Here is a 112,909-nt window from a genome sequence, read left to right as displayed (position 1 = left end):
GCCGCGCTCAGGAAAGGAGCACCCACGGTCGGCGCCGCCGACATCGTGTCGCACTGGCGTGATCAGCGCGGGGCGGATGTGACCGTCTCCTGCGACGATGTCCACTTCATCCTGGGTGATGCGGTCGAAGGCGATGTGCTTCGACCACTGGTGCAGGACACTGCGGACCATGTTGTCGGGATACGCCGCTCCCCAGATCATCCAGGACGGCACGGCGGTGTCGATCAGGGTGCGCTGCGAGGGGTGGGCGACGATGTCGCCACGCACGTGGTCGAACCACAGTTTGGTGAGGTCATGATCGTGCCAGTCCCGCGCGTAGGTCGTCGACGAGAAGGTGCCTAAGGCTGCGACCACTGCGATGGCAGCGGTGATCCGCGCCGGCCGCTCGAGGAACCCGTCCCCGGGGATGACCTCGACGGTCTCGACGGCTCCCCGGAGTGGCAGGCACGCCAGTGCCAGGGCGATGGCGGAGACGGCCGCCATCTCGGTGACGTAACGGGAGAAGAGGGCGAGGGCTGGGCCCATCAGCGAGCGAGCGCTGCTGATCAGGAGGACGTCGCTCGCGAGGAAGAGCGCCACGAGCAGCCATGCCCGCTTCGAGCGGAGGCGGCGCCGGCTGATCTCGAGACCGACAATGGCCAGAACCGCGAGGGCGGCCAGCATGAAGAGCTGGCCGGGGCTCGCAGTTCCAGCCGACTGTCCGGGCTGGAAGACCCAGCGGAAAGGGCCGCCCACGACTCCTGTTGCCCAGCTGATGCCCACGAGGTTGCCGATCAGCGGCAGCAACGGCTGGCGGGTCGAGGAGCCCGGATCGTAGTTGAGTGCGGCCTCGACGTACCACACGAGGTAGGCGACGGCGACGATCCCGTACAGGACGACGCCCGACCGATAGCTCCGAAAGACGTGGCGGAGGCGTGCGATGCTGTCACCGCTGGCGAAGTAGGCGAGCGCGAGGAAGGCGTAGAGCCAGAAGACGAGCAGCGTCTTCTCACCGAAGAGCAGGCCGGCGGCCGTGATCGTCATCGTGACGACCGCCCATCGGAGCCGTCTCGTGCGCAGGTAGTGGAGGTGGCACCACCCGCCCCAGAAGATGACCGCGATCAGCGGGGCCTGTGTGATCCCGGGGCCCCACGAGATCATCGCCGGCAGGGCCAGCGCGGTGGAGAGGAACAGCGCCAAGGGAGCCAGGATGCCGGGTCTGAGGCCGAAGGCGGAAGCCAGGAAGACGAGTGCACCGAGGTCGCCGATGGCCTGGAGGACGAGAAGTTCGCTTGCCGGCAGGGACCACGAGAGTCCAGCAATCTTCACGTTGAGCCAGCTGACACCGAAAGCGCCCGGAGTGAGGTGGCCTGCGTACCCGTGGGCGAGGGTGGACAGATCGACACGGTCATCAAGCACGACGGACATGAAGTTGGCATCGTCGAAACGGAACCACGAGCCGTAGAGAGCCCACGCGCGGAAGAGCAATTGCGCTGCGATCATGACCAAGGCGATAGCAACCACGGACTCGCGAGGGCCGAGCGACAGGCGATGGGACGAACGAGGCACGCACGGAACTATGGCACGGTGCATCAGCGCGCCGGGAAATGCCAATGTGACGCGATGCACAGTGCGCCCCGGGCCGACTGCTAGGGTTCCCACGATTTCTCAAGACCTTGGGAGGGGTCCTCGTGCGTTCTGTTTTCGGCCGCGTCGCTTTGCTTCTCGGTGCCTTCGCCCTGGCGGCATCCGCCATCGCCTTCGTGTGGGGGCACGACGCTGCGCACCGCATCCCGCTCGACGTCGACTCCGTCACCCAGCTGACGGGCACGGCCTCGGGAGCGCTGGCGAAGTCCGACACCCCGGTCCCGGTGGTCTACACCAACCACACGCTGGCCGACTCCCACGCATCCACCGGCGACGTCTTCGCCGCTCAGCAGGTCAGCTGCATGGCGACGTCCGCCGAGCCCTGCATCGACGACAACGGCGACTTCGTCCTCGACGCGAGTGACCCCTCGATCGTCACGATCGGCACCAACAAGTTCGCTCTCGACCGCCGTACGTCGATGCCGGTCGAGGACCAGGCGAAGTACGTCAAGGACTCCGCAGAGGTGGCTCCTTACGACGGCGTCGTCATCAAGTTCCCCTTCGACACGGAGAAGAAGGACTACCCCTACTGGGACGGCACGCTCGGCAAGGCCGTCACCGCCACCTACGAGGGCACCAAGAAGATCGACGGCCTGGAGACCTACGAGTTCCACGTCGTCGTTCCCAAGACCGACGCTGAGATCGCCGAGGGAACGCAGGGCACCTACCAGGCCGAGCAGACCATCTGGGTCGACCCGACCACCGGCTCGTTCATCGATCAGACCGGCTCGCAGACGGTCGCGCTGCCTGACGGCACGCTCCTCCTCGACGCCGACGTCCGCTACACGGCGGAGACCGTGAAGAAGAACGTCGACACGGCCAAGAGCAACACCTCCTCGCTGCGGCTCGTCGACGTGGTCGCCCGGTTCGGCGGCCTCGTGCTCGGCGTCATCCTGATCGCCCTGGGCGTCTTCCTGCTCCGGAGGCGGGCGACGCCGGAGCCGGCCCCGAAGCCGGCCGCCCGCATGTCGAAGGTGTGATCTGACGCCGTCCCGGCCCGTCAGGTCAGGTCGGCACCGAAGATCGCAGTGCCCGGGGTGATCTCGCCCCGGGCGCGGCTCCATCCGCCCCAGATCCGCTCGTGGCCCGCGGGCCACTCCGGCTCCACGAGGTCGGTGATCCGGAAGCCCGCCCCGGCCAGCAGGGAGACCCAGTCGCCCAGGGTGCGGTGGTGCTCGACGTACGACGGCTTGCCGGTCTCCACGTCGACCTCGACGTACGGCGTGCGGTCCCAGTAGGGCTGACTCGCGACGAGTCCGTCGGGACCGGGGTCGTCGGGGAACATCCAGCGGGTCGGATGCGTGATCGAGAACGCGAACCGCCCGCCCGGCCGCAGCACCCGCACCACCTCATCGATGGTCGTGCCGATCTCCGCGACGAACTGCAGCGCGCCGAAGGAGCAGAAGACGACGTCGAACGCGCCGTCGGCGAAGGGGAGTGCCGTCGCCGTCGCGCGTACCGAGGGCACCGCCACTCCCGTCGCCTCGTCGAGACGACGGGAATGCTGCAACTGGCGGTGGGAGAGGTCCAGGCCGTACGCCGTCGCCCCGACCGACCGCGCCCAGCGGGCGCACTGGCCGGCGCCCGATCCGAGCTCCAGGACCTGCTTGCCGTCGAGGTCACCGAGGATGTTCAGCTCGGCCTCGGTGACGCCCTCCGGGCCCCAGACGAAGCCGATGTCCCCGAGGAAGGGCCCGTGCGTCGCTTGGTACTCGTCGGCGTACTTGTCCCAGTCCGGTCCGTTCGCCCGTCGTGACTCGGCCTCCGTGATGGACCTGCGCTCGGCGTAGACGATCGGGCCCTGCGACTCACTCACCCGTCAAGGCTAGGCCCTACCTCTGGGACTTCTTGAGCTTCTTGTAGCCCGGAGGGAGCTTGCCCTTCTTCAGCGGGCTCCAGCCGCGCTTCACCTCCCAGCCGTCGGCCTTGCCGCCGTGGTCGGTGTCCCAGTCGAGCGGGTTGGACCGGTAGCGGGCGATCTCCTGGCTGTCGGTGAGTCCGTCGTGGTCGGAGTCGGCGCGCAGCGGGTTGGTCGGGAGGTGCCGGCCGTAGAGCTTGAACCTCTTGGTGTTCTTCGTCCCCCTGGCCTCGGCACCGTCGCCGATGCCGTCGTGGTCGGTGTCCGCGAGGCGCGGGTTGGTCCTGACCACCCAGACGACGGCCTTCGGCTTCGCCTTCAGCTTGCCCTTGAGGCGGAGCTTGGACCGGATCCGGATGCCCTTGACCTCCTGGCCGTCGGTGAGCCCGTCACCGTCGGTGTCGGCCTTGACGGGGTTGGTCTTGTAGACCTTGACCTCCTGGCCGTCGGTCAGGCCGTCGCCGTCGGTGTCGGCCTTCTTCGGGTTCGTCCCGAGCGCCGCCTCCTGGGGGTCGGTGAGACCGTCGCCGTCGGTGTCGGTCGGCGGGATCGAGGAGATGGTCGCGGTGGCGGGTGACGACATCAGGCTGGTGTTGCCGGCGGCGTCGGTGGCCGTGGCGGTGACCGTGTGATCACCGACGCTGAGTGGCGTGGTCGGCGTGAACGCCCACACCCCGTTGCTGCCCGACGTCGTGGTGCCGACCTTGGTGCCGTCGATGTAGACGCCGACCGTCGCACCGGGCTCGGCGGTGCCGTAGATCGTCGGTGTGGTGTCGGTGCCGGCGGGGATCGGCGCGATGAGTGGTGCTCCGGGCGCGACGACGTCAGGGGTGCCCGTGCCCTGCAGGGTCACCGTGTAGGTCACCGTCGAGCTCATCGGGCTGACGTTGCCGGCGGCGTCGGTCGACTGTGCCGTGATGGGGTGCAGGCCCAGACCCAGGGCTCCCGAGTCGGGAACCTGATAGCTCCATGTCCCCTGGGGCGTGGCCGTGACCGTGCCGACCTTGGCACCGTCGACGTACACGTCGACCGTCGAGTTCTTCTCGGCCGTGCCGGCGATCACCGGCGTGGTGTCGCTGCTCGGCGCCATCGGACCGACGACCGGGGCAGACGGGGCGACGGTGTCGACGGTGTAGTGCACCGTGACCGGGCTGCTCGAGGCACCTGAGGCGTTCTTGTCGGTGGCGACAAGCGTGTGCGGCCCCTCTGCCAGCGTCCCGGTCGTGTAGGTCCAGTGACCGGTGCCGTCGACGTTCACGGGCACGGCGGTGCCACCGTCGATGGCGAGGTAGACGGTCGAGCCGATCGGGGCGGTGCCGACGACGTCGGGGGTCGCATCCTTGGAGAGGGTCCCGTCGGTCGGCGCCGTGACGACCGGGGGAGCCGGAACCGTCGTGGACGACCCCTCGGCGCCATCCGCGATCCCGTCACCGTCGGTGTCGGGGTTGTAGGGGTCCGTGCCGGTCCCCTGCTCCTGGTCGGTGGTGAGGCCGTCGCCGTCGGGGTCGGTGGTGCACTGGATGCCGCCGTCGGGGACGGTGACGCTCGCGCTGAACGGCACGACGTCGGTGTCGAGCACGGTGAGACCACCGGCGACGCCGGAGAGCAGCGAGACCTTCACGTGCAGCAGGGACGCCTTCGCCGAGGCGCCGGTACGACTGGTCACCTCGTCGGTCTTCTGGCCGAGGGAGAGCTGGACGTCGAGCAGCGGCGAGAGTCCGGGAAGGCCGGTGATGTTGAGCGGGGAGCCGTCGGCGGGGATCGTGAGGTCCTGGGTGCCCACCTTGACCGACAGGAGCGGCGAGGTCCAGGCGACCGCGCCGGTGCTGCCGGCCAGGCCCGTGGCCGATGCCGTCAGCGACGGGTTCCGGTTGACCTCGACCTTGATCGCTCCGCCGAGGAGCTCGACGGCGGCGACGTTGCTGGTCGAGGTGGCCGTGAGGATGCGGTCGTCCGCAGCGGTGGCCGTGTTGGCGGTCTGGGTGATGGTCTCCTCGACCGACGCCGTGCCGGGCAGCGTCACCAGGGCGGGGAGGGTGAGGCCGGCGACGTCGCCACCCACGACCGTCAGGTCCGCTGTCGACGCCATGGAGGTCGTCGGCACCAGGGAGGTCGGGGCGCAGGAGGCGGCGCTGTTCCAACGCGCCTGGGCGGAGGTGTTCACCAGGCCGACGCTCGCGAGCGGGGAAAGCTGGGCGATGGTGGCCCCGGAGCCGGTCGTCGCGGTGGTGTTGTCCGGCGGAGCGCCCTGGAGCGAGTAGAGCGGGTCACCGCCCTGCTCGGCGACCTTCAGGGACAGTGCGCCGCCGAAGGCCTTCGCGAGCACCGGCTGGCCGCCTGCGCTGAGGCCGCCGTCACTGTCGACCTGGCCCTGTGCCTCGCCCACGACGACACCGGCGAGGCTGCCGAGTGCCGGAACTCCCACGGCGTTGAGGCTGAGGATGTCGGCCGTCGCGTTCGCGGCGTACGCCGGGGTCGCGGGCGGGGTGGGGGTCGGGGTGATCGTGGTGGCGGCGTCGGCGATGCTGGGCATCGCGACGGAGTAGAGGCTGAGGGTGCTGAGGCCCACGGCTGCTGCGATGGAGGGGCGGATGCGCATACTGGCTCCTGGCGGGATCGGTCCGTGTCAGGAGGGCCGAGCAGTCGGGTGGACCGCCGGTGGATGCCTCCCGGTGCCTCTAGAACGATCCAGAGCCCGAGGGGGTTACGTCGCGGGGTTCTGGGTATGGGGTCGCCAGTTGGACTCGTGCGTCGGCGCCGACGTACTCTGGACCGTCCAGATCTCGGCAGCTTGCCGGGGCACTCACTCGAACAAACAAGGTTCCTACTACTCCATGACGACTCTCTCTGCTCTTCCGGACTACGACGCGCCGCAGGTTGCGGTCAACGACATCGGCTCCGAAGAGGCCTTCCTCGCGGCGATCGACGCCACGATCAAGTACTTCAACGACGGCGACCTGGTCTCCGGCACCATCGTCAAGGTCGACCGCGACGAGGTCCTCCTCGACATCGGCTACAAGACCGAGGGCGTCATCCCCTCCCGTGAGCTCTCCATCAAGCACGACGTCGACCCCAACGAGGTCGTTTCCGTGGGCGATGAGGTCGAGGCGCTCGTCCTCCAGAAGGAGGACAAGGAGGGTCGCCTGATCCTGTCCAAGAAGCGCGCTCAGTACGAGCGCGCCTGGGGCACGATCGAGAAGGTCAAGGAGGAGGACGGCGTCGTCGAGGGCACCGTCATCGAGGTCGTCAAGGGCGGTCTCATCATCGACATCGGCCTCCGCGGCTTCCTGCCCGCCTCGCTCGTCGAGATGCGTCGCGTCCGCGACCTGCAGCCCTACGTCGGCCAGACGCTCGAGGCGAAGATCATCGAGCTCGACAAGAACCGCAACAACGTGGTCCTCTCGCGTCGCGCCTGGCTCGAGCAGACCCAGTCCGAGGTTCGCCACGGCTTCCTGACCCAGCTCCAGAAGGGTCAGATCCGCAAGGGTGTCGTCTCCTCGATCGTCAACTTCGGTGCGTTCGTGGACCTCGGCGGCGTCGACGGTCTCGTCCACGTGTCCGAGCTCTCCTGGAAGCACATCGACCACCCGTCCGAGGTCGTCACCGTCGGCGACGAGGTCACCGTCGAGGTCCTCGACGTCGACATGGACCGCGAGCGTGTCTCCCTGTCGCTGAAGGCGACGCAGGAGGACCCGTGGCAGCACTTCGCCCGGACCCACCAGATCGGCCAGATCGTCCCGGGTAAGGTCACCAAGCTCGTCCCGTTCGGTGCGTTCGTCCGCGTCGAGGAGGGCATCGAGGGCCTCGTCCACATCTCCGAGCTCGCCGAGCGTCACGTGGAGATCCCGGAGCAGGTCGTCCAGGTCAACGACGACGCGATGGTCAAGATCATCGACATCGACCTCGAGCGTCGCCGGATCTCCCTCTCGCTCAAGCAGGCCAACGAGACCAGCGCCGCTGCGGACGTCGAGGAGTTCGACCCGACGCTCTACGGCATGCCGGCGACGTACGACGAGCAGGGCAACTACATCTACCCCGAGGGCTTCGACCCGGAGACGGGCGAGTGGCTCGAGGGCTTCGAGGCCCAGAAGGCCGCCTGGGAGGAGCAGTACGCCCAGGCCCACGCCCGCTGGGAGGCTCACGTCAAGCAGCAGGCCGAGGCCAAGGCCGCCGAGGCCGAGGCTGGCGAGGCCACCTCGTACAGCTCCGAGGGTGCTGAGGAGACCGGCGGCTCGCTGGCCTCCGACGAGGCGCTCCAGGCGCTGCGTGAGAAGCTCACCGGCAACTGATCCACGAGCAGCAACGCACAACAGCCCCGGCTCCGGCCGGGGCTGTTGTGCGTTCGGGATCAGAAGTTGCCGTTGCGGAAGAGGCCCCACTCGTAGCTGTCGGGGCGATGCTGGACGGGTCGCGGCCGGGGGCGCGGCTTGTTCACGTGGTGGATCAGGCGGTCGAAGAGGTGCTTGTCAGGCGTCATGGCAGAAAGTCTCGCTTCGATGACATTCGGCCACCATTGGCAGAGATGCCGTTGTGCAGCGAATTCCTGCCATCTAGGGTGGGTGGGTGCTCACCAACGTTGCCACCGTCATCTGGGACGGCCTCAGCCCCTTCGAGTTCGGCGTCGCCTGCGAGGCGTTCGCGCTCGATCGCAGCAACGACGGCATCCCGGTTCCGGAGTTCGCGGTCTGCGCGCCGACGGTCGGCCCGGTGCGCACCTCGGTGGGGTTCCCGATCGAGGTCGCCCACGACCTGGGTCGCCTGGCCGAGGCCGACCTCGTCGTGGTCCCGGCGATGGGTCACACCGATCGGGACACGCTGCCCGCCGGCGTGGCCGAGGCGCTGTGGGCCGCCCACGACCGCGGTGCGCGCCTGCTGACCTTCTGCTCGGGGGCCTTCGCCCTCGGTGCGACGGGCCTGCTGGACGGCCGGGAGTGCACCACCCACTGGATGTACACCGACAAGCTGCAGCGCCTGTACCCCGAGGCGAAGGTGGTCCCCGAGGTCCTCTACGTGGACGCCGGCCAGATCGTCACCAGCGCCGGCACGGCCGCCGGGCTGGACGCGAGTCTGCACATCTGGCGTCAGGAGTACGGAGCGGCCGTGGCGGCCCAGATCGCGCGTCGGATGGTGGTGCCGCCGCAGCGCGACGGCGGCCAGGCGCAGTTCATCACCCGAGCGGTCGTGGAGCCGGACAGTGAGTCCTTCGGGCCGTTGCTCGAGTGGATCGTCGACCACCTCGACGAGGAGCTCGACGTGGCCGGGCTGGCGGCGCGGTCGATGATGTCGGCGCGGACCTTCGCGCGGCGCTTCCGCGCCGAGACCGGCGCGACGCCCCATGCCTGGATCACCGCGCAACGGGTCCTGCGGGCCGAGCAGCTGCTTGAGCAGACCGACCGTCCGGTCGAGTGGGTGGCTTCGGAGGCGGGGTTCGGCAACGCCGCGACGCTGCGCCACCACTTCACGCGTGTGCGTGGACTGAGCCCGCAGGCCTACCGCCGTCGCTTCAGCTGTACGACGGCGTCGTGATGCTCCGCTCGAGGCCGCCACGCACGAGCTGCGCGTAGGGTCCGCCGGCCAGCAGCAGTTCCTCGTGCGTTCCGGTCTCGACGACGCGGCCGTGGTCGAGCACGGCGATCCGGTCGGCGTTCCGCACGGTCGAGAGCCGGTGGGCGATCGTGATGGTCGTCCGGCCGCGGGCGAGCTCGTCCAGGGCGGCCTGCACCTCACGCTCGGTGGTGTTGTCGAGCGCGCTGGTGGCCTCATCGAGGACGAGGACCTGCGGGTCGCGCAGGAGGGTGCGAGCGATGGCCAGACGCTGCTGCTCGCCACCGGAGAAGCGGTGGCCCCGGGAGCCGACCATCGTGTCGTAGCCCTCGGGCAGCGACTCGATGAGGCTGTGGATCTGGGCGGCCCTCGCGGCGGCCTCGATCTCGGCGTCGGTCGCGTCCGGACGGGCGTGCCGGAGGTTCTCGCGAACGCTGGCGTGGAGCAGGTAGGTCTCCTGGGTGACGACACCGACGACTGTTGCGAGGTCCGTGAGGCGGAGGTCGCGCAGGTCGACGCCGTCGAGCGTCAGCCGCCCGGAGTCGGGGTCGTGGAGGCGGGCGACCATGCCGGCGAGCGTGGTCTTGCCCGAGCCGGTCGCGCCGACCAGGGCGAGGGACGTGCCGGCCGGGACGTCGAGCGTGATGTCGTGCAGGACGGGCTTGGCGGCGTCGTACCCGAAGGTGACGTGGTCGAAGCGGATCTCTCCGCGCGCCTGGCCCAGCTCGACGGGAGTGACGGGGTCGTCGATCTCGACGGGGAGGTCGAGGAACTCGAAGATGCGGCTGAAGAGGGCGAGTGACGAGGTGACGTCGACACCGACGTTGAGCAGCCCCATGAGCGGGCGGAAGAGCGAGCCCTGCAGGGAGACGAAGGCGACCAGGGTGCCGATGGTGACGCCGTCACGGGTGATGGGCAGCCCGGCGGCGAGGTAGAGGACGGCGGGCACGGCGGCGAAGATCACCTGCATGGTCGCCATCCGCCAGCGGCCGGCGAGCTGGCTGCGGATCTCGAGGTCGACGAGCTCGTGCGAGGTCTCCTCGAAGCGGTTGCTGAGGATCGGGGCGGCGCCGAGGGTCTTGGCCAGCAGGATGCCGCTGACCGAGAGGCCCTCCTCGACCTGGACGTGCAGATCGGCGAACTTCCGCTGCCGCTCGTTGGTGATCTTGTAGCGGGTGCGCGCCACCTGGCGGGTCGTGATGACCGCCGGCGGCAGGACGACGAGGGAGATGAGGGCGAGGCGCCAGTCGAGGGCGAGCATGGCGACGACGGTGCCGATGACGACGGTGACGTTGGCGGCGACGGCGGTGGCCGTGGAGGTGACGACGGACTGCATCGAGCCGATGTCATTGACGATCCGGGACTGCACCTCGCCGCCGCGGGTGCGGGTGAAGAAGTCGACGCTCTGCCGCTGAAGGTGCGCGAAGAGGTCGCTGCGGAGGCGGTGCATGACCTGCTGGCCGATGCGGGTCGAGATGAGGGTCTGGAGTACGCCGAGCCCGGCGGAGGCGACCGCGACGGCGACCATGCCGATCACGGACCAGACCAGCAGGCTGACGTCCTGCTGGGGGAGGGCGACGTCGATGACGTGCTTGACCAGGAACGGCTGGGCGAGGCTGATGACGGAGCTGGCGGTGATCAGTGCGATCACGGTGACGAGGGCCGCGCGGTGAGCGCGGAAGAGCCGGCCGATCCGGCGCAGCTGGACCGGGTGCTCCTCGAGCTGGGCCTGGTCGAGCTTGCGATTGCTCGGGTCCCGGCCGTCGCGGCCGCCATGTCCGCCCTGACCGGCGGGGGCCGAGCGGGGCGGAGTGGTACGCGGGTGTCCGTTGGCGTGGAAGTCGCTCATGGGCCTCACCGTCCCTTCTGTGACGAGCCGTTACTGAGGTTGGCTCACTATGAGGCTAACACGGGATCGGATAGGATCATTCCCATGTCAGGCCACGCTCATGCGCAGGAGTCTGCAGGCGACCTGCTCATGCTCGCAGCACGCGCGCTGCGGCGGGGCGCGTCCGCGGCTCTTGAGGAGTACGACGTCACCCCGGCCCAAGCGCGTGCGCTGCGCACGATCGCCCACGCCGCGCACGACGAGGACGGCGGCCTCCGTCTCTCAGCGCTCGCGGACCGACTCCACGTGGTGCCCCGGTCCGTCACCGAGGTCGTCGATGCCCTCGAGACGCGGGGTCTCGTCCAGCGGGAGTCGGACCCGACCGACAGGCGGGCCACGATCGTCGCGCTGACCGATGAGGGCCGGCGGATCCACGACGACATCGCGCGGGCACGGACCCGGGAGTTCGACCGGTTGGTCGGTCGCCTCCCTGCCCGTGACAGGGCGGACCTCGCCCGGATCCTCGGCAGCCTGGTCGAGCTCGCGGACAGCGACTGACCTGACGTCACCCGTCTGCAAACGGTCACCGTGACCGTTCGCGGTGTCGGTGACCGTTCGAAAGGTCACCGACGCCGCAAAGGGTCACGGTGACGCTTTGGTGACGACCCCCGAGCGATAGCGTGCGGCGCATGCGTGTAGGACTCACCGGCGGGATCGCCTCGGGCAAGTCGACCGTCTCGGCGATGCTCGCCGAACTGGGCGCGGTGATCATCGACTCCGACCTGATCGCGCGCGAGGTCGTGGCGCCGGGCAGCCCGGGGCTCGCTGCGATCGCGGACGCCTTCGGCCCCCGCGTCATCGCCGCGGACGGCTCGCTGGACCGCCCGGCCCTCGGCGCGATCGTCTTCGCCGATCCGGTGCAGCGCCAGGTCCTCGAGGGGATCACCTGGCCGCTCATCGGCGCTCGAGCGCAGGAGCTCGTGGACACCGCCGCCCCCGATGCCCTGGTGGTGCACGACATCCCGCTGCTCGTGGAGACCGGCCAGCAGTCGACCTTCGACGCGGTCATCGTCGTGGACGTCCCTCGCGAGACCCAGGTCGAGCGGATGATCCGCGACCGCAGCATGAGCCGCGACGACGCCGAGGCCCGCATCGCGGCCCAACTGGCCCGCGAGGAGCGACTTGCGGCGGCGACGTACGTCATCGAGAACACCGGAAATGTCGAAGACCTCCGCGAACGTGTCACGGAGGTCTTCGAGCAGCTCAGGGAGCGCTGAGCAGATCAGGCGGCGATCTCGGGATCGCCCAGGCGGCGCAGCTTCTGCAGGGCCTCGCGCTCGAGCTGGCGCACGCGCTCGGCGCTGATGCCGTGCTTCTGCCCGATGTCGGCGAGCTTGTGCTGGCGTCCGTCGGTGAGTCCGTAGCGCGAGCGGATGATGTCGGCGGCACGCTCGTCGAGCTGGCCGACGAGCTCGTTGAGCAGCTCCTTCGACTCGCCGTCGAGCATCTCGAGGTCGGGACCGGGAGCAGACTCCAGGGCCATCAGGTCGCCGAGCGAGGTGTCACCGTCGTCGTCCACAGGGGCGTCGAGGCTGATGTGCTCGCGACCCCAGCTCATCAGGTCGAGGACGCGGTCGACGTCCAGGCCGAGCTCGTCGGCGATCTCCTGCGGCTCCGGGTCGCGGCCGAGCTTGCGCTCGAGCGCACGGCGCGCGCCGCCGATCTGGTTGAGCTCCTCGACCACGTGGACGGGGAGACGCACGACCCGGGCCTGTTGCGCGATGCCGCGGGTGATCGCCTGGCGCACCCACCAGGTCGCGTACGTCGAGAACTTGTAGCCCTTGGTGTAGTCGAACTTCTCGACCGCCCGGATGAGGCCGGTGTTGCCCTCCTGGATCAGGTCGAGCATCGGCATCTGCGCGCGGCCGTACTTGCGCGCGATCGACACCACGAGCCGGAGGTTGGCGTTGATGAACTGGCGTGTCGCCCGCTCACCCTCCTCGACCAGCCACTCGAGCTCAGCGCGCGTGGCCCGGCCGGGCGCCTTGCCTCCGACCTTGCCGGCGTCGAGGAGGCTCTTCGCCATCAGCCCCGCCTCGATGGCCTTGGACAGCTCGACCTCCTTGGCGGCGTCGAGAAGATCGGTACGCGAGATCTCATCCAGGTAGAGGCCGACGCTGTCGCGGCCCTCGATCTCGCGGGTGGCGGTACGGGTTGCCATAAGACCCTCCTTCGCTGCAGGTTTTCGCCTGCGTGGACTCAACACGCCTAGTAACCGGTGGATTCCCGTTCTATGCGTGTCACTCGAAGGGTTAGACGCGCGGAATGCCGATGAGGTTTCCCGGACCCGCGAATCTCAGAGAACTCTCAGGCCAAGCCGAGGCGGTCGAGGATCCACGCGAGCGAGAAGGCCCGGTCGTGCCAGCCCTTGTAGCGCCCCGACACACCGCCGTGCCCGGCCGCCATCTCGGTCCGCAGGAGTACGTCGGCGCCGGCGACGGCACGCAGCCGCGCGACCCACTTCGCGGGCTCGACGTAGAGGACCCGGGTGTCGTTGAGCGAGGTCTCGGCGAGGATCGGGGGATAGGTCCTCGCGGTGACGTTGTCGTAGGGGGCGTAGGAGGCGATGTACTCGTAGGTCGCGGCGTCGGCCTCGGGGTTGCCCCACTCGTCGTACTCGATCACGGTGAGGGGGAGGGTCGCGTCGAGCATCGTGGTGAGGTTGTCGACGAACGGCACGCTCGCCACGATCCCGCCGACGAGTCCCTCCGGAGCGAGGTTGGCAACCGCGCCCATCAGGAGTCCGCCGGCGCTGCCGCCCTCGGCGACGATGCGGCCTGCCTCCGTCCAGCCGGTGTCGACCAGGTGCTGGGCGACGGCGATGAAGTCGGTGAAGGTGTTGCGCTTGCGGAGCAGCTTGCCGTCGTCGTACCAACGACGGCCGAGCTCGCCGCCGCCACGGATGTGCGCGATCGCGAAGGCGGCACCGCGGTCCAGGACCGAGAGCCGCGCGATCGAGAAGGCCGGGTCGAGGGAGTGCTCATAGGAGCCGTAGGCGTAGAGGTGGACGGGCACGGGGGCGCCCTGGCTGCGGGCGTCCTTCCGAACCACGATCGAGATCGGCACCCGCTCACCGTCCGGGGCGGTGGCCCAGAGGCGGTGCTCCTCGTAGTCATTCGCGTCGTAGGCAGTGCCGTTCAAAGGGAGTACGGGCTGCTGCTTGCGCAGGGTGAGGGTGCGTGAGGCCACGTCGTAGTCGTAGACCGAGCTCGGCGTGCGCATCGTCGTGTAACCGAGGCGCACCGTCGGCTGGCGGAAGTCCGGGTTGCCGCCGGCGCCGATCGTATAGAGCTCGTCGTCGAACTTCACGAGGTAGTCGTCGATGACGCCCGTCGGGCCGAGGTCGAGGATGCGCAGCTGGGTCAGGCCGCCGCTGCGCTGGTGGACCACGAGATGCGTCGCGAACGCATCCACCCCCTCGAGGCGTACGTCGGCGTCGTACGCGATCAACGGACGCCACTCCTCCTTCGGGGTGGGCGCGATGGGAGCCACACCGATCTCGAAGTCCGGGCCGGTGGCGTTGTGGTGCACGAGGAAGACGTCCTCGCCGGCCAGGACCGCGTGCTCGAGGCTGTACTCGACCCCCTCCTCGCGCGGTGCGAAGACCTGCCAGCCGCTCTCGGGATCGTCGAGGTCCAGGAAGCGGACCTCCGTCGTGATCTTGGCGCCCGACTCGATCATCAGGAAGCGGTCGGTGCGCGTGCGGCCGAGGCCGGTCCAGAAGCGCTCGTCGGGCTCATGGAAGACCAGCTCGTCGTCTGACTGCTCGGTGCCCAGGCGGTGGCGCCAGATCTTGTCCGGGCGCCACGACTCGTCGACGGTGGAGTAGAAGAACGACTCACCGTCACGGTCCCACGTGGCACCGCCGAGGGCGCCGGTGATGACGTCGGGCAGCTCCTCACCGGAGGCGAGGTCCTTGACCCGGATCGTGTAGCGCTCGTCACCGACGACGTCGACGGCCCAGGCCAGCAGGCCGGTCGAGGGGGAGACGGCCGAGCCGCCGAGGCTGAAGAAGTCGTGGCCGTCGGCGAGCTGGTCGAGGTCGAGCAGGACCTCCTCGCCGGGCAGGGCTGGCTGGTCCGCAGCGACGGTGGTGTCGGGCGTCGGCGGCGTCCAGTCGTCCGGGTCGCTGACCGGGACGCGGCAGGAGGCGCCGTACTCCCTTCCCTCGAAGCTGCGGCCGTAGTACCAGTAGCCGCGTCGTCGCGTGGGGAGGGAGAGGTCGGTCTCGAGCGTGCGGGACCTGATCTCGTCGAAGAGTGCCTGGCGCAGGGCGGCGAGGTGGGCCGTGCGCTCGTCGGTGAAGGCGTTGTTCTGCTCAAGGTAGGAGATGACCTCCGGGTTCTCCTTGTCGCGCAGCCACTCGTAGTCGTCGATGCGGATGTGGCCGTGGTGGATCTTCGACTCGGGACGGGCGGGCACGACGGGGGGCTGCATGCCGGTGACCCTATCTTTGGGTCGTGAGCGCCGAGCCGGGACTGGTGGACCTCAACGCCGACCTCGGCGAGGAGGTCACCGACGACGCCGCACTGCTCTCCCTCGTCACGTCGGCCAATGTCGCCTGTGGTGGGCATGCGGGGTCCCTGGCGATCATGCGCGAGGTCTGTGCTGTCGCTTCCGAGCGCGGGGTCTCCGTGGGTGCGCAGGTCTCCTATGTCGACCGCGCCAACTTCGGGCGGGTCGAGCTGGACGTGGCGCCCTCGGTGTTGGAGGAGCAGGTCGCCGAGCAGGTCGGGCTGCTCTCCGCCTGCGCTGCTGAGGCTGGGACGACCGTGCGCTACGTCAAGCCGCACGGCGCGCTCTATCACCGGACGCGCCGTGATCCTGCTCAGGCGGCTGCGGTGCTCGCAGGCTCCGGCGCGCTGCCGGTGCTGGGCATGCCGGGGGCGCTCCTTTCGCAGGCTGCTACTGCCGGGAGGCAGGTGCTGCTCGAGGGCTTCCCCGACCGGGCGTACGACGGCGACCAGCTTCGACCCCGTGACCGACCCGGGGCGCTGGTGACCGAGGAGGCGTCGATCGTCGCCAGCGCCCTGTCCCTTGCTGCCGGTGTGCGGTCGCTCTGCCTCCACGGGGACTCGCCCGGCGCCGTCGCCCACGCCCGTGCCGTGCGCGCGGCTCTCGAGGGTGCCGGGTGGGAGCTGGTCGGGCTGTGAAGGCCTCGGTCGTCGGGCTGCGAGCCGTGCGGGTCGAAGTCGGGTCACCGGCTGAGGCGTTGGACCTCGCCGCGGTGATCCGCCGGTCCGCGCTCGAGGTCGACGAGGTCGTGCCGGGGGCTCGCACGGTGCTGCTGGACGGCGTCGAGGATCCGGCGGCGCTGATCGGGATGCTTCCGCGACTGGTGACCTCTCTGCTTTCTGAAGCGGCGGCCGGTCGCATGGTCGAGCTGCCGACGACGTACGACGGCGAGGACCTGACCCGGGTCGCCGACCTGTGGCGGTGCTCGGTCGAGGAGGTCGTCGCGCGGCACACGGCGCTGACCTTCACGTCAGCGTTCTGCGGCTTCGCGCCGGGTTTCGCCTATCTGACCGGCCTGCCGCCGGAGCTCCAGGTGCCGCGCCTGACCGAGCCGAGGGTGCGGGTGCCCGCGGGATCCGTCGCGATGGCGGGGGAGTGGTGCGGGGTCTACCCCGTCGCCTCGCCCGGTGGCTGGCTGCTGCTCGGCCACACCGACGCGACGCTGTGGGATCCGGACTCCGAGACACCCGCCGTGCTTGCGCCGGGCACGCGGGTGAGGTTCAGCGTCCATGGGTGAGCTCGAGATCCTCGACGCGGGGGCCCTGACCCTCGTGCAGGACCGCGGTCGGGTCGGGTTCGCTCACCTGGGCGTCCCCCGTGCCGGGGCACTCGACGCGCCAGCCGCCGCACTGGCCAACCGGCTGGTCGGAAACGACCCGGACGCGGCGATCCTCGAGATCACGATGGGCGGGTTGGCGGCCCTCAACGCCGGACCGGCTCGGTGGGCGGCGCTGACCGGCGCCCAGACCGACGAGACCGCCCTGTCGCGGACCGTCGGAGGGCCGTCTCGTCCGGCTCGCGCTCACCGAGCTGCCGTGGCGCACGCGGCGGCGTTCTGGTGGCCGCAGGGCACGGTGCTCTCGGTGGGGCGGCCGGTCGTCGGCGTACGGACGTATCTGGCGATCTCAGGTGGGATTCACGTGGCGCCCGTGCTGGGATCCCGTTCGACCGACACGCTGGCCTGGGTCGGGCCGGCACGCGTTCAGGCCGGTGCCCGCCTGCCGCTGGGGGAGTGGCAGGGCCTGCAGCCGAATCCGCTCGACACGCCGCCGGCCCGGCGTGTCGAGCGGATTCGGCTCATGAACGGACCGCAGGCCGCGTGGTTCGCCGAGTCGCCGGCCGACAGGACCTGGACGGTCCGCGCCGCATCCGATCGGGTGGGAATGCGTCTCGACGGGCCGCCGCTGGCGAGGCTCCGGGAGGGTGAGCTGCCGAGCGAGGGCATGGTGCTCGGGGCGGTCCAGGTGCCGCCGGACGGTCGGCCGATCGTCTTCCTCGCCGACCACCCGCCCACGGGTGGCTATCCGGTCATCGGAGTCGTCCACCCCGACGACCTGTGGCAGTGCGCGCAGCTCAGGCCGGGGGAGCAGGTTCGGTTTCGCGACGTGGCCACTCGTAACGGCTGAGGTGCGGGTCGTCGATCGCATAGGAGCGCACCGGCCCCGGCGCCGTCCCGGCGGTCTCGAAGCGCACGGTCACCACGCCCCGACCCGAGCCCCACACCCAGCCGCGCCCCCTCTCGGCATGCACCACGTCCATGCCGGGCCAGAAGCCCTCCCGCCGCCGCAGGGGTACGTCGACCACCGGCTCCTCCGCGACCGGCTCGTCGTCCGTGCCCGGCTCGGACGACTCCCCGAAGAGGTCCTCCTGGATCCAGTCCGCCAGGCCGCTCACGCCCACTCCGAGGAGCCGCACGCCGCCAGAGGTCTGGCCCGACTCCATCAGCTCGGTGAGCAGTGTGCGGGCGAGACGACCGATCGTGGCGGCCGCGTCCGTCGGAGCGGGGAGGGTCGCGGAGCGGTTGATCGTGGTGAAGTCGTGGAGCCGCACCTTGAGCGTGACCGTGCGGCCGGAGAGGCCGTGCTTGCGTAGCCGCTCACCCACCTCGCGGGACTGCCGCAGCACGAGGCTCTCCATCAGCGTGCGGTCGGTGAGGTCACTGTCGTAGGTCGCCTCGACGCTGACCGACTTGGCCTCCCGCTCCGCGACGACCGGGCGATCGTCCTCGGCGCGCGCGAGGTGGAAGAGCCCGCTGCCGTGCGCCTTGCCGAGGATGCGGACGAGCTCCTCCTGGCCGACGCTCTCCAGCTCGGCGACCGTGTGGATGCCGGCCCTCCGGAGCCGCTCGGCGCTCTGGGGCCCGACTCCGGGGATGACCCGCACGTCCATCGGGCGCAGCAGGTCCAGTTCGGTGCCCGGCGAGATGACGACCAGCCCGTCGGGCTTGTCGAGGTCGCTGGCCACCTTGGCGATGAACTTGCTCGTCCCGATCCCCACGCTGGCGGTGAGCCCCTCGGTCACCTCGGTCACGCGTGCCCGCAGGTCGGCGGCGAACGCCGTGACGCCGTCCACCGACAGGTCGAGGGGCGACGTCGCGGCCGCGAGGTCCACGAACGCCTCGTCCAGTGACAACGGCTCCACCAAGGGGCTGATCGAGCGCAGCAGCCCCATCACGTGGTCACTCGCCTCGCGGTACGCCTCGAAACGCGGGCTCAGGAAGGCGGCATGAGGACACCGCGATCGGGCCTCGCGGGTCGACATGGCCGACCGCACGCCGTACCGCCGCGCCTCGTAGCTCGCCGTCGCCACCACACCGCGTCCGCCCGTCCCGCCGACCACGACGGGCTTGCCGCGCAGGGAGGGCTTGTCCCGCTGCTCGACGGAGGCATAGAACGCGTCGAGATCGAGGTGGAGGACGGAGGCGTGCGGGCGCACAGCGAGAACCTAACCGCTCGACGCCTCACTCCCGTCATCACTCCTGACACAGACCGGCCCGGCGCTCCTCCCGCCCGAGTCCTCCGGCAGCGCCCCTCCACAGCCCGTACGCCGACGGCCCGGTCCTGCGGGCGCCGACGCGGAGGGTCCTCGCATGACCAGCATGACCGCCAAGAGCCCCGAGGACGTCCTCGCGGCCATTCCTGTCATTCTCGGCTTCCATCCCGAGAACTCCATCGCGATGCTCACCTTCGGAGGATCGCGGAGCTTCCACGCGCGGATCGACCTGCCCGGGGCCGATGAGCCCGAGGAGGTGACCTCCATGATCGTCCAGCGGCTGCTGCAGCCGGTGGTCGCACAGCGCGCCACGTCGGTCCTCTTCGCCTTCTACGGCGACGAGGTGGAGGTGATCGAGACCGTCTTCGCCGAGCTTCTCTCCGCCTGCAGGCGTGCTGGCGTCGGTGTCATCGACGCGCTCCGGGTCACCGGCGGGCGATGGTTCCACGTCGGACGGCCCGGTTCGACGGAGTCCGCAGGCACGCCCTTCGACGTCGGGGACCACCCCTTCGCCGCGCAGGCCGTGATGGACGGCATGGTGACGGCCGGCTCGCGCGGTGAGCTCGCCGATCGCCTCGCCCACGACGAGCGCGCGAGCGAGGCGGTGGCCGGCCTGATCCGTCGAGCCCGCCGACTCCGCCCGGCGTCTCTGCGGGCGCTGGTGCAGCACCACGCGATGACCGGCACGCGACTCTCCGACGAGGACGCGGCGGCGGTGATGAAGGCCGTCAGCAGCGACCCGCTCGCCCGCAACATGACCTGGTGGCGGGTGCCACGACCGGAGTCCGAGCAGCACATGTGGCTGTGGGTCGATGTGGTGCGACGGGCGCCGGCGGCCCAGCTCGCGGACGCGGCCGGCGTCCTGGCGATGCTCGCGTGGCTGGCGGGTCACGGCTCGATCGCATGGTGCGCGATCGACCGGGGTCACGAGGTGGCCGACTCCCATGTGCTCCTCGACCTCGTCGCCGAGCTCCTGGAGACCGGCACTCCACCCATCGAGGACTGGGACGCCTACGAGGTGCCTGACGCCGGATGACGCGCGGGATGACGGCGCGGAATGAAGCGCGCGGCGTCAGGCTCGGGAGCGGTCGCGCAGTCGGGCCCAGCGCCGCCCGACCCCGCTGCGCGGGTCGTGCCAGCCGTGCCGATTGACGGTGACGAAGACGAGCGGTCGGCCGAGTTCGGTGAAGGCCTGCCAGGTCGCTGCGAGCCACTCCTGGTCCAGGTCCTCCACCGGGTCGAGCTCGCCCGGCCGGGTCAGCCAGACCATCGGGACCTGCACGCCTGCCAGCCGGCTGACCATCGCGGCGACGATGTCGGTGCGCAGGGCGTGGTCCGTCCCTGTCGGCCGCACCGCCTGCACCACGCTCATGCCGCCCGGGATGCCCACGTGCAGACGGGCCGGAAAGACGGGACGGCTCTCCGTGACTGCCAGGTCATAGACGGCACGGCGCAGCGCCTTCTGCAGGAACGACCCCGTCGTGTCGCCGAGTCCGGGCGGCATGGGCAGCAGCCTGCCGCAGTTCGCCCCACGGAGACGCCGGCTCTCCACAGGCGGCGCGACCGTCGGTGCGGGATGATGGACGCCATGCCGTCGAGCCCGACCTTCCAGATCGCCCAGGAGCCCGTTGCTGACAAGGTGCTCTCCGAGGACCCGTTCGCACTGCTGGTCGGGATGATGCTCGATCAGCAGTACCCGATGGAGCACGCCTTCCGAGGACCGGCGAAGGTGCTGGAGCGGTTCGGCACGCTCGAGCCCGCGAAGATCGCGGCGGCCGATCCCGAGACGTTCTCCGAGCTGTGCCGTACGCCGCCGGCCATCCACCGTTACGGCGGCTCGATGGCGACCCGACTCCAGGAGCTGGCCCGAGCGGTGGAGACGACGTACGACGGCGACGTCACCCGACTGTGGACCGAGGCCACCAGCGGAGCCGACCTGGTCAAGCGTGTCCAGGCGCTGCCGGGGTTCGGCGCGCAGAAGGCGAAGATCTTCGCGGCGCTGCTGGCCAAGCAGCTGGGCGTGCGACCCGAGGGCTGGGAGACGGCCGTCGGGGACTATGCGTTGGAGGGCCACCGGTCCGTCGCCGACGTCACCGGACCGGAGTCGCTGCAGAAGGTGCGCGAGTTCAAAAAGGCGCAGAAGGCGGCGGCGAAAGCCTGAGGGCGACGCCGATGGTCAGGAGTCCCTTGGGGCCGTGGCATGATTGTCCGAGCGGCTCTTGACGTCACCGGCCTTTGCCGCGCCCGGAATCATGTTTTCACGAGAGGTGTTCGTGTCCTCGAACCCGCGCAAGCTCCCTGCTGAGGTGCTCTCCCACCCGGCCGTCGTGTCGCTCATCGACCAGGGTCGTCCCACCGGTCGCGTCACGCCCGAGGAGGTGCGTCAGGCCTCGGAGGCTGCAGCCGTCGAGCCGCGCCACCTGAAGGCCCTGATGGGCCACCTCAGCGAGCATGGCATCTCCGTCGACCTGAACGCTGTGAGCACGCGTGCCGCTGCCGCGGCGCCCGCGAAGAAGGCCGTCAAGGCGCCGGTCAACAAGCCTGCTGCGAAGAAGGCCGAGCCGGCGAAGAAGGCGGCCGACGCGCCGACCGGCGACGAGATCGTGCTCGATGACGTCAGTGCGGGCGACGACCTGGTCGAGATCGAGATCACCGAGCCGGAGCCCAAGATCGGCCCTGACGGTAAGAAGGTCCTGCCGGACCTCCCCGACGAGCAGTTCGAGAAGGACGTCGCCGCCGACCCGACGATCGTCGAGGACGAGAAGCAGGCGTCCTTCGTCGTCTCGGCCTCCGACGACACCGACGAGCCCGAGCAGCAGGTCATGGTCGCCGGTGCGACCGCCGACCCCGTCAAGGACTACCTCAAGCAGATCGGCAAGGTCGCGCTGCTCAACGCCGAGCTCGAGGTCGAGCTCGCGACCCGCATCGAGGCCGGCCTCTTCGCCGAGGAGAAGCTCGCCAAGGGCGGCAAGATGTCGGCGAAGATCGAGGAGGAGCTCGAGTGGATCGCGGAGGACGGACGCCGCGCCAAGAACCACCTCCTCGAGGCCAACCTGCGACTCGTCGTCTCCCTCGCGAAGCGCTACACCGGTCGCGGCATGCTCTTCCTGGACCTCATCCAGGAGGGCAACCTCGGCCTGATCCGCGCGGTCGAGAAGTTCGACTACACCAAGGGCTACAAGTTCTCGACGTACGCGACGTGGTGGATCCGTCAGGCCATCACCCGCGCGATGGCCGACCAGGCCCGCACCATCCGTATCCCGGTGCACATGGTCGAGGTCATCAACAAGCTTGCGCGCGTCCAGCGCCAGATGCTCCAGGACCTCGGGCGCGAGCCCACCCCGGAGGAGCTGGCCAAGGAGCTCGACATGACCCCGGAGAAGGTCGTCGAGGTCCAGAAGTACGGCCGCGAGCCGATCTCGTTGCACACGCCCCTCGGTGAGGACGGCGACAGTGAGTTCGGTGACCTGATCGAGGACTCCGAGGCGATCGTCCCGGCGGACGCCGTCTCCTTCACCCTCCTGCAGGAGCAGCTCCACGCCGTCCTCGACACGCTCTCCGAGCGTGAGGCGGGCGTCGTGAGCATGCGCTTCGGCCTCACCGACGGCCAGCCCAAGACCCTCGACGAGATCGGCAAGGTCTACGGCGTGACGCGCGAGCGCATCCGTCAGATCGAGTCGAAGACGATGAGCAAGCTCCGTCACCCGAGCCGCTCGCAGGTCCTGCGCGACTACCTCGACTGAGGGATTCACGGTCCAGAGGGTTCCTCCGCAGGTCAGAGGCACATTCGGACCGAATCCGAGCGACACGCTACCCCCTACAGCGCTTCTAGGCCAGATATTCGACTAGCCTGAGAGCGTGTCGAAGAGACCCGGTAGCGCCGCAGACGCTGGACTGAGCGTGGCCGACGCCCGCGTCCTAGCCGAGTCCTGGGCGCTGAGCCTGCGTGCGGAGCGGAAGTCGCCGCAGACCCTGAAGACCTACGGCGACGGCGTCCGGTTCTACCTCGACTGGTGCGAGACCACCGACCACGCGCCGCTGGTCCGGGTCAGCCTGACGACGTGGACCGCCCACCTGCTCGACACGGGCGCCGCGGCTTCCACGGCCACCAGTCGCCAGCTCGCCGTGCGGCGCTTCGCCTCGTGGCTCACCGACGAGGGCGAGATCGACGCAGACCCGTTCATCGGTCTCAAGTCGCCCAAGATCGACCAGAAGGTGATCGAGCCGCTGACCGCCGACCAGCTCCGCGCGATCGTCCGGGCCTGTCAGGTCGCCAAGGGCACCGACCCCAAGGAGATCTTCCGCCGCAGACGTGACGAGGCGATCCTCCGCTTCATGATCGAGACCGGCACCCGCGCCGGGGAGGTCGTCGCGATCACGCTCGAGGACGTCAACCTCCCGGGCGGCGAAGTCATCGTGCGCCGAGGCAAGGGCGGTAAGGGGCGCCGGGTGCCGTTCGGTCCGGAGGCTGCGCTGGCGCTCGATCGGTACATCCGCCTCCGCCGCACCCATCGACTCGCCGAATCCCCGATGTTGTGGCTCGGGGACCGCGGCAAGGGCTTCACCTACGACGCCCTTCACAAGACCCTCGGACTGCGCGCCGCCGCAGCCGGGATCGAGGGCTTCCACCCGCACCGCCTGCGCCACACCGCCGCGCACCGCTGGCTCGCCGCAGGAGGCTCGGAGGGTGGCCTCATGGCCGTCGCCGGGTGGACCCGGCCCGACATGCTCCAGCGCTACACGAAGGCCCGCGCCGAGGACCGCGCCGCCGAAGAGGCCAAGGCGCTCAACCTGGGGGAGCTGTGAGCGAGCAGGCTGAGATGGCTGAGGTGCCGATGTTCGAGCGCATGGGGCTCTGGTTGAGCCAGAATCCGCACGACGTCCTCGCCGCCGTCCGATGCCAGAAGGGCGACGGTCGCATCTTGGCCAAGGTGTGCGAGGTCGAGGGAATGCGGTGGGTCTGGTTCGCAGCGTCTCGGCCGACCGCCGAGGCGCTCATCTCCGACGAGATCGAAGAGTTGCGGGATCTTCCGACGGCAGATGGTTCCACGCATCCTGAGGAAATCGACGCCATTATCTCGGAGCTTCGAGCGGGACCGAGCCGATTGCCGATGTCGCCCCGGGCGTATCCGGAGACTGATCCGAAGAGCGGACGGTACGAGGGCTGGGCGGAGATCGTGAACTGTGCTGGCTGCCGCACCCGCTACGAGGCTCGTTACCTGGGTTCGCACACTTTCAGCGTGTTGGAGGCGCCCTACATCTGCCGGCGCAGGTAGCGTTATGCCTGCACAGCGCTCGGCGGTTCTTCGCCGAAGTAGTCAGTCCGAGATGAGCGAACGGACAGGTTCCCGTAAAGGGGTCTGTCGTTGTCCTCCCCACTCACTGACTCAGAGCTCTCGCTGCTCGGACGCCTCGGAGCGCATGTCTCCTGGGCCAACACCGTTAACAGGTCGTCGCGTACCGCGCCCGCTCGTGCCGCGCTTGAGCAGAGGTTCCTCGACGAGGCCGGCGGCGACCCAGTCCGAGCCGCGCACCTGAAGAAGGCTCACTTCACCCGCCTCGCACTCAAGTCGGCACAGGCCCGCGCCGCGCGGCGGGGTGCGGCGTGACTTCGCCGCCGGTGTTCACCGGCCACCACGCGGTCCCGTCCGCCAGCACCAATGAAGCCCAGGCAGCCCGCGCGATCTACCGCCTCCGCGCTCTGGGTGCGTCCGAGGAGGCCGCCGAGCTGGTCCTGAGCACTTGGGCCGAGACCGGAGTGCGCAACCTCGACGCCTACGCCCGTGCGGCCCCTGACGGCTCGCTCCTCGTGGAGATCCGGCAGGCCGAGGAGGCGCTGTTCGAGGCCGCTTTGGATGAGAAGTACGGCCACCTGTCGACGACGCAACTGCAGAAGATGGGCGACCTGACTGCGCGTGACCTCGACGAGCTCAACGCCCCGCGGGGTGATGCATGAGGACCGCCACTAATGACGAACGCCGCCCCGCAGGCAACGGAACGGCGCTCCATGTCAACGATCACCACGACGACATCTCCAGTATCTCACTGACCGCCGACACATCCGAGGACCTCACCTGCCGTTGTGTCCGGTGTCGGCGGCCGCTGCGAGCTGAGACCTCGATCCGGCTCGGTCTGGGCCGCGTCTGCTGGCTGGCCGTCTTCGGCGAGAGGGCTACGGCATGAGCGGCCTTCAGCAGTACGCCGAGCTGATCGTGCGCCGTGCGATCCAGGACGCCGCCATCAGCGCCAACCATGAGTGCCTGATCCGACGTGCCGAAGAGTGGGAGGCCTACGCCCCCGGCCGTCGTCGCCTCCCTGACGGGATGGGCGGATGGCACGAAGTCGACCCGGCTGAGATCGCCGACGCGTACCGGCACAAGGCCGCCAACGTCGACCACCCGACCTACCGGGCCGCTCTGGCTGCGCTACTTGCCGAGGTCGTCAAGGCCGAGGAGGTGGCCGCGTGAAGGGCCAGGTGCTGCGGGTCCACTTCGAGGGCCGTGCGTTCGCCTTGGTCTCCGGATACGGCTCGCGCGAGATGTTGACCGAGCTTCGCGGCCGAGCGCCGATGTGGTCGACGATCAGGAAGGCATGGACGACGACGCCCAAGACGGCGCGGGATCTCATCGCTATGGCTGAGGCTCGGGGCCGGCGCGTGGTGATCAGTGATGCCGACCAGCTCGAACTGCTGGGCGGTGATGCGACATGAGCGGGTTCCCTGCGCGGCCGTTCGATGGCGATGACTTCGGATTCTTCAACCGGGCGGCCTTCAAGGACTGGTCGACGAAGGACACCTTTCCCCGATGGCTCCGGGTGACCTTCTCCGCCTATGCCACCCATCAGGCCAACGGGCACGCCACCTACGGGCAGGGCGAGCTCGCAGCGGTCCTGGGGGATGAGGTTGACGGGGTATGGCTCCCTGCCGCCCGCCAGCGTGTCCGCGAGGCGATCGACCTCGCGATCGGCAAGGGCACGTTGATGCCCGACTCCAAGGCGCTGTGCCTGATCGTCCCGCCCGCCGCGGTGGCCTACCGGATGGGCAATCCGCATGCCCCATGCCGGCGTCACGCCGCGCGAAAGGAACGACAGAACCGTGTCGTCCGGGGTCAAAAGGAACGGTTTGACCCTGTCGTTTCACCCACAAAGGAACGGTCAGACCGTGTCGTTTCACGCTCAGGCCCTTCTCTTCTTCTCCTCACTCAACCCACCGAGGAACAGGAGGTCTCCTGATGAGCGCGACCAACCACAGGTGTCCCACCTGCGGAACGCAGACCTACTACATCGACGGCCGGACCCGCGTCCCTCACCTGTCCTGGTGTCGCTGGTCACCACGACCGAAGCCCGAAGTGGTCGTGCTGATGAGCGGCTCACCTGACCCGAACGACAAGGAGACCTAATGACCGACCTGCCTGAGTGCGTCTGCCCGACGCCCGAGAACGCACTGCGAGCCGCGATGGAGGGCAAAGCCGTTCCCCGCTGCCAGATGCACGGGACCTTCGGCTACGAGCCACCAGAACCCACGCCTGCGGACTCGATGGCCCTGAACAGCGACGCCCTCGAGTCCGCACTGCTCAACCGAATCGGTGGCACCGCTGCCACCTCCGACGACTTCACCAATCTCTGACAAGGAGCACCACGATGATCCCCGCAACGACCACCTTCGCCCCGACCGTCTCCAGCCTCGCTGCTCTCGGAATCAAGCCCAGCAAGACCGTGCAGCACTGGCTCGACCTGGTCGCCAAGCTCCGCGACATCGCCGAGCAGGACCGCCAGACGCCCGCCACGATTGAAGACGAGATCGACAGCGTGAGCGTTGAGAGTGCTGATGAGGCGATCGCAGCCCGAGTGCGGCGCGACATGGAGCGCCAGAACCGGATCAACATCGCTGGACAGATGGTCGAGGCCGCCTGCTCCCGAGGGATGGCAGAGGTTCGCGCAGAGGGTGACGACATCGTCGGCCGCCTTCGCCCGACCTTCGACAAGGCCGCCGACATCGTCCGCACCAACGCCGAGGCTTTCGATCCCGACGAGGACCCCGCCGCCGTGCTCTCCCGTGGTGCACAGGCCGCTGCAGCGTGGACTGCGATCCGGGACGCCTCCGACACCCTCAACGCCATCTGTCGGGCGCTGGCGCCGCTCTACGGCCTGCAGCCCGACGCCGACGCCGTGGTCTCCAACTACGACGGCGACCACTGGAAGCGGGTCGACGCACAGGCCGCGTTCGACTGGCCCAACAACGACTGGCACGCGCTGGTCCGGTTCGGCCTCACGCTCCGACTGAACACCCCCCTCGAGCGCCTGCAACTGATCGCAGCGACGCCCGAGAAGACGACGCGGCACGAGACGGTCATGCACGCCGGGTTCCGCGCTATCGCGACGGTGCGCGGATGAGCGCGGCAGGAGTCCGACATGGGCATGAAGGTGCGGCGCGGAACACCAGCGACTCCGCGCCGCGTGGTCACCGAAGGTCTGGTCAACTGTTGGCGATGCGGGCGACGGATCAGGCCTGCCGAGCCTTGGGACTTGGGTCATGACGACCGCGACCGGAGCACGTCAGAGCGCTGAGGGGGATGGGAGGGGGATCGCCGAGCGCCCAGCCATGGACCGCGGGGAAGGTGACTCGCAGCGCGGACCCCTGAAAGTTCCCACGGGCCTGCAGGACGGCGGCACCGCCCTTTGGCGGGAGGTCACGAGCAAGAACGACCTCAGCGCGGCCGAGCTGGCCATCCTGACCGAGGCCTGTCGGGCCAAGGATCGGTGCGACTGGCTCGCCTCCGAGACGCCCCGCCAGATCGCCGGGCTCGAGCTGCGGATCGATGACATCAGCAAGGTGCACAACGCCACGGCAGACGGGCTGAAGAAGCTGATCGGCGCCCTTCGCCTGCCCGACAGGTTCGGCCGGCGACCCCAACGCCGAGGCACCCCACGCGGCACCTATGCCACCTACGACAGGAAGAAGACGTCATGACGACCACCAACCCGACCACGACTACCGCGACTGCCCAGCGGCGCCTGCTCGAGGCTTTCGTCGACCTCGAGAACAACACCCCCGGCGGCATCTACGGACTCTGCTTCGTCGGGATGCCCCACGCGATCAAGACCGCCCAGGACGCGGGCCAGCCAGAGATGGCCGCCGTCTGGCTGAGCCTGGCCGAGCTCGGTGCCGCTGTGTACAACGACATGAAGGGATCGACCGATGACCAGTAGAACCGTGGAGTACGTCTTCAAGGGATCGTTCACCAACCTCACCGCCGGCCTGACCGCCGCAAGCCGCTCGGTCAACGAGTACTCGAACCGCCTCAACGCGCTCGACGCTCAGGGTCGCCAGATGCGTGCGAGTCTCAGCGGGGTAGCAGACACGGCCGGGAAGATGGGCATCGTCGCCGCCGCTGGCTTCGGCGTGGTCATTGGTGCCGCAGCGAATTTCGAGCAGGCGATGAGCCACGTCAAGGCCGCTACCCATGAGACCGCGGGCAACATGGACGCACTCAAGCAGGCCGCCCTCGACGCCGGAGCGGCTACCTCGTACTCCGCTACCGAGGCCGCCGGTGCGATCGAGGACCTAGCGAAGGCGGGCATCTCGACTAAGGACATCCTCGGAGGTGGCCTGTCTGGTGCGCTGTCGCTCGCTGCGGCAGGCTCACTCGACGTCGGAGAGGCCGCTGAGGACGCCGCGTCTGCCATGACGCAGTTCAAGCTGGCAGGCAAGGACGTCCCGCACATCGCGGACCTGCTCGCAGCCGGTGCGGGCAAGGCGAACGGTTCAGTCTCGGATCTCGCGATGGCGCTCAACCAGTCGGGCCTGGTCGCGGCCCAGACGGGCCTCTCGATCGAAGAGACGACAGGGGCGCTCGCTGCCTTCGCCAGCGCCGGGCTCGAGGGCAGTGATGCCGGTACGAGCATGAAGACGGCCCTCCAGTCTCTGACCCCGACGTCCAGCCAGGCTGCGAAACTCATGGACCAGCTCGGGATCAAGGCCTACGACCAGCAAGGCAACTTCATCGGACTCGCCAAGTACGCAGGCGTCCTGCAGGAGAAGCTCTCCGGGATGTCGGCCGAGCAGCGCAACGCGACGCTGAAGACCATCTTCGGCTCTGACGCCGTGCGCGCTGCTTCGGTCCTCTACGAGCAGGGCGCGACGGGAATCCAGTCGTGGATCGACAAGGTCAACGACCAGGGCTATGCGGCCGAGACTGCCGCCCTGAACACCGACAACCTGATCGGCGACCTCGAGCGGTTCAAGGGCTCGCTGGAGACCGCATTCATCGGTGCCGGCGAAGGTGCCCAGTCGCCTCTCCGTGCGCTCGTGCAGGGCGCTACGGAGGCCGTCAACGCGCTGCAGAAGATCCCCAACCCGATGCAGGAGACCGCACTGGCGGCTCTTGGGCTGACGGCCGTGTTCGGCGGCGGGTTGTGGTTCACGTCGAAGACGATCAGCGGGATTGCGACGATGCGGACCGCGATGATCGGCCTGGGTGTCTCCGAGGAGGCCACGCTCCTCACGACCCAGCGGCTCGGGACCGCGCTCAAGGGCCTCGCGATCGGTGGCGCCGCGATCGGTGCTGGCATCGCTCTCTCAACCGGGTTCGACAAGCTCGCAGGCGACACGGGCACGATCGTCGACAGCCTCAAGAACGGCGACCGCAGCAGGTGGACCAATCCACTCAGCGTCATCGGCTACAACCCCGACCACCTGGGCGACACGGACCCGGTCACCAATGCGGATGCCAGCCTTGCCGCGCTCGTGCAGAGCGGCAACGCTAAGAAGGCCGCCGATCAGTTCAAGGAGATCGCCGACGCGGCCGAGCGTCAGGGCGTGTCACTGAAGGACGTCACATCCAAGTTCCCCGAGTACCAGAAGGCACTCGACGGCACGAGCACATCCGCCACCACCACGAGCGCAGCCGTGACGGGGACAACCGGGGACCTGTCGGCACAGGCCGACGCCCTCGCCGCGGCGAAGGATGCGGCGACCGCGACCGCAACCGGGTTCGTCGGGCTGGGCGACTCGCTCAACGACTCCAAGGTGTCGCTCTCGAGCTGGATCGACCAGATGCGCGAGCAGGCCTCGGCGCTGCGCGACTTCACGAAGAACTGTGAGACCGCCGCTAGGAAGGGCCTCGATGAAGGCCTGATCGCCTCACTCGAGGCCGCTGGTCCTGAGGGCGCGATGCGGCTGCAGCAGCTTGCGGGCGCCTCGGAGAAGGAGATCAAGCGGGCCAACCGGGCATGGCGTTCCGGACAGTCAGCGATCAGCGACTACGTCAGCATGGCCGTGCCGCCGAAGACGATCACGGTCAACGTCGACCCGGCACTACAGGCACTTCGGTCGATCAAGGCCGAGATGCGGTCCCTGCCCGAGACGCTGCAGACGACGTACTACGTCAACCAGGTCAACGCCCTGAACAAGCGCGGGCAGCACGCCGCGGGCGGCTACATCGTCGGCCCGGGCACCGCCACGTCCGACAGCATCCCGGCGTACCTCTCGAACGGTGAGTACGTCATGAGAGCCGCAGCGGTCGCCCGCTATGGCACGCCCTTCATGGACGCGCTCAACAGTGGGTCCATAGATGCGATCGACAGTGGGGCTATGGCCAAGGACGCCTACCGGCTTGCCGCCGGCGGAGCAGTCCGAACCCGAACGTCGTCTCCTGTCCCGTCCCTGAAGGAGTTGGTCCGATGACGATGGTTGTCATCGCCTGTGCCGAAGACCGGGCATTCGTGATGACAGATACGGCGTCCTACAGCAAGTGGGTGGAGTTGATCAGGCAGACCTCGAAGGTCGACGTGCTGCCCCACTTGAGCGCCGCGATCGTCACGCAGGGCGATTCGGGGTTCGGGGCACTCGTCAAGGCGGCGATAAGGGAGGCCGCTGCCGCGTCGGAGACCTACGACGACCTGGTAGCAGCGGCTCCCGATTACTTCGGGCAGGTCTGGGACACAATCAGCAGCGACCTGCCCACCGACGGTCCTGGCGCGTGGCTTGAGCCCAGCACCGTGCTTCTCGTCGGATACTCCACCACGGCTGGACGGTTCGTAGGCTACGGGTTCGCCTCGAGCGACTACTTCGAGCCGTTCGAGCTCGGTGACCTCTGGATGGTCCCCACGCCTTGGCAGATGAGGCCGGGTCCCAGAGAGCTGGCCGACCTCCGTGAGTTCACCAAGATGATTGAGGGCGCGGACGAGCTGTTCGACCTGTGGGCGATCCAGCCGGAACCGACCGCCCCGACTTCGCTTCACGAGTTCACCAGACTTGCTCAGCAAATCCGGGTCACTCGGGCGCAGCAGGACTTCTGCAAGGTCATCGTGGGCGGTCGCGCCTTCCTCACCATCCTTGAACCAGAGGGTCAACTCCAGAACGTCAAGCTCCTCGACTATGGGGACGACGGCCCGGACTTCCTCGAACTCGTGAACGGCACAGCGCACCCGCTCGCACAGGTCGCACCCTGTGACTGTGGGAGCGAACGGCCTTGGATCCAGTGCTGCGACGCAGGTAGCGACCCCTGCCGCTTCTGCCAGTCCGGCAAGCCGCTAGCGGAGTGCTGTGCGATTGATGCGGAGCAGATCCCTGACCTTCTGGAGGATCGCCAGCGCCGCTTGGCCATGAAGGTCTGACCGCACCCCCAATGACAGCGACCCCCGGCCCATTCCTCGGGTCGGGGGTCCGCTTGTCGTGCGGGGGTCGAGGGGTCTCACATGAGACACCTGTGTTCAGGTGTCTGCTACTGGACAACTCGACCAGATCTTGTCGCCGTAGGGGACAAGATCCGCCTCCGTTGATGTCAACCACCCCGACATCAAGAAGGTGAGCGACTAGATCCCCTCTTTAGACCTTCGTCTGATCGCGAGGTTGGTCTGCGTGAGCGACGTCGTTTCACCACGTAGACCATCGGGCCGATCTCGGTCTCATGTAGCCGAGCTGGCTGACCTAGTCGTCCGTGGTCAACGAGGTCTTCTCCGCGATCTCGACAGCAGTCGACAGGGCCGCGATCAGCTCGCGCACCAAGGTCGGCTTCATCCGGTCCTGATTCACGCACATTGAGACCTCGCCGTCGTCGTACAAGTCGACCCAGATCGAGAATTCACCGTGGCCGTCAGGGTTGGGGAACTTCGCCTCATAGAGGGTCGTGAAGCCGTCGTCCTCCGCTGCGGCGCTCACTGCCTCGGGCCTTCCGGGAAGCGGTGGGCGCCCTCTGGGTGGTCGTCTCTGCCTTCGCAGCGGCCCCAGTTTCCCCATGTCATGCAGTGGCCAGTCGGCGGGTTGTCGCCGTAGAGAGTCACCAACTCGGCCCGCAGGGTTTCGAGAACGCGGATAGCCCGACTGATCGCGGTGAGGTCCGACGTGTGCGGCATGTCGAGCGCGACGAGGTCGATGTCTTCGCCGTCGACGTCGAATCGCATTGCCAGTATGCCGTTGCAGACGCCGCGGTACGTGAAGTCGTCCAAGACCTCGCTCTTGACCTGCAGGTCCCCGTCACCCGAGAAGGCGATGGCGCGGCCATCGTCGAGACTCAGGTGCAGGTGTCGGAAAGTGGGAAGCGTGGTCACTGCCGCGCCTCCAGCCACTCCGCGGCGGCATTCAGTTCGCTCGCCAGCCGACGGAGCTCGGTGGCGGTCTCGGTCGAGCTGGACGTGTCGACGATGAAATCGTGAACCTCTGCGTACCAGTTCCGCACCCCGTCGTCGTGGCTGATCGCAAGGTGCGCTGACCCAGCCGGCGAGTAGTGGATGCGACCGCCGTCCGCCGCTTCCTTGAGGTCGTGTAGCGGATCTGGATCCATGCACCAATCGGGGCATGCGTAGAAACCGGGGATCGGAGTGCGGTCAATCGTGGTCATGTGCGGATTCCTCTCGGTCGGGCTGCTGATGCAAGCCACTGTGAGTCCGCCCGCCGACACTTTCGGGGGCAGGGGTCATTCCTCAATCGGTGGTATTGCGGCCCACAGCGCTTCCAACCGCTACGCCCGTTGACCGTGACCCCTACAGCGCTCGGTCGTCCCTAATGCGCGACTACCTCGACTGAGCCGAGCCGAACGCGGGCACGGACCGTGCCCGCGCTCCGCTCGGCAGCACGGGTTCAGCCGACGGCGACGAGGGTGACCGCCAGGGCGGTGGCCGCGAGGCCGACCGCCTGCCCCCGGTGGATGCGCTCCTTGAGCAGTACGACGGCCCACGCGACCGTCGCTGCCGGGTAGAGCGAGGAGAGGACCGCGGCGACGGTGAGCATGCCGTGGTTGTTGGCCGCGAGGAAGAGCGCCAGTGCGGCGGCACCGAGCGTTCCGCCCGCTCCTGCCCACCACGGGGTCAGCGTGCGGGGGAGCCACGGCTCGCGGGCGATCATGGCGACCAGGGCGGTGAAGGCGGCACCGGTCACCATCTCCAGGGTGATCGGCCAGTGCCCGGCTGACGCCGGGATCTGCGCGATGGCGGCGAAGCCGCCACCGAAGCCGAGGCCGGCGAGAAGCCCGAACATCGCTCCGGAGCCGTGACCGGACTCGCTCTCGGTGGCCGGCGCCCGCGCGACCAGGAAGACGGCGGGCAGGGCGAGTGCAAGGCCGAGCCAGGCGATGGTCGACGGGCGGTCGCCTCCGGCGACGCCGATGGCGGCGGGGAGGATCGCGCCCGTGACACCTGAGATCGGAGCCACGACACCCATCCGGCCGACCGCGAGGCCGCGGTAGAGCGCGAGGATGCCGACGCCCGTGGCGACGCCGGAGACGGCTCCCCAGGCGAGCGAGGCGGCGTCAGGGTGGCCCGCGGTGAGGAGCGCGAAGACGGCCATCGCCACCGCGCCCCCGACCTGGGCGCAGAAGGCCGACATCCACGTCGGGATGCGGGTCGCCATGAACCCGCCGACGAAGTCCGAGGTGCCGTAGCAGAGCGCGGAGAGCAGCGCGAAGAGGACGGTCATGCTCAGCCCACCGCAACCAGGCCGACGACCCACGTGGCCACCGCGAGCAGCCCGAATCCGAGCTCGATGAGGATCGAGAGCCCAGCGGCGCGCAGGGCCTGTTTCGTCGACGGCCATGCCTGCGCACGGCCCAGGCGGCGGAGTTCGGCGAGCCACACGCCGAGGACGAATCCGAGGAAGAGACCGACCACGGGGATCACGAAGAATCCGACGACGCCCAGGACCAGGCCGGCCAGCTGTGTGGTGAAGGGCACACCGGCGTCCTTGAGCCGGCGGCCGGGGACGACGTACTTCACGACCGCGCCGGCGGCGAGGAGGACGAGTCCCACGGCGGCCACGACCCAGGCGGAACGCCCGCCGTCCTCGCTCGCCCAGACCAAGAGTCCGGCGCCGATGAGAAGGGTCCCCGGGAGGACGGGCACCACGACGGTGGCCAGTCCGAGCGCCATCAGGAGCGCGACGACGATATCGGTGCCCATCACTGGGCTGACCCTAGCGACGACGAAGCGGGAGACGACAAAGCCCCCGACCGGAGTCGGGGGCTCTGTCCTGTGTTTGCCTGTGGCAGCGTCAGTCTGTGACGGGCCGCTTCTCGGTCAGCTTGTGGGTCTCGTCGACCACGTTGGCCGCGAGCTCCTTGATCTTGTCGCCGTGCTCCCGCGCGTGGTGAGCGCAGAAGAGCAGCTCGCCACCCGACTGGAGCTCGACACGGAGGTAGGCCTGGGCACCGCAGCGGTCGCAGCGGTCGGTAGCCGTCAGCGCGGAGCTGGGGGCAATGGTGGTGGTCACATCGGCCTCATTTCTGTCTCGGTGACAGGTGCAACGTAGCGGGAGAGTGCAAGATTCCCACCCCTGTGTGGCAACTTTCACCCATCCAATCACGGACTTGGGAATCCCATCGGCATTACCGGGCCAGAGGTGTGGAGTCCGATAGATTTTGGAGATCATGAGCGACACCTACAACGCAGCGCACCTCCTCGTCCTCGAGGGCCTGGAGGCCGTCCGGAAGCGTCCGGGCATGTACATCGGGTCCACCGACACCCGCGGCCTGATGCACTGCGTCTGGGAGATCATCGACAACGGCGTCGACGAGGCCCTCGCCGGCTTCGCCCGCCGGGTCGAGGTGACGCTCCATGCCGACGGCTCCGTCGAGGTGTACGACGACGGGCGGGGCATCCCCACCGACAAGGAGCCCAAGACGGGGCTCACCGGTGTCGAGGTCGTGGCGACCAAGCTCCACGCGGGTGGCAAGTTCGGCGGATCCTCGTATGCGGCCACGGGTGGCCTGCACGGCGTCGGCCTGTCGGTCGTCAACGCGCTGTCGGCGCGGATGGACATCGACGTCGACCGGGCGCCGGCCCGACAGGGCATCTCGTTCCAGCGCGGCGTGCCCGGTGTCTTCACCGGTGAGGGTCCTGGTGCGTCCTTCGAGCCGACCAACGGGCTGACGCGCAAGGGTTCGCGCGTCGCCAAGGGCAAGAGCGGCACCCTGATCCGGTTCTGGCCCGACCGGCAGATCTTCACGGGTGACGCGGGCTTCATCTGGGACGACCTGGTCGGTCGCGCCCGCCAGACGTCCTTCATCGTGCCCGGCCTCGAGCTCGTGCTGCGCGACCTGCGCGGCGACCTGCCCGTGGAGGAGAAGTTCCTCCACGCCGGTGGCATCGGGGAGTTCGTGGACTTCCTCTCGGTCGGGGAGCCGGTGACCGAGGTGCTGCGCCTGCAGGGCTCGGACACCTTCACCGAGACGGTGCCGATGCTCGACGAGCAGGGGCACATGACGCCGCAGGACGTCGAGCGCGAGCTCGGTGTCGACGTGGCCCTGCGCTGGGTCAACGGCTATGACACGGTCTTGCGCTCCTTCGTGAACGTGATCGCCACGCCGAAGGGCGGCACCCACGTCAGCGGCTTCGAGGCGGCGCTCAAGCGCACGTTCAACGAGGCGATGAAGGCCGCGAAGGTGCTCAAGGTCAACGACGCCGACGTGACGACCGAGGACATCCTCGAGGGCCTCACCGCCGTGGTCACGGTCCGGCTCGCAGAGCCCCAGTTCGAGGGCCAGACCAAGGAGATCCTCGGGACGCCTGCCGCGCGGGCCGTCGTACGGAAGGTCGTGTCGGCGGAGCTCAAGGCGTTCCTGACCTCGACCAAGGCGCGGGAGAAGGCGCAGGCCAAGCTGGTCATGGAGAAGGTGCTCGGCGCCGCCAAGACCCGCATCGCCGCGCGCCAGCACAAGGAGACCCAGCGCCGGAAGAACGCCCTCGAGTCCAGCGCGCTGCCCGCCAAGCTGGCCGACTGCCGCGCCGCCGACAACGAGCGCACCGAGCTCTTCATCGTCGAGGGTGACTCCGCGCTCGGTACGGCGAAGATGGCGCGCAACAGCGAGTTCCAGGCACTGCTGCCGATCCGCGGCAAGATCCTCAACGTCCAGCGCGCCTCGGTCGCGGACATGCTGAAGAACACCGAGTGCTCCTCGATCATCCAGGTGGTCGGCGCCGGTTCAGGGCGGACCTTCGACCTGGACGCGGCTCGCTACGGCAAGGTCATCTTCATGGCCGACGCCGACGCCGACGGCGCCCACATCCGCACCCTGCTCGCGACGCTCTTCATGAAGTACATGCCCGACCTGGTCAAGGCCGGCCGGGTCTACTCCGCCGTCCCGCCGCTGCACCGGATCGAGCTCTCCAACCCGAAGAAGGGGATGGAGAAGTACATCTACACCTACAGTGACGACGAGCTGCAGCGTCGGCTCGCGGAGCTGAAGAAGAAGAACATCAACGTCAAGGGCTCGCCCCAGCGGTACAAGGGCCTGGGCGAGATGGACGCCGACCAGCTGGCCGAGACCACGATGGACCCGCGCCACCGCACGCTGCGTCGGCTGACGGTCGACGACGCCGAGTCGGCCGCGGGTGTCTTCGAGCTCCTGATGGGCACCGACGTCGCTCCGCGCAAGGAGTTCATCACCGCCGGCGCGCACCAGCTCTCCGACGCCGACCTCGACTTCTGAGCCCGCAGGAGATGGATCAGAAGGCGCGGCGGGTCGCGGTGGCGAAGGCCTTCCGCGGCGCCAAGGTGGCTCTGCGCAAGGGGCACTGGCGCATCGTCGGCGACGAGGTCGTGTGGTGGGTCGACCTGCGCGCCGCGGGTCCTCGCCCGGACGCGGCGCTCACCTTCGAGGCCGGCGCGTGGGTCGAGGGCACCGGGCCCGAACCCGAGGGCGGAGCGATCGACTGCCCGCTCCTGGTCGACATCCCACTCGGGGACGACCCGGCCGGTGAGGCCGCAGCGCTGATCGCGCGGCTCACCGCGATCGGGACAGTCGCGGAGCTGCGGGCGGCCGACCTCCCGGGCGCCTACCTCGACGCCTCGATGAAGGAGCTGCTCGGCCGCTGACCGCCGGGACTCAGGCGTGCTGCGTGAGCAGGCCGGAGTCGACGTCGTAGAGGAAGCCGCCGACCTTGGCGCGGTCGCCGATCAGCGGGTGCGAGGTGACCTTGTGCACGTCCTCGGTGAGAGCGCGGATCTGGTCGTCGACGACGTGGAACGGCTGCCACGACGCGTCCACGCCGGCCGACTCGGTGACGCGGGCGCGGATCTCGTCCTCGGAGTTGGAGGCGACGGCGCAGCGGGTGTGGGGGACGACCAGGATCCGCTGCACGTTGAGCAGGTGGACGCCCATGACGAGGGCCTCCATCGCCGCGACGGTCACGCGGCCACCGGGGTTGCGGAAGATCTTCGCGTCACCCGGCTTGAGGCCGAGCATGCGGAGGGGATCGATGCGGCTGTCCATGCACGTCACGAGCGCGACGCCGGCGCGCGCGACACCGTCGAATCCACCGAACTGGAAGTCGGCGGCAAAGTCCTTGTTGGCAGCAAGCAGATCGTCGAAGTCACCCATGCCGCTGACCATATCGAGTGGGCGAGGCGAGCAGCAGCGCGGTCCCAGCAGCCAGTACGGCGACCACGGCCGCGCCGAGGAAGACGGTGTGCTCCTGGGCGATGCCCGCGTCCCGCAACAGGTCGGTGAAGGCGTCGCAGCGCGAGGAGCCGTGACAGACCGACTGGACGGTCGGCAGGTCGGCCTGCTCCGCGTAGTAGCGCCGGAGGCCGATCGCCGTGAGGACCGAGATCCCGACGAGCATGCCGATCATGCGGGCCACGACGGTCGCTGCGGACGCCACGCCGTGCACCTCCTGCGGAGTCGCTGCGAGGACCGAGTGGTTGATCGGGGCGAGGGCCAGACCGAAGCCGAAGCCGCCCAGGACGAGGGGGATGGTGGCGGTTGCCGAGCGGAGGGAGTCGACGTCCCAGGTCGACATCCACGCGAATCCCGCCGCGGCCAGCAGCATGCCGGCTGCGGCGACGAGGGCGGGCGGCTGTCGGCGTACCAGCCAACCGCCGGCGACGGCACCGACGGGGAGCGCGACGAGGAACCGGACGAGCACGAGGGCGGCGAGGAGCTGGGAGTCGTCGTAGACCGTCGTGCGGGCGAAGAGCGGGATGTCGACGAGCGCAGCGACGAGCGAGGCGCCGACGAGGAGGCTGGTCAGGACACCGCCCCAGGCAGGGCGTGCCAGGAGCGCGCCGGGCGGGATCAGCGGGTTGCGGGCGCGGCGCAGGTGGACGGAGAAGGCGACGGCCGAGAGCGCTGCGATGGCGAGGTACCACGCGCCGAGCGGCGAGACGACCTCGACCTTGGGGTCGGTCGTGGAGAAGGCCAGGACGACGCCGCCGAGTGCGATCGCGAGCAGGACGGCGCCGGGGAGGTCGGCTGCCCAGGCGTCACGACCCCACCGGCGCAGGTCGACGAGCGGGCGGCGGGCGGTGAGGCAGCGCAGGAGGAAGAGGAGGAGGCCGGCGAGGACCATGAGGCCGAGAGGAGTCGTCCAGTCACTCAGGCCGACCCGCGGGACGTAGAGCTCGCCCCAGGTGAGGTCACGGACGAGGCCGGCCGGCTTGAGGGTCAGCAGGACCGCCGCGCCGGCCGTCAGCGCCAGCAGGGCGAGGCCGATCAGGTCAGGAAAGCCCCGACGACCCTCGCTTCGACCGGAGAGGCGGCGCAGTGAGAGGGCGAGGGCTGCGGCGACCACGAGGTTGAGCGCGAAGATCATCCGCCAGTCGGTGACGGCGAGGATCGCGGCACCGAGCAGCGGGCCGAGGACGGCGCCGAGCTCCTGGGCCGCGGAGACCAGTCCGAGCGGTACGGCGCGGCGCGAGACCGGATAGAGGTCGGCGACGAGCGCCATCGTGGCGGGGACGAGTGCCCCGGCGCCGACACCCTGGATCAGGCGGCCGGTGACGATGGTGGGCATGCCGTAGGAGAGCGCGGTGACGAAGGAGCCCACGGCGAAGAGCACGAGCCCTGCAACGAGCACCGGGGGCCGGCCGCGCAGATCGGCGATCCGGCCGATGAGCGGCAGCATGGCGACGTACCCGAGGAGGAAGCCGGAGACGATCGGGGCGCCCTGCTGGAGCTCGTCGACCGAGAGGCCGACGCCGTGCATGATGTCCGGCAGCGCCAGGACGATGACGTAGGTGTCGGCCGCGGTGAAGCAGACCGCGAAGGCCGCGAGCGCCAGCAGCCGGCGCGTCACGGGGCGGTGATCTTCTTCGTCGTCCCGTAGTGGTCGAGGGTGACGATGTAGGTCTCCGTGTCACCGGTGCCGTAGAAGTCACCGACCAGCGTGGCGGTGCGGAGCTCGCCCGCGTCGGTGAGCTGCCAGGTGACGTCGAGGTCATCGGCGATCGACGGCAGGAACGTCGTCGCGGCGGAGGCGGGCAGGGTGCCCGTGACGTCGGTCAGGATCTCCTTGTTGCCCTCGCCGCCGCGGGCCTTGTCACCGAACGTCGGGTCGACGGTGGCGGTGAGGAGGTCCGAGAGTCCGCCGCTCGTGGCCATGAACTGCGCCGGGTCGGGGACGCCGTAGTCGGCCGGGTCGATCGTCTGCCAGCCGTTGGTCAACGGCAGCTGGGCGTGGACCTTGCCGTCGACCGAGATGATCGGCACCTGCGGCTTGAGTCCGGCGACCTGCACGGTGATCGTGCCGTCGAACGCCGGTGGTCGGACGAGCGTGCCGTTGCCCGAGAGCAGCGCCGAGGCGTCGGAGGGGACGTCCTTGGAGGTGATGTCGACCGTGACGCCGGAGGTCTTGTCCAGCACTCCCTTGGCGGCGGCGAGCGCCTGAGCGGGGGTTGCGGCCGCCGCGGTGGTGCCGTCCGAGGACGGCTTCCCCTTGTCGCCACAGGAGGCGAGCGATCCGAGCAGGAGTACGGCGGCCACGGCCGCGCCGAGGCGCCTCATGATCCAGAGCCTCCCACGGGCCCGGCGACGGCGTCGATCGGCTGGGCCGCTGGCACGCCGGAGCCGTCGCGCCGCAGGTCGGGCTCGGGCAGCTCGATCGGGGCGCCGGAGTTGGCGGCTGCCCGGGCTGGGCCGCGACCGGCCCAGGCGAAGACGAGGGTGTCCTCGCCGCGCAGGTAGCGGTGGCAGCGGACGCCGCCGGTCGCGCGGCCCTTCGCGGGGTACTCCGCGAACGGCGTCACCTTGACCGAGCCGGTCTCCGTCCCGGGCAGTGCCGAGGAGGAGCCGGACGCGGTGACCACGACGGAGGTGGCCGGGTCGAGGGCGCCGAAGAACATCACCCGCGAGCCGTGGGCGACCCGCACGCCGGCCATGCCGCCCGCGTTGCGGCCCTGCGGGCGGACCTGGTCGGCGCCGAAGTGCAGCAGTTGTGCGTCCGAGGTGATGAAGCAGAGCTCCTCGGTGCCGGTCTGGAGCTCGACCGCTCCCACCACCTCGTCGCCGTCGGCGAGGTTGATGACCTCCCAGTCGTCGCGACCGAGCACCTCCGGATTGACCCGCTTCACCACGCCCAGCTTGGTGCCGAGCGCAAGGCCGGGGCCCTCGGTGGCGAGGGTGACGAGGGCCAGCGCGCGCTCGTCGGCCTCCAGGGAGAGGAGGGCGGAGAGCGGTACCCCGCCCTGCAGGTTGGGCTCGCCGGCGGTCGGCGGCATCGCCGGAAGGTCGAGGACGCCCAGCCGGACCAGACGACCGCGCGAGGTGAGGACACCGATCTCGCCGCGGACGGTGGTCCTCACCAACGACACGATGACGTCGTGGTTCGCCCGGCCGTCACTGGTCTCGAAGGCGGAGTCGTCGGAGGTCCGCGCGAGCAGGCCCGTCGAGGAGAGCAGGGCGAAGCACGGGTCGTCGGACACCTCGGCGCTCATCTTCAGCGCCTCGACCGCGGCCGTGCCGGCACTGGCCAGCAGGACCGTACGTCGTGGGGTGCCGAACGTCTTCGCGACCTCGGCCAGCTCGTCGGAGACGACCTTCTTCAGCAGCTCCTCCGAGGCGAGGATCGCGTCGAGCTCCTCGATGGTGCGCTGGAGGTCCTCCTGCTCCTTCTCGAGTTCGATCTTGGAGAACTTCGTCAGACGGCGCAGGGCCATGTCGAGGATGTAATCGGCCTGCAGCTCGCTCAGGTCGAAGACGGACATGAGGCGCTCGCGCGCCTGGCCGGCGTTGTCGGAGCCACGGATCAGCTGGATGACCTCGTCGATGTCGAGGATCGCCAGGAGCAGGCCCTCGACAAGGTGCAGGCGAGCAGCGGCCTTGTCGCGGCGGAACTGGCTGCGTCGGCGTACGACCTCGTAGCGGTGACCCAGGAAGACCTCGAGGAGCTGCTTCAGCCCCAGGGTGCGGGGCTGACCGTCGACGAGCGCGACGTTGTTGATGCCGAAGGAGTCCTCCATTGGCGTGGCCTTGTAGAGCTGCTCGAGGATGACCTCGGGCACGAAGCCGTTCTTGACCTCGATGACGAGGCGGAGGCCGTTGTCCTTGTCGGTGAGGTCCTTGAGGTCGGCGATGCCCTCGATCTTCTTGGACTGCACGAGCGTCTTGATCCGCTCGACGACCTTCTCCACACCGATGTTGTAGGGGAGCTCGGTGACGACGATGCCCTTGCGGCGACCGACCGGCTCGATCCGGGCGGTGGCGCGGATCTTGAACGAGCCGCGCCCGGTCTCGTAGGCGTCGCGGATGCCGTCGAGGCCGACGATCGTGCCGCCCGTGGGCAGGTCCGGCCCGGGGATGAACCGCATGAGACCCTCGGTGTCGAGGGTGGGTCGCTTGATCAGCTCGCGCAGGGCGGCGACGACCTCGATCAGGTTGTGCGGCGCCATGTTGGTCGCCATGCCGACCGCGATGCCGGTGGTGCCGTTGACGACCAGGTTGGGGATCGCGCTCGGGAGGACGGCGGGCTCCAACTCCCGGGCGTCGTAGTTGGGGCGGAAGTCGACGGTGTCCTCGTCGATGTCGGCGGTCATCGCGACGGCCGAGGGCGCCATCCGGCACTCCGTGTATCGCATGGCCGCGGGGCCGTCGTCGAGGGAGCCGAAGTTGCCGTGGCCGTCGATGTAGGGCAGGCGCATGGTCCACGGCTGCGCCAGGCGGACGAGCGCGTCGTAGATCGCGCCGTCACCGTGCGGGTGCAGTCGACCCATGACCTCGCCGACGACGCGGGCACTCTTCACGTGGCCGCGGTCGGGCCGCAGACCCATGTCGGCCATCGTGTAGAGGATGCGTCGCTGCACAGGCTTCAGGCCGTCGCGGGCGTCGGGGAGCGCCCGGGAGTAGATGACGGAGTAGGCGTACTCGAGGAACGAGGTCTCCATCTCGTCCTTGATGTCGGTGTCGAGGATGTGCTCCTCGAAGTCATCGGGGGGAGGAGGGGTGGTGGTACGCCGTGCCATGGGGGACATCCTCCCCCGACGCGCCGACGCTTACGCGGCGGGCACGCCGTTCAGCCGGCCCTGATCAGATCCGCGGCCTTCTCGCCGGCCGTCGTCGCCGGGCCATCATGGCTCCTTCGTCCGCGTTGTGCCATGTGACCGCTGCCACGTCGGACCCTAGTGGATAGATTTCGGTCGTGACTTCGGCCGACCGACCCGACGACGTACAGGCGCCGCCTGCCCACTGGGAGGCTGACGTCCTGCTGCGCGACGGCCGCACGGCCCACATCCGGCCGATCACGCCGGCCGACCGGGAGCTGCTGGTCGACTTCTACGACAACCGGGTCTCCGATGAGTCGAAGTACTACCGCTTCTTCTCCCCGATGCCGCACCTGTCGCAGCGCGACGTCGAGCGGTTCACGACCGTCGACAACGTGAGCCGGGTGGCGTTCGTGCTGCTGCTCGGCGGCGACATGATCGCGATCGGTCGCTACGACGAGGTGACGGCCGGTGAGGCCGAGGTGGCCTTCCTCGTCAGCGATCAGCACCAGGGACGTGGCATCGCCCAGATCCTCCTCGAGCACCTCGCGCAGGCCGGGCGTGAGCGCGGCATCGGCACCTTCGTCGCCGAGGTGCTGCCGGACAACAGCCGGATGATCCAGACCTTCCGTGACGCCGGCTACCGCGTGGCGAGCGGCTACGAGGACGGCGTCATCCGGCTCGAGTTCTCCATCGAGACGACCGACACCGCCATCGGCGTGATGCTCAACCGCGAGCACGAGGCCGAGGCGGCCTCCATCTCGCGCTTCCTCAATCCCCGAAGCGTCGCGATCATCGGTGCCTCCCGTCGGCAGGAGACGGTCGGCCAGGTGCTCGTGCGCAACATGGTCAACGCCGACTTCTCCGGTCGTGTGTACGTCGTCAACCCGAACTCGCACGCCGTGTCGGGCATGCCGGCCTACAAGCGGGTCCAGGACATCACCGAGCCGGTCGACGTGGCGATCGTCGCCGTCCCGGCCGAAGCCGTCCAGGACGTCGTCCTCGACTGTGCGGCCAAGGGCGTGCACGGTCTGGTCATCATCTCCAGCGGCTTCGCCGAGACGGGTGAGGAGGGTCGCGCGCGACAGCGCCGCCTGATCGGGCTCTCCCGCTCCTACGGCCTGCGGATCATCGGCCCCAACGCGCTCGGCATCATCAACACCGACCCGTCGGTCCGGATCAACGCCTCGCTGTCGCAGGTGATGCCGCCCCGCGGTCGTGCCGGGTTCTTCTGCCAGTCCGGTGCACTCGGCTCGGCGATCCTCGAGAAGGTGCAGAGCCGTGGCCTCGGCCTCTCCACCTTCGTCAGCGCCGGCAACCGCGCCGATGTCTCGGGCAACGACCTCCTGCAGTACTGGGAGGAGGACGACTCCACTGAGGTCGTGATGATGTACCTCGAGAGCCTCGGAAACCCGCGCAAGTTCTCCCGCATCGCCCGCCGGGTCTCACTGCGGAAGCCGATCGTCGCCGTCCGCTCGGGCCGCACCACGCAGGGTGTCCCGATGGGCCACGCGGTCCGCAAGATCGCCGCGCCGCCGCAGGCCGTCGACGCGATGTTCCGCCAGGCCGGTGTGATCCAGGTCGACACGCTCGAGGACATGTTCGACGTCGCGCAGCTGCTCGCCCACCAGCCACTGCCGAAGGGTCGACGGGTCGCGATCGTCGGCAACTCCGACGCCCTCGGGCTGCTCGCCGCCGACGCAGCTGCGGGTGCCGGGCTCGTGGTCAACCGCCAGATCCCGCTGTCGTCGATCCCGTCGCCCGAGGAGTTCGAGGACGCGCTCGACCAGGCCATCGACGACCCGGAGGTCGACGCCGTGGTCGCCGTCTACATCCCGCCGTTGTCGGTCAGGGGCGACGAGATCGCCAACGTCCTCGCGGCCGTCGGCGAGCAGTCCAGCAAGCCACTGCTCGCCTCCTTCCTCGGCGCCGAGGGCGTCCCGGAGCTCCTCCGCGTCCCCGACGTGGCCGGCTCCACCGCAGGACGCGGCTCGGTGCCGTCGTACTCCTCCGTGGAGAGCGCCGTGCGCGCCCTCGCCCGCGTCGTCGAGTACGCCGTCTGGCTGCGCACTCCGGACGGTCCCGCGCCCGACCTGGATGCCGTCGACGTCGCTCGGGCCCGGACCGTCGTCTCCCGTGCGCTGCAGCAGCGGCCGCTCGGTGGTGAGCTCACCCGCGAGGAGCTCGCGACGGTGCTGTCCTGCTACGGCATCCAGCTCTGGCCGACCCTCAACGTCGGAACGCTCGAGGAGGCGCAGGCCGCAGGCGCGGAGCTCGGTTGGGACGTTGTCCTCAAGGCGACCGCCGACCATCTGCGCGAGCGACCCGACCAGGCCCACGTGTGGCGCAACATCGACACCGCGGGCACGATGGCGGAGGCCTGGCACGACCTGACCGGCTTCACCGGTGAGCCCGGCAGCCGTGGGGCGAACACGAGCTTCGTGGTGCAGCGACTCGCACCCCCCGGTGTGCCGCTCATGATCCGCTCGATCGAGGACCCGCTCTTCGGCCCCGTCGTCTCCTTCGGTATCGCCGGCCCGCTCAGCGAGCTCCTGGGCGACCGGACCTACCGCATCCCGCCGCTGTCGCAACGCGACGCCGCCGCGATGGTGCGTGAAGTGAAGGCCGCACCGATGCTCTTCGGCTACCGAGGTGCGGAGGTCGTCGACGTCGACGAGGTCGAGCGGCTCATCCAACGCGTCGCGCAGCTGCAGAACGACCTGCCCCAGATCAGCGCCCTCACCCTGGACCTCGTCCTCGCCGGGCCGCACGGCGCCAGCGTGCTCACCGCCGGCGCCCGGGTGGAGCCGGTCGCCGACCCGCGCTCGGACTGGTTCGTGCGCCGGATGCCGTCACTGCCCTCGGACACGATCCCCAACTGAGCCGGCCCCGCTCGCGGGGGAGCGCCGTGACAGACTGACGCCCATGAGCGCCACCCGTACCGGTCTCTCCGGGACCGACCGGTCCAGCGAGCTGCGGCACGCGATCGACCTCACCGGTTACTACCCCGAGGTGGTCGCCGACGGCGTCGGCACCGCCGTCGCGGGGGAGCCGGTCGTCGACTTCTTCCTGCACCATGAGCCGACCTTCGAGCGCGACGAGGTACGCCGACACCTGAGCGTCCTCGTCCTGACGCCCACGCGCCTGATCCTCGCCCACACCGACGAGCACCCGGGCGACGACCTGCTGCCCGAGCCCTACACGTCCACCTCCACCGAGGCGGTGCGGCTCTCCAGCATCAGGTCCGTGGTCGTGACGCGGATGAGCGCCAACCCGACATCGGGACGTCCGGCGGTGGCCGAGGCCAACATGACATTGGGCTGGGGGGCGATCTCGCGGATCGACCTCGAGCCGGCCGGCTGTGCGGACCCCGAGTGCGAGGCCGACCACGGCTACACCGGTGTGCTCAACTCCGACGACTTCTCCCTGCGCGTCTCCGCAGCCGCGGACGGCCCCGACGCCGTCGCCAACATGCTGGCCTTCGCCGAGGCGCTCTCCGCGCTCACCCACGCCGCGTGAGCGCGGGCTTCGTCGAGCCGGCCTACGGCGTCCGCTCGCTCGGCGACGTCGTCCCCGCGATCGCCGGGGCCCTCGGCCTGCGGCTCGGCGACGGCAGTGTGCCCAGCGGCCTCGAGCTGCCCGAGGCGTTCTCCTACGTCGTCTTCCTGGTCGACGGCATGGGCGCCAACCTGCTGCGCCGGTACGCCCATGCCGCGCCGTACCTCTCCTCGCTCCTCACCACTCCGGGCACGGCGGGAGTGCCGTCCACGACGGCGACCAGCCTGACCTCCTTCGGCACCGGCCTGCCGCCCGGCGCGCACGGCCTCGTCGGCTACACGAGCCGGATCCCCGGCACCGACCACCTGCTCAACGCCCTGCAGTGGAGCAAGGAGATCGACCCCCGCGAGTGGCAGCCCAACGCCACCGCCTTCCAGCGGCTCCGCTCAACGGGCTCCGCCGTGACGGTCATCAACAAGCGTGAGTTCGAGGGGTCAGGACTGACCGAGGCCGCCCACCGTGGTGCGGACTTCGTCGGGGCCGACAAGGTGGGGGAGCGGATCGCCGCGGCGCTGTCGGCCTCAGCCGAGCGCGGCTCGATCACCTACCTGTACGACGGCGACCTCGACTGGACCGGACATCGGCACGGTGTCGCGTCCAGCCCGTGGCTCCAGCAGCTCTCGATGATCGACGCCGAGGCCGAGCAACTCCGCGAGTCGCTGCCCTCCTCGGTGCGGATGCTCGTCATCGCCGACCACGGCATGATCGACTCCGGGCCGTCCGATCGCACCGACGTCGACTCCGTGCCGGGCCTGCGCGACGGGGTCGCCCTGTTGGGTGGTGAGGCCCGCTTCCGTCACCTCTACTGCCACGGAGGAGCTGTGGCCGACGTACTGGCGACGTGGCGGGAGGTCCTCGGCGATCGTGCCCAGGTGCTGAGCCGGGAGGAGGCGATCGTCCGCGGCTGGTTCGGGCCAGTCTCGCCGTCGGTCCTGCCGCGACTGGGCGACGTCGTCGTTGCCAGCCAGGGCACACACGCGGTGATGTCGAGCGTCTCGTTCCCCTACGAGAACACCCTCGTCGGCCTGCACGGCTCACTCACCCCCGACGAGATGCTGATCCCCATCATCGTCGACTGACCGCAAAGCCGGCCGCGATGGAGCGCACGGGCGTTGCGCGCACCCGGCGGCGGACCGAACTGTGCATTTGTGGGGTTACGCGCCGACGGGCTCGTCCTGCCTCGGCGCGTAACCCCACAAATGCACGGTTGGGCCGGTCAGGGGCGGTTGCGCCCGAGGTCGTCGTGGGCCTGCACCCACTCCTCGGCCACGACGGCTGAGCCGAGCGAGAGTTCACCGGCGAGCACGGTGGCGGCGATGATCTCGGCGAGCTTGTGGACGCCGCCGGTGCCGTAGCAGCCCAGGAGTTCGAGGCACTCTCGCTGGGTCGCGAGCCCCGTCCCGCCGCCGTACGTCGCCACGATCAGGCTCGGCAGAGTGACCGAGGCATAGAAGTCACCGTTGGGTAGCAACTCCGAGAAGCCATACAGCGCTGACGATTCGGCCACATTGGCCACGTCCTGGCCGGTCGCGATGAAGATCGCGGTGATGCCGTTGGCGGAGTGGTTGCCGTTGTTGTTCGTGACCGACATGAAGGCGCCGAGCTGGCCTTTGAGGCGCGCGCTGAAGAGCTTGTCGGTGGAGACGTGCATCTGCTCCTCGACCAGTGCGGCCGGCAGCGTGATCTCCGCGACGACCCGCTTGCCGCGGGTGTGGAGCATGTTGACCACCGACGTCTTCTTGTCGGTCGCGAACTGGCCCTCGAGGAGGAAGTGCAGCTCGCCCGGGTAGTTCTGCTTGATCCACGCACACGCGGCGAAGGTGGCCTTGCCGGTCATGTTCTGCCCGGCCGCGTCGCCCGTCGTGTAGTTGAACCGGGTGTAGAGCATCTTCGAGGCGAAGAAGCGCTGGATCTCGATGAGGCGGCCGGATGACGTCGTCTCCTGGGCTGCCGCCGCGATCTCGTCGAAGTGCTCGTCGAGCCAGCCCGCGAAGTCGCGCGCCTCACGGGCACTGGGGAACGTGAAGACGGGCGCGCGCTGCATCTTGTCGTCGACGACCGTCGTCGTGATGCCGCCGGCCGCGCGGCAGAGTTTCATGCCGCGGCTGTAGGAGGCGACGAGCGTGCCCTCGGTCGTGGCCATCGGGACGAGGAAGTCACCGTGGGCGTGCTCGCCGTTGACGAGGAGCGGTCCCGCGAGGCCGATCGGGACCTGCGCGACGCCGATGAAGTTCTCGACGTTGCCCGGCAGTGCCTGCGGGTCCAGGGAGTAGGTCCCGACATGGTCCAGCGAGCTGCCGGCGTACTCGCGGGCGAAGGACTGGCGCGCCGCGATGGCGCCCGGCGCGTAGTCGTCGGTGCGGTCGCGGGGGATCTTCAGCTCGTTCTCGTCGCGCATGGCGCGAGTGTGACAGATGAGGCAGGGATGAAACGACGAGGCAGGGGAACATCTGTTCGCGTGAAGGAGACCTCGGCCGATCTCTGGCAGCCCCAACCGGGTCACATCATGCGGTGGACCGTCACTCCGGGTGACGAGGGTGAGCCGGCCAGGCTCGGTCTCCACCAGCGCCGCCTCCTCGCCCGCGGACTCGGCGCACCGACCGAGTGGCACGCCGCGGTCTTCGACGTCGACGGTGCCGTGGATGTCGAGGCACTGGAGCAGAGCCTCAAGGTCCTCGTGGCCCGACACAGCTCACTGCAACTCGAGGTGCTCGAGGCCGGCGCCGTCGTGCGGCACCGCGCCGAGGCCATGACGTGGACCCACCTCGACTGCAGTCGGACGACCTCCAACGAGGAGACCCGGCAGGCCGTGGTCGACCTGGTCAACGCCGGGTGTGCGCTCTCGGGCTACCCGAGCTTCGTGCCGTTGGGGATCTCGCGTCCAGACCGCTCCACGATCGTGCTCGCCATGCACCAACTGCATTGCGACGACTGGTCGGTCCCCGTCATCGCCGACGAGCTGGCCGGCCTCTATGCGCAGTGCCAGGCCGAGCCCGACAGTGCTCCGCCCATGCCGACGAGCTTCCTCGCCGCCGTCGGCGAGCCGGCCGCCCACTCGGTCGAGCCCGACGACCCGCGACTCGACACCTGGCGGCGCCTGCTGCAGGCGACCGACGGTGAACTTCCGACCTTCCCGCTTTCCGTCGGCCGCTCCGAAGCCGTACGCCGACCCGCGACCGTCGTGCGCCGCCTGGCCGACGCGGAGGAGATCGACGCCCTCACCGAGCTCGCCGACCGCCACGGCGTCAGCACGTACGCCGTCACCCTCCTCGCCCTCGCCAATGCGGTCTCCCAGCTGGGCGGCCCCGAGCGCCTCGACGCGCTGACCCCGGTCGACACCCGCCGTGGTGGTGCCGCCCGTCCGGCCGTCGGCTGGTTCACCACCACGGCGCCGCTCTCGATCCACGCGGGGCGGTCGGGCGCCGACCTCAAGGCGGCCGACCGGGCCGTCCGTGACGGGATGCAGCTTGCCGACGTACCCCTCGACGAGGTGATCGGGGCGCTGGGTGGCTCCGAGGCGCCGGAGAGCCGGGATGCCTTCCTGGTCTCCTGGTTGGACTACCGCCATCTCCCCGGCGCGGCGGACGCTGCCGCCCGTGCGGCCTGCCATGTCTCGTCCGCGGGCCGGGCCGACGACGTCCAGCTGCGGCTCTCCCGCACTGCCGACGGACTCTTCGTCCGCGCCCGCCACCCCGAGGGCGATCTGGCACGCAGCACGCTCTTCGCGCTCGTCGATGCCTGGGTCTCCGAGCTCCGCGCCCTGTCCGCCGACGGCCTGAGGCCGAACCTCACCCTGTCGGGCAGCGCCTGAGGCCCAGAGCCGCAAGCTCAGGCGAAGGGGAGTGGCTCGGCCGTGAGCGAGACCGCCTTGGCCCGGCCCGCCGTGAGTTGACGGCGGTGGTGCTGGCGGCACAGCACCTCGTAGGTCACCTCGCCCGGCAGGGCGCCGGGGTCCGCGTCGGTGTCGCCGACCACGATGACGTCGCCCTCGGTCACCATGATCCCGTCCTCGAGCCGGGCTTGGTGGGTGGCGCGCTTCCCGCACCAGCACAGCGCCTCGACCTGGAGGAGCTGGGTGGAGTCGGCGAGCTCGACGAGACGCTGGCTGCCCTCGAAGAGCTTGGTGCGGAAGTCGGTGAGGATGCCGAAGCAGTAGACGTCGATCTGCAGCTCGTCGACGATCTTGGCCAGGTCGTCGATCTGGCGCGTCGTGTAGAACTGCGCCTCGTCGCAGATGAAGTAGTCGATCCGCGCTCCGTGGGTCAGGGCGTCGACCGTGTAGTGCCAGAAGTCGAAGTCTGCGGGCACCTCGATCGCCTCACGGGTCAGACCCAGGCGCGAGGAGACCTGCGCGACGCCGGCGCGGTCGTGCACGGTGAAGAGACGTCCCGCGAGGCCGCGGGCGGCCCGGTTGTGGTCGGTCTGGAGAGCCAGCGTGGACTTACCGGAGTCCATCGGACCCGTGTAGAAGCGGAGCTCAGCCATCCGAGGAGTCGTCGGACGGCCGGTCGTCCGTCGTGGACCGCTCGGCACCACCGTCGGTCTTGGATGGTTCGGCTCCGCCGAACATGATCTCGTCCCACGACGGGATGGAGGCCCGACGGCGCTTCGACTTCTTCGCCGGAGGCGGCGCCGGGGACTGCGACGACCCCGGCACGATCGGCTGCGGCGCGGGCGGCGTCCAGGACGGCGGCGGCGTGGTCGGGGGGATCACCGCGGTGGGCTCGATCGGGGACTCGTCGAGCTGGGGGTCCGCGTCGACAGCGGGCGCCTCGACGACCGGCTCGTCGGCCTGAACGGGCGTCACGACCGGCGCGATGGGCTCGGCGGAGGCGGCGGCAGTGGGAGGAGGCGTCGTCGGCGGAGCGGGTGCCTCGACCAGGCGCAGGCCCTCGGGTGCGGGCGGGGCCACCTCCTCGGGCGGCAGGTCGCCGACCAGCCAGCGGGCGTCATCGTTGTCGAGCGAGACGAAGTTGCCCGGGGCGTCGAAGGTGAACTCGCCGGCACCGGAGCGCGCGGAGGTCGTGTAGAGCGCGACGAGGGCCCAGCGGCCGTCAGGGCGACGCCAGGCGTCCCACTCGACGACGTCCTCGGCCGAGACGGTGCCGATCGAGTCGGTCTCGGCGACCTGCTTCGCGACCGCGTCGCCGAGCGTGCGGGCGGTCGACTCACTGGCCTGTCGGCGTACGGTCGCCTTCTGGGCACGGCCCGCCATGTGCTCGCGCTCGGCCATGACGGGGGCCGCGAAGGGCATGATCCGCTCGAGCGTGGTGCCGGCGGCCTCGGCGACCGACTCCGGACTCTCGCCGGCACGGATGCGTGCCTGGATGTCACGGGGCCGCAGCGTGGGTGATCCCTGATTGCCTGTGTTCACCGTCGTCTTCTCCGATCGCCGGGGCAGCGCGTCCGGCGCGACCGCCACGGACATCTCGTTTCCGTCGGCATCGACCAGCAGCATGCGGGTGCCGTCGCGGCTGACAGAGGCGACCGTCCACTCCTGGTGCGCGGGAGAGCGGTGCAGCTCACCTCGCGCCTCGAGTGACAGTTCCTCGGCCGACATGGGGAGAGCCTATCTGTGACGCGAGCCCTGAGGGACGTTGCCACGCCCGTAACGGCGCGCCAGTAGCGTTCGGCCATGACCACCGATCCGTCGCTGCTCATCGAGATCTTCGACCTGGTCGGCATCTTCGTCTACGGACTGGCCGGCGGCCTGGTGGCGGTCAACCGGTCGATGGACATCTTCGGTGTGCTGGTCCTGGCGAGTGTGACCGGTCTCGGCGGCGGCATCATGCGTGACGTCCTGATCGACGCCACCCCGCCGGTCGCCCTGACGGACTGGAAACTCCTGGCGGCGGTCGGCTTCGCGGGCCTGCTGGTCTTCTTCTTCCACCCGACGGTGAGCCGTGCCGAGTCGACCATCGACGTGATCGATGCGGTCGGCCTCTCGCTCTTCTCGATCTCCGGCTCGTTCAAGGCCTACGACTACGGACTGTCGCCGGTCGCGTCGATCCTGATGGGCCTGATGACCGCCGTCGGCGGAGGCGTCATCCGAGACCTGCTCAGCGACCGGGTGCCCGACATCTTCCGCGGGACCCTCTATGCGACTCCGGCGGCGGCCGGCGCGGCGGTGGCGATCGTCGGGCTCGAGACGGGTGCCTCGGAGGGCGCGGCTGCGCTCGTCGGCGGCGTCGTCTGTGTGGTCTGGCGGCTGCTCGCCCTCTACCGGGACTGGCACGCCCCCATGCCGCGCCCAGTCTCCGAGGCCTGGCAGAAGGCCCCTAGGAGCCTAGGACCCGCTCCAGGTAGGCGTTGGAGAACACGCGTCGCGGGTCGAGGCGATCGCGCAGCGCGACGAACTCGTTGAACCGCGGATACAGGTCGGCGAACTCGGCGGCGGTGCGGGTGTGCACCTTGCCCCAGTGCGGTCGGCCGTCAGCGGCCGCGAGGATCGGCTCGATCAGGGCGAAGTAGGGCCGGTGGTCCACCTCGGCATGCGTGTGGAAGGCGAGGTAGAGGCTGTCGCGTCCGTGTGCGGTCGACAGGGCCGGTGACTCGGCGCGGCCGACGCGCAGCTCCACGGGGAAGTTGATCCGTAGGTCCGAGGCCTCCACGGCACGCCGGCACTCCTCGAGTACGTCGAGTCCCGACTCGAGCGGGACGGCGTACTCCATCTCGCGGAAGACCACCCGACGCTCCGCCACGAAGACCTTGTGCGCCACGTCGGCGTAGGTCCGGTGCGCCAGCTGGGAGGCGGCGAAGCGATTGGCCCGCGGGATGGCACGGGGGAAGCGGTTGGTGGTCCGGCAGAGCGCGCCGAAGAGCGTGTTCTGCATGAAGTCGTCGTCGAGCCAGGCCTTCCACCCCGGCAGCGGGTCGAGCTCGTCGAGCTCGACCCGGACGTTTCGCTTGGTTGCGACGCGATCGCTGTGCGGGAACCAGTAGGCGTCGACGTGGGTCGACCGGCCCGCCCCGTCGTCGGCGATGAGGTCGGTGAAGGAGCCGACGAACTCGTCCCACGCCATCGGCGTCTCCGTGGCGCGGAGCCCGAAGAGCGGCTCCACCCGGAAGGTGACCGAGACGATGATCCCGACGGCACCGAGGCCCACACGGACCAGGTCGAGCAGCTCGCCGTCCTCCTCCGTCACCGCCACGAGCTCCCCGTCGGCGGTGACCATCTCGAGACCGGCGACCTGGGCACCGAGGCCGGCACGGAGGCCGCCGGTGCCGTGGGTGCCGGTCGAGATCGCCCCGGCGAGCGTCTGCTCGGCGATGTCACCCATGTTGTGCAGCGAGAGGCCGAGGGACTCCAACGCCGCGTTGAGGTGCTTGAGCTGCGTGCCCGCTGCAGCGGTGACGGTCATCGCGTCGCGGTCGACCGCGAGGATGCCGGTCATCGCGGTGGGGGAGAGCATCACGCCGGCGTTGCCCGAGACCGGTGCCGAGATCCCGGTGAAGCTGTGCCCGGTGCCGACCATCTTGACCCGGCGACCCGCCTCCGCTGCCGACGTCACGGCGGTGATCACCTCACCCGGTGAGCGGGGCGTGACGACATGTCCGGGGGTCGCGGACTCGAGCCCCGACCAGTTCCTCCACTCAGGCATGGCGCACAGGCTAGACCTGGCATTCCTCCTGGGCGCGGGCATCCTCAGTCGGCCACGACGCGGTCCGCGGGACGAGGTCCACGATGTCCCGCAGGGTGTCGGGATAGGTGAGGGGCGGCGTGGCGGTCGTCAGGCCGGCCCGTCGGCGTACCTCCTGCCAGAGGGCGCGGGCCGCGGCCTGCACGTGGATCGCCTCGGGATTGGAGGCCTCACTGGGCAGCGGTCCGGCGGACGCGGGCGACGTCAGGTCGTCGAGACGACCGTGGACGGTGAGCCGCGAGGACGCCACCGCGTCTCCGACGGCCTCCCGCACCGCCTGGTTACGGCGCTGCGCGAAGGACCAGGCCGCGCGGTCGAGCTGCGGCGGCCCCTCCATGGCGCGCCGCGGGGCGAGGGTCTCGGCGATGAGGTGACGCATGGCCGGCTTGACCACCTGGATCCGGTGGCCGGCACGCCGCCAGTGGCGACCGAGGTCAAGGAGCATCTGCGCCGACGCATGGCCGACGGACGGATTGACCCGGCCGCCGGGCTCGGTGACGGGGACATCGGCGCGGGCGATCGCGGCGAAGGTGCGCCACAGCGGCAGGCTCTCCCGACGCGTGTGCGGCAGCGTGATCAGGTCCATCTGGGAGACGCCGTCATGACCGCTCCAGTCCCCCACGATCCGGTCGAGCTCCTGCGCCCGGTAGTAGCTGCGCCAGGCCCGGCTCTCCGGGTCGCCCGCACGGGCCGGGTCGATCCGGGCGAGGTACGTCGGCCACGAGTCGTCCCCGTAGTTGCGGCAGTAGGTCTGCCACTGCGAGGGGATGGCACCTGTCTGGTCCCGGGCCACGAGCACGACGTCGACCACGAGGCCGTCGGTGGGGGCCAGCAGCGCCGCGATCTGGTGCGGCCGGGCCAGGCTCAGGAACTCCGTCGAGAGCACGACGGTCGGCTCCGGCGCGGCACGGACGGCGGTGATGAGGGCGTGCCACGGTCGGACCGCCTCCGCGGTGCGGGGCCGGGCCAGCAGCTTCGAGACGGCACCCGCCGGGCGACCCAGCGTCCGTGCGTCACGGAGCCCCGCGGCGTGCAGCACCTCGCGGTTCTGCCGGATCATCGACTGCAGGTAGGTCGTGCCGGTCTTCATCGCACCGAGGTGCAGGACGAGTCGTTCAGCCACCCGTCGAGCGTGCGGCCGCCACTTGCGAGGAGCGTCAGGCTGCGCTGTGGTCAGGTTGTGGCTCGCTGTGAATCCCCGTGTCATTACAGTGCCCGCATGGATCCGCGCCCGTACGACGCCCTGCTGCTGGTCTCCTTCGGCGGACCGGAGAAGCCCGACGACGTGGTGCCGTTCCTGGAGAACGTCACGCGCGGTCGCGGCATCCCGCGCGAACGCCTCGTCGAGGTCGGCCAGCACTACTTCGGCTTCGGTGGGCGCTCGCCGATCAACGACCAGAACCGGGCGTTCCTCGAGGCGCTGCGGGCCGACCTCGCGGAGCACGGGCTGGACCTGCCGGTCTACTGGGGCAACCGGAACTGGGACCCCTACCTCACCGACACGGTCGCGCAGATGCGCGCCGACGGCATCACCCGGGCGGCCGCCTTCACGACCAGCGCCTACTCGTCGTACTCCTCCTGTCGGCAGTACCGCGAGAACCTGTACGACGCCTGGGCCGCCGCGGATGGCGCGATCACCCTCGACAAGCTGCGCAACTACTTCAACCACCCCGGCTTCGTCGAGCCGGTCGTCGACGGCGTGCTCGAGGCGCTCGCCGACCTGCCCGAGGACGTGCGGGGCGAGGCCCGACTCGTTTTCGTCACGCACTCGATCCCGACCGCCATGAACGATGCGGCCGGGCCGCCGGACGCCGGTGGCGCCTACCTGCGCCAGCACCTCGACGTCGCTGCCGTGATCGCGGACCGCATCCGCACCGAGAGCGGCCTCGACCGACCGCACGAGCTCGTCTTCTGCTCCAGGTCCGGTGACGGCCGGGTTCCGTGGCTGGAGCCGGACGTCAACGACCGGCTCGAGGAGCTGGCCGCCGAGGGCACCCGGGCCATCGTGCTGATCCCGGTCGGCTTCGTCTCCGACCACATGGAGGTCGTCTACGACCTCGACACCGAGGCGCTCGCCACCTGCAGCCGTCTGGGGATCGAGGCCCGACGCTCGCCGACGCCCGGCACCGATCCGCGGTTCGTCGCCGCGGTCCGTGACCTGCTGCTCGAGCGGGCCGCGGTCGAGCGGGGCGAGGAGGTCGCCCGGGCCGCGGTGGGGGAGATCGGCCCGCTCTGGGACCGCTGCCCGGTCGGGTGCTGCGCCGCCCGCCAGGAACGCCCGGCGCTCTGTGGGGTGGACGCGCCATGAGCCGCGAGCTGATGGAGCTGGGCCTGAGCACCGCGCGGGCTGCCGCCGAGCTGGTCCGCGGCCGTGCCGAGTCCGGTGTCAGCGTCGCCGCCACCAAGAGCTCCGACGTCGATGTCGTCACGCAGACCGACCGGGACAGCGAGACCCTGATCCGCTCGGTGATCCTGGCCGCGCGCCCCGACGACGCCTTCCTCGGGGAGGAGGGCGGCGAGGAGGGTGGTTCGGGGCCCGGCACCTCGGGTGTCCGGTGGGTCGTCGACCCGATCGACGGCACCGTGAACTTCCTCTACGGGATTCCGCGTTACGCCGTCTCCATCGCCGCCCAGGTCGACGAGCAGACGGTCGCGGGCGTGGTCATCGACGTGTCCCATGGCACCGCCTTCACGGCGTACGTCGACGACGACGGCCACGTCGTGGCCGAGCGTGACGGCGAGCCGATCGCGGTGCGGGCGCCTGCGCCGCTCTCCCAACGGCTGGTGGCCACCGGCTTCAGCTACGACGCCGAACAGCGGCGTCGCCAGGCCGAGGCGCTGGTCCGGCTGCTGCCGGAGGTGCGGGACATCCGACGGGCCGGTGCCGCCGCGCTCGACCTGTGTGACGTGGCCTGCGGCCGGCTCGACGCCTATGTCGAGGAGGGCGTCCACCTCTGGGACTTCGCCGCCGCAGCACTCGTCGCGCAGGGCGCGGGCGCGACCGTCGAGGTCGGGACGGGAACGGCCGGCCGGACGCTGGTGGTGTGTGCTCCTCGTCACGGATTCACCGAGTTCCGCGAAGCAGTGCAGGCTGCGGGTTTCGGACCCGTCTGAACGGGTATCAACGCGGTGTTCCCCACGGGGAATAGTCCGTCGTCACTGGATGTTCATGCGACGAACACGGGGCCAGTGTGCGAAGAACCGCGTGAATGGTGCACAATCGCCGCCCGGCAGGTGCCGAGCAGAAGAGGGAGTGATGACGGATGGCCACTGACTACGACGCCCCGCGCAAGACCGAGGAAGAGCAGTCCGAGGAGAGCATTGAAGAGCTCAAGGCGCGCCGTCACGACAAGAACTCCGGCAAGGTCGACGAGGACGAGGCGGAGGCCGCCGAAGCCTTCGAGCTCCCCGGTGCCGATCTGTCGCATGAGGAGCTTGCCGTCGAGGTGAAGCCGAAGCAGGATGACGAGTTCACCTGCATGAGCTGCTTCCTGGTGCACCACCGCAGCCAGCTGGCAGACAGCAAGAAGATGATCTGCCGCGACTGCGCGTAGGGCCCAGAGCAACAGAAGCCGCTCCCTGGATGTCAGGGAGCGGCTTCTCTCATTCGTCCGAGGCTATTTGCCGTCGTGCGCGAGCTGCGGCGGCAGCTGGCCGGTCGACTTCACGTAGTAGTGGGCGGCCTTGCGCTGCGCGAACATCCGGGCGAGGGCGACAGCGGCACCGGTGACGGCGGCCCAGGTGACGGCCTCCCAGATGTCGACGTCCGGGTCGGCCGGGTTGGCCGGGGGCTTGCGGCCGGTGGTGGCCTGCCAGCCCTTGTCGAGGCCCTTGCGCGCCACGGCGGCGGCGCCCAGCGCCGTGACCGTTGCCATCAGTGCCCACACCTTCGAACTCGGTGCTTTCGCCTTCTTCTTCGCCATGCCACTCACCTTAGTGTGCGGCGGAAGAGCCCTTCAGCGCCGTGAGCGCGGCGGCGAGCTCGTCCGGGCGGCGGGTGGACAGCAGCCAGTACGGAGCAGGGTCGGACGGGTCCTCGATGGCGACCTTGACCGCGCGCTTGAGATAGGGGCGCAGCAGCAGGAAGGCGCGGGCATCGGCGTCGACCCCGGCGGCACGACGTGCGGCCTCGGCGTCGAGTGCCTCGGCACGGCCGAGCCACCGGGCGTCGATCCGGGCCGATCCGGCCTCGAGACGTCCCTCGGTGACGACGATCTCGGCGGCACCGTAGGCGAGGAACGCCAGTGCCAGCAGGGCGAGGATCGCCGCCGTGATCGACCATGCCCACAGGCCCGGCACCGCCACGACGAGGGCCAGCCAGAGGGTGGCGATGAACATGACGCCCTGCACCCACCACCGCAGCGGCACATGGAGGCGCTCGCGGTAGCTCGTCGCAGTGGTCACGAGAGAGGAGTTTCCCATAGGGTCCGCGCGTGGTTGACATCGCACTCGTCCGGCTCGACCCGGAGCTCCCCGTGCCGTCGTACGCCCATCCCGGTGACGCCGGTGCGGACTTGATGACGACGGTCGACGTGAGCCTCGCCCCGGGCGAGCGTGCCGTGGTGCCGACCGGTGTCGGCATCGCCCTGCCGGAGGGGTACGTCGCCCTCGTGCACCCCCGCTCCGGGCTGGCCGCCCGCCACGGCCTCTCGATCGTCAACACCCCCGGCACCGTCGACGCCGGCTACCGCGGCGAGATCAAGGTGCTCCTGATCAACCACGATCCGCGGGAGACGGTGACGCTCACGCGCGGCGAGCGCATCGCGCAACTGGTGATCCAGCAGGTCGAGCGCGCGACCTTCACAGTGGTCGACGTCCTGCCGGACTCGGTGCGGGGTGAGGGCGGCTACGGGTCGACGGGCACGGGTAGCCTTCGAGGGTGAAGTTCCGCCGTAGGTCACCGTCCGACGCCACGCCGAACCCCGACGAGCTCGACGGGACCGCCCCCGACACGATCGAGGGGCCCGACGGCACCGTGATGGTGCGGCTCGGCCCCTACGACGTCGACGACATCCCTGCCGAGATGGCAGCGATCGACCGTGTCGACCTCGGTTCGATCCTCGTCGCACCGGTGCCCAACTGCGAGCTCCGGCTCCAGGTGGACGAGCGCACCCAGGAGGTCCAGGCCGTCCTGTTGACCTCCGACGAGGGCGCCCTCGAACTGCGGGCCTTCGCCGCGCCGCGCAACGGTGACCTCTGGGCCACCGTCCGCCCGCAGCTGGCCCAGGACATCGTCAACCGTGGCGGTGAGGTCAGCGAGATCGAGGGCACCTGGGGCATCCACCTCGTCGGGCAGATGCCCGTTCAGCTGCCCGACGGCACGCAGGGCGTGCAGGCCTCACGGATCATCGGCATCAACGGCTCGCGCTGGATGCTGCGGGCGACCCTGATCGGCCGCCCGGCGGTCGACGGCGACTACGCGAACATCTGGCTCCAGGGCCTCGCCGCCAGCGCGATCCGTCGCGGCGACGCCGCACTTCCCGTCGGTGAAGCGCTGCCGCTGGTGATGCCGCCCCAGCCCGCGCCGACGACGGAGGCCTGACCCATGGGCAAGCTCCGTGAGCGGCTGAGCGCCTGGGCCAACTCCGAGGACCAGGACCGTCGGGACATGCGCGAGGAGTACGGCGCCAAGGACTGCGCCGCGATCGCGGCGGCGCCCGACCGGCAGCCCGTCCAGCTGCGTGGCACCCTGCGCACCGTGACGCTGCGTCCGCGCGGTGGCGTACCGGCGCTGGAGGCGGAGCTCTTCGACGGCAGCGGCATGGTCACGGTCATCTGGCTGGGGCGCCGCCGCATCGCCGGCATCAGCCCGGGCCGGTCCATCCAGGTCGCGGGTCGGATCGGACTCCAGGACGGCGTACGCGTCCTCTACAACCCGCGCTACGAGCTGATCCCGTGACCAGTGGGCACGGGGAGCCCCATGAGACCTTCCGGGAGGCCGTCCACGACGCGGTCGAGCCGGCCGAGGTCGTCGAGACCGAGCAGGCAGAGCACGGTGAGGAGGGTGTCGACACCGTCGAGGCGCTGGTACGCCGACGCATCGCCGCCTCCCTGGGCGGCCGCCGGGGTATGGTCGAGGCCGGTGTTCCGTCCGTCATCTTCACCGTGCTGTGGCTGGTGACGAAGGACCTCACCGTGTCGCTCGTCGCCGCCGGGGCCGTCGCCGTGGTAGCGCTGGTGGTCCGGCTCGTGCAGCGGTCCACGACGTCGTACGTCATGAACGCGATCTTCGGGATCGCGATCGGCTGGGTCTTCGTCCGGGTGGCTGCGCACGGCGGGGGAGACGCCACCGAGCAGGCGCTCGCCTACTTCCTGCCGGGGATCCTCTGGACGGGCGTCTACACGCTCGTCGTCGGCCTCGCCTGCCTGGCGGGCTGGCCGATCGTCGGCTTCATGGTGGGGCTCGCGACCGGCGACCCCAACGGATGGCACGAGGACAGGCAGATCGTGCGGCTGTGCCAGCGGATCACGTGGGTCTTCCTCGCCCCGGGCGCGATCGGCGTGCTCGGTCAGGGGCCCGTCTGGGTCCTCGGGCACACGGGCGCGATCGACGGGGACACTGCGGTCTCGATCATCGCCACCCTGCGACTCGGGCTCGGGACGGCGCTCCGCATCGCGGCGGCCGCCACCATCATCTGGCTGCTCGCCCGCAACGCCACGCCGATCCGGCCGCCCGGCTCAGCCGCCGTGCTTCGAGGGAGCGAGTAGCCGCTCGAGCTCGTCCTCCTTGTCGGCCGGAACGACGAAGAGGAGCTCGTCGCCGGACTCGACGGGGTGCTGCGGGTCGGGGGTGTAGACCATGCCGTCGCGCAGGATCGTGACCAGAGCGCAGTTCTCGGGCAAGGGGATCAGACCTGACTGGCGGCCGACGTACGGGCTGTCGGCGGGGAGCGTGAGCTCGACCAGGTTGGCGCTGCCCTGACGGAACGTGAAGAGCCGGACGAGGTCGCCGATCGTGACCGCCTCCTCGACCAGGGCGCTCATGATCCGCGGCGTCGAGACGTTCACGTCGACACCCCAGGCCTCGGTGAAGAGCCACTCGTTGTTGGGGTGGTTGACCCGGCCGACGGTCCGCGGGACACCGAACTCCGTCTTGGCCAACAGCGACGTGACGAGGTTGACCTTGTCGTCACCGGTCGCCGCGATCACCACATCACACCGGTCCAGGCGCGCCTCCTCGAGCGAGGAGAGCTCACACGAGTCGGCGAGGAGCCACTCCGCGTCGGGGACGCGCTCGGGCCTGATCGCGTCGGCCTCCTTGTCGATCAGGAGGATCTCGTGGCCGTTGGCGATGAGCTCGCGGGCGATCGAGCGCCCCACGGCGCCGGCTCCGGCGATGGCAACCCTCATGTCGTCACTGCTCCTGGGGACCGGCGGTCAGGGTGTCGTAGACGTGCTGCGCGTTCTCCTCGCGCATCACGATGTGGAGCAGGTCGCCCTCCTGGATGACGCTCTCCCGCGTGGGCAGGACGCCCTCGCCGAGGCGGTCGATCCACGCGATCCGACAGCGGGTCTGCTCCTGGAAGTGGATCGTCCGCTGGCCGATCCACGCCTCGGTCACGGGGACCTGGTCGAGGCGGATCGTGCCGGACGGGTCGCGGTAGTCGGGCTCGGCGCCCGCCGGCAGGAGCCGGCGCAGGACCTGGTCGGCGGTCCACTTCACGGTGGCGACGGTGGTGATGCCGAGTCGCTGGTAGACCTCGGCCCGGCCGGGGTCGTAGATGCGGGCGACGACCTGCTGGATGCCGAACGTCTCGCGGGCCACGCGGGCCGCGATGATGTTGGAGTTGTCACCGCTGGAGACCGCCGCGAAGGCGTCGGCGCGACGGATGCCGGCCTTCTCCAGGACCTCTTGGTCGAAGCCGATGCCCATGATCTTGTCGCCGTTGAATCCGGGGCCCAGACGCCGGAAGGCGTCGGGCTCGGAGTCGATCACGGAGACCGTGTGGTTGCGGTCCTCGAGACTGCGGGCGAGGGTCGAGCCGACGCGGCCGCATCCCATGATCACAACGTGCACCCGACGAGCGTATAGCGTTGCGCCCCGTGGGTGTCGGCGACGTCTCCAAGCGCATTCTGATCGGTCGGAAGCTGCGCAGTTCCCAGCTGGGGGAGACCCTTCTACCGAAGCGCATCGCGCTACCGATCTTCGCGAGCGATGCGCTCTCGTCGGTGGCCTATGCCCCCGACGAGGTCTTCATCATGCTGTCGCTGGCGGGGGTGTCGGCGTACGCGTTCTCGTGGAAGATCGCCATCGCGGTCGCGCTCGTCATGGCCGCGGTGATCGCGTCGTACCGCCAGACGGTGCACGCCTATCCCAGTGGTGGTGGTGACTACGAGGTCGCCACGGTCAACCTCGGGGCGCGGGCCGGAACGACCGTCGCCTGCGCACTGATCGTCGACTACATGCTGACGGTCGCGGTCTCGATCTCCTCAGGAGCGAACTACGCGAGCGCCGCGATCCCAGCGCTGCAGGGCCATGAGGCCACGCTCGCCGTCGCACTCGTCATCATCCTGACGGCGATGAACCTGCGCGGCATCCGCGAGGCGGGCTCGACGTTCGCGATCCCGACCTACGCCTTCATGGTCGCCATCCTCGGCACCGCGATCGTCGGCTTCTTCCTGTGGGCGACGGGCAACCTCCCCCACGTCGAGAGCGCGAAGTTCGACATCGTGCCGCGGGAGGGCATGGAGTCCCCGCTCAACACCGCCGCGCTCCTCTTCCTCCTGGCGCGTGCGTTCTCCAGCGGCTGTGCCGCGCTGACCGGTGTCGAGGCGATCTCCAACGGAGTGCCCGCCTTCCGCCGACCGAAGTCGAAGAACGCCGCGACGACGCTGCTGATGCTGGGCCTGATCGCGGTCACGATGATGGTGAGCATCATCGTGCTGGCGCGGGAGATGGGACTGCGCTTCGTCGACCCGGACGACCAGCACCGCCTCCTCCTCAACGGCGTGCCGCTCGGCGACTCGCACACGCAGAACGCCGTCATCGCGCAGGTCGCCAAGGCCGTGTGGGCCGACTTCCCGCCGGCCTTCTACTTCGTCGTCACCGTCACGGGCCTGATCCTCGTGCTGGCCGCCAACACGGCGTTCAACGGCTTCCCGGTGCTCGGCTCGATCCTTGCCAAGGACGGCTACGCACCCCGTGCGTTGAGTGCTCGCGGTGACCGGCTCGCCTACAGCAACGGCATCGTCTTCCTCGCCGTCATGGCGACGGTGCTCATCGTCGCCTTCGACGCCCAGACGACCCGTCTGATCCAGCTCTACATCGTCGGCGTCTTCGTCAGCTTCAACCTCAGCCAGCTCGGCATGATCCGGCACTGGACGCGCGAGCTCGCCGCCGAGACCGATGCGGGCAGGCGTCGCAAGATGATGCAGTCGCGCACGATCAACGCCATCGGCCTCACCTTCACCGCGGTCGTGCTCGTGGTCGTCCTGATCACGAAGTTCCTCGCCGGCGCGTGGATCACGATCCTGGCGATGATCTTCTTCTACATCGTCATGCGCCGGATCCGGAAGCACTACGACGCGGTGGCCGAGGAGCTCAAGGCCGGGGACGAGGACAAGGTCATGCCGACCCGCGTCCACGCCATGGTGCTGGTGTCCAAGCTGCACAAGCCGACCCTGCGGGCATTGGCCTTCGCCCGCGCCACCCGGCCGAACACCCTCGAGGCGGTCACGGTCTCCGTCGACGACGAGACCACCGCGCGACTCCTCGAGGAGTGGGACGAGCGGCACTTCGACATCCCGCTCAAGGTGCTGCACTCGCCGTACCGCGAGCTGATCCGCCCGATCGTCGACTACGCCACCGCCATCCGGAAGTCGAACCCGCGCGGCGTCGTCGCCGTCTTCATCCCGGAGTACGTCGTCGGCCGCTGGTGGGAGTCGGCGCTGCACAACCAGTCGGCCCTACGGCTCAAGGCACGGCTGCTCTTCACCCCCGGCGTCATGGTCATCTCGGTGCCGTACCAGCTCTCCTCCGGCCTCGCGAAGGCCAAGGAACTGCGCGACACCACGTGGGTGGCGCCGGGCGCCATCCGCTCTGAGGGCTACCGGGACGGTCAGGTCCGACGGTGAGCGCGGACCGCCCTCGTCGTGGTGGTCGCGGTCGTCCTGAGCGGCGGGGTCGGGTGCCCCGGGCCAAGGTGCCGCGCGGTCGCTCGAGGGTCGGGGAGCGTTTCGAGGTCGAGGTCGGACCGGTCGCGCACGGCGGGCACTGCGTCGCTCGTGTCGCCGACGGTGATGCCCTCCGCGTGATCTTCGTCCGCCACACCCTGCCGGGCGAACGCGTGGTCCTCGAGATCACCGAGGGCACGGACGGCGACCGCTTCTGGCGCGGCGACGCCGTCGAGATCCTGACGCCCTCGTCCGATCGGGTGGCCGCGCCCTGCCCGTACGCCGGCCCCGCCCGCTGCGGTGGCTGCGACTTCCAGCACGTCTCGCTCGCCGGACAGCGGGAGCTCAAGACCGCCGTTGTGCGGGAGCAGCTGAAGCGCCTCGCCGGGATCGACTCCGACGTCGTCGTCGAGGAGGTGGCCGGCGCTCCCGACGGCCTGCGCTGGCGCACCCGTCAGCGGTACGTCGACAGCCCCGCCGGCCGCGCCATGCGGAAGTTCCGCTCCCACGACCTCATCCCCATCGACGACTGCCTGATCGCCCGGACGGACGCCCGCGAGCCGGTGCCGGGGACGGTCATCGAGACGGTGACCGTGGCTGACAGCGCCCACGACTTCACCGTCGCCGCGGACGGCTTCTGGCAGGTGCACCCCTCCGCGCCCGCCACGCTGGTGGCCGAGGTGCTCCGCGGGCTCGACCCGCAGCCGGGGGAGTCGGTGCTGGACCTCTACGCCGGTGTCGGCCTCTTCAGCGCCTTCCTCGCCGACCGCGTCGGTACCGGTGGCCGGGTCGTCGCGATCGAGGGCGACCGCACCGCCTCCACCCTGTCCGCGCGCAACCTGCCGGACGCCGAGGTGACGGCGGGTGATGTCGCGACGGTGCTGGCGTCGGCGTACACCGAGGACTTCGACCTCGTCGTGCTCGACCCGCCTCGGGAGGGTGCGCGGCGGCCTGTGGTCGACGCCGTCGTCGCGCGGGGGCCGAGGGCGATCGCCTACGTCGCCTGCGATCCAGCCGCCCTGGCGCGGGACCTCGCGCTCTTCGCTGAGCGGGGCTACGAACTGCGGAGCATCCGCGCCTTCGATCTCTTCCCCATGACGTCCCACGTGGAGTGTGTTGCGCAACTCGTGACGAGGTAGCGCGTGGGGCCCCGCCGGGCGGATCCGGCCGAGAAGGCGTTCGACCACCTCGACCTCACCGCTGCCAGGGTGCTCAGCGCTGTCACGAGTCGCAGGTTGAAGCGGCCGCCGGGCTGTAGATGGCGATCGTGGCGGGGTTCGCGAGCCTCACCTCCAGCAAGGCTCGGGAGGAGTCCTGGGTGATAAGCAGGGGCGTGCTGGATTCCTTTTTCCAGATCGCCGCGTGGAAGCCGTTGCGCACCAGCGCGCGGTTGACGATGTTCCGAAGGTCGCGCAGCCGCCCCATGTCGCCTGCCCACGTGCCGGACTGGAGCAGCTGCCACGAGCAGATGCCCAGCTTGTCGATGAGCCCGTGCGTCGGTGGCGTGCTGTCCCACGCGAAGCCGGCATCGCTCGTGGCCGAGGTGATGCTGGTGATCACCGCGGTGTACTTGTCGTCGAAGCCGCTGGCGTCGATGGATTGGGTGGGCCGGCTCGGTGACCACCCCAGCCCGCCCCCGCACCCCGCGGTCAGGGCCAACGTTGCCGCCGCGACGGCCCACCGGGCCCTCGTCGCCCTGACGGACGAACGCATCACGGGGATCAGGCCTTGTCCAGAGCGGACTGCAGTGACGTCTTGTACTTCGTCGAGGTGTACGTCGCGCCGGAGACGGTGTCGATGTCGGCGGAATTGGCCTCGACGGCCTCGGACTTCAGAGTCGGGATGGCACGACTCTCGATCTCGAGCGAATGTCCGTCATGTGCCGTCGAGGTGTAGGTGATGTCGGAGATCTTGCCTGAGGACATCGTCACGGTGACGGTGAGTTCGCCATAGCGGTCTGACTCGGTGCTGCCGGTGTACGTCCCGCTCGACGCCGTGGACGAGGCAGTTGCCGAGGGCGTGCCGGTGCCGGACGAGGAGCTGCCGGCGGCTGTCGGAGAGACGCTGGTCGAGCCGCTGCTCGTCGACGTGTCAGTGACGACGGTCGCTGTCGAGTCGTTCTGGCTCCCGACCCACCAACCGACGCCGATCACGCCGGCGGCGGTCAGCACGGATGCGACTTTGCCGCCCACACTCATGCGCTGCCTCCTTCCTGGAACATCGTGACGCTGCTGGGACGTCCGACGACGTCGGACGCGTAATGGCTTCGAGCGCCGCTCACCAGGCGAAGCTCTCGCGGTGCATCTGGCTCTTCGGCACGCCGCAGACGCGGGCATCCTCGAAGACGGCCTCCATCCACGCCTCGGGGCCGCAGGCGAAGACATCGGCGTCGGCAACCCACGGGACCAGGTCGTCCAGGTGCTGGCCGACGTGCGTCGCAGGGAGCCAGCTCGCCCCGGCTCGGTTCCCGACGAGCTCGACGAGGTCGATGTCCTGTTCCGCGCAGATTGCGCGAACCTCGTCGGCGAGATAGAGCTCACCGGGGGTGGAGGCGCGCAGGATGACGACGGCCTTTCCGGCCTCGAGGTGGGTGGCACCCAAGACGGCGCGCACCGGGGCGATGCCGATGCCCGCACCGATGAGCACCAGTCGGTCCCGAGTACGCGCCGAGTCGGTGAACCTCCCGTAGGGGCCTTCGATGAACACACGGGTGCCCGGTCTGACATGGCGCAGTCGCCCTGTACCTTCTCCCAGATTGCGCACCGTGATCCGCATGGTGTTGTCGTGGGGATGGGACGAGAGCGAGAACGGATGCGGCTGCAGGAACAGCGCAGGGGTGAGGAACCGCCACTCGAACCAGTGCCCTCCACGAGCCTGGAGTCGGTAGGCGTGGAGCCTCCTGACCGACGTCTCGAGGGCGGCCTGCTCGTTGTAGACCGGGATGACGACGTCGAGGATCGGCGTGCCGGGAATCGCCGGGGCGAGTGAGGGGAGTTCGCTCGGTGTCGCCACCGGCGAGGCTGTGATGGTCATGACCTCACAGCGGGCCGGCTGATTAGCGCGGCCGTGTCGCGTCCTTATCGAAAGCGTATGACTGCGGGGCGCCGCCTACTCGATCGCAGGAAGGCGCACCACGAACGACGTCTGTCCGGGCCTGGTGGTCACCTCAACGGTGCCGTGATGTGCCTCGACGATGGCGCGCACGATGGCGAGACCGAGTCCCGTGCTTCCGGAGGCTCGACTGCGCGAGGACTCGCCGCGAGCGAACCTCTCGAACACGGTCGCGACGAGGTCCTCCGGGATGCCGGGTCCGTCGTCGACGACGGTGATGACGGCTGTGGTCGAGTTGGTGGCGCTCAGGCTCGCCGTGATGGTGGTTCCGGGCGGCGTGTGGACGCGCGCGTTCGCGAGCAGGTTCGCGAGCACCTGATGAAGGCTCGCGGCGTCCCCCCTCACGTGGACCGGGGCTTCGGGGAATCTGGTCCGCCAGTTGTGGTCGGGCCCACTGGCGGTCGCATCGCTGACCACGTCGAGGAGCAGGTGCGTCAGGTCGACCGGTTCGCTGGCGAGCACGGGGTCGGTGTCGAGACGGGCCAGGAGCAGAAGGTCCTCCACCATGGTGGTCATGCGTGCGGCCTCCGACTCGACCCGCTCCATCGCGTAGGTGATCTGCGGGGGTGCGTCGTGGCGGATGCGGCGGGTGAGCTCGGCGTACCCGCGGATGGCCGCCAACGGGGTGCGCAGCTCGTGGCTGGCGTCGGCGACGAACCTGCGGACCTTCGTCTCGCTCTCGTGGCGGGCCGTCAGGGCACCCGTCACGTGGTCGAGCAGACGGTTGACCGAGCCGGCGACCTGACCGACCTCGGTGCGGTCGTCCACGTCGCGACGCTCGATCCGCTCGGTCAGCGCGACCTCGCCCTGGGAGAGCGGCAGTGTGCTGACCCGCTCTGCCGTGCCGGCCACACGCTGCAGCGGACGCAGCGTGCGCCGGACGATGATCGCGCCCACGATGCTGGCCGCCAGGATCGCTCCGGCCGCCACCGCGACCTCCAGCGCGATCAGCCGGAGAACGACGCGGTCGACGTCGTCCAGCGGCAGTCCGGTGATGAGCACGTCGCCGTCGGGTGAGCGCGCGGCGAGGACCCGGAAGTCTCCCAAGCTCCCGACGTTGATGGTGTGCGGCCGCTCATCGACGGCCACGTGCAGCAGCACGCTCACGGACTCGATCGAGATGTTCTGGATGGACCCATCGTCCTTCAGGACCCCGACCTGGGTCAGCTTGCCGCTCACGACGCGCGCACCGAGCGTGCCCGAGGCCTGACCGGGCGCCAGGAGGAAGTGGTTGCCACCGGCATTCGTCGGGTCGTCGTCATCCGACGTCAGGGTGCCGGCCTGCGAAGAGCGCTGCCCGGCCGCGGTGAGAGAGGCGTCGAGGCGTCCGACGAGGAACCCCCGCAACGCGACGACGGTGATCAACCCGACCAGTGCCGACACAACGGCGAGCAGGGTGACCAGCACGATCACCAGTCGGAGCCGCAGCGAGTGCCGACGGCCACGGGGCGCATCGTCGGCACGGCGTCGTCCGAACATCACTCCGCCGGCTTGAGCACGTATCCGACGGCGCGAACGGTGTGGATCATCGGGGGGCGACCCGCGTCGATCTTGCGCCGCAGGTAGGAGATGTAGAGCTCGACCACGTTGGTCTGACCACCGAAGTCGTAGTGCCACACACTGTCCAGCAGCTGTCCCTTGGACAGCACACGGCGTGGGTTCAGCATCAGGTGACGCAGGACTTCGAACTCGGTCGCAGTGAGCTCGATCTGCTGACCGCCACGGGTCACCTCGCGGCTGGCCTCGTCCAGGGTGAGGTCGCCGACGACGATCAGACTGTCATCTCCTGAGGCGGCCGCTCCGACCCGGCGCAGCATGCCGCCCACGCGGGCCACGACCTCCTCGAGGCTGAACGGCTTCGTGACGTAGTCGTCGCCGCCGGCGGTGATGCCGGGCGATGCGGTCACTCACGGCATCCCTCGCGGACAGGAAGAGGACCGGTGCGGCGATCGTCTCGGCGCGCAGCCTCTTGAGTACTTCGAGTCCGTCGAAGCCCGGCAGCATCACGTCGAGGACCGCCACGTCGGGCCGGAAGTCCCGGGCGGCCCGGACGCCGCTCGGGCCGTCGCCGGCGGTCAGGACCTCCCAACCCTCGTACTTGAACGCCATCGACAGCAGCTGCGCGAGTGTGTCCTCGTCCTCGACGACCAGCACACGCATGGGCGACCCGTCAGGGCGCGTCAACTGCGGGCGCTCGCTCATCACACCTCCGTCAAGTGGTTCGTACGGACCGTCGGGAATCGACCTTAGCCGTGTCGACGGGCCGCGAGCCCGCACGTGGCCATCCGAGGACGCTCGTCTTGGCGTGCGCCAGCCGCTTCCTATGCGTTCCTGATGAGTGACCGTTCATCAAGGCTCCACATGAGTCTCATAGACCGAGCCCCCACGGTGAAGACATGTCCACGAAACCAAGTCCCCTCATCCGCGCCCGTCGCTGGCTGTTCGGCGCTGTCGGTGCCAGCCTGCTGGGCACCGCGGCCCTCACGGTCGCAGCCCATGACTCGACCGCGTCGACCGCGGCGACGACGTCGACGACCACCACATCCACCACGACCTCATCCGGCAGCGGTTCCTACAGCGGCTATGACAGCGGTACGACGAGCTCGAGCAATGACAGCGCGAGTGGCACCACCTCCGGAGACACCGGCTCGACGGTCAACTCCGGCAGCAACGGCTCAGCGAGCGGATCGAGCCACTCCTCATGAGGGCATCCCCGAACCTCGCGGCGTGGCGCGACTGGTCGTGCGCCGTCACGGTCGCCGTGATCGAGCCCCGTCACCTCGACGGCGCCACGCGGATCGTCAGCGAGCTGATGGGGAAGGTCGAGGCCGCCGCCAGCCGGTTCCGCGCCGACTCCGAGCTCGAGCGCGTCAACGACCATGCCGGCGAGCTCGTGCCGGTCAGTCCGCTCGCGCTCCACCTGGTCAACGTCGCACTCGACGCCGCCCGTGACACCGACGGCGCAGTCGACCCGACCATTGGCACAGCGCTCATCGGGCTCGGGTACGACGCCGATATCGCTACCGTTCGAGCCCGCACGGGGACGCCCGCCGTGACTCCGCAACCCGCGCCCGGCTGGAACCGGGTCCGCGTCGACCGAACGCTGTGCCGGCTCGGCGTACCGCGGGGGATGCGGCTCGACCTCGGCGCGACCGCCAAGGCCTGGACTGCGGACGAGGCGGCCCGCCGCATCCTTCGGAAGTACGGCGCCCCGGCGCTGGTCGGGATCGGCGGCGACCTCTCGGCTGCGGGCAAGCACGACTGGCTCGTCGACGTCGCCGAGATCGAGGGGGGACCCTCGGTCCGGATCGGGCTCACCGGTGGCGGCCTGGCGACCTCCTCGCTGGTGGGCCGGCGCTGGACCGGTCCCGACGGCCGGCCGGCCCATCACGTGGTCGACCCGCGCACGGGCGAGCCGGCGTCCGGGATGTGGCGCACCGCCAGCATCGCCGCCCCCTCGGCGCTGACCGCCAACGTGGTGAGCACCTGGGCGCTGGTCGACGACATCGCCGCCGGCCGTCGGATCCGCGAGCGCCGCTTTCCCGCGAGGCTCGTCGACCACCGCCACGATGTCACGACGTGGGGTACCTGGCCGTCGGAGTCGAGGGCCGCCTGATGACGCTCTGGTACCTCATTCGCGCACTCGGCTTTGTCGCCCTGCTCGCCCTCACCGCGTCGACCGCGCTCGGTGCGCTCGCCACTCGTGGCGGCGCTGGACAATCGCGGCTGATACGTCAACTCGTCCATCGCAGCGTGGGCGTCCTCGGCCTCGTCGTGCTCGGTCTGCACATCGCGGCCACACTGGCGGATGCCTACGTCAGCGTGCCTGCGACGACGCTCCTGTTCCCGTTCGCGGCCGGCTATCGCCCCGTCGCCGTCGCCCTCGGCGTCTTCGCGCTCTATGCCTTCATCCTCACGGGCCTCTCGGGCGGCCTGCGCCACCGGCTGGCTGGGTCGGCGCGCGCTGCTCGCACGTGGCGCATCGTCCACACGTCGGCGTACCTCGGCTGGGCGCTGAGCATGGCCCACGGCATCTTCGGCGGCACCGACACCCGCACCTGGTGGGGCGCCGCGACGTACGTCCTCTGCGGCGCCACGGTGGTCACCGCCGCCGCACTCCGGCTCGGCGCTCCACCGCGCCGGATCCCCGACACGACCGGCCGCCTGCGGCTGGACCATCACCAACCGATCGGAGCCCTTCGATGACCATGACGACAAGCCCGAACACGCAGCGGCGGACCCGCCACTCCGCCACACCGCCGGTGCTGTCCGTCGGGCCGGCGGTGCTGCTGGCGGGCACCTCCGGCAACCGACCGGTGAGCTACCCCGAGCACCGAGGGTTCGCGGGCGCGCCGATCCCGCGCACCCATGCCTGGTTGTGTACGGCGACCCGCGAAGCAGGCCTCCTGGGGCGCGGCGGCGCCGGGTTCCCGGTGAGCGCGAAGCTCGCCGCCGTCGGTCCGGGTGCCGAGGTGCTCGTCAACGGCAGCGAGAGCGATCCCTCGAGCTGGAAGGACCGCGTGCTGATGCGGTCGGCGCCCCACCGGGTCATCGACGGGGTCGTCGTGGTCGCCACCGCCCTCAGCGCGCGCGGCGCGACAATCACCGTGCACGACCCGGTCTCGGCGGACGCCCTGCTCGCGGCCTGCGCGGAGCGTCGCGATGCTCGCGACATCCGGGTGGTGCGCTCGGAGGGCGGCTTCGTGTCCGGCGAGGTCCGGGCGGCGATCAACGGGCTCGAGAACCGCCCCGCCGTGCCCGAGGGGCGTCGCGTGCTGCCGACGGAGCGGGGACTCCTGGGACGACCGACGTTCGCGTCGAACGTGGAGACGTTCGCCGCGCTGGGCGTCCTCGCGGACTCGGGCCTGACGGGCGGACTCCCGCATGAGGCGGGCACCACGCTCGTGACGCTCGTCGGCGACGTGCCCCATCGCGGCGTGATCGAGGTGCCGCACGGCCTGCGGCTCCGAGACCTCACCGGCGCACTCGACGGCCGGCCCGTGCTGATCGGCGGCTATCACGGCGTCTGGTCGTCCGCGGCCCATCTGACGGTCGACCGATCGGCGCTGAAGGCGGCCGGACTGGCCTGGGGCGCCGGCGTGGTCGCCGTACTTCCCGATGACACCTGCGCCCTCGGGGAGCTCGCCCGCGTCGGGCAGTGGCTCGCCCGCGAATCGGCGGGGCAGTGCGGACCGTGTGTCTTCGGGCTCGACTCCCTCGCGCGCGACCTGGGCGCCCTCCACGCCGGCGCGCTCCCGGACGTGGACGCACTCAAGCGACGGGCCGGGCTGATCTCCGGTCGTGGCGCGTGTGCCCACCCCACGGGAGCCGTGCGGTTCCTGGGCACGGGTCTGACGGCGTACGCCGAGGAGATCGAGCTACACCGCTTGGGTCGTGGCTGCGGCCGCCCGACCCGCGGCGTGCTTCCGCTGACCTCGGGGGGTGCGGCGTGAGCGCGCGACTCGAGGTCGACTGGACGCGTTGCGACGGACACGGACTGTGCGCTCAACTGTGGGGTGAGCGCATCGGTACCGACCCTTGGGGCTTCCCCCTGCTGCCGCCGGAACTGGGCGAGGACGAGATGGCCCGTGCGCGTCAGGTCGTCGGGGTCTGCCCGGCCCTTGCGCTGCGGCTCCAGAGATGAGTGAGCCAGGCCCTCGCCCGCTCCGCGACCGGCACCTGCATCGGGGATGGGCGAGGCATGCCGAGGATCGTGCATGACGCACCATGGCGAGTGCGTCGCGCTCTTGGCGCCAGCGGCCGGTTGACGGATCATGGGCGCCATGCGCCTGCGCCTGCCCCGATTCAGCTATGCCAACGTCGCCGCCACCCTGGCGCTCCTGATCGCGGTCGCCGGCACCGGCGGGGGACAGGCGGTCGCCGCAGTGGTCAAGAAGCTCGCCCCGAACTCCGTGACCTCGAAGACGATCAAGAACCGCTCGATCATCGCGGCCGACGTCGCCACGGGCAGCATCGGCGGCAACGAGATCAAGAACGGCTCCCTCGGCGGCGTCGACGTCGCCGACGGCTCACTCGGCGGACAGGACATCGCGGGCGCCTCCGTCGCCGGCAGCAGGCTGGTGCCCAACTCGGTCGACTCCTCGCGGATCGCGAACCAGTCGCTCACCAGCGTCGACATCGCGGACGGCACGATCAGCAACGCCGACGTCGGCAACGGCGCGCTGGGCTTCGAGAAACTCTCCAACGACGCCAAGACCCAGTTGAGCCAGGTCTGGGCGGACCGGCCGATCAACGCGGGCAGCGTCCTCACCGGCTACGGCGCGACGGCCTACAACGCGAGCGGGGCCACCGACGCGCGCGGGGTGTCGTTCTCCTTCCCGGCGGCCGCCCAGACGATCCGGTCGGCTCCGGTGACCACCGGCGACTCGCACTGCACCGGCAGCTACGTCTCTCCGCAGGCGGCTGCCGGCTACATCTGCTATTACCTCAAAGCCGATGACGGTGGGGCGAACCACGTCGGCACGCTGGAGCCACTCTCCTACGGTCCGCACGGATTCGTGCTCAAGTACACGCCCGTCGCCGGCGCCGGCTGGACCTTCGCCGAGATCACCTGGGCCTACACCGCGCCTGCCGCCTGAGGTCTTCGGGCGTCGGCCCGATGATGCACCGCGTCGAGTGCGTCGCCCTGCTCACTCCTCGTCACCGGTGAGCGCGCGCCCTGCGCGGCGGGCGGTGGTGGTGGCGTCGTTGATCGCGCTGTAGAACCGTCCGGCGATCTCGTCGTGCCTGCGACGGAAGCGCGTGGTCCTCCCGCGGGTCGCGGGGATCGCGTCGAGCAGGGCGAAGGAGAGGCCGGCGACGGTCTCGTGGCCGAGCCGGGTGACGGTTGCCCCGAGGTCGACCGCATCGGCCGCCCGCTGGGCGCTGTCGGCCAACGGCGAGCGGAGCGCGAGGAGTCGGGTCGCCTCCTCCCGCCACGCGGCGCGACGCAGCAGCTGTCGGCGTACGTCCTCGGCGGCGGCGCTGGCGGCGAGCCAGCCTCGCACGGTGATGACGACCAGGCCGATGGCCAGCCCGGCTGCCACCAGCGCGGCCAAGACCAGGAGCCGGGCAAGGAGGTCAGCCGACATGGACCCGTACCTCGGCCGCGATGCCCTCCTCCTCGAGGGTCTCCAGGATCTGCGTGCTGGCCTGGTCGTAGACGATCCGCGAGATCATCGCGGGCGTGACGCCGCCGAGGAGCTTCGCCGCACGCGAGTGCTTGGCGGCGACCTCGAGCGGGTTGAGGATCTCGATCGTGATCAGGCGGCGCGGTCCGAGGTCGCCCGGAACTGCCGGAGCTGCCGGTCCCTCCGCACGCGCGGCCACCTCCTCCTGCAACCCGAGCACGGTGGTCGAGAGCGCGGCGACGCGTCGGCGAAGGAGGAGCGCGGTGATCGCGACGGCGACGGTCGCGACGAGGGCCACGGCGGCGAGCACAGCCAGGACGATGGTCACGGGCTCCATCCTCCTGCATCAGCGCGACCCGCTGCCTGAGTGACGGCGGCACGCAGGACCGCCCACCTAGGCCGCTTGATATCGTGTATCTTGATATCAAGACAAATGAGCAAGCGAGCGACGCGAAGCAAGGCGAGCCTTACTTTCAACGGCGCCCACGCGGACGGCAGGATGGGAACCATGGCCAGCAAGAACAGTTTCGGTGCCAAGAGCACCCTCTCGGTGGACGGCACCGACTACGAGATCTTCCGCCTCGACGCGGTCACGGGCGACGGCTTGGACGTGCAGTCCCTGCCGTACTCGCTCAAGGTCCTCCTGGAGAACCTGCTCCGCACCGAGGACGGCGCGGACATCACGGCCGACGACATCAAGGCGCTCGCCGGCTGGGACCAGGACGCCGAGCCGGACAAGGAGATCCAGTTCACGCCGGCGCGCGTGATCATGCAGGACTTCACCGGCGTCCCGTGCATCGTCGACCTCGCCACCCTGCGTGAGGCCGCGGCCGACCTCGGCGGCGACCCGACGAAGATCAACCCGCTGAGCCCGGCCGAGATGGTCATCGACCACTCGGTCATCGCGGAGGTCTTCGGTACGCCCGAGGCGTTCGAGAAGAACGTCGAGATCGAGTACGACCGCAACAAGGAGCGCTACCAGTTCCTGCGCTGGGGCCAGACCGCGTTCGACGACTTCAAGGTCGTCCCGCCGGGCACCGGCATCGTCCACCAGGTCAACATCGAGCACCTGGCCCGCACCGTCTTCACCCGTGAGGTCGACGGCGAGCTCCTGGCATACCCCGACACCTGCGTCGGCACCGACTCCCACACCACGATGGTCGACGGCCTCGGCGTCCTCGGCTTCGGCGTCGGCGGCATCGAGGCAGAGGCGGCCCTGCTCGGCCAGCCCGTCTCCATGCTGATCCCGCGCGTCGTGGGTTTCAAGCTGACCGGCGACCTGCCCGAAGGCTCCACCGCGACCGACCTCGTCCTCACGATCACCGAGATGCTGCGCAAGCACGGCGTCGTCGGCAAGTTCGTCGAGTTCTACGGCGCCGGTGTCGCGGCGCTGCCGCTCGCCAACCGCGCCACCATCGGCAACATGAGCCCCGAGTTCGGCTCGACCGTCGCGATGTTCCCGATCGACGACGAGACGATCAACTACCTGCGCCTCACGGGCCGCGATGAGCAGCAGCTCAAGCTCGTCGAGACCTACGCGAAGGAGCAGGGCCTCTGGCTCGACCCCGCCGCTGAGCCGCGCTTCTCCGAGAAGCTCGAGCTCGACCTCTCCACCGTCGTGCCGTCGATCGCCGGCCCGAAGCGTCCCCAGGACCGCGTCGAGCTCACCAACGCCAAGCAGTCCTTCCGCGGCGCGCTGGTCGACTACGCCGGTGACACACAGGACACCAAGGGCTACGACGAGTCCGTCGAGGAGAGCTTCCCCGGCTCCGACGTCCCCTCCAAGGACCCGGCGCAGTCCAACGGTGAGGCGGCCCCGCGGGACTTCCTCTCGGCCGCGCCCAAGGACGGTGGCCGCGCCTCCAACCCGGTCGAGGTGACCCTCGAGGACGGGACGACGTTCGAGCTCGACCACGGTGCGGTCACGATCGCGTCCATCACGTCCTGCACCAACACCTCCAACCCGAGCGTGATGATCGGTGCCGCGCTCCTGGCCAAGAAGGCCGTGGAGAAGGGCCTGACCCGCAAGCCGTGGGTCAAGACCACGCTCGCCCCCGGGTCGAAGGTCGTCACCGACTACTACGACAAGGCCGGCCTCACGCCGTACCTCGAGAAGGTCGGCTTCAACCTCGTCGGCTACGGCTGCGTCACCTGCATCGGCAACTCGGGCCCGATCATCCCCGAGGTCTCCGCCGCGGTGAACGAGAAGGACCTCGCGGTCGTCTCGGTGCTCTCCGGCAACCGCAACTTCGAGGGTCGCATCAACCCGGACGTGAAGATGAACTACCTCGCGTCGCCGCCGCTCGTCATCGCGTACGCGCTGGCCGGCTCGATGGACGTCGACCTGTTCAACGACCCGATCGGTCAGGACACCGACGGCAACGACGTCTTCCTCAAGGACATCTGGCCGTCCCCGGCCGAGGTCGAGACGACCATCGCCCAGGCGATCGACTCCGACATGTTCACCAAGGACTACGCCGACGTCTTCGCGGGTGACGAGCGCTGGCAGAACCTCCCCACCCCGACGGGTGACACCTTCACGTGGGACGACGCATCGACGTACGTCCGCAAGGCGCCGTACTTCGACGGCATGTCCCTGACGCCGAGCCCGGTGACCGACATCGAGGGTGCCCGCGTGCTCCTCAAGCTCGGTGACTCCGTCACGACCGACCACATCAGCCCGGCCGGCAACATCAAGGCCGACAGCCCGGCCGGCAAGTACCTCGCGGAGAACGGCGTCGCCCAGCGCGACTTCAACTCCTACGGCTCGCGTCGAGGCAACCACGAGGTCATGATCCGCGGCACCTTCGCCAACATCCGGATCAAGAACCAGGTCGCACCCGGCACCGAGGGTGGCCTGACCCGCGACTTCACGCAGGCCGACGCCCCCGTCGTCCCCGTGTACGACGCCAGCGTCAACTACCAGGCCGCGGGCATCCCGCTCGTCGTCCTCGGTGGCAAGGAGTACGGCTCGGGCTCCTCGCGTGACTGGGCCGCCAAGGGCACCTCGCTCCTCGGCGTCAAGGCCGTCATCACCGAGTCGTTCGAGCGGATCCACCGCTCCAACCTCATCGGTATGGGCGTCATCCCGCTCCAGTTCCCGGCCGGTGAGAACGCCGACAGCCTGGGCCTGACCGGCGAGGAGACCTTCTCCATCACCGGGATCACCGAGCTCAACGAGGGCCGGACGCCGAAGACGGTCAAGGTCACCACGGACACCGGTGTGGAGTTCGACGCGGTCGTCCGCATCGACACTCCCGGTGAGGCGAACTACTACCGCAACGGCGGCATCCTGCAGTACGTGCTGCGGAACCTGGTCGCTGGCTGACGCCATCCGTCGATCCGAACAGCGCCCCCGCGTAACAACGCGGGGGCGCTGTGACATGTGCAGGGTATGAACGCTCTCACCAAGGCCGCTGTCACCGCTGCCAGCACGGCCGCTCTCGCTCTGTCCTCACTCGCCCTCGGCACCGCGGCTGCCGACGCTGCGAAGCCCGCCAAGCCGAAGGCCTCCGTCACCGGGGTCACCGTCTCCGAGGACGCCGGGTTCGTGACCGTCACCGTCACGCTCACCAAGAAGGCCAAGAGGAAGCTCAAGCTCAACTGGTCGACCCAGTCCGTCGGCAAGAAGGGTGCGGCCACGGCAGGCGCCGACTACGCCGCCGTCAAGGGCCGCGTCGTCCTGACCAAGGGTGAGAAGAGCGCCGACCTCGTCGTGCCGATCATCGACGACGCCACCGTCGAGGGGACCGAGACCTTCTACATCAAGTTCAACGGCAAGGCTGCACACGTCAAGAAGCCGCGTGTGGCCGTCACGATCACCGACAACGACACGACGCCGGCTCCGGCCAGCTGATCGATCACTGAACCGCTCGGGGCGGTGCTCAGTTCAGCGAGAGCTGGCTGAGCACCGCCTCGACCAGGCGCGACGCCACGCCGGCGTTGTCCAGCAGCCACCTCTGCGTCGCGGGATCCCGCAGGGCGGTCGACTCCTTGAGTACGTCGAGGTGCTCGTCGTCCATCGCGAGCATGAGCTGGACCAGCACGGGGGCCACGCCGATCTCACGCGCCACTGCCACGACATGGTCGACGAGCTCGATGTCGAGGGTGCTGGGCACATTGATCAACCCGGCGAGCGTCGGCTGCTCGACCGCGTGCATCGCAGGCAGGACTTCTGCCCACACCTCGTTGAAGGCAATGGCCCTCACCAGCTCGTCGCGCGAGTCCGGGCTCACGGCATCGGCCTGCGCGACGATGCGGGTGCAGCTCTCGGGGGAGAGGGCGGCGAGGATCGCGACGGCGGCGTCGTACGCATCGGCCTCGGAGGCCGCGCGGATGATGCCGGCGAGCGTGTCGTCGGAGAGATGCTCGACGATGGCGTCCAGTGAGGACGGGTCGTCGGCGAAGAGCGCGGTCTGGAGCAGCGCGTGCTCGCTGGCGACCTCGACGACCCGGAGCGCGACGTCGGCGTCGATGATCGACACGAACCGTCCGAGTACGAGGAACTCCTCCCGCTCGAGCAGGCGTCGGCCCACGTCGACGATGAGATCGTCGGGAAGCAGGGAGACGATCGGTGCGACCCGCTGCGGGTCGAGCGAGACCGCGAGGGTCGTCAGGAAGCCGGGGGAGAGGTGGCCCGCGAGTCGTGCGGCGTCGCGCGGGTCGAGGGCGCCGGCGACGCGGGCCGACAGCATCGGGCCCAACGCCAGCTCGGCGATCTTGGCGGTGAGGGGGACGGGCAGCAGCTTGCTGAGGGAGGCGAGCCGCGTCACGCGGTCCTCGTGCCGGGCGAAGAGTGCGTTGCTCACGTCGGTGCGGAGCTCGCGGAGTTGGGTCGGGGAGTTGGAGGCGAGGAAGGCGAGCTCCTCCTCGGTGGCGCCGAGCTCATGGGCGAGCTTGCGGATCTCGATCCGGCTGGCGAGGTCACCCACGGCGGCCTCCTGGGAAGAGCAGCTTCTGGGCCGGGCCGCGCACCAGCCGGGGCACGAAGCGCAGCGCCTCGTCCAGGGCGCCGTCGAAGGCCCTGTCCTCGGACTCCATCGCGCGGTCGATCACCGCGTCGAGCCGGGCCAGGTCCTCCGCCCTGTGGTCCTGAAGTGCCGCGAGGCGGGTCTCGGGAACGCCGAGCCGCTTCGCCAGTCGCGCGTGTTCTACGCCCATCTGTCCTCCCAAGGGTGTGATGGGGCGCACACTAACGGATACGGAAGGTATGCGTGACACGTGTCTCGTTGAAGGCGGCGCCGGGGCGCTCACTACCCTTGCTCCGTGACTGAAGGGGCGGCGCTGGAGATCCTCGGACCGACCCCGCCGCCGCGGCGCCGCCGCCGCCGGGGACTCGTCATCGCCGTGACCGTCCTCGCGGTGATGCTCGTCGCCGGACTCGCCGCATGGCCGATGGTCCGCCCCGAGCACACGGTCGAGACGCTCTCGGCGTCGTACGCCGGCATCCGCGGTGTGCACACCTACGCCCATCTGAGCAACGCCCACACCGACGGCTCGGTCGACTATCCCCAGACCCCGCCGGTCGGCGGCGAGCACGACCCTGTATGGCTCGCCTGTGGCGTCTATGACGTGCCGGTGCGTGATGAGAACGCCGTGCATGACCTCGAGCACGGGGCCGTCTGGATCGCCTACGACCCGGACCTCTCCCGGGACCAGGTCGCCAAACTGGCGAAGGAGCTTCCGGCGAACGGGATCATGGCGCCGTACCCCGGCATTCCGGCCAAGGTCGTGCTGACCGTGTGGGGGATCCAGCTGCCGCTGTCCTCGGCCGATGACCCGCGCATCGGCGCCTTCCTCGCGAAGTTCGGGCACGGGGAGGCGGCGCCTGAGTCCGGTGTCTCCTGCGCCGGCGGTCTCAAGGACCCGAACGGCGGTCATGCGCCCGAAGGAACCTCGGTCTGACCTTGAGTGGTCTAGACCACCCTAGTTAACATGGCTGACATGAAGACCACATCTCGGATCCTGTCAGGCGCCGCCGTCGGCGCTCTCGCCCTGGGCGCCACTGCCCCCGCCGCCATGGCCCACGAGGGTCATCACCGCGGCCATGCGAAGCCCTTCGCGGGGGCTCGCCCCACGTCCGTCGCCGAGGGCGCCGGCACGGCCGCCGTCAAGCTCAAGCTGCGCAAGCCTGCCACGGAGGACATCACCTACACCTGGTCGACCCTCGACCGCACCGTGCCATCGTCGACCTCGCAGCGGCGGGGCACGCACACGTCGTACCGCGGCTTCCGTGGTCACAACGGGGCGTACAAGGGCTACAAGCGCTTCGCGACCGCCGGTGAGGACTACACCGCGAGCTCCGGCACCGTGACGATCAAGGCCGGTGAGCGCTCGGCGACCGTGACGGTCCCGGTCCTCGATGACACCACCGACGAGCGGAGCGAGGTCTTCCTCGTGAAGTTCAGGCCGACGGCGGACTCGACCGCGACGCCGAGCTCGCGCTCCGGCACCCACTCCTCCCACCGGGGCTTCCACCGAGGCTTCAGCAGGTCGGTCATCGCCCCCGTGACGATCATCGACAACGACTGACGCACCGCGGCGCGTCGCTTCTGACTGCAGGCCACCCAGATCACCTGATCAGGGTGGCCTGCAGCTGTGCCTCCCGGTCGACGAAGCCGACGGCCTCATAGACCCGGCGGGCAGGATTGTCAGGCTCGGTGACGATGACCAGCGAGTCCGCGCGCAGCGCCGTGACGGCGTAGTCGCCCGCGTGCACCACGAGTCCGGAGGCGAGGCCGCGACGCCGCCAGGCCGGATGCGTCACCACGTCCTGGAAACGGGCAGGGCCATGGCCGGTGGAGAAGATCCCCAGCCCCGCCACCATCTCGTCGCCCACGAACGCGCCGAACCAGTCACCGGCCCCCGAGTCGGCGAGCGCGCGCTCGGCCGCGGCCTTGCGGCGGACGAACTCCGGGAACCCGTTCCCGAAACGGTCCTGGTCGACCAGGACGGAGAGTGCGATCCGCCGCTCCCAGTCCTCGTCGGTCTTGAGCTGGCGGAAGGTCGCGTTCGTCGTGCGGCGTCGGGTGAGCCGCAGTGAGGTCGCCGTCATCGCGCGGGTCACCTCGGTGGTGAAGCCGGCCTCGGCGAAGGGACGAAGGTCGGTCAGGTCGCCGGTCGGGTCGTCGACGCCGAATGCACAGTGGGAGGCCTCGGGGAAGGCCTCCCGAAACACCTCGATCCACGCCGGGATGTCCCGGCGCACGGGCGTGCGCCGCAGCAGCAGGAAGTTGCCCCAGTGGTACGTCGGGTTGGCCGGTGTCCGAACCAGGATGCAGGTGCCGTGATCCTCGACGTCGCTCCCCGACGCCTCCCGCAGCGCCAGGTCCGTCTGCCAGGCCTTCGACAGGATCTCCATGGCGTGGGACTCTCCCTCAGTGGATCGGCAGGGAGGTTTCGCGGGCGTAACGATCGCGCCGGTAGTCTGCTGGCCATGGGTGTGCTGCAGCAGATCTCGTCGCCCCGGGATCTCGACGGACTGGACGAGGGCCAGCTCGTCGCCCTTGCGGCCGAGATCCGTGACCTGCTGATCCGGACGGTCGCCACCAACACCGGTCACCTCGGGCCCAACCTCGGCGTCGTCGAGCTGACCCTGGCCCTCCACCGTGTCTTCGAATCGCCGCGGGACAGCATCGTCTTCGACACCGGCCACCAGTCCTACGTGCACAAGCTGGTGACCGGACGGGTCGACCAGTTCGACACCCTCCGCCGCGAGGGCGGCCTGAGCGGCTACCCGAGCCAGGCGGAGTCCGACCACGACCTCGTCGAGAACTCCCACGCCTCCACGGCCCTCAGCTACGCCGACGGCCTGGCCAAGGCCTATGCGATCCGCGGCGAGGACCGCCACGTCGTAGCCGTCATCGGCGACGGTGCACTCACCGGTGGCATGGCCTGGGAGGCGCTCAACAACATCGCGATCGCGCACTCGTCCCGGCTCGTGATCGTGGTCAACGACAACGGCCGCTCCTACACGCCGACGATCGGCGGTCTCGCGACCGCACTGACGACCCTGCGCACCAACCCGCGCTACGAGCGCGTCCTCGACACGATCAAGCGCCGCCTCCCACAGGTGCCCGGCGTCGGCGCCCCCGCCTACGAGGTGCTGCACGCCATGAAGAAGGGCGTCAAGGACGCGCTCGCCCCGCAGGGTCTCTTCGAGGACCTCGGGCTGAAGTACGTCGGCCCCGTCGACGGTCACGACCGGGCGGCCATGGAGCAGGCACTCAAGCAGGCCAAGGGCTACGGCGGTCCGGTCATCGTCCATGCGATCACGCGCAAGGGCTTCGGCTACGACCCCGCCGAGCGCCACGAGGCCGACCAGTTCCACGCCCCCGGTCCCTTCGACGTCCAGACCGGGGCCGAGAAGCCCAAAGGCCGGATCTGGACCGACCACTTCTCCGACCACATCGTGTCGATCGGCGAGCGGCGCCCCGACGTCGTCGCGATCACGGCGGCGATGATGCACCCCGTCGGGCTCGACGCGTTCCAGCGCCGCTTCCCTGAGCGGACCTTCGACGTCGGCATCGCCGAGCAGCACGCGACCACGTCGGCCGCAGGCCTGGCCATGGGCGGCCTGCATCCGGTCTTCGCGGTCTATGCGACCTTCCTCAACCGGGCCTTCGACCAGGTCCTCATGGACGTCGCGCTGCACCGCTGTGGCGTCACGTTCGTGCTCGACCGCTCGGGCGTGACCGGTGACGATGGCGCCAGCCACAACGGCATGTGGGACATGTCGATGCTGCAGGTCGTGCCCGGGCTGCGACTCGCCGCGCCCCGTGACGTCACCCGGATGTGCGAGCTGCTCGACGAGGCCGTGGAGGTCTCAGACGCGCCCACCGTCGTGCGCTTCCCCAAGGGCCCGCCGCCCGCCGAAATCGAGGCCGTGAGCACCGTCGGGGGTGCCGACGTACTCCTGCGGTCGGGGCCACGCGACGTGCTCGTCGTCGCCGTCGGCGCCATGGCCGAGACGGCGATGGGGGTCGCTGAGCGGCTCGTCGCCCAGGGGCTCGGCGTGACCGTCGTCGACCCGCGCTGGGTGAAGCCGGTCGACCCGGCGGTCGTCGAGCTCGCCGGACAGCACCGCCTGGTCGTCACGATCGAGGACAACGGGGTGATCGGCGGGGTCGGCGCGGTGCTGCTGCAGACCATGACCGCCGCAGGTGTCACGACCCCGGTGCGCATCCACGGCATCCCGCAGGAGTTCCTCGACCACGCGAAGCGGCCGAAGATCCTCGGGCGGATCGGCCTCACGCCCCAGGCCATCGCGCTGAGCGTCATCGAGGAGCTGGCCGAGCACACCCACCCGGCAGACGTCGCCGAGGCCGAGTCCTCAGCCTGACGGTTGAATTTTCGTCCCTCGGGGCACACAGGGCGCATGGACGTCCTACGCACGAAGTCGGTGGAGCAGTCCCTGCGTGACACCGACGATCCGGAGTACCAGCTGAAGCGGAAGCTCACCGCGCTCGACCTCACCGTCTTCGGCATCGGCGTCATCATCGGCGCCGGGATCTTCACCCTCACCGGCAAGGCGGCCGCCCAGTTCGCCGGCCCCGGCGTGGTCTTCTCCTTCGCCCTCGCAGCGATCTGCTGTGGACTCGCGGCGCTCTGCTACGCCGAGTTCGCGTCGACGCTGCCGGTCTCCGGGTCGGCGTACACCTTCTCCTACGCGACGCTGGGCGAGCTGATCGCGTGGATCATCGGCTGGGACCTCGTCCTCGAGCTCATGCTCGGTGCGTCCGTGGTGGCGCAGGGCTGGAGCACGTACGCGACCACCTTCCTCGACGAGATCGGCCTGGGCTGGCCCGACAGCATCGGCCCGGCTGACGCCGAGCACTTCTCCTTCGGCCACGTCAACGTGCTCGCCCTGCTCCTCGTCCTCGTCCTTGCCGCGCTGGTCGCCATCGGGATCAAGGAGTCGATGCGAGTCAACCTCATCCTGGTCGGGGTGAAGCTCTTCATCGTCCTCTTCGTCATCGTCGCCGGGCTCTTCTACATCCACGGCGCCAACTACCACCCCTTCGTGCCGCCGCGGGCCGATCCGGTGGACGCCAGCGGCCTGGCCCAGCCACTCGTGCAGTGGGTCTTCGGGCTTCAGCCGCAGACGTACGGCGTCCTCGGCATCATCAGCGCCGCGTCGGTCGTCTTCTTCGCCTACATCGGGTTCGACGTCGTGGCGACCACCGCCGAGGAGGCGAAGAACCCGCAGCGCGACCTGCCCCGCGGCATCATCGGCTCGCTCGTGATCTGCACGGTCCTCTACATCGCCGTCGCGCTCGTCATCACCGGCATGGTCCGCTACGACAAGATCGACACGGCAGCAGCGCTCGCCAGCGCCTTCCGCGACGTCGGCCATGACGGCTTCGCGACGCTGATCGCCGCCGGCGCGGTGGCCGGCCTGACGACGGTCGTGATGACGCTGATGATCGGCGCCGTCCGCGTGCTCTTCGCGATGAGCCGCGACGGCCTGCTGCCCTTCGGCTTCGGGCGCACCAGTCCCCGTACGGGAACGCCTGTGCGGATCACCCTGACTGTCGGCGCGCTGGTGGCTGTCGTCGCCGCCTTCACCCCGATCGAGAAGCTCGAGGAGATGGTCAACATCGGCACGCTGACTGCCTTCGCGCTCGTCTCGCTCGCCGTGCCGGTGCTGCGGCGCACCCGGCCCGACCTGGAGCGCTCCTTCCGCGTGCCGCTCAACCCCGTGTTGCCGATCGTCGCTGCCCTGATCTGCCTCTACCTGGCGCTCAACCTGAGCCTCGAGACCTGGCTGCGGTTCCTCGTCTGGATGGTGATCGGCTTCGGGCTCTACTTCGGCTACGGCTATCGCCACAGCCGCCGTGGCGTCACGGGGGCCGACGCGGCTCTTCGCAAAACGTCACCGTGACCCTTTGCGGTGTGGGTGACCGTTCAGAGCGGTCACCCACACCGCAAGAGGTCACCGTGACCGTTTGGTTGTCCACAGGGCGGTGCCTGCGCGGATGCGGGGCCGCGCGGCAGGGCCGATCATGTGCGCCATGAGCGCTGAATCCGGCCCCCGCACCCAACTCGTCTCATCCCGCCAGCGGCGGCTTGAAGGCGCGTTGGCGCCCCATCTCGACGGCAGCCTGGCGCGGATTCGCCGCGGGTACTACCGGCCGGTCGACCCCACGATCGAGTCAGGAGAGCTTTATCGACTGCGGATCGACGCTACGGTCGAGGCGCGCCGGGAGGAGATGGTGCTGTCCCATGTCACGGCGGCCCATCTCTGGGGATGCCCGCTTCTCCGTGCTGACCTGGCGCTCGTGCACGCGACTCGGCCCGGGAAGGCGCGGCGTACCGCGGCCGGCGTCCAGGTGCACCGCGCGGCGATACCGGACGAGCACGTGGTCATACATGCGAGCGGGCTCTTGGTGACCAGTCCCGGGTGGACGGCCGTCCAGGTCGCTTCGACGCTCGGCTTACCGAACGCGCTGCTTCCACTCGACCACCTTGTGCGACTGCTCAACGGTCCTGACGCCGATGATCCGGCTGCTGGAGAGGTGGTCGAGGACCTCATCGAGCTGATCTCGCCGCGAATGAAGGGCCATGCCCGCGCTGAGCGCCTTCTTCGGCTCGCGGATGCCCGTTCCGGTTCGGCGGGGGAGTCGCTCAGCCGCGGGCAGATGGAGCTGCTGGGCGTCCCGCGGCCTCAGCTGCAGGTGGCGTTTCCCCGAGGTGACCAGCCGGGCGACGACATCGTCGACTTCGACTGGCCGGACCTGGGTGTCTTCGGTGAGTTCGACGGCAAGGGCAAGTACTTCCGGGAGGAGTTCACCGCTGGTCGTTCCCCCGAGGAGGTGCTCTGGGACGAGAAGGTTCGTGAGGACCGCATCAGGCGGATCCGGCCTCGCGCCGTGCGATGGGACTGGGCGACCGCCCTCTCGCGAGATCGCCTGGCACGGGTCCTTGCCGGTGCCGGCGTACTGCCTCCTGCTCGTAGAGCCGCGTGAACCACCCTGCCGTTGGGTGCGGCCCGAACGCAAAGGGTCACCGTGACGGTTTGGCGTGTGGGTGACCGTTCAGAACGGTCACCCACAGCGCCAAAGGTCACGGTGACCCTTTGCCGGTGCCGGCGCCTAGGTGTGATGTCCAGGGAGGTTGGTCAGTCGGGTGACCGGTGGCTGGCCTCCGATGGCGGAGTGGGCGCGGTGGTGATTGTAGAAGTGGAGCCAGTCGGGTAGGGCTTGGTTGCGCTGCTGGGTGGATTCGTAGAGCCGTGCGTAGGCCCAGCCGTCGGCCAAGGTGCGGTGGAAGCGTTCGATCTTTCCGTTGGTCTGCGGTCGGTAGGGCCGGGTCCGCTTGTGGACGATGCCGAGCTCGGCGCAGGCGTCGCGCCACGCGAACGACTTGTACGCCGAGCCGTTGTCGGACAGCACGCGTTCGACGGTGACGCCGTGGTCTGCGAACCACGCGACCGCTCGTTGCAGGACTCCGATTGCCGTGTCGGCCTTTTCGTCGGTGCAGATCTCGGCGTAGGCCATGCGGGAGTGGTCGTCGATCACGGTGTGCACGAACGCGGTCCCGGCCAAGGGTCGATAGTCATCGCCTCGTAGACCGGTGCGCTTGGCTGTGGCTTCCTTGTTCTTCAGGCCTTGCTGGCGGCCGACGTAGCGGTGACCGCCGCCGTCGGGGATGTTGCCGAACTTGGTGACGTCGACGTGGATGAGCGATCCGGGGTGCGGGTGCTCATAGCGTCGCAACGGCTCACCGGTGACACGGTCGATGTGGGAGAGCCGGTTGATCCGACACCTGACGAGCACGGCGTGGACGGTCGAGGACCGCATCCCGAGTCGGCCGCCTATCTGCACGGGTCCGAGCCGTTGACGCCAGCGAAGCCGCACGATCTGACGGACCACCTCAGGGCTCGTCCGGGTCGGGCTGGTGTGGGGTCGCGAGCTGCGGTCGGCCATGCCGGCGACGCCTTCATGGCGGTAGCGGTCGGCCCACTTCTTCGCGGTGCGCGGGGCGACCATGAACATCTTGGCCGCTGGGGCGTACGTCCAGCCGTGGTCGACGATGAGTTGGGCGAGCCGCAGACGGGCGCGTGGGGTCAGAGCAGCGTTAGCGTGGGACACGAAGGCCTCCTGGTGCGTGAAGCGGTTCCTTAGACAGCTCCACTTCACAACGGGAGGCCTTCACCTGTCAGGCAGGCTCACCGATCCCGAGAGGTACAACCTCTCTGGACATCACACCTAGGCGATCAGTGGAACTTCTTCCCCGTGACGGCCTCCGAGATGCCCTCACGGTCGAGGAGCTGCGTCAGACCTCCGTTCCAGAACTGGAAGCCGGCGCCGGTGATCATGCCGAGGTCGATGTCCTCGGGAGCAGCAGCGACGCCCTCGTCGAGCATCCGCCGGGTCTCGTCGGCCAGGGCCTCGAGCGTCTGGCGGCGTACCTGCTCGGCCGTGAGCTGCTTGTCGCCGACAGTGAGGAGAGCCTCGACCTCGGGGTCGAGGGTCTTGCCGTCGGGGCCGTAGAACGAGCCCTTCTTTGCCTCGACGACCTTGTGCAGGTTCTCCGAGAGGTAGAACCGCTCGGGGAACGCCTGCGCCAGCGTCTCGTTGTTGTGATAGGCGATGGCCGGGCCGACGAGTGCGATCAGCTGGTACGGCGGCATCGGAGTCACACCCGCGAAGGCCTGGTCCACGACCGGGATCGGGGTGCCCTCGTCGGCGATCTTCGCGACCTCGCCCATGAAGCGACCCAGCAGGCGGTTGACGATGAAGGACGGCGAGTCCTTCACGAGGATCGTCGTCTTGCCCAGCCCCTTGCCGGCCGCGAACGCGGTGGCCAGCGCGGCATCGCCGGTCTTCTGGCCTCGGATGATCTCGAGCAGCGGCATCACCGCGACCGGGTTGAAGAAGTGGAAGCCCACGACCCGCTCCGGGTGCTCGAGGTCGGCCGCCATCTCGGTGATGGAGAGCGACGAGGTGTTGGTGGCGAAGACCGCCGTCGCCGGGGCGACCTTCTCGGCGTTGGCGAAGACGGTCTTCTTGACCGACATCTCCTCGAAGACGGCCTCGATGATGAAGTCCGCGTCCGAGAAGGCGACGGAGTAGTCCGTCGTCGCGGAGACGAGCGCCTTGAGCCGGTTCGTCCTGTCCTGGTCGGACTTGCCCTTGGCGAGGCGCTTGTCCAGCTCGGCGTGGACGTAGGCCACGCCCTTGTCGGCGCGCTCCTGGTCGAGGTCGACCAGCACGACCGGCACCTTGAGGCGCTGGACGAAGAGCAGCGCGAACTGCGAAGCCATCAGGCCGGCGCCGATGATGCCGACCTTGGTGATCGGCTGCGCGAGTGACTTGTCCGGAGCGCCGGCCGGGCGCTTGGCCCGCTTCTGCACCAGGTCGAAGGAGTAGAGCGACGCGAGCGTCTCCGGCTGCGAGACCGCGGTCGTGAGCGCCTCGTCCTCGGCCGCGAAGCCCTCGTCCTTCGACGCGGTCTTGGCCAGGGCGAGCAGCTCGACGGCCTTCTTGGCGGCCGGCGACTTGTCACCGGTCTTGGCCCAGGCGAAGAAGCCGGCGTTCTTGACCGCCTCGTCCCAGCCCGCACCACGGTCGATCGACGGGCGCTCCACCGTGACCTCGCCGGTCAGCACCTTGTCCGCCCAGAGCAGCGACTGCTCGAGGTAGTCCGCGCCGTTGAACGACACGTCGGCGATGCCGAGCTCCACGACCTCGGCACCGCTGCGAAGCACGGTGCCATTGTTGAGCGGGTTCTGGATGAAGACCTTGGCGGCCTTCTCGGGACCGATCAGGTTGGGCAGCAGCCACGCGCCGCCCCAGCCGGGGACCAGGCCGAGCATGACCTCGGGCAGGCCGACGGCCGGCACGGAGTCGATGACGGTGCGGTAGTCGGCGTGGAGCGCAACCTCGAGGCCACCGCCCAGCGCGAGCCCGTTGATGAAGCCGAAGCTCGGCTTACCGCCGTCTGCGAGCTTGCGGAACACCGCGTGGCCGAGCTCGGCGATCGTGCGCACACCCTCGGTCGGCGCCTGCTTGAACGTGTTGAGGTCAGCGCCGGCCGCGAGGATGAACGGCTTGCCCGTCACCGCGATGGCGTCGATCGTGTCGTCGGCCAGCGCGGCGTCGTACGCCGTGTTGAGCTCGACCAGGCCCTTCGGGCCGAAGGTGTTCGGGCGGGTGTGGTCGAGGCCATTGTCCAGCGTGACGAGGCCGAGCACCTTGCCCGAGGGCAGGGTGACCTTCGAGAGGCGCGCGTTGGTGACGACCTCGTCGTCGGTGAAGACCTTCTCGATATCCACGAGAAGTTTCGTGATCTCAGTCGTGCTCATCGGTCAGGCACCAACCTTCTTCTTCTCGCCGTTCCAGTGCGGGTTCTCCCAGATCACCGTGCCGCCCATGCCGAGCCCGATGCACATGCTCGTGAGGCCGTAGCGGATCGACGGGTCCTCCTCGAACTGGCGGGCCAGCTGGATCATCAGGCGCACGCCCGAGGAGGCCAGCGGGTGGCCGAAGGCGATCGCGCCGCCGTACGGGTTGACCCGCGGGTCGTCCTGGTCGATGCCGAAGTGGTCGAGGAAGGCGAGCACCTGGATGGCGAAGGCCTCGTTGAGCTCGTAGGCGTCGATGTCGTCGATCGTCAGCCCGGCCTTGGCCAGCGCCTTCTCGGTCGAGGGGATCGGGCCGACGGCCATGACCTCTGGGGCCACACCGGCGAAGGCGTAGGTGACGAGACGCATCTTGATGGGAAGCCCGAGCTCGCGAGCGGTCTCCTCGGAGGCGAGCAGGGAGGCGGTCGCGCCGTCGTTGATGCCTGCCGCGTTGCCGGCGGTCACCCGACCGTGCGGGCGGAACGGCGTCTTCAGGCCGGCAAGGGACTCCATCGTGGTGCCCGGCCGCATCGGCTCGTCGCTGGTGGCCAGGCCCCAGCCCTTCTCGACCGAGCGGGTCGCGACAGGCACGAGGTCGGGCTGGATCTTGCCGTCGGCGTACGCCTTGGCGGCGTTCTCCTGGCTGCGCACGGCGAAACGGTCGGCGCGCTCCTTGGTGATCGCCGGGTAGCGGTCGTGGACGTTCTCGGCCGTGTTGCCCATCACGAGCGCGGAGGGGTCGACGAGCTTCTCCGACACGATGCGGGGGTTCGGGTCGACGCCCTCACCCATCGGGTGGCGGCCCATGTGCTCGACACCGCCGGCGATGGCGATGTCGTAGGCGCCGAAGGCGATACCGCCCGACACGCTGGTCACCGCGGTCATCGCACCGGCGCACATCCGGTCGATCGAGAAGCCGGGGACCGTGTTCGGCAGGCCCGCGAGCAGGCCGGCCGTGCGGCCGATCGTGAGGCCCTGGTCGCCGATCTGCGTGGTCGCGGCGATGGCGACGTCATCGATCCGCTCCGGCGGAAGGCTCGGGTTGCGGCGGACGAGCTCACGGATGAGCTTGACGACCAGGTCGTCGGCGCGGGTCTCGGCGTACTGGCCCTTGGCCTTGCCGAACGGGGTGCGTACGCCGTCGACGAAGACGACCGCGCGAAGTTCTCGTGTCATGCCCCCTACATTACTGGTCGGTAACTTGGCCGGGGAATAGGGTTGCCGGTGAGGCTCGTTGGGCCTTGCGTGCTGCGCAGATGGGGAAGGGGGGACGACATGGCCAAGGAGCCGAAGAGTTCCCGAAGCCGGCTCGTCCACATCGTCGACGAGGTTCCGGCTCTGGATGACTTCGAGGGCCCGCTGGTGATGGTGCAGGTACTCGACGGTTTCCTCGACGCCGGCAACGCCTCGGTGCGCGCCGCGCGCCACCTGGTCGACTCGGCGGTGTCCGCGCCGGTGGTCGCGACCTTCGATGTCGACGCATTCCACGACTACCGCGCCCGCCGGCCTCCGGTGACGTTCGCGCGGGACCACTACGAGGACTACGAGACCCCGCGGCTGGTCGTCCGGCTGCTCAAGGACGCCGGCGGGACGCCGTACCTCCTGCTGAGCGGGCCCGAGCCCGACAACCGCTGGGAGGCCTTCGCCCGTGCCGTGCGTGAGGTCGTCGAGCGTTTCCAGGTCGACACGGTCATCAGCCTCGGCTCGGTGCCGATGGCGGTCCCACACACGCGTCCGCTGACGATCACCCACCACGCCAACGACCCGCACCTCGTCACCGTCGAGAGCCCGTGGCAGGGCGAGCTCCGGGTGCCGTCGAGCGCCCAGGTGCTGGTCGAGATCCGGCTCGGGGAGTGGGGCCACGACGCGCTCGGCTTCGTCGCCCACATCCCGCACTACCTCGCCCAGCTCGACTACCCGGCGGCCGCGATCACCCTGCTCGAGCAGGTGGAGTACGCCGGCCGGCTGACGATCGACATGGCCGACCTGCACGCCGAGGCCCAGCGGCGTGACGAGGAGATCGCCTCCTACCTGGAGCAGAACGAGGAGGTCGGCGAGGTCGTCAAGGCCCTCGAGCGGCAGTACGACTCGTTCACCCGGGCGGAGGAGTCGGGTGCGAACCTGCTCGCGCCCAACCAGCCTCTCCCGACGGGCGAGGAGCTCGGGCGTGAATTTGAGCGATTCCTCGCCGGGCTCGAAGATGACGGCCATGACGGAGATGACTGACCCGGTCCAGGCGCTCGTCGACGTACTCACCCTCGAGCGGCTCGACGACAACCTCTTCCGGGGCGGCGGCACCGACAACGGCCGTGGCCGCTCCTTCGGCGGGCACGTCGCCGCGCAGTCGATCATGGCCGCGCAGTCGACAGTGGGCGAGGAGTTCTTCGTCCACTCGATGCACTCCTACTTCCTGCTGCCGGGTGACCCGACGCACCCGATCATCTACGACGTCGACCGGATCCGGGACGGCCGCTCCTTCGAGACGCGGCGGGTCGCGGCGCGCCAGCACGGGCGCGACATCTACTACCAGACGGTGAACTTCCACCGGCACGAAGAGGGCTACGAGCACCAGGACCGGATGCCCGAGGTCATCCCGCCGGAGAAGGGCCTCGACCTGATCGAGCTGCTCCGCGCCCGTACGGACCACGAGGGCCAGGCGCTCGCCGAGGAATGGGCCGTCGTCTCGGCCAGCGCGATCGGCAACTCCCTGCGCGGCCTGAAGCCGGACGAGCGCTATCCCGCGCGTCAGCGGGTCTGGCTGAAGATCAACGGCGAGCTCCCCGACGACCCGAAGATCCAGGTCGGCGCGTTCACATGGATGAGCGACATCTCGCTGCTCGGCTCCACGCTGGCGGCACACACGCTCGACCACTCCGGCATCCAGATGGCCTCCCTCGACCACTCGATCTGGTTCCACCGGCCGTTCCGGGCCGACGAGTGGTGGCTCTACGACCAGAACTCCCCGTCCGCGCAGGGCGGACGGGGGCTCGGCATCGGTCGGGTCTTCACCGCGGACGGTGTGCTCGGTGCCACCGTCGCGCAGGAGGGCATCATCCGCCCGCCTCGCGGCTAGAGCGCTGTGGTCCGCCCCAGCAGGTGGATCGTGTCCGAGCCGGCCTTGGTGAGCGAGAAGGCGTAGCCCTCGCCGGTCGGCTGGGCGCCGAAGGCGACCTTCGACGGCAGGAACAGCGGCTTGCGGAAGGACGCCTCGACCTTGACGGCGTCGGGGAGACGGCCGTCGAGGGCGGCGACGCTGCGGGCCATCGTCCAGTAACCGTGGGCGATCTGGCGCTTGAAGCCCAAGGCCCTGGCGCTCAGTGCGCTCAGGTGGATCGGGTTGATGTCACCGGAGACGGCGCCGTACCGGCGGCCCAGATTGGCCGGCAGTGACCACACGGGAAGGGCGGCCGGGACCCGCTCGTAGGTGTCGGGCCATTCGACGTCGGGGTTGCGCTTCCCGCGGCTGAGGTACGTCGACGTCTCCTCCCACACCAGCTCGCCCTCCGAGTGCACACTCGCCTCGAACCGGTACGCGGTGCCGGCCGGATGCGGGATGCCCTCGCCGACGGTCATCTGCGCCTCGAGGGTCTCACCGAAGCGGATCGGCCGGTGATGCGAGATCGAGTTGTCCAGGTGGACCATGCCCATCGCGGGCGCCGGGAAGGCCCGGTCGCCGAGCGCCTTGAGCTGCAGCGGGAAGACCAGCAGATGCGGGTAGGGCGGCGGCACCTGGTCCTTGGGGAGGAAGCCGCAGACCTCGGCGAAGGGCTGCACCATCTCGTGCGTGACGGTCACCGGGGGCCGGTCGAAGACGAAGCCGTCGTACCCCTTGGTCTTGCTGATGCCGGGGAGCGAGCCCACGACCGGAAGGGCGGGGAGTGCGGCCTTGAGCAGGTCGCCGACTCCCGCCTTCCCGGAGTAGGTGCGGGTGGTGGGCACCTCAGGCGCCCAGCATCATCTGGCCGCAGACCCGGACGACGTTGCCGTTGACGGCCGTCGAGCCGGGGCTGGCGTACCAGGCGATGGTCTCGGCGACGTCGACGGGTAGGCCGCCCTGGGCCATGGCATTCATCCGCTGACCGACCTCGCGGGTCGCGAACGGGACGGCCGCCGTCATCTGCGTGATGATGAAGCCGGGCGCGACGGCGTTGACGGTGATGCCGTCGGTGAGCAGGTCGGCCAGCGAGTCCACGAAGCCGATCACGCCGGCCTTGGAGACGGCGTAGTTGGTCTGGCCTACGTTGCCGGCGATGCCGGCGATCGAGCTGACGGCGATGATCCGGCCGTTGGGGCGGATCACCTTCTGGGCCAGGAGCTCGGCGGTGATCTTCTCGGGAGCGACGAGGTTCACCGAGACGACGGAGGACCAGCGGTCCTCGGCCATGTTGGCGAGCTTCTTGTCCCGCGTGATGCCGGCGTTATGCACGACGATGTCGACGCCGCCGTGGTTGTCCTTGAGGTGCTTGGCGATCCGCTGCGGAGCGTCGGGCGCGGTGATGTCGAGCGTGAGCCAGTCACCGTCGATCTCGCCGGTGACCTTCTGCAGGTCGGAGGCGGCCTGGGGTACGTCGACGCCGACGACGGTCGCGCCGTCGCGGTGCAGGACCCGGGCGATCTGCTCACCGATTCCGCGGCTGGCGCCGGTGACGAGGGCGATCTTGCCCTCGAGCGGGCGGAACCAGTCGGGCACGGCGTGGGACGCCTCGGCCTCGTGCAGACCGATCCGGATGACCTGGCCGCTGACGTAGGCCGACTTGGGGGAGAGGAGGAAGGCGAGCGTGGAGGTGGCGGAGCCCTCGAAGCCGTCGGCGACATAGACGAGCTGGACGGTGCCGCCCTTGCCGATCTCCTTGCCGAGGCTGCGGGTGAAGCCCTCGAGCGCGCGCTGGGCGACGCGCTCCTGGCCCGACACCGTCTCGGGAGGGGTGCCGATCACGACGACGCGGGGGCAGCTCTCGAGCGAGCGGAGCACCGGCGTGAAGAAGTCACGCAGCGCCATGAGCTGGTCGGGCGAGGTGTAGCCGGTCGCGTCGAAGACCAGCGCCTTGTAGCGGCTGCCCTCGGTCACGGTGTCCGTCACGTCCTCGGCGCCGAAGACGCCCAGGAGGCCGGGCAGCGACTCGACGAGGCGGCCGTGACCGCCGACCAGGACGGTGCCCTTGACGAGCGGGTCGCCGTCGACGTACCGCTCGAGCTTGGTGGGCTGGGGAAGACCCAGGTTCTTGACCAGGATCTTGCCGATCGTGGACTGGCTGAAGGACTGGTACTTGTCGCTCATGCGAGCCAATCTAACCGACCACCGAGCATCTGTAACTCGTTGTGTAACTCACTGTCCACAAATCGATCCGGGCGTGCGTAGGATCGAACCATGACTGACTCCTCGCGTGCGGCCCGCAAGGTCGCCATCCTCGGCGGCAACCGGATCCCGTTCGCCCGCTCCAACGGTGCCTACTCGAACGCCTCCAACCAGGAGATGTTCACGGCCGCGCTCGACGGCCTGGTCGCCCGCTTCGGCCTCGACGGTGAGCGTCTCGGCGAGGTCGCCGGCGGCGCGGTGCTCAAGCACAGCCGCGACTTCAACCTGGTCCGCGAGTCGGTGCTGAGCACCAAGCTCGCGCCCGAGACCCCCGGCGTCGACCTGCAGCAGGCCTGCGGGACCGGGCTCCAGGCGATCAACTACATCGCCAACAAGATCGCCCTCGGCCAGCTCGACTCGGGCATCGGCGGAGGCGTGGACACCACGTCGGACGCCCCGATCGCGATCTCGGAGAAGCTCCGCAAGAAGCTCATCGCCGTCAACAACAAGCGCACGACGGCCGACAAGCTCAAGGCGCTCGCCGCCATCCGTCCGGGCGACATCGGCCTCGCGGTCCCGTCCAACGGCGAGCCGCGGACCGGCCTCTCGATGGGTGACAGCCAGGCGCTGACCGCACTGGAGTGGAAGATCACCCGTGAGGCGCAGGACGAGCTGGCCGTCGCCTCGCACCACAACCTCTTCGCCTCCTACGAGGAGGGCTGGCAGGACGACCTGGTCACGCCGTTCCGCGGCCTCGAGCGCGACAACAACCTGCGCGGCGACTCCTCGGTGGAGAAACTCTCCACGCTCAAGCCGGTCTTCGGCAAGGGGGAGGGGGCCACGATGACGGCGGCCAACTCGACGCCGCTCACCGACGGCGCCTCCACCGTCCTGCTCTCCTCGGAGGAGTGGGCCGAGGCCCACGGCCTCAAGCCGCTCGCGTACTTCGTGGACTCCGAGACGGCGGCGGTCGACTTCGTCACCGGCCGCGAAGGCCTGCTGATGGCGCCGGCGTACGCCGTCCCCCGGATGCTCGCGCGCAACGGGCTGACCCTGCAGGACTTCGACTACTACGAGATCCACGAGGCCTTCGCCTCCCAGGTGCTCTCCACGCTCAAGGCGTGGGAGGACGAGGTGTTCTGCAAGGAGCGCCTCGGCCTGGACGAGCCGCTCGGCTCGGTCGACCGGTCCAAGCTCAACGTCAAGGGCTCCTCGCTGGCTGCGGGTCACCCCTTCGCCGCCACCGGTGGTCGCATCGTCGCCAATGCCGCGAAGCTCCTCGACGCCAAGGGCAGCGGTCGCGCGCTCATCTCCGTCTGCGCCGCAGGCGGCCAAGGCGTGGTGGCGATCCTGGAGAAGTAGTCAGGAATCCTGCCGAAGGCCGTCCTAGCGGAGCATGGCTAGGGCGGCCTTCGTCATGTAGCCCCTCACCTCTGCCACGGAGAGCTCGCCCACGACGGGGACACCCGGCATCGCCTCCGTGACGGTGATGCCGATCCGCGCAAGCTGGAGGGCGCCGAGTCCGCTCGCATAGAGGGTGTTCGCGAGGAAGGCCGGGTTCTCGACGTGGAAGTCGCCGGCGGCGTTTCCCTCGTCGATGAGGCGGGTCAGGATCGACAGGCAACCCGTCATCGCGCGACCGAGGCGGAGCATCGCACCCTCGGAGATCTCGTCGAAGAGCTCGGGGCCGGTCCGGCGCATCAGCGCCTGGGCGCAGTCGGAGAAGGCGGGGTGCGCCACGCCGTAGTCCACGAAGGCGCCGATGGTCGCGGCCACCTTGTCGGCGAGCGATCCCTCGCCGGCGCTTGCCGTCTCGAGCTCCGCGCGCAGCTCCTCCAGGTAGCCCACGAGGGTGAGCGCGAAGAGCTCCTCCTTGCCGGTGAAGTGGCGGTAGACGATCGCGCGGTTGATCCCGACGGCTCGGGCGATGTCCTCGATCTGGGCATCGCGGACGCCGCGCTCGTCGAAGAGCTTCCGGGTCGCGCCGATGATGTCGCTCTCCCGCGCGCGCCGGCGCGCGGCCGCTGCGGATCGTCGACCGTCGGTCTCGGGGGCGGTACTCACCCTTGAACTGTACGGGATGTGAAACTCGGAGTTACAGGTTCACGCGGTGCAGGACACGATCCCGGCCACAGTCGATCACAGCCCGAGGGTTCGGAACTGCGCCGCCATGCCCTTCGAGTTGTCGGTGATGACGCCGTCGATGCCGAGCGCGGCGAGCTCGAACCAGCGGGCCGCACTGTCGACCGTCCAGACGTAGACCTTCAAGCCCGCCGCGTGCAGGCGATCGACCCGTGCTGCCGTGACGAGGTTGTCCTTGACCAGCACGGCTGTGGCGCCTGCCGCGGTCGAGATCGCGGGCGCGGTCTCGTCACCATGCATGGCATCGGCCGTGTTGTCGGCGACGGTGCCGACCTCGATCCCCGGGGTGTGGGCGGTCAGGGCCGTCGCGTCGGCGAAGTCGAAGGTGTCGAAGAGGGCGCGGTCATGGTGGCCACTCGGGTCGATGAGAGGCCAGTAACCCGCGTCGGAGGCGTGAGCGACGTCGTACGCCTGGACGGCATCGGCGAGCGCGGTCGACTCGGTGACGTTGGAGAGCTTCGGCTCGATCATGATCCGCGCCGTCGTGTTGGACGACGTGCGCAGCAGGTCCAGCACCTCCTCCAGCGTCGGCACCGGGGTGTGGGCGAAGAGGGCAGGGTTCTTCCACGACCCGGCGTCGAGCTGCTTGATCTGGCAGAGCGTGAACTCCCCGACGACCGGGTTGCCCTTCGCGTCATAGAGGTCCGGGTAGGAGCTGGGCGGGAAGACCGTGCGGACGTTGGTGGTGCGGTCGAAGTCGTTGTCGTGCAGGGCGATGAAGTGCTGTGCTCCGGCCGTCGTCACGGCGGCGGGACACTCGCCGGTGGCGACGCTGTCGACCTCGGCCTGGGTGTCGGGCGCCGTGCGCTGGAAGTCCGTCTCGAGCCAGTCGGTCCCGTTGCCGAGGGCACCGCTGTACGCGGGCAGCGTGTTCTCGGGGTAGTAGGAGGAGAAGCCGCGGTGGGCCGCGATCTGGGGCCGTACGCCGACGACCGGCACCTTCACCGACGGAGTGGTGTACGCCGGCGCGCCGTTGCGTGCGCCGGTGACGGCCCGCACCTGGAGGAGTCGCTGCGTGGAACTGGCCACGGTGTAGCGCGTGCGGCCGATCGGACCCTGTCGGCCGTTGCGCGCCGCGCGCCAACCGGAGCCGTCGTTGATCTGGAACTGGACCGCCCGGCCGGGTCGGCCCGGCGAGAAGGCCGCCTCGACGAGCAGACTGCCGCCGACCCTCATGACGCGTGCGCCGGCGATGCTGCCCCTCTGGGCGGCGCGGGTGAGGGTCCGCGGCGCGCTCTGCCGAAGGGCGTAGGTGTGGTGACGGACCCGGGTCCGGCGGGCGATCACCCGCCAGGACGCGGTGGTGCTCGGCTGGGTGATGACGAAGCCGTAGCGGCCCGAGGCCGGGATCCGCTTCTTCTGGACGCCGACCCAGCGGTTGCCGCTCCTGCGCTGCAGCAGCGCGTAGCGGGACACGGACCGGCCCAGACCTCCTGAGAGGGTGAAGCGCTCGCCCGCGATGGGGTGTGCGACGGAGCTGACGGGGGCTGCGCGGTGGACCGTCGCGGCCTCTGCGGGAGCGCTGACAGGCGCGATCAGCAGGAAGCCGGCGAGAACGGGAGCGAGGGCGGCGAGGGCGAGATGTCGTCGTCGGGCCATGCCGCCGACCCTACGGTCGGCACCGGTGAAGCACGGATGCGCAGGCTGTGAACAACTGTGAACGACCGCGCCGTAACCCTTATCTGTGACGCGCGTTACAGTCGGAGGACAACTCGGGGAGAGCATCAGCGGGGGAAGGCACGTCAGTGAGTTTTGCGGACCGTACGCGGGCCGGCGTCGTCACGAGCGGGAAGCTCGTGGTGTTGAGCGCCGAAGCCAGCAGATCAGCGGTGAGCGACATGATCGCGCGACGCTTCAGCTGGACCGAGTTCCTCCTCCAGGCCTGGTTCATGACCAAGGTCTCCCTGCTCCCGACGATCCTCGTGGCCATCCCGTTCGGCGTGATCACCTCGGTGCAGATCGGCGGCATCGCCTCCCAGATCGGCGCCGTCTCCTTCTCCGGCGCGGTCAACGGCATCGGCGTCCTGCGTCAGGGCGCGCCGCTCGTCACGAGCCTGATGATCGCCGGTGCGGTCGGCTCTGCGATCTGCTCGGACATCGGCGCACGGCAGGTCCGTGAGGAGATCGACGCGATGAAGGTGATGGGCATCAACCCGATCCAGCGCCTCGTGGCCCCGCGGGTCGTCGCGGCACTCGTCGTCGCACTGCTGCTCACCGTCGTCGTCGCCGTCGCGGCCATGCTCACCGGCTTCATCCTCAACGTCGGCGGCGGCAAGGTCTCCGCCGGCACCTACATCAACTCCTTCGTCAGCTTCAGCCAGCCGATGGACCTCGCGCTGGCCGAGCTCAAGGCGCTGATCTTCGGCTTCATCGCCACGATCGTCGCCTGCCACAAGGGCCTGTCGGCCAGCGGTGGCGCCAAGGGCGTCGCCGACGCGGTCAACCAGGCGGTCGTGCTCAGCGTCATCCTGCTCGCCGTCGTGAACGTGGCCCTCACGCAGGCCTACTCGATGCTCTCGCCGAGCGGTGCGGCCTGATGGCCCGGGGTCTCGTCGCGAGCACGACGAACGCGGTCGTCGACGCGTTCGCCGCCCTGGGTGACTTCGCCACCTTCAGCTGGACCGCGCTGCGCAGCGTCCCGACCACGCTGCGGCTCTATCCCAACGAGGCGCTGCGCCAGCTCAAGGACATCGCGTGGGGCTCGGGCGCGCTGCTCGTCGGCGGCGGCACCGTCGGTGTCATGGTGCTGCTCTCCATCGCTGCCGGCACGTCGCTCGGCATCGAGGGCTTCAACGGCCTCGAGCTCGTCGGCCTGGCGCCGCTCACCGGATTCATCTCCGCCAGCGCGAACACCCGCGAGCTGGCGCCCCTGATCGCGGCGCTCGCCCTGGCCGCGCAGGTCGGCTGCCGCTTCACCGCGCAGCTCGGCTCGATGAAGATCAGCGAGGAGGTCGACGCCCTCGAGGTGATGGCGGTACGGCCGGTGCGCTACCTCGTCGCGACCCGGCTGGCGGCGACGGTGGTCGCCATCCTGCCGCTCTACCTCGTCGGGCTGATCGGCTCCTACGTCGCCTCGCAGTGGTCCGTCGTCTTCCTCTTCCACCAGTCACCGGGCCAGTACGAGCACTACTTCTCGACCTTCGTGCAGGGACGTGATGTGTTCTACTCCGTCATCAAGATCATGCTCTTCTCGGTGATCATCACGCTGATCCACTGCTGGTACGGCCTCAAGGCCGGCGGCGGTCCGCAGGCGGTGGGCGAGGCCACCGGCGCCTCGATCCGCGCCAGCATCGTCGTGGTGGTCGCGCTCAACATGCTCCTGACCCTCATCTTCTGGGGTGGCGACCCCGGCTTCCGGATCTCGGGGTGATCGCGATGCTGATGCCCACCCGCACCGTGAAGCCGCGCAAGGACCCGACGAAGCAGCAGCTCGCCCGTCGTGGCCTCGCCACGCTCCTCGTCATCCTCGTCCTGCTCGGGCTCATCCGCCTCCGCACCAGTGGCGCGTGGGGCGGGCCACCCATGGTCAGCGCCGACCTGAGGAACGCGGGCGGCGCGCTCACCTCGGGCTCCGACGTCAAGCTCTTCGGCCTCGTCGTCGGACGGGTCAAGTCGATCACCAACGGCACCGACGGCGGCGTCCGCGTCACCCTGGCCATGCAGGACGACCAGCTCCCGCACGTTCCGGCGAACGTCGTGGCCAGGATCCTGCCCGCGACCGTCTTCGGGACGACGTACGTCGACCTCCGCCCCACCACGGGCGAGACGGCGACCTCGGGGGCAGCGTCGCTCAAGCCGGGCGCGGTCGTTCCGGCCGACACGAGCCAGGACACGCTCGAGCTGCAGCAGGCGCTCGACGACATCGACCGTCTCGTCAAGGCCCTCGGCCCGGCCGACCTCGCCACCGCCATCGGCGCGGTCTCCGTCGCGCTGCAGGGCCGCGGTGAGCAGCTCGGCACGACGATCGACGGCCTCGATGCCTACCTCCACCAGTTCAACCCCGAGCTGACGCAGGTCGGAAGCGACCTCGACCAGCTCGCGACGTTGCTCCAGCTGGTGGACAAGGTCGCGCCCGACCTCCTCGACGCGACCGACGACGGCCTCGTGGCCCTCAAGACGCTCGTCGACCACCGCACCGACCTCGACGGCGTCCTCGTCAACGCGACGAAGCTGGCGAAGAGCGGCGACACGTTCCTGACGACCAACACCAAGCAGCTGGAGCGGTTCCTGTCGAGCGCCTTCCAGGTCATCGACGCCCTGCACGACAACCCCGGCGGCATCTCCGCCGCCGTCCAGGCCAACCAGAAGGCCGCCAAGGTCGTCCAGGGCGCGATGGACAAGGGGATCCTCAAGATCGACGCCAAGCTCCGCCTCGACAGCCCGCGCTATTACGGGACCGGCGACCGACCCAGCTTCGGAGGGAACTGATGGTGGCCGGAATCCGCGGCATCGCGATCAAGTTCGCGCTCTTCGCGCTCGTCGCGATCATGCTGCTCGTCGTCCTCATCAGCACGATGCACAACGGCGTGGAGGGCGGGACCAACGACTACAAGGCGCACTTCACCGACGTCAGCGGCCTCCGCGTCGGCGACGATGTCAAGGTCGCCGGCGTCCGGGTCGGCCGGGTCAACGGCATCAGCGTCGGGGGCGACGGTGCCGACGCGGTGGTGGACTTCAGCCTGAGCGACGATCAGCAGATCCTCGACAACACCTCGCTCGTCATGCGCTACCAGAACCTCGTCGGGCAGCGCTACCTCGCGATGGAGCAGCCGGCGCAGCACGGTGTCCCGCTCCACGACGGTGCCACCATCCCGGTCACACGCACGGATCCGGGCTTCGACCTCACGACGCTGCTCAACGGCTTCCGGCCGCTCTTCGAGGTGCTGCAGCCGGCCGACGTCAACAAGCTCGCGACCTCGCTCGTGCAGGTGTTGCAGGGGGAGGGCGGCACCATCGAGGGCCTGCTCCAGCAGACCACGAAGCTGACGACCTTCGTCGCGGACCGCGACGCGGTGATCGGCCGGGTGCTGACCAACCTCACGCCGGTCCTGCAGAACCTGTCGGGTCACGACACCCAGCTCTCCTCGACCATCGTGTCGCTGAAGCAGCTCATGCAGGGGCTCGCGCAGGACCGTGAGTCGATCGGGAACTCGATCGACGGGGTCAGTCAGCTGATCGGCTCCACGTCCGGACTCCTCCAGGAGACGCAGAAGCCGCTCGTGGACTCGGTCAAGCAGTTCCGGACCGTCGCCACGATGCTCGCCCAGACCCGGGACAAGATCATCGCGGCGGTCCTGGGCTACCGGGACGCGTTCGGCAGCCTCGGTCGGGCGGGCTCCTACCAGAACGCCCTCAACATCTATGCCTGTGCAGTGAAGATCAAGCTGGGTGCCGCGCCCGCGATCAATCCGGCAGGCAACAACGCCAAGCGATCGAAGGTGTGCCAGTGAAGCCGCTCGCCGACCGGGATCCCTATCGGATCGGTCTCGCCGCCATCGCGGCGCTCGTGGTCTTCGCGATCCTCGTCGTGCTCCTCGCGAGCGCCTCCTTCGGGTCCAAGGCCTACACGGCGATCCTCCAGCACAGCGCGGGCCTCCGCGCCGGCGAATCGGTCGAGGTCCACGGTGTCGTCGTGGGCAAGGTCAAGAGCGTGGCGCTCGACGGCGACCACGTGAAGGTCACCTTCAGGGTCAAGAGCGGCATCAAGGTCGGCTCCCAGTCGAGCGCAGCCGTCAAGGTCGCGACCCTGCTGGGCTCGCATTACCTCGAGGTCGACCCCAAGGGTGGCTGCTGCACCAACACCATCCCGCTCGCCCGGACCTCGGTTCCCTACAACCTCCAGGACGTCCTCAACGAGGGCACCGGAAAGCTCGAGGAGCTCGACCCCGTCGTCCTGGCGAAGGCCCTGACGACCGCGGCCGACACCCTCGACACCACCAAGGAGGACATCGGCCCGGCGATCGACGGTGTCGCCGCCCTCTCCGCGATCATCACCAAGCGCGGCGCGCAGACCACCGCGCTCCTGCAGGCGGCGCGCAGCGTCAGCGACCAGCTGGTCGCGACCAGCCCCGACCTGATCGAGCTGATGAAGCAGTCGAACCTCGTCCTCGCCGAGATCACGAGCCGCCGCGAGGCGATCAAGACGCTCCTCGTCCAGGTCACGACGCTCAGCAAGGCGTTGAGCACGATCGTGACGCAGACCAAGGCCGACCTGAAGCCCTCCCTCGTGGCGCTCAACCAGGTCGTGGCCACTCTCAATCAGCAGGATGCGAAGTTGAAGCAGACGCTCGACATCGTGGCGCCGTCGCTGCGCTACCTCACCAACGCCCTCGGCAACGGCCCATGGCTCTCGCTCAATGTCCACGATCCCGTGGTCCCCAGTGACGAGATGCTCTGCGCAGTCGGGAACTGCAAGTGAACGGCCTGCTGCGGCGGCCCATGGCCAAGGTCGTCGCCGGAATCATCGTGATCCTGCTGATCGTGCTCGGGCTCAAGGCGTTCTCCGGCGGCGGCGGCATGACCGTGACGGCGTACTTCCCGAGCTCGGCAGGCCTCTTCAAGGGCAACGACGTGGGCGTCCTGGGGGTCAAGGTGGGTACGGTCGAGAAGATCGTCCCCGACGGCGACCGGGTCAGGGTCACGCTCCACGTGAACGGCGACCAGAAGATTCCCGCCGACGCCGGTGCGGTGGTCGTCGCGCGCTCGGTCGCCACCGACCGGTACGTCGAGCTCACGCCGGTCTATCACTCCGGCGCCACCATGCACGACGGCGCGACCATCCCGCTCGATCGGACGCGCACGCCCGTCGAGTTCGACGAGGTGCTCGCGACGATCAACGACTTCGCGACGAAGATCGGCGGAAACAAGCAGACCGCCGACGCGGTCCGCCGCATCGTCGACAGCGGCGACGCAGCCCTCGGTGGCAAGGGGCAGGACATCAACAAGGCCGTGACCAACCTCGGTGGAGCGGCCGACACCCTCGCCGGCCAGAGCGACGACTTCACCGCGACCCTCACCTCGCTGAACTCGTTGGCGGGGACGGTCAAGGACAACGCGGCCATCGAGAAGCAGTTCATCGGCCAGGTCTCGACCGCGAGCCAGATGCTCGCCGACCAGCGCGAGGACTTCCGCTCCGCACTGCGCGCGCTGGACTCGGCCGTCACCCAGGTGGCGGACTTCTCGGTGACCAACAAGGCCGAGATCGTCAAGGCGCTCAACTCCTCCTCGACCCTGATGAAGTCACTCACGACCAAGTCGGACCAGATCAACGAGGTTCTCGAGGTCCTCCCCGTCGGCCTGCAGAACGTCGAGCTCGCCAACCACAACGGCTGGCTCCCGGCGCACGCCGACCCGCTGGTGCTCGCCCCGCTCGGCGGTGCGTTGACCAAGGTCTGTGAGGCGCTGCCGCTCAACCTGTGCGAGACGCTCGACGGCACCGGCACGGTGGCGGAGCTGCTGAGTGGACTCAACGGACTCCTCGGCCTGGGAGGTTCCAAGTGAGGCCCCTCCTCCGGTCGGCCGTCGCGGCGGTGACCGCAGCCCTGGTGCTCGGCTCCCTCAGCGGGTGCGGCACCAGCGTGCGCGACATGCCCCTGCCCGGCAGCGGCGTCAGCGGAGACACGATCAAGGTCGTGATGGACTTCGACGAGGCGCTCAACCTCGCGGTCGGTGCGCCGGTCAAGGTCAACGGCGTCGATGCGGGGAAAGTCAAGGAGATCGAGGCCCGCGACTTCAAGGCCCGCACCGAGGTTCAGGTCAAGACCTCGGCCCAGCTCCGACGCGGTGCGACCGCGCGCCTGCGCTACACGACGCCGCTCGGTGAGATCTTCGTGGACGTCACCAATCCGGCCTCCGGCACGCTCCTGCGCAGTGGCGAGGAGCTCACCACCGCGGAGACGAGCACCGCCCCGACGGTCGAGGACGCGCTCTCGGAGGCCTCGCTGCTGATCAACGGAGGTGGCCTCGCCCAGCTCCAGACGGTCACGACCGAGCTGAACAAGGCGATCGGTGGCCGGGAGGACACGGTCCGCGACCTGCTTCTCCAGACCTCCACGTTCATGCAGGTCGCCAACCAGACGACCAAGAGCATCGACGCCGCGCTCACGGCCCTCGACTCGACGTCGCAGACGCTGGCTGCGCGCCGGGAGACCATCAACAAGGCGCTCACGCAGATCAAGCCGGCGGCCGACGTGCTGCGCAAGGAGACGCCGAACTTCACCGCGCTCCTCACCGCGCTGCAGAAGTTCTCCGCCACGGCCAACAGCACCGTCAAGGCCACCCGTACACAGCTGCTCGGCGCCATCACGGAGATCGAGCCGGTGCTCGCCGAACTCGCCGCGAACAAGGGCCGCTGGGCCGATTCCCTCGACCAGCTCGCCGCACTCGGCAAGGCCATCGACGATGTGGTCTCGAACGACTACCTGGACGTCAACCTCCAGCTTGCGATCGACCCGGCCACCCTGCTCGGCGGCAACGGTGGGTCGACCGGCGGCACCAGCACGGGGGGCACCTCGGGCGGACTCGGTGGGCTCGTCGGCGGGCTCCTCGGTGGCGGGAGCACCGGCTCGTCCGGCAGCGGCAGCGGGCTCCTCGGCCTCGGCATCGGCGGCCTCCTCCGGCCCCAGGCAGGGAAGTGATCATGGGCAAGCTCTTCAGCAACAGGCTCTACCTCAGCCTGGTCGGCGTCATCGCGGTCTTCGTGGTCTCGGTCGCCTACCTCCTCTCGAACGTCCTCGACGTGCCACTGACCGGTGGCGCGCCGAAGGTCGCCGTCGAGATGAGTGGCACCGGGGGCCTCTACAAGGGGTCGGAGGCGACGTACCGCGGGGTGAAGGTCGGGAAGGTGACCGACATCCAGCTGACGGCGATCGGCGTCAAGGCCATCGTCACGTTGACCGGGGACTACGACATCCCGGCGTCGACGCGCGCGCAGGTGCGCTCGCTCTCACCGGTCGGCGAGCAGTACGTCGACTTCCAGCCGACCACGACGAAGGGGCCCTACCTCAAGGACGGCAGCGTCGTGCCCGGAAGCGAGACGGACCTGCCGAAGAGCCTGGGGTCGACGGTCGTCGCGGTCAACAACGTGCTGAGCCAGATCGACGACGAGAAGCTGCACAGCCTCCTCGACTCGCTCGCCACCGGACTCAACGGCACCGGCGACCAGATCGGCCACATCGTCGACCAGGGTGACGAGGTCCTCGCTGCCCTGCAGAAGGCTTGGCCGCAGACCAAGGGCCTGATCGACAACGCCGGCCCCGCGATCCAGGTGCCCGTCTCGGAGTCCGGCGACCTCGAGCAGCTGGCCACGTCGGCCAAGCAGTTCGCGGCCTTCCTCAAGGACTACGACCCCGAGCTCACCAAGCAGCTCGAGCACGCACCCGCCCAGCTGACGCAGGTCCAGTCACTCGTGGACCAGTGGGGTGCCGTCCTACCGGGCTTCCTGCCGGCCGCGGCGACGTTCCTCGACCTCTTCGGCTCGCACTCGGCGCAGCTGCGCGCGATCGTCGCCGGCTACGCACGCGGCGTCAGCACCCTCACCGGGTTCCTCACCAGTGGTGCGCTCAAGCTCGAGATCATCGGGCAGAAGGAGACGGTCTGCCGCTACGGCACGACGACGCACGGCGTACGGGACGCACGCACGCAGCTCCAGACCGGCGGCCACTGCCCGGCCAGCGCGCCGAACCTGCAGCGGGGCGCGGCACACGCACCCGGCGCGACGAAGTGATCCTCGCTGCTGCGGCAGGACCGTCAGAGGAACGGCCGCAGCGGCGAGAGCACGATCTCGGTGAACTTGCGGTGCACGTCGCGGGCCATCCACTCGCCCTCGGTCAGCTCGAGTGAGTTCGACTCGTCGGTCTCGTAGACCCGCTCGAGCACCTCGGCGAACGAGTCGTCGATGATCTCGACGTTGATCTCGTAGTTGCCGGTCAGGCTGACGCGGTCGATGTTGGCCGTGCCGACCGTGCTCCAGGAGCCGTCGACGGTGCAGGTCTTGGCGTGGATCATCGCGCCCTTGAAGCGGAAGATCCGGATCCCGGCCTCGAGCATCTGCGCGAAGTAGCCGCGCGCGATCCAGTCGGTGACGACGTGGTTGGACTTGAGCGGGATCAGGATGCGCACGTCGACACCACGCTCGGCGGCGTCCTTGAGGGCGTCGACGAAGTCCTGGTCCGGCAGGAAGTAGGCCGTGGTGAGGTAGATGTTCTTCGACGCCCGGTTGATCGCCTCGAGGTAGACCGACCGGATGGGGAACATCCACAGTCGCGGCACGTTGCGGTGGAAGCGGATCCGCGGCTCCCACTCCGCGCTGGTCTCCAGCAGCATCGGGCGCTCGTGGTTGCGGCGCCGGCCGCGGTTGAGGTTCCAGAAGTCCGCGAAGGCACGCTTGAGATCCCAGACCGCGCTGCCGGTGACCCGGATGTGGGTGTCACGCCACTCCGTCGCATACAGGCCGCCGATGTTGTAACCGCCCACGAAGCCGACGGTGTCGTCGACCACGAGGATCTTGCGGTGGTCGCGGCCGTAGCGGGCGAGGTCGAAGAAGCGCCACCCTGCGGGATAGAGCGGGAAGCGGAGCACCTTGATCGTCGACGGGAACTTCTTGAACTTCCTCGGCACCACCATGTTCGCGAGGCTGTCGTAGATCACGTGGACGTCGACCCCACGCCCGGCCGCCTCCGTCAGTGCGCGCTTGAACCTCTCACCGAGCTCGTCGCCCTTCCAGATGTAGGTCTCCAGCAGGATCTGCGTCTTCGCACCGTTGATCGCCGCGAGCATGGCCTCGAAGAGGTCGGTGCCGAAGGAGTACGTCGTCACCTCACCGTCGCCGAGCTCGGTGGTGATCGGGGGATTGGTCGGGAAGGGCTTCGCGCGACGGCCACGGCTGCGGTAGGCGTCCACGAGGCTGAGCCCGACCGCGACGCCGGTGGGGACACCGACGACGACGAGCAGCAGTCGACGTACCCAGGTCCAGAAGTGTCGGCCGATCACACCGTCACCCTAGCCAGTCGTTCACCAGTCGCGCGGAGTCGGCGGCGCCGGTTGTGTCGGTGCCGGCCCGTACGCTGGACGCATGCGTCCGGTGACTGATCTTGAGCGTCGTGTCGCGCCCTTCCAGGTGGTCTCGGACTACCAGCCGGGCGGCGACCAGCCTGCGGCGATCGCGGAGATCACCACGCGGATCAAGAACGGTGAGAAGGACGTCGTCCTCCTCGGCGCGACCGGTACCGGAAAGACCGCGACGGTGGCGTGGGTCGCCGAGCAGTTGCAGCGGCCGATGCTGGTGCTGCAACCGAACAAGACGCTGGCCGCGCAGTTCGCCAACGAGCTTCGACAGCTCTTCCCGAACAACGCGGTCGAGTACTTCGTCAGCTACTACGACTACTACCAGCCCGAGGCCTACGTCCCGCAGACGGACACCTACATCGAGAAGGACTCCTCGATCAACGAGGAGGTCGAGCGGCTGCGCCACAGTGCGACCAACTCGCTGCTCACCCGCCGCGACGTCATCGTCGTCTCCACCGTCTCCTGCATCTACGGCCTCGGCACCCCGCAGGAGTACGTCGACCGGATGATTCGGCTCAAGGTCGGCGAGGAGCACGACCGCGACATGATCCTGCGGCGGCTGGTCGACATCCAGTACACCCGCAACGACCTCGCCTTCACGCGCGGCACCTTCCGCGTCCGCGGTGACACCCTCGAGGTCTTCCCCGTCTACGAGGAGCACGCAGTCCGGATCGAGTTCTTCGGCGACGAGATCGAGCGACTCCAGACGCTGCACGCCGTCACCGGCGAGGTGCTCACCGAGGACCAGGAGCTCTACATCTTCCCGGCCTCGCACTACGTCGCCGGCCCGGAGCGCATGGAGCGCGCGATCAACGGGATCGAGCACGAACTGACCAGCCAGCTCTCGACCTTCGAGGCCCAGGGGAAGCTGCTCGAGGCTCAGCGACTGCGGATGCGGACGACGTACGACATCGAGATGATGCGGCAGGTCGGCACGTGTTCGGGGATCGAGAACTATTCGATGCACATCGACGGTCGCGGCCCCGGCACGGCGCCCAACTGTCTGCTCGACTACTTCCCCGAGGACTTCGTGCTCGTCGTCGACGAGTCGCACGTCGCGGTCCCGCAGATCGGTGGCATGTACGAGGGCGACATGTCCCGCAAGCGGAACCTCGTCGACCACGGCTTCCGTCTGCCGAGCGCGATGGACAACCGGCCGCTGAAGTTCGTGGAGTTCGAGGACCGGATCGGGCAGACGATCTACCTCTCCGCGACGCCGGGCAACTACGAGCTCGAGAAGGTGGGCGGTGACGTGCCCCCGTACGTCGTCGAGCAGATCATCCGCCCGACCGGCCTGATCGACCCCGAGGTCATCGTCAAGCCGACCAAGGGCCAGATCGACGACCTGATCCACGAGATCCGGCTCCGCGTCGACCGCAACGAGCGCGTCCTCGTGACGACGCTGACGAAGAAGATGTCCGAGGACCTCACCGACTACCTGCTCGACGCCGGCATCCGCACCCGCTACCTCCACTCCGAGGTCGACACGCTCAAGCGGATCGAGCTGCTCCGCGATCTGCGGCTGGGTGAGTACGACGTCCTCGTCGGCATCAACCTGCTGCGTGAGGGTCTCGACCTGCCCGAGGTCTCCCTCGTGGCGATCCTCGATGCCGACAAGGAGGGGTTCCTCCGCTCCGACAAGTCGCTCATCCAGACCATCGGCCGTGCCGCCCGAAACGTCTCCGGCCAGGTCCACATGTACGCCGACCGGATCACCCCCTCGATGGAGAACGCGATCGAGGAGACCAACCGGCGTCGCGCCAAGCAGGTGGCCTACAACACCGAGCACGGCATCGACCCGCAGCCGCTGCGGAAGAAGATCGCCGACATCACCGAGATGCTCGCCCGTGAGGACGAGTCGACCCAGGAGCTGCTCGACACCTGGGCGGGCACCGAGGCCAAGGGCCGCGCCGGCGGCTCCAAGGCGAAGGCGCCGACGCCCATGCTCGGTGAGGCCTCCCGCAACCGCGCCATGGCCGCCGGCATGCCGAGCTCCGACCTCGCCGAGCTCATCCAGCAGCTCACCGACCAGATGAAGTCCGCTGCCGCCGAGCTCCAGTTCGAGGTCGCCGCACGGTTGCGTGACGAGATCGGTGACCTCAAGAAGGAGCTGCGCCAGATCATGGAAGCCACCAAGTAGGTCTACGCGCTGTCGTGGGCGGCGAGGTGGCGGTCGACGGCTGGCCAGGTCTCGTTCTTCGCGCGGGGTGACGCGATCAGGCCGAGGTGGCTGAGGCCGCGAACCTCGACGAACTCGACGTCGGCCCTGCGGTAGGCGTCCCGGCCCGCGGCGACGGAGGCGGCGTTGGCGAGGATGTCGGTGGTGCTGCCGATGAGCAGCAGCGGCGCGGTGAGCCGGTCCATGGAGACGACGACGTCGTCGCGCAGGTGGACGGTGCCGGTGGCGAGCTCGCTCGCGCAGACCAGGCGCGTGATCGCCTGGTTGAAGAAGCGGCCGGGGTAGCCGGGCATCGCGTCGATGAACTGGTCGACGGCGTTCACCCGGGCAAGGACCTCGGGCTGGTGCAGGTTGCGCAGCAGCGTCCACGGCTTGGTGATCTCACGGACCGGCGCCATCCAGCGGTAGCCGAGACGCGTCGCCGGTGCCGTCGTACCGCCGAGGACCGCGACGGGCGCGACGACGAACGCCGGGCCGTGGTCATGGACCCAGAAGACGGGCGCGTAGGCGGGGTTGAGGCGGTAGTCCGTCGGCGTACCGAGCGCGGAGATGGAGGCGATCGGCAGCTCGGGCAGGTGGGCCGCGGTGAGCAGCGACATCGTGCCGCCGTGCGACCAGCCGACGAGGTGGACGGACCGGCCGCCGTGCGCGTCGGAGATCCGCTGGATCGCCGTCGGCAGGATGGCGTCGACCCAGTCCTCGAAGCCCATTCCGCGATCGCGGAAGCGGATCTCGCCGTAGTCGATGGTGTACGTCGGGCGGCCCTCGCCCGAGCCGTCGAGGCCCGACAGGTGCGCGGCGAGGCTCTGTCCGGGGCGGAGGTCCCAGCAGCTCACCGGGACGGCGAGCGGCGTCACGAGGAGGACCGGGTTTCCGCTGGCCGGTGCCTCCGGCGCGACGTGTTCGACACGTGCATGCGGCTCGTCGTAGAGGACCTGGGTCGGAACGCCGTCGTGCTCCTCGACGCCGTCGCCGAACCACGAGACCGCCCAGGCGTTGCGCGCCATCTGGCCCGCGGTGCGGACAGCACCGCTGCCGATGCTCACCGTGCCTCGCTTCCGGCGAGGAGCAACGGGTACCGGGCCTGACGACGATGGGTCAGGCCGTGGACCTCATAGGACAGCACGACGAGAAGTATGTGGGACGTGGTGTCCTCGCACCGGTCCGGCTCCCGATTCGAGACGGCCCGCCGTGCAGGGATACCGTGATGGAGTGAGGAAAGCGTTCACGGTCTGGATCGTGGCGCTGGCGGCGTACTTCCTGGCGGTCTTCAACCGCAGCTCGCTCGCGGTGGCGGGCCTGATCGCCGCGGACCGCTTCCACATCAGTGCCTCGCAGCTGGCCACCTTCACGATGCTGCAGCTGCTCGTGTACGCCGGCATGCAGATCCCCGTCGGACTGCTGGTCGACCGGTGGGGACCGCGGAGCGTCATCCTCTGCGGGATCGTCGTGGGTGGCCTGGCACAGGCGGGCTTCGCCTTCGCGGACAGCTATCCGCTGGCGCTGATCGCGCGCATCTTCGTCGGCATCGGCGACTCGCTGACGTTCATCTGCTTGCTGCGCCTGACGGCGAGCTGGTTCCCGGTGCGACGGATCGCGCTGATGAGCACCCTCAACGGCTCGATCGGGCAGCTCGGCGCGATCCTCGCCGCCGTGCCGATGACCTGGGCGCTCGCCCACGTCGGGTGGACGAAGGCGTATCTCATCTCGAGCCTCGCGGCCGCGGTCCTCTTCGCGGTGGCGCTCCTGATCCTCCATGACGCGCCGGTCGCCCGGACCCAGCGTGGGGCGAGCCGCCCGGTGAGGGCCGTCGTGCGCGACCTTGGGGCGTCGTGGCGCCATCCCGGGACCCGACTGGCGTTCTGGGTGCACTTCACGACTCCCTTCAGCAGCAATGCGATGGCGATGCTCTGGGGACTGCCGTTCTTCGTGAAGGGTGAGGGACAGAGCGATCACGTCGCCGGCCTGCTGATCTCGCTCATCACCCTCGCGTCGATCCTGAGCGGCCCGTTCATCGGTTGGCTGATCGGTCACGAGCCGTGGCACCGCTCGACGCTCGCGCTGGGGATCATCGGCGCCAACGTGATCATGTGGACGCTCGTCTTCGCCTGGCCGGGACAGGCACCGGTCGCCGTACTCGCCCTGCTCGCACTGATCGCTGGGATCGGTGGCCCGGCGTCCATGATCGGCTTCGACCTCGGACGGACGTCGAACCCTCCGGAGAAGTACGCGAGCGCGAGCGGGATCATCAACCAGGGTGGCTTCGTCGCGTCGCTGGTGCTGATCCTCGCCGTCGGGTGGATCCTCGACTGGCGCACGCCGGGTGGTGGCAACGACTACACCGAGGACGCCTTCCGCTGGGCGTTCAGTTTCCAGTACCTCATCTGGGCGCTGGGGGTCTCGCAGATCTGGCGCTTCCGGAAGCTCGCCCGTCAGCTCATGCCGCGCGCCGCGACAGCACCCGTGCCAGCAGCGGAGTGAGGCAGAGGATGACCAGCAGCCGCACGAGCTGGACCGCCATCACGTAGGTGACGTCGGAGCCGGAGTCGGCGGCCGTGGCCAGGACGGCGAAGAGGCCGCCGGGCGTCGTGGCGAGGTAGGCGGTGAGACCGTCGACGGGCGTGAGTACGGCGAGCAGCGAGCCCATCGCGGCGGTGGCGACGATCATGCCGAGGATGATCAGCGTGACGACCGGCAGCATCCGCGCGATCGAGGCGAGCGAGG

General features: G+C 69.4%; 113 protein-coding genes and 1 pseudogene (2 of these 114 cut by a window edge). 66 read left to right on the top strand and 48 right to left on the bottom strand.

Annotated elements, in window-relative coordinates; genetic code table 11:
- A protein-coding gene (locus LH076_RS10050; protein ID WP_227780555.1) for a hypothetical protein crosses the window boundary here: on the bottom strand, positions 1–1,482 show its 5' portion. The gene continues 282 nt to the left of window position 1, outside the view; the window shows 1,482 of its 1,764 coding nt (coding positions 1–1,482); its start codon is at positions 1,480–1,482; its stop codon lies beyond the left edge, outside the window.
- 188 nt (positions 1,483–1,670) lie between these two features.
- On the opposite strand from LH076_RS10050, the gene LH076_RS10045 reads away from it, so the two are divergent.
- Positions 1,671–2,606, top strand: coding sequence for a DUF3068 domain-containing protein (locus tag LH076_RS10045; RefSeq protein WP_227780554.1), 936 nt, complete (start codon positions 1,671–1,673; stop codon positions 2,604–2,606).
- A 20-nt stretch (positions 2,607–2,626) separates the two neighbouring features.
- Here the strand turns inward: LH076_RS10045 and LH076_RS10040 are convergent, their stop codons facing one another.
- Together LH076_RS10040 and LH076_RS10035 are read right to left on the bottom strand one after the other, a co-directional pair.
- Positions 2,627–3,442: a class I SAM-dependent methyltransferase gene (locus tag LH076_RS10040; protein ID WP_227780552.1), complete on the bottom strand. Its 816-nt coding sequence runs from the start codon at positions 3,440–3,442 to the stop codon at positions 2,627–2,629.
- A 16-nt stretch (positions 3,443–3,458) separates the two neighbouring features.
- Positions 3,459–6,083 carry an Ig-like domain-containing protein gene (locus tag LH076_RS10035; RefSeq protein WP_227780551.1) on the bottom strand — a complete coding sequence of 875 codons (2,625 nt, stop codon included), beginning with the start codon at positions 6,081–6,083 and terminating at the stop codon, positions 3,459–3,461.
- A 235-nt stretch (positions 6,084–6,318) separates the two neighbouring features.
- Between LH076_RS10035 and rpsA the strand changes: the two genes are divergently transcribed.
- Positions 6,319–7,773 (top strand): 30S ribosomal protein S1, encoded by a 1,455-nt coding sequence (gene rpsA, locus LH076_RS10030; RefSeq protein WP_227780550.1) that lies wholly within the window; start codon positions 6,319–6,321, stop codon positions 7,771–7,773.
- Between the two features lie 59 nt (positions 7,774–7,832).
- Here the strand turns inward: rpsA and LH076_RS16940 are convergent, their stop codons facing one another.
- The gene (locus LH076_RS16940) at positions 7,833–7,961 is read right to left on the bottom strand and encodes a hypothetical protein (protein ID WP_265333812.1); all 129 of its coding nucleotides are present in this window, start codon (positions 7,959–7,961) and stop codon (positions 7,833–7,835) included.
- Positions 7,962–8,047: 86 nt separating this feature from the next.
- Here LH076_RS16940 and LH076_RS10025 point away from each other — a divergent pair, with 86 nt between their 5' ends.
- Positions 8,048–9,010 carry a helix-turn-helix domain-containing protein gene (locus LH076_RS10025; protein WP_227780549.1) on the top strand — a complete coding sequence of 321 codons (963 nt, stop codon included), beginning with the start codon at positions 8,048–8,050 and terminating at the stop codon, positions 9,008–9,010.
- Here LH076_RS10025 and LH076_RS10020 read toward each other — a convergent pair.
- Positions 8,988–10,877, bottom strand: coding sequence for an ABC transporter ATP-binding protein (locus LH076_RS10020; RefSeq protein ID WP_227780548.1), 1,890 nt, complete (start codon positions 10,875–10,877; stop codon positions 8,988–8,990). The two genes, LH076_RS10025 and LH076_RS10020, sit on opposite strands and share 23 nt — an antisense overlap.
- 84 nt (positions 10,878–10,961) lie before the next feature.
- Here LH076_RS10020 and LH076_RS10015 point away from each other — a divergent pair, with 84 nt between their 5' ends.
- Both LH076_RS10015 and coaE read left to right on the top strand, forming a co-directional pair.
- Positions 10,962–11,414 carry a MarR family winged helix-turn-helix transcriptional regulator gene (locus tag LH076_RS10015; protein ID WP_227780547.1) on the top strand — a complete coding sequence of 151 codons (453 nt, stop codon included), beginning with the start codon at positions 10,962–10,964 and terminating at the stop codon, positions 11,412–11,414.
- 131 nt (positions 11,415–11,545) lie between these two features.
- Positions 11,546–12,133 (top strand): dephospho-CoA kinase, encoded by a 588-nt coding sequence (gene coaE / locus LH076_RS10010; protein ID WP_227780546.1) that lies wholly within the window; start codon positions 11,546–11,548, stop codon positions 12,131–12,133.
- A 5-nt stretch (positions 12,134–12,138) separates the two neighbouring features.
- On the opposite strand, the gene LH076_RS10005 is transcribed toward coaE, so the two are convergent.
- Together LH076_RS10005 and LH076_RS10000 are read right to left on the bottom strand one after the other, a co-directional pair.
- Entirely contained in the window at positions 12,139–13,077 is a 939-nt protein-coding gene (locus LH076_RS10005; RefSeq protein ID WP_227780545.1) for an RNA polymerase sigma factor RpoD/SigA, read from the bottom strand.
- A 146-nt stretch (positions 13,078–13,223) separates the two neighbouring features.
- Entirely contained in the window at positions 13,224–15,353 is a 2,130-nt protein-coding gene (locus LH076_RS10000) for a S9 family peptidase (RefSeq protein ID WP_227780544.1), read from the bottom strand.
- A gap of 23 nt (positions 15,354–15,376) precedes the next feature.
- Between LH076_RS10000 and LH076_RS09995 the strand changes: the two genes are divergently transcribed.
- Genes LH076_RS09995 through LH076_RS09985 form a run of 3 tightly spaced genes read left to right on the top strand, consistent with a single transcriptional unit; the run spans position 15,377 to position 17,557 of the window.
- Complete coding sequence (locus LH076_RS09995; RefSeq protein ID WP_227780543.1) at positions 15,377–16,069, top strand: 5-oxoprolinase subunit PxpA; 693 nt, start codon at positions 15,377–15,379, stop codon at positions 16,067–16,069.
- Complete coding sequence (locus LH076_RS09990; protein WP_227780542.1) at positions 16,048–16,668, top strand: 5-oxoprolinase subunit B family protein; 621 nt, start codon at positions 16,048–16,050, stop codon at positions 16,666–16,668. The genes LH076_RS09995 and LH076_RS09990 overlap by 22 nt, the downstream gene beginning before the upstream one ends.
- Positions 16,661–17,557 carry a biotin-dependent carboxyltransferase family protein gene (locus LH076_RS09985; protein ID WP_227780541.1) on the top strand — a complete coding sequence of 299 codons (897 nt, stop codon included), beginning with the start codon at positions 16,661–16,663 and terminating at the stop codon, positions 17,555–17,557. Before LH076_RS09990 ends, LH076_RS09985 begins: the two co-directional genes overlap by 8 nt.
- Here the strand turns inward: LH076_RS09985 and LH076_RS09980 are convergent.
- Positions 17,505–18,866, bottom strand: a complete 1,362-nt coding sequence (locus LH076_RS09980; RefSeq protein WP_227780540.1) for a DNA polymerase IV — start codon at positions 18,864–18,866, stop codon at positions 17,505–17,507. The genes LH076_RS09985 and LH076_RS09980 overlap by 53 nt on opposite strands.
- Before the next feature lie 154 nt (positions 18,867–19,020).
- Between LH076_RS09980 and LH076_RS09975 the strand changes: the two genes are divergently transcribed.
- On the top strand, positions 19,021–19,959 hold the full coding sequence (locus tag LH076_RS09975) for a DUF4192 domain-containing protein (protein WP_227780539.1): 939 nt from the start codon (positions 19,021–19,023) through the stop codon (positions 19,957–19,959).
- A 36-nt stretch (positions 19,960–19,995) separates the two neighbouring features.
- Here the strand turns inward: LH076_RS09975 and LH076_RS09970 are convergent, their stop codons facing one another.
- Positions 19,996–20,427: a hypothetical protein gene (locus LH076_RS09970; protein WP_227780538.1), complete on the bottom strand. Its 432-nt coding sequence runs from the start codon at positions 20,425–20,427 to the stop codon at positions 19,996–19,998.
- Between the two features lie 84 nt (positions 20,428–20,511).
- On the opposite strand from LH076_RS09970, the gene LH076_RS09965 reads away from it, so the two are divergent.
- The 15 genes from LH076_RS09965 (at position 20,512) to LH076_RS09895 (ending at position 31,538) form a co-directional block, all read left to right on the top strand.
- Complete coding sequence (locus tag LH076_RS09965; RefSeq protein ID WP_227780537.1) at positions 20,512–21,084, top strand: HhH-GPD-type base excision DNA repair protein; 573 nt, start codon at positions 20,512–20,514, stop codon at positions 21,082–21,084.
- 271 nt (positions 21,085–21,355) lie between these two features.
- Positions 21,356–22,666: an RNA polymerase sigma factor gene (locus LH076_RS09960; protein WP_415753339.1), complete on the top strand. Its 1,311-nt coding sequence runs from the start codon at positions 21,356–21,358 to the stop codon at positions 22,664–22,666.
- A gap of 115 nt (positions 22,667–22,781) precedes the next feature.
- Positions 22,782–23,729 carry a tyrosine-type recombinase/integrase gene (locus LH076_RS09955; protein WP_227780535.1) on the top strand — a complete coding sequence of 316 codons (948 nt, stop codon included), beginning with the start codon at positions 22,782–22,784 and terminating at the stop codon, positions 23,727–23,729.
- A complete protein-coding gene (locus LH076_RS09950; RefSeq protein ID WP_227780534.1) occupies positions 23,726–24,199 on the top strand; it encodes a hypothetical protein in 474 nt (157 codons plus the stop codon). Before LH076_RS09955 ends, LH076_RS09950 begins: the two co-directional genes overlap by 4 nt.
- 329 nt (positions 24,200–24,528) lie before the next feature.
- Positions 24,529–24,879: a hypothetical protein gene (locus LH076_RS09945; protein ID WP_227780533.1), complete on the top strand. Its 351-nt coding sequence runs from the start codon at positions 24,529–24,531 to the stop codon at positions 24,877–24,879.
- Entirely contained in the window at positions 24,876–25,106 is a 231-nt protein-coding gene (locus LH076_RS17015) for a DUF6011 domain-containing protein (protein ID WP_227780532.1), read from the top strand. Before LH076_RS09945 ends, LH076_RS17015 begins: the two co-directional genes overlap by 4 nt.
- Complete coding sequence (locus tag LH076_RS09935) at positions 25,103–25,390, top strand: hypothetical protein (protein ID WP_227780531.1); 288 nt, start codon at positions 25,103–25,105, stop codon at positions 25,388–25,390. The genes LH076_RS17015 and LH076_RS09935 overlap by 4 nt, the downstream gene beginning before the upstream one ends.
- Positions 25,387–25,632: a hypothetical protein gene (locus LH076_RS09930; protein ID WP_227780530.1), complete on the top strand. Its 246-nt coding sequence runs from the start codon at positions 25,387–25,389 to the stop codon at positions 25,630–25,632. Before LH076_RS09935 ends, LH076_RS09930 begins: the two co-directional genes overlap by 4 nt.
- Positions 25,629–26,153 (top strand): hypothetical protein, encoded by a 525-nt coding sequence (locus LH076_RS09925; protein WP_227780529.1) that lies wholly within the window; start codon positions 25,629–25,631, stop codon positions 26,151–26,153. Before LH076_RS09930 ends, LH076_RS09925 begins: the two co-directional genes overlap by 4 nt.
- A 166-nt stretch (positions 26,154–26,319) precedes the next feature.
- The gene (locus LH076_RS09920; protein WP_227780528.1) at positions 26,320–26,547 is read left to right on the top strand and encodes a hypothetical protein; all 228 of its coding nucleotides are present in this window, start codon (positions 26,320–26,322) and stop codon (positions 26,545–26,547) included.
- Positions 26,548–26,561: 14 nt separating this feature from the next.
- Complete coding sequence (locus LH076_RS09915) at positions 26,562–27,314, top strand: hypothetical protein (RefSeq protein ID WP_227780527.1); 753 nt, start codon at positions 26,562–26,564, stop codon at positions 27,312–27,314.
- 208 nt (positions 27,315–27,522) lie between these two features.
- Complete coding sequence (locus LH076_RS09910) at positions 27,523–27,891, top strand: hypothetical protein (protein WP_227780526.1); 369 nt, start codon at positions 27,523–27,525, stop codon at positions 27,889–27,891.
- Positions 27,888–28,130 carry a hypothetical protein gene (locus tag LH076_RS09905; RefSeq protein WP_227780525.1) on the top strand — a complete coding sequence of 81 codons (243 nt, stop codon included), beginning with the start codon at positions 27,888–27,890 and terminating at the stop codon, positions 28,128–28,130. Before LH076_RS09910 ends, LH076_RS09905 begins: the two co-directional genes overlap by 4 nt.
- Positions 28,120–30,606 carry a phage tail tape measure protein gene (locus tag LH076_RS09900; protein WP_227780524.1) on the top strand — a complete coding sequence of 829 codons (2,487 nt, stop codon included), beginning with the start codon at positions 28,120–28,122 and terminating at the stop codon, positions 30,604–30,606. Before LH076_RS09905 ends, LH076_RS09900 begins: the two co-directional genes overlap by 11 nt.
- A complete protein-coding gene (locus LH076_RS09895) occupies positions 30,603–31,538 on the top strand; it encodes a hypothetical protein (RefSeq protein WP_227780523.1) in 936 nt (311 codons plus the stop codon). The genes LH076_RS09900 and LH076_RS09895 overlap by 4 nt, the downstream gene beginning before the upstream one ends.
- 313 nt (positions 31,539–31,851) lie before the next feature.
- Here the strand turns inward: LH076_RS09895 and LH076_RS09890 are convergent, their stop codons facing one another.
- The 6 genes from LH076_RS09890 to LH076_RS09865 all read right to left on the bottom strand — a co-directional run bounded on the left by LH076_RS09890 (position 31,852) and on the right by LH076_RS09865 (position 34,623).
- Positions 31,852–32,082, bottom strand: a complete 231-nt coding sequence (locus LH076_RS09890) for a hypothetical protein (RefSeq protein WP_227780522.1) — start codon at positions 32,080–32,082, stop codon at positions 31,852–31,854.
- Positions 32,079–32,471: a hypothetical protein gene (locus LH076_RS09885; RefSeq protein WP_227780521.1), complete on the bottom strand. Its 393-nt coding sequence runs from the start codon at positions 32,469–32,471 to the stop codon at positions 32,079–32,081. The genes LH076_RS09890 and LH076_RS09885 overlap by 4 nt, the downstream gene beginning before the upstream one ends.
- Positions 32,468–32,761 carry a hypothetical protein gene (locus tag LH076_RS09880; protein WP_227780520.1) on the bottom strand — a complete coding sequence of 98 codons (294 nt, stop codon included), beginning with the start codon at positions 32,759–32,761 and terminating at the stop codon, positions 32,468–32,470. Before LH076_RS09880 ends, LH076_RS09885 begins: the two co-directional genes overlap by 4 nt.
- Positions 32,762–33,000: 239 nt before the next feature.
- Positions 33,001–33,834, bottom strand: a complete 834-nt coding sequence (locus LH076_RS09875) for an EamA family transporter (RefSeq protein ID WP_227780519.1) — start codon at positions 33,832–33,834, stop codon at positions 33,001–33,003.
- A 2-nt stretch (positions 33,835–33,836) separates the two neighbouring features.
- Positions 33,837–34,313 carry a DUF456 domain-containing protein gene (locus LH076_RS09870; RefSeq protein WP_227783621.1) on the bottom strand — a complete coding sequence of 159 codons (477 nt, stop codon included), beginning with the start codon at positions 34,311–34,313 and terminating at the stop codon, positions 33,837–33,839.
- 91 nt (positions 34,314–34,404) lie between these two features.
- Complete coding sequence (locus LH076_RS09865) at positions 34,405–34,623, bottom strand: hypothetical protein (RefSeq protein WP_227780518.1); 219 nt, start codon at positions 34,621–34,623, stop codon at positions 34,405–34,407.
- 157 nt (positions 34,624–34,780) lie between these two features.
- Here LH076_RS09865 and LH076_RS09860 point away from each other — a divergent pair, with 157 nt between their 5' ends.
- Positions 34,781–36,841, top strand: coding sequence for a DNA gyrase/topoisomerase IV subunit B (locus LH076_RS09860; RefSeq protein WP_227780517.1), 2,061 nt, complete (start codon positions 34,781–34,783; stop codon positions 36,839–36,841).
- An 11-nt stretch (positions 36,842–36,852) separates the two neighbouring features.
- Entirely contained in the window at positions 36,853–37,227 is a 375-nt protein-coding gene (locus tag LH076_RS09855) for a hypothetical protein (RefSeq protein WP_227780516.1), read from the top strand.
- A gap of 10 nt (positions 37,228–37,237) precedes the next feature.
- Here the strand turns inward: LH076_RS09855 and LH076_RS09850 are convergent, their stop codons facing one another.
- The 4 genes from LH076_RS09850 to LH076_RS09835 are packed head-to-tail and all read right to left on the bottom strand — an operon-like array spanning position 37,238 to position 42,588.
- Positions 37,238–37,732 (bottom strand): beta-class carbonic anhydrase, encoded by a 495-nt coding sequence (locus LH076_RS09850; protein WP_227780515.1) that lies wholly within the window; start codon positions 37,730–37,732, stop codon positions 37,238–37,240.
- A complete protein-coding gene (locus LH076_RS09845; protein ID WP_227780514.1) occupies positions 37,725–39,428 on the bottom strand; it encodes an MFS transporter in 1,704 nt (567 codons plus the stop codon). Before LH076_RS09845 ends, LH076_RS09850 begins: the two co-directional genes overlap by 8 nt.
- Positions 39,425–40,135: an LppX_LprAFG lipoprotein gene (locus LH076_RS09840; protein ID WP_227780513.1), complete on the bottom strand. Its 711-nt coding sequence runs from the start codon at positions 40,133–40,135 to the stop codon at positions 39,425–39,427. Before LH076_RS09840 ends, LH076_RS09845 begins: the two co-directional genes overlap by 4 nt.
- Complete coding sequence (locus LH076_RS09835; RefSeq protein ID WP_227780512.1) at positions 40,132–42,588, bottom strand: DNA topoisomerase (ATP-hydrolyzing) subunit A; 2,457 nt, start codon at positions 42,586–42,588, stop codon at positions 40,132–40,134. The genes LH076_RS09840 and LH076_RS09835 overlap by 4 nt, the downstream gene beginning before the upstream one ends.
- Positions 42,589–42,764: 176 nt before the next feature.
- Between LH076_RS09835 and LH076_RS09830 the strand changes: the two genes are divergently transcribed.
- The 3 genes from LH076_RS09830 to LH076_RS09820 are packed head-to-tail and all read left to right on the top strand — an operon-like array spanning position 42,765 to position 47,243.
- On the top strand, positions 42,765–45,488 hold the full coding sequence (locus LH076_RS09830; RefSeq protein WP_227780511.1) for a bifunctional GNAT family N-acetyltransferase/acetate--CoA ligase family protein: 2,724 nt from the start codon (positions 42,765–42,767) through the stop codon (positions 45,486–45,488).
- A gap of 43 nt (positions 45,489–45,531) precedes the next feature.
- Positions 45,532–46,125, top strand: coding sequence for a DUF5998 family protein (locus LH076_RS09825; RefSeq protein ID WP_227780510.1), 594 nt, complete (start codon positions 45,532–45,534; stop codon positions 46,123–46,125).
- Positions 46,122–47,243 (top strand): alkaline phosphatase family protein, encoded by a 1,122-nt coding sequence (locus tag LH076_RS09820; RefSeq protein ID WP_227780509.1) that lies wholly within the window; start codon positions 46,122–46,124, stop codon positions 47,241–47,243. The genes LH076_RS09825 and LH076_RS09820 overlap by 4 nt, the downstream gene beginning before the upstream one ends.
- Positions 47,244–47,380: 137 nt before the next feature.
- Here the strand turns inward: LH076_RS09820 and LH076_RS09815 are convergent, their stop codons facing one another.
- Positions 47,381–48,562, bottom strand: coding sequence for a hydroxymethylglutaryl-CoA reductase (locus LH076_RS09815; protein WP_227780508.1), 1,182 nt, complete (start codon positions 48,560–48,562; stop codon positions 47,381–47,383).
- A 60-nt stretch (positions 48,563–48,622) separates the two neighbouring features.
- Here LH076_RS09815 and LH076_RS09810 point away from each other — a divergent pair, with 60 nt between their 5' ends.
- A complete protein-coding gene (locus tag LH076_RS09810) occupies positions 48,623–49,975 on the top strand; it encodes a condensation domain-containing protein (RefSeq protein ID WP_227780507.1) in 1,353 nt (450 codons plus the stop codon).
- 17 nt (positions 49,976–49,992) lie between these two features.
- On the opposite strand, the gene LH076_RS09805 is transcribed toward LH076_RS09810, so the two are convergent.
- Entirely contained in the window at positions 49,993–50,649 is a 657-nt protein-coding gene (locus LH076_RS09805; protein WP_227780506.1) for a thymidine kinase, read from the bottom strand.
- Positions 50,642–51,724, bottom strand: coding sequence for a septation protein SepH (sepH, locus tag LH076_RS09800; protein WP_227780505.1), 1,083 nt, complete (start codon positions 51,722–51,724; stop codon positions 50,642–50,644). Before sepH ends, LH076_RS09805 begins: the two co-directional genes overlap by 8 nt.
- A gap of 75 nt (positions 51,725–51,799) precedes the next feature.
- Between sepH and LH076_RS09795 the strand changes: the two genes are divergently transcribed.
- Entirely contained in the window at positions 51,800–52,528 is a 729-nt protein-coding gene (locus tag LH076_RS09795; protein WP_227780504.1) for a trimeric intracellular cation channel family protein, read from the top strand.
- On the opposite strand, the gene LH076_RS09790 is transcribed toward LH076_RS09795, so the two are convergent.
- Together LH076_RS09790 and LH076_RS09785 are read right to left on the bottom strand one after the other, a co-directional pair.
- Positions 52,443–53,765 (bottom strand): D-arabinono-1,4-lactone oxidase, encoded by a 1,323-nt coding sequence (locus tag LH076_RS09790; protein ID WP_227780503.1) that lies wholly within the window; start codon positions 53,763–53,765, stop codon positions 52,443–52,445. The genes LH076_RS09795 and LH076_RS09790 overlap by 86 nt on opposite strands.
- Before the next feature lie 10 nt (positions 53,766–53,775).
- The gene (locus LH076_RS09785) at positions 53,776–54,927 is read right to left on the bottom strand and encodes a hypothetical protein (protein ID WP_227780502.1); all 1,152 of its coding nucleotides are present in this window, start codon (positions 54,925–54,927) and stop codon (positions 53,776–53,778) included.
- A 96-nt stretch (positions 54,928–55,023) separates the two neighbouring features.
- Between LH076_RS09785 and LH076_RS09780 the strand changes: the two genes are divergently transcribed.
- From LH076_RS09780 to LH076_RS09770, 3 genes are all read left to right on the top strand, one after another.
- Positions 55,024–56,112 (top strand): ferrochelatase, encoded by a 1,089-nt coding sequence (locus LH076_RS09780; protein ID WP_227780501.1) that lies wholly within the window; start codon positions 55,024–55,026, stop codon positions 56,110–56,112.
- The gene (locus LH076_RS09775) at positions 56,109–56,918 is read left to right on the top strand and encodes an inositol monophosphatase family protein (protein ID WP_227780500.1); all 810 of its coding nucleotides are present in this window, start codon (positions 56,109–56,111) and stop codon (positions 56,916–56,918) included. The genes LH076_RS09780 and LH076_RS09775 overlap by 4 nt, the downstream gene beginning before the upstream one ends.
- A 149-nt stretch (positions 56,919–57,067) precedes the next feature.
- Positions 57,068–57,358 (top strand): DUF4193 domain-containing protein, encoded by a 291-nt coding sequence (locus LH076_RS09770; protein WP_227780499.1) that lies wholly within the window; start codon positions 57,068–57,070, stop codon positions 57,356–57,358.
- A 63-nt stretch (positions 57,359–57,421) separates the two neighbouring features.
- Here LH076_RS09770 and LH076_RS09765 read toward each other — a convergent pair whose 3' ends face one another.
- On the bottom strand, positions 57,422–57,727 hold the full coding sequence (locus LH076_RS09765) for a DUF4235 domain-containing protein (protein WP_227780498.1): 306 nt from the start codon (positions 57,725–57,727) through the stop codon (positions 57,422–57,424).
- A gap of 10 nt (positions 57,728–57,737) precedes the next feature.
- Complete coding sequence (locus tag LH076_RS09760; RefSeq protein ID WP_227780497.1) at positions 57,738–58,208, bottom strand: DUF3093 domain-containing protein; 471 nt, start codon at positions 58,206–58,208, stop codon at positions 57,738–57,740.
- Positions 58,209–58,237: 29 nt separating this feature from the next.
- On the opposite strand from LH076_RS09760, the gene dut reads away from it, so the two are divergent.
- From dut to LH076_RS09740, 4 genes are read left to right on the top strand one after another with little or no spacing between them, the layout of a single operon-like run.
- On the top strand, positions 58,238–58,687 hold the full coding sequence (gene dut, locus LH076_RS09755) for a dUTP diphosphatase (protein WP_227780496.1): 450 nt from the start codon (positions 58,238–58,240) through the stop codon (positions 58,685–58,687).
- Entirely contained in the window at positions 58,684–59,346 is a 663-nt protein-coding gene (locus tag LH076_RS09750) for a DUF3710 domain-containing protein (RefSeq protein ID WP_227780495.1), read from the top strand. The genes dut and LH076_RS09750 overlap by 4 nt, the downstream gene beginning before the upstream one ends.
- A gap of 3 nt (positions 59,347–59,349) precedes the next feature.
- Positions 59,350–59,703 carry an OB-fold nucleic acid binding domain-containing protein gene (locus tag LH076_RS09745; protein WP_227780494.1) on the top strand — a complete coding sequence of 118 codons (354 nt, stop codon included), beginning with the start codon at positions 59,350–59,352 and terminating at the stop codon, positions 59,701–59,703.
- Positions 59,700–60,512, top strand: a complete 813-nt coding sequence (locus tag LH076_RS09740) for a DUF3159 domain-containing protein (protein ID WP_227780493.1) — start codon at positions 59,700–59,702, stop codon at positions 60,510–60,512. Before LH076_RS09745 ends, LH076_RS09740 begins: the two co-directional genes overlap by 4 nt.
- Here LH076_RS09740 and LH076_RS09735 read toward each other — a convergent pair.
- The gene (locus tag LH076_RS09735; RefSeq protein ID WP_227780492.1) at positions 60,483–61,154 is read right to left on the bottom strand and encodes a potassium channel family protein; all 672 of its coding nucleotides are present in this window, start codon (positions 61,152–61,154) and stop codon (positions 60,483–60,485) included. The genes LH076_RS09740 and LH076_RS09735 overlap by 30 nt on opposite strands.
- Positions 61,155–61,158: 4 nt before the next feature.
- Positions 61,159–61,821, bottom strand: a complete 663-nt coding sequence (locus tag LH076_RS09730; RefSeq protein WP_227780491.1) for a potassium channel family protein — start codon at positions 61,819–61,821, stop codon at positions 61,159–61,161.
- A 26-nt stretch (positions 61,822–61,847) separates the two neighbouring features.
- On the opposite strand from LH076_RS09730, the gene LH076_RS09725 reads away from it, so the two are divergent.
- Positions 61,848–63,878 (top strand): APC family permease, encoded by a 2,031-nt coding sequence (locus LH076_RS09725; protein WP_227780490.1) that lies wholly within the window; start codon positions 61,848–61,850, stop codon positions 63,876–63,878.
- Between the two features lie 68 nt (positions 63,879–63,946).
- On the top strand, positions 63,947–65,056 hold the full coding sequence (locus tag LH076_RS09720) for a class I SAM-dependent RNA methyltransferase (RefSeq protein WP_227783620.1): 1,110 nt from the start codon (positions 63,947–63,949) through the stop codon (positions 65,054–65,056).
- Between the two features lie 82 nt (positions 65,057–65,138).
- Here LH076_RS09720 and LH076_RS09715 read toward each other — a convergent pair whose 3' ends face one another.
- The 5 genes and pseudogenes from LH076_RS09715 to LH076_RS09695 form a co-directional block, all read right to left on the bottom strand.
- Positions 65,139–65,633 (bottom strand): hypothetical protein, encoded by a 495-nt coding sequence (locus LH076_RS09715; RefSeq protein WP_227780489.1) that lies wholly within the window; start codon positions 65,631–65,633, stop codon positions 65,139–65,141.
- 5 nt (positions 65,634–65,638) lie between these two features.
- Entirely contained in the window at positions 65,639–66,115 is a 477-nt protein-coding gene (locus LH076_RS09710; protein ID WP_227780488.1) for an FMN-binding protein, read from the bottom strand.
- A gap of 79 nt (positions 66,116–66,194) precedes the next feature.
- On the bottom strand, positions 66,195–66,950 hold the full coding sequence (locus LH076_RS09705; RefSeq protein WP_227780487.1) for a hypothetical protein: 756 nt from the start codon (positions 66,948–66,950) through the stop codon (positions 66,195–66,197).
- A gap of 75 nt (positions 66,951–67,025) precedes the next feature.
- Positions 67,026–68,507: a sensor histidine kinase gene (locus LH076_RS09700; protein WP_227780486.1), complete on the bottom strand. Its 1,482-nt coding sequence runs from the start codon at positions 68,505–68,507 to the stop codon at positions 67,026–67,028.
- A pseudogene (locus tag LH076_RS09695) lies at positions 68,507–69,230 on the bottom strand (response regulator transcription factor). The gene LH076_RS09700 and the pseudogene LH076_RS09695 overlap by 1 nt, the downstream one beginning before the upstream one ends.
- 194 nt (positions 69,231–69,424) lie before the next feature.
- On the opposite strand from LH076_RS09695, the gene LH076_RS09690 reads away from it, so the two are divergent.
- From LH076_RS09690 to LH076_RS09665, 6 genes are all read left to right on the top strand, one after another.
- Positions 69,425–69,733, top strand: coding sequence for a hypothetical protein (locus LH076_RS09690; RefSeq protein WP_227780485.1), 309 nt, complete (start codon positions 69,425–69,427; stop codon positions 69,731–69,733).
- Positions 69,730–70,644 (top strand): FAD:protein FMN transferase, encoded by a 915-nt coding sequence (locus LH076_RS09685; RefSeq protein WP_227780484.1) that lies wholly within the window; start codon positions 69,730–69,732, stop codon positions 70,642–70,644. Before LH076_RS09690 ends, LH076_RS09685 begins: the two co-directional genes overlap by 4 nt.
- Positions 70,644–71,234 carry a hypothetical protein gene (locus LH076_RS09680; RefSeq protein ID WP_227780483.1) on the top strand — a complete coding sequence of 197 codons (591 nt, stop codon included), beginning with the start codon at positions 70,644–70,646 and terminating at the stop codon, positions 71,232–71,234. Before LH076_RS09685 ends, LH076_RS09680 begins: the two co-directional genes overlap by 1 nt.
- Positions 71,231–72,481, top strand: a complete 1,251-nt coding sequence (locus LH076_RS09675; protein ID WP_227780482.1) for an NADH-ubiquinone oxidoreductase-F iron-sulfur binding region domain-containing protein — start codon at positions 71,231–71,233, stop codon at positions 72,479–72,481. The genes LH076_RS09680 and LH076_RS09675 overlap by 4 nt, the downstream gene beginning before the upstream one ends.
- Entirely contained in the window at positions 72,478–72,672 is a 195-nt protein-coding gene (locus tag LH076_RS09670; protein ID WP_227780481.1) for a ferredoxin, read from the top strand. Before LH076_RS09675 ends, LH076_RS09670 begins: the two co-directional genes overlap by 4 nt.
- A 130-nt stretch (positions 72,673–72,802) precedes the next feature.
- Complete coding sequence (locus tag LH076_RS09665) at positions 72,803–73,627, top strand: hypothetical protein (protein ID WP_227780480.1); 825 nt, start codon at positions 72,803–72,805, stop codon at positions 73,625–73,627.
- Between the two features lie 51 nt (positions 73,628–73,678).
- Here the strand turns inward: LH076_RS09665 and LH076_RS09660 are convergent, their stop codons facing one another.
- Complete coding sequence (locus tag LH076_RS09660; protein ID WP_227780479.1) at positions 73,679–74,119, bottom strand: hypothetical protein; 441 nt, start codon at positions 74,117–74,119, stop codon at positions 73,679–73,681.
- A complete protein-coding gene (locus LH076_RS09655; RefSeq protein ID WP_227780478.1) occupies positions 74,109–74,486 on the bottom strand; it encodes a hypothetical protein in 378 nt (125 codons plus the stop codon). Before LH076_RS09655 ends, LH076_RS09660 begins: the two co-directional genes overlap by 11 nt.
- A 180-nt stretch (positions 74,487–74,666) precedes the next feature.
- On the opposite strand from LH076_RS09655, the gene LH076_RS09650 reads away from it, so the two are divergent.
- Together LH076_RS09650 and LH076_RS09645 are read left to right on the top strand one after the other, a co-directional pair.
- On the top strand, positions 74,667–77,486 hold the full coding sequence (locus LH076_RS09650; protein WP_227780477.1) for an aconitate hydratase: 2,820 nt from the start codon (positions 74,667–74,669) through the stop codon (positions 77,484–77,486).
- 66 nt (positions 77,487–77,552) lie between these two features.
- Positions 77,553–78,014 carry a Calx-beta domain-containing protein gene (locus tag LH076_RS09645; protein ID WP_227780476.1) on the top strand — a complete coding sequence of 154 codons (462 nt, stop codon included), beginning with the start codon at positions 77,553–77,555 and terminating at the stop codon, positions 78,012–78,014.
- A 28-nt stretch (positions 78,015–78,042) separates the two neighbouring features.
- Here the strand turns inward: LH076_RS09645 and LH076_RS09640 are convergent, their stop codons facing one another.
- A complete protein-coding gene (locus tag LH076_RS09640) occupies positions 78,043–79,089 on the bottom strand; it encodes a hypothetical protein (RefSeq protein WP_227780475.1) in 1,047 nt (348 codons plus the stop codon).
- Positions 79,082–79,318, bottom strand: coding sequence for a hypothetical protein (locus LH076_RS09635; RefSeq protein WP_227780474.1), 237 nt, complete (start codon positions 79,316–79,318; stop codon positions 79,082–79,084). The genes LH076_RS09640 and LH076_RS09635 overlap by 8 nt, the downstream gene beginning before the upstream one ends.
- A 105-nt stretch (positions 79,319–79,423) precedes the next feature.
- Between LH076_RS09635 and LH076_RS09630 the strand changes: the two genes are divergently transcribed.
- Together LH076_RS09630 and LH076_RS09625 are read left to right on the top strand one after the other, a co-directional pair.
- Positions 79,424–80,062, top strand: a complete 639-nt coding sequence (locus LH076_RS09630) for a DUF3105 domain-containing protein (protein WP_227780473.1) — start codon at positions 79,424–79,426, stop codon at positions 80,060–80,062.
- A gap of 39 nt (positions 80,063–80,101) precedes the next feature.
- Positions 80,102–80,689 carry a Calx-beta domain-containing protein gene (locus LH076_RS09625; protein WP_227780472.1) on the top strand — a complete coding sequence of 196 codons (588 nt, stop codon included), beginning with the start codon at positions 80,102–80,104 and terminating at the stop codon, positions 80,687–80,689.
- 40 nt (positions 80,690–80,729) lie between these two features.
- Here LH076_RS09625 and LH076_RS09620 read toward each other — a convergent pair whose 3' ends face one another.
- The gene (locus LH076_RS09620) at positions 80,730–81,518 is read right to left on the bottom strand and encodes a GNAT family N-acetyltransferase (RefSeq protein ID WP_227780471.1); all 789 of its coding nucleotides are present in this window, start codon (positions 81,516–81,518) and stop codon (positions 80,730–80,732) included.
- Between the two features lie 75 nt (positions 81,519–81,593).
- Here LH076_RS09620 and dxs point away from each other — a divergent pair, with 75 nt between their 5' ends.
- The 3 genes from dxs to LH076_RS09605 all read left to right on the top strand — a co-directional run bounded on the left by dxs (position 81,594) and on the right by LH076_RS09605 (position 86,124).
- The gene (gene dxs, locus LH076_RS09615; protein ID WP_227780470.1) at positions 81,594–83,498 is read left to right on the top strand and encodes a 1-deoxy-D-xylulose-5-phosphate synthase; all 1,905 of its coding nucleotides are present in this window, start codon (positions 81,594–81,596) and stop codon (positions 83,496–83,498) included.
- Between the two features lie 36 nt (positions 83,499–83,534).
- Positions 83,535–85,040, top strand: coding sequence for an amino acid permease (locus LH076_RS09610; protein ID WP_227780469.1), 1,506 nt, complete (start codon positions 83,535–83,537; stop codon positions 85,038–85,040).
- A gap of 130 nt (positions 85,041–85,170) precedes the next feature.
- Positions 85,171–86,124 (top strand): hypothetical protein, encoded by a 954-nt coding sequence (locus tag LH076_RS09605; protein WP_227780468.1) that lies wholly within the window; start codon positions 85,171–85,173, stop codon positions 86,122–86,124.
- 126 nt (positions 86,125–86,250) lie between these two features.
- Here the strand turns inward: LH076_RS09605 and LH076_RS09600 are convergent, their stop codons facing one another.
- The 3 genes from LH076_RS09600 to LH076_RS09590 form a co-directional block, all read right to left on the bottom strand.
- A complete protein-coding gene (locus tag LH076_RS09600; RefSeq protein WP_227780467.1) occupies positions 86,251–87,249 on the bottom strand; it encodes an IS481 family transposase in 999 nt (332 codons plus the stop codon).
- Positions 87,250–87,374: 125 nt separating this feature from the next.
- Entirely contained in the window at positions 87,375–89,465 is a 2,091-nt protein-coding gene (locus LH076_RS09595) for a 3-hydroxyacyl-CoA dehydrogenase NAD-binding domain-containing protein (RefSeq protein ID WP_227780466.1), read from the bottom strand.
- Positions 89,466–89,468: 3 nt separating this feature from the next.
- Complete coding sequence (locus LH076_RS09590) at positions 89,469–90,680, bottom strand: thiolase family protein (RefSeq protein WP_227780465.1); 1,212 nt, start codon at positions 90,678–90,680, stop codon at positions 89,469–89,471.
- A gap of 99 nt (positions 90,681–90,779) precedes the next feature.
- On the opposite strand from LH076_RS09590, the gene LH076_RS09585 reads away from it, so the two are divergent.
- Positions 90,780–91,730 (top strand): PAC2 family protein, encoded by a 951-nt coding sequence (locus tag LH076_RS09585; RefSeq protein ID WP_227780464.1) that lies wholly within the window; start codon positions 90,780–90,782, stop codon positions 91,728–91,730.
- Positions 91,714–92,577 (top strand): acyl-CoA thioesterase, encoded by an 864-nt coding sequence (locus tag LH076_RS09580; RefSeq protein WP_227780463.1) that lies wholly within the window; start codon positions 91,714–91,716, stop codon positions 92,575–92,577. The genes LH076_RS09585 and LH076_RS09580 overlap by 17 nt, the downstream gene beginning before the upstream one ends.
- Here LH076_RS09580 and LH076_RS09575 read toward each other — a convergent pair.
- Both LH076_RS09575 and LH076_RS09570 read right to left on the bottom strand, forming a co-directional pair.
- Positions 92,574–93,443 carry a MaoC/PaaZ C-terminal domain-containing protein gene (locus LH076_RS09575; protein WP_227780462.1) on the bottom strand — a complete coding sequence of 290 codons (870 nt, stop codon included), beginning with the start codon at positions 93,441–93,443 and terminating at the stop codon, positions 92,574–92,576. The two genes, LH076_RS09580 and LH076_RS09575, sit on opposite strands and share 4 nt — an antisense overlap.
- 1 nt (position 93,444) lies before the next feature.
- Entirely contained in the window at positions 93,445–94,782 is a 1,338-nt protein-coding gene (locus tag LH076_RS09570) for a 3-oxoacyl-ACP reductase (protein WP_227780461.1), read from the bottom strand.
- Positions 94,783–94,872: 90 nt separating this feature from the next.
- Here LH076_RS09570 and LH076_RS09565 point away from each other — a divergent pair, with 90 nt between their 5' ends.
- A complete protein-coding gene (locus LH076_RS09565; protein ID WP_227780460.1) occupies positions 94,873–96,162 on the top strand; it encodes an acetyl-CoA C-acetyltransferase in 1,290 nt (429 codons plus the stop codon).
- A gap of 24 nt (positions 96,163–96,186) precedes the next feature.
- Here LH076_RS09565 and LH076_RS09560 read toward each other — a convergent pair whose 3' ends face one another.
- Together LH076_RS09560 and LH076_RS09555 are read right to left on the bottom strand one after the other, a co-directional pair.
- A complete protein-coding gene (locus LH076_RS09560) occupies positions 96,187–96,864 on the bottom strand; it encodes a TetR/AcrR family transcriptional regulator (RefSeq protein WP_227780459.1) in 678 nt (225 codons plus the stop codon).
- Positions 96,865–96,939: 75 nt separating this feature from the next.
- Positions 96,940–98,541, bottom strand: a complete 1,602-nt coding sequence (locus tag LH076_RS09555; protein ID WP_227780458.1) for a glycerophosphodiester phosphodiesterase — start codon at positions 98,539–98,541, stop codon at positions 96,940–96,942.
- A 239-nt stretch (positions 98,542–98,780) separates the two neighbouring features.
- Between LH076_RS09555 and LH076_RS09550 the strand changes: the two genes are divergently transcribed.
- From LH076_RS09550 to LH076_RS09515, 8 genes are read left to right on the top strand one after another with little or no spacing between them, the layout of a single operon-like run.
- Entirely contained in the window at positions 98,781–99,479 is a 699-nt protein-coding gene (locus LH076_RS09550) for an MlaE family ABC transporter permease (RefSeq protein WP_227783619.1), read from the top strand.
- Complete coding sequence (locus LH076_RS09545; protein ID WP_227780457.1) at positions 99,479–100,312, top strand: MlaE family ABC transporter permease; 834 nt, start codon at positions 99,479–99,481, stop codon at positions 100,310–100,312. The genes LH076_RS09550 and LH076_RS09545 overlap by 1 nt, the downstream gene beginning before the upstream one ends.
- Before the next feature lie 5 nt (positions 100,313–100,317).
- Positions 100,318–101,370 carry an MCE family protein gene (locus tag LH076_RS09540; protein WP_227780456.1) on the top strand — a complete coding sequence of 351 codons (1,053 nt, stop codon included), beginning with the start codon at positions 100,318–100,320 and terminating at the stop codon, positions 101,368–101,370.
- A 2-nt stretch (positions 101,371–101,372) separates the two neighbouring features.
- A complete protein-coding gene (locus tag LH076_RS09535; protein WP_227780455.1) occupies positions 101,373–102,392 on the top strand; it encodes an MCE family protein in 1,020 nt (339 codons plus the stop codon).
- Positions 102,389–103,360 (top strand): MCE family protein, encoded by a 972-nt coding sequence (locus tag LH076_RS09530; protein ID WP_227780454.1) that lies wholly within the window; start codon positions 102,389–102,391, stop codon positions 103,358–103,360. Before LH076_RS09535 ends, LH076_RS09530 begins: the two co-directional genes overlap by 4 nt.
- The gene (locus LH076_RS09525) at positions 103,357–104,442 is read left to right on the top strand and encodes an MCE family protein (protein WP_227780453.1); all 1,086 of its coding nucleotides are present in this window, start codon (positions 103,357–103,359) and stop codon (positions 104,440–104,442) included. Before LH076_RS09530 ends, LH076_RS09525 begins: the two co-directional genes overlap by 4 nt.
- A complete protein-coding gene (locus tag LH076_RS09520; protein WP_227780452.1) occupies positions 104,439–105,578 on the top strand; it encodes an MCE family protein in 1,140 nt (379 codons plus the stop codon). The genes LH076_RS09525 and LH076_RS09520 overlap by 4 nt, the downstream gene beginning before the upstream one ends.
- 2 nt (positions 105,579–105,580) lie before the next feature.
- The gene (locus tag LH076_RS09515; RefSeq protein ID WP_227780451.1) at positions 105,581–106,666 is read left to right on the top strand and encodes an MCE family protein; all 1,086 of its coding nucleotides are present in this window, start codon (positions 105,581–105,583) and stop codon (positions 106,664–106,666) included.
- Between the two features lie 23 nt (positions 106,667–106,689).
- Here the strand turns inward: LH076_RS09515 and LH076_RS09510 are convergent, their stop codons facing one another.
- Positions 106,690–107,931 carry a phospholipase D-like domain-containing protein gene (locus tag LH076_RS09510; RefSeq protein ID WP_227780450.1) on the bottom strand — a complete coding sequence of 414 codons (1,242 nt, stop codon included), beginning with the start codon at positions 107,929–107,931 and terminating at the stop codon, positions 106,690–106,692.
- An 82-nt stretch (positions 107,932–108,013) separates the two neighbouring features.
- Here LH076_RS09510 and uvrB point away from each other — a divergent pair, with 82 nt between their 5' ends.
- Complete coding sequence (gene uvrB, locus LH076_RS09505) at positions 108,014–110,146, top strand: excinuclease ABC subunit UvrB (RefSeq protein WP_227780449.1); 2,133 nt, start codon at positions 108,014–108,016, stop codon at positions 110,144–110,146.
- Between the two features lie 2 nt (positions 110,147–110,148).
- On the opposite strand, the gene LH076_RS09500 is transcribed toward uvrB, so the two are convergent.
- Positions 110,149–111,231 carry an alpha/beta hydrolase gene (locus tag LH076_RS09500; protein WP_227780448.1) on the bottom strand — a complete coding sequence of 361 codons (1,083 nt, stop codon included), beginning with the start codon at positions 111,229–111,231 and terminating at the stop codon, positions 110,149–110,151.
- A 166-nt stretch (positions 111,232–111,397) separates the two neighbouring features.
- On the opposite strand from LH076_RS09500, the gene LH076_RS09495 reads away from it, so the two are divergent.
- The gene (locus tag LH076_RS09495; protein WP_227780447.1) at positions 111,398–112,666 is read left to right on the top strand and encodes an MFS transporter; all 1,269 of its coding nucleotides are present in this window, start codon (positions 111,398–111,400) and stop codon (positions 112,664–112,666) included.
- Here LH076_RS09495 and LH076_RS09490 read toward each other — a convergent pair.
- Positions 112,623–112,909, bottom strand: partial view of an AbrB family transcriptional regulator gene (locus tag LH076_RS09490; RefSeq protein WP_227780446.1) — the 3' portion only. It continues 766 nt past the right edge of the window; the window shows 287 of its 1,053 coding nt (coding positions 767–1,053); the start codon falls outside the window, past its right edge — the gene reads right to left on this strand; the stop codon is at positions 112,623–112,625. The genes LH076_RS09495 and LH076_RS09490 overlap by 44 nt on opposite strands.

The sequence above is a fragment of the Nocardioides sp. Kera G14 genome (assembly GCF_020715565.1).
GTDB lineage: Bacteria > Actinomycetota > Actinomycetes > Propionibacteriales > Nocardioidaceae > Nocardioides.
The sequence above is the reverse complement of the archived record's forward strand: the minus strand, read 5'-3'. Positions and strand labels throughout refer to the sequence as shown.

Excerpts from the sequence above, each read along its gene's own strand:
- dxs (WP_227780470.1), top strand. The coding sequence starts at position 81,594 with ATGGGTGTGCTGCAGCAGATCTCGTCGCCCCGGGATCTCGACGGACTG.
- LH076_RS09805 (WP_227780506.1), bottom strand. The coding sequence starts at position 50,649 with ATGGCTGAGCTCCGCTTCTACACGGGTCCGATGGACTCCGGTAAGTCC.
- LH076_RS09665 (WP_227780480.1), top strand. The coding sequence starts at position 72,803 with ATGGGCGCCATGCGCCTGCGCCTGCCCCGATTCAGCTATGCCAACGTC.
- LH076_RS09920 (WP_227780528.1), top strand. The coding sequence starts at position 26,320 with ATGACCGACCTGCCTGAGTGCGTCTGCCCGACGCCCGAGAACGCACTG.
- LH076_RS09605 (WP_227780468.1), top strand. The coding sequence starts at position 85,171 with ATGAGCGCTGAATCCGGCCCCCGCACCCAACTCGTCTCATCCCGCCAG.
- LH076_RS09985 (WP_227780541.1), top strand. The coding sequence starts at position 16,661 with ATGGGTGAGCTCGAGATCCTCGACGCGGGGGCCCTGACCCTCGTGCAG.
- LH076_RS09960 (WP_415753339.1), top strand. The coding sequence starts at position 21,356 with ATGGGCCACCTCAGCGAGCATGGCATCTCCGTCGACCTGAACGCTGTG.
- LH076_RS09765 (WP_227780498.1), bottom strand. The coding sequence starts at position 57,727 with ATGGCGAAGAAGAAGGCGAAAGCACCGAGTTCGAAGGTGTGGGCACTG.
- sepH (WP_227780505.1), bottom strand. The coding sequence starts at position 51,724 with ATGTCGGCCGAGGAACTGTCACTCGAGGCGCGAGGTGAGCTGCACCGC.
- LH076_RS09515 (WP_227780451.1), top strand. The coding sequence starts at position 105,581 with ATGGGCAAGCTCTTCAGCAACAGGCTCTACCTCAGCCTGGTCGGCGTC.
- LH076_RS09635 (WP_227780474.1), bottom strand. The coding sequence starts at position 79,318 with ATGGGCGTAGAACACGCGCGACTGGCGAAGCGGCTCGGCGTTCCCGAG.
- LH076_RS10015 (WP_227780547.1), top strand. The coding sequence starts at position 10,962 with ATGTCAGGCCACGCTCATGCGCAGGAGTCTGCAGGCGACCTGCTCATG.
- LH076_RS09815 (WP_227780508.1), bottom strand. The coding sequence starts at position 48,562 with ATGCGCGACGAGAACGAGCTGAAGATCCCCCGCGACCGCACCGACGAC.
- LH076_RS09935 (WP_227780531.1), top strand. The coding sequence starts at position 25,103 with ATGAGCGGCCTTCAGCAGTACGCCGAGCTGATCGTGCGCCGTGCGATC.
- LH076_RS09880 (WP_227780520.1), bottom strand. The coding sequence starts at position 32,761 with ATGACCACGATTGACCGCACTCCGATCCCCGGTTTCTACGCATGCCCC.
- LH076_RS09660 (WP_227780479.1), bottom strand. The coding sequence starts at position 74,119 with ATGTCGGCTGACCTCCTTGCCCGGCTCCTGGTCTTGGCCGCGCTGGTG.
- LH076_RS09780 (WP_227780501.1), top strand. The coding sequence starts at position 55,024 with ATGGATCCGCGCCCGTACGACGCCCTGCTGCTGGTCTCCTTCGGCGGA.
- LH076_RS09680 (WP_227780483.1), top strand. The coding sequence starts at position 70,644 with ATGACGCTCTGGTACCTCATTCGCGCACTCGGCTTTGTCGCCCTGCTC.
- LH076_RS10005 (WP_227780545.1), bottom strand. The coding sequence starts at position 13,077 with ATGGCAACCCGTACCGCCACCCGCGAGATCGAGGGCCGCGACAGCGTC.
- LH076_RS09545 (WP_227780457.1), top strand. The coding sequence starts at position 99,479 with ATGGCCCGGGGTCTCGTCGCGAGCACGACGAACGCGGTCGTCGACGCG.
- LH076_RS10000 (WP_227780544.1), bottom strand. The coding sequence starts at position 15,353 with ATGCAGCCCCCCGTCGTGCCCGCCCGTCCCGAGTCGAAGATCCACCAC.
- LH076_RS09855 (WP_227780516.1), top strand. The coding sequence starts at position 36,853 with ATGGATCAGAAGGCGCGGCGGGTCGCGGTGGCGAAGGCCTTCCGCGGC.
- LH076_RS09690 (WP_227780485.1), top strand. The coding sequence starts at position 69,425 with ATGTCCACGAAACCAAGTCCCCTCATCCGCGCCCGTCGCTGGCTGTTC.
- LH076_RS09975 (WP_227780539.1), top strand. The coding sequence starts at position 19,021 with ATGACCAGCATGACCGCCAAGAGCCCCGAGGACGTCCTCGCGGCCATT.
- LH076_RS09735 (WP_227780492.1), bottom strand. The coding sequence starts at position 61,154 with ATGAGGGTTGCCATCGCCGGAGCCGGCGCCGTGGGGCGCTCGATCGCC.
- coaE (WP_227780546.1), top strand. The coding sequence starts at position 11,546 with ATGCGTGTAGGACTCACCGGCGGGATCGCCTCGGGCAAGTCGACCGTC.
- LH076_RS09870 (WP_227783621.1), bottom strand. The coding sequence starts at position 34,313 with ATGGGCACCGATATCGTCGTCGCGCTCCTGATGGCGCTCGGACTGGCC.
- LH076_RS09580 (WP_227780463.1), top strand. The coding sequence starts at position 91,714 with ATGACGGAGATGACTGACCCGGTCCAGGCGCTCGTCGACGTACTCACC.
- LH076_RS09860 (WP_227780517.1), top strand. The coding sequence starts at position 34,781 with ATGAGCGACACCTACAACGCAGCGCACCTCCTCGTCCTCGAGGGCCTG.
- rpsA (WP_227780550.1), top strand. The coding sequence starts at position 6,319 with ATGACGACTCTCTCTGCTCTTCCGGACTACGACGCGCCGCAGGTTGCG.
- LH076_RS09925 (WP_227780529.1), top strand. The coding sequence starts at position 25,629 with ATGAGCGGGTTCCCTGCGCGGCCGTTCGATGGCGATGACTTCGGATTC.
- LH076_RS09585 (WP_227780464.1), top strand. The coding sequence starts at position 90,780 with ATGGCCAAGGAGCCGAAGAGTTCCCGAAGCCGGCTCGTCCACATCGTC.
- LH076_RS09900 (WP_227780524.1), top strand. The coding sequence starts at position 28,120 with ATGACCAGTAGAACCGTGGAGTACGTCTTCAAGGGATCGTTCACCAAC.
- LH076_RS09840 (WP_227780513.1), bottom strand. The coding sequence starts at position 40,135 with ATGAGGCGCCTCGGCGCGGCCGTGGCCGCCGTACTCCTGCTCGGATCG.
- LH076_RS09595 (WP_227780466.1), bottom strand. The coding sequence starts at position 89,465 with ATGAGCACGACTGAGATCACGAAACTTCTCGTGGATATCGAGAAGGTC.
- LH076_RS09555 (WP_227780458.1), bottom strand. The coding sequence starts at position 98,541 with ATGGCCCGACGACGACATCTCGCCCTCGCCGCCCTCGCTCCCGTTCTC.
- LH076_RS09905 (WP_227780525.1), top strand. The coding sequence starts at position 27,888 with ATGACGACCACCAACCCGACCACGACTACCGCGACTGCCCAGCGGCGC.
- LH076_RS09850 (WP_227780515.1), bottom strand. The coding sequence starts at position 37,732 with ATGGGTGACTTCGACGATCTGCTTGCTGCCAACAAGGACTTTGCCGCC.
- LH076_RS09965 (WP_227780537.1), top strand. The coding sequence starts at position 20,512 with ATGCCGTCGAGCCCGACCTTCCAGATCGCCCAGGAGCCCGTTGCTGAC.
- LH076_RS09770 (WP_227780499.1), top strand. The coding sequence starts at position 57,068 with ATGGCCACTGACTACGACGCCCCGCGCAAGACCGAGGAAGAGCAGTCC.
- LH076_RS16940 (WP_265333812.1), bottom strand. The coding sequence starts at position 7,961 with ATGACGCCTGACAAGCACCTCTTCGACCGCCTGATCCACCACGTGAAC.
- LH076_RS09625 (WP_227780472.1), top strand. The coding sequence starts at position 80,102 with ATGAAGACCACATCTCGGATCCTGTCAGGCGCCGCCGTCGGCGCTCTC.
- LH076_RS09970 (WP_227780538.1), bottom strand. The coding sequence starts at position 20,427 with ATGCCGCCCGGACTCGGCGACACGACGGGGTCGTTCCTGCAGAAGGCG.
- LH076_RS10035 (WP_227780551.1), bottom strand. The coding sequence starts at position 6,083 with ATGCGCATCCGCCCCTCCATCGCAGCAGCCGTGGGCCTCAGCACCCTC.
- LH076_RS09550 (WP_227783619.1), top strand. The coding sequence starts at position 98,781 with ATGATCGCGCGACGCTTCAGCTGGACCGAGTTCCTCCTCCAGGCCTGG.
- LH076_RS10020 (WP_227780548.1), bottom strand. The coding sequence starts at position 10,877 with ATGAGCGACTTCCACGCCAACGGACACCCGCGTACCACTCCGCCCCGC.
- LH076_RS09675 (WP_227780482.1), top strand. The coding sequence starts at position 71,231 with ATGACCATGACGACAAGCCCGAACACGCAGCGGCGGACCCGCCACTCC.
- LH076_RS09620 (WP_227780471.1), bottom strand. The coding sequence starts at position 81,518 with ATGGAGATCCTGTCGAAGGCCTGGCAGACGGACCTGGCGCTGCGGGAG.
- LH076_RS09645 (WP_227780476.1), top strand. The coding sequence starts at position 77,553 with ATGAACGCTCTCACCAAGGCCGCTGTCACCGCTGCCAGCACGGCCGCT.
- uvrB (WP_227780449.1), top strand. The coding sequence starts at position 108,014 with ATGCGTCCGGTGACTGATCTTGAGCGTCGTGTCGCGCCCTTCCAGGTG.
- LH076_RS09795 (WP_227780504.1), top strand. The coding sequence starts at position 51,800 with ATGACCACCGATCCGTCGCTGCTCATCGAGATCTTCGACCTGGTCGGC.
- LH076_RS09835 (WP_227780512.1), bottom strand. The coding sequence starts at position 42,588 with ATGGCACGGCGTACCACCACCCCTCCTCCCCCCGATGACTTCGAGGAG.
- LH076_RS09705 (WP_227780487.1), bottom strand. The coding sequence starts at position 66,950 with ATGACCATCACAGCCTCGCCGGTGGCGACACCGAGCGAACTCCCCTCA.
- LH076_RS09590 (WP_227780465.1), bottom strand. The coding sequence starts at position 90,680 with ATGACACGAGAACTTCGCGCGGTCGTCTTCGTCGACGGCGTACGCACC.
- LH076_RS09910 (WP_227780526.1), top strand. The coding sequence starts at position 27,523 with ATGGACCGCGGGGAAGGTGACTCGCAGCGCGGACCCCTGAAAGTTCCC.
- LH076_RS09790 (WP_227780503.1), bottom strand. The coding sequence starts at position 53,765 with ATGCCTGAGTGGAGGAACTGGTCGGGGCTCGAGTCCGCGACCCCCGGA.
- LH076_RS09915 (WP_227780527.1), top strand. The coding sequence starts at position 26,562 with ATGATCCCCGCAACGACCACCTTCGCCCCGACCGTCTCCAGCCTCGCT.
- LH076_RS09745 (WP_227780494.1), top strand. The coding sequence starts at position 59,350 with ATGGGCAAGCTCCGTGAGCGGCTGAGCGCCTGGGCCAACTCCGAGGAC.
- LH076_RS09650 (WP_227780477.1), top strand. The coding sequence starts at position 74,667 with ATGGCCAGCAAGAACAGTTTCGGTGCCAAGAGCACCCTCTCGGTGGAC.
- LH076_RS17015 (WP_227780532.1), top strand. The coding sequence starts at position 24,876 with ATGAGGACCGCCACTAATGACGAACGCCGCCCCGCAGGCAACGGAACG.
- LH076_RS09895 (WP_227780523.1), top strand. The coding sequence starts at position 30,603 with ATGACGATGGTTGTCATCGCCTGTGCCGAAGACCGGGCATTCGTGATG.
- LH076_RS09825 (WP_227780510.1), top strand. The coding sequence starts at position 45,532 with ATGAGCGCCACCCGTACCGGTCTCTCCGGGACCGACCGGTCCAGCGAG.
- LH076_RS09710 (WP_227780488.1), bottom strand. The coding sequence starts at position 66,115 with ATGAGTGTGGGCGGCAAAGTCGCATCCGTGCTGACCGCCGCCGGCGTG.
- LH076_RS09570 (WP_227780461.1), bottom strand. The coding sequence starts at position 94,782 with ATGAGCGACAAGTACCAGTCCTTCAGCCAGTCCACGATCGGCAAGATC.
- LH076_RS09875 (WP_227780519.1), bottom strand. The coding sequence starts at position 33,834 with ATGACCGTCCTCTTCGCGCTGCTCTCCGCGCTCTGCTACGGCACCTCG.
- LH076_RS09610 (WP_227780469.1), top strand. The coding sequence starts at position 83,535 with ATGGACGTCCTACGCACGAAGTCGGTGGAGCAGTCCCTGCGTGACACC.
- LH076_RS09700 (WP_227780486.1), bottom strand. The coding sequence starts at position 68,507 with ATGTTCGGACGACGCCGTGCCGACGATGCGCCCCGTGGCCGTCGGCAC.
- LH076_RS09775 (WP_227780500.1), top strand. The coding sequence starts at position 56,109 with ATGAGCCGCGAGCTGATGGAGCTGGGCCTGAGCACCGCGCGGGCTGCC.
- LH076_RS09565 (WP_227780460.1), top strand. The coding sequence starts at position 94,873 with ATGACTGACTCCTCGCGTGCGGCCCGCAAGGTCGCCATCCTCGGCGGC.
- LH076_RS09540 (WP_227780456.1), top strand. The coding sequence starts at position 100,318 with ATGCTGATGCCCACCCGCACCGTGAAGCCGCGCAAGGACCCGACGAAG.
- LH076_RS09685 (WP_227780484.1), top strand. The coding sequence starts at position 69,730 with ATGAGGGCATCCCCGAACCTCGCGGCGTGGCGCGACTGGTCGTGCGCC.